This window comes from Streptomyces sp. NPDC107765, from assembly GCF_055657085.1.
The window spans coordinates 1-113,212 of sequence record NZ_JBVKBL010000017.1; the positions used below are offsets into that span (position 1 = coordinate 1).

103 protein-coding genes, 3 pseudogenes and 2 riboswitches (1 of these 108 cut by a window edge) are annotated in these 113,212 nt (G+C 71.9%); of the genes and pseudogenes, 35 read left to right on the forward strand and 71 right to left on the reverse strand.

Annotated features, from left to right (window positions below; translation table 11 throughout):
- Positions 1–140: 140 nt before the first annotated feature.
- From ACZ7MX_RS32270 to ACZ7MX_RS32305, 8 genes are all read right to left on the reverse strand, one after another.
- Complete coding sequence (locus ACZ7MX_RS32270) at positions 141–737, reverse strand: TetR/AcrR family transcriptional regulator (protein ID WP_472137258.1); 597 nt, start codon at positions 735–737, stop codon at positions 141–143.
- A 146-nt stretch (positions 738–883) separates the two neighbouring features.
- Positions 884–1,552 (reverse strand): PRC-barrel domain-containing protein, encoded by a 669-nt coding sequence (locus ACZ7MX_RS32275; RefSeq protein ID WP_472137259.1) that lies wholly within the window; start codon positions 1,550–1,552, stop codon positions 884–886.
- A 294-nt stretch (positions 1,553–1,846) separates the two neighbouring features.
- On the reverse strand, positions 1,847–3,439 hold the full coding sequence (gene serA / locus ACZ7MX_RS32280) for a phosphoglycerate dehydrogenase (protein WP_472137261.1): 1,593 nt from the start codon (positions 3,437–3,439) through the stop codon (positions 1,847–1,849).
- 270 nt (positions 3,440–3,709) lie between these two features.
- Positions 3,710–4,708 (reverse strand): ketol-acid reductoisomerase, encoded by a 999-nt coding sequence (ilvC, locus tag ACZ7MX_RS32285; protein ID WP_030412856.1) that lies wholly within the window; start codon positions 4,706–4,708, stop codon positions 3,710–3,712.
- Positions 4,709–4,818: 110 nt separating this feature from the next.
- On the reverse strand, positions 4,819–5,343 hold the full coding sequence (ilvN, locus tag ACZ7MX_RS32290; RefSeq protein ID WP_030816355.1) for an acetolactate synthase small subunit: 525 nt from the start codon (positions 5,341–5,343) through the stop codon (positions 4,819–4,821).
- 28 nt (positions 5,344–5,371) lie between these two features.
- Positions 5,372–7,240 carry an acetolactate synthase large subunit gene (locus ACZ7MX_RS32295; RefSeq protein ID WP_472137263.1) on the reverse strand — a complete coding sequence of 623 codons (1,869 nt, stop codon included), beginning with the start codon at positions 7,238–7,240 and terminating at the stop codon, positions 5,372–5,374.
- A gap of 208 nt (positions 7,241–7,448) precedes the next feature.
- Entirely contained in the window at positions 7,449–10,364 is a 2,916-nt protein-coding gene (locus ACZ7MX_RS32300; protein WP_472137265.1) for a putative bifunctional diguanylate cyclase/phosphodiesterase, read from the reverse strand.
- A 305-nt stretch (positions 10,365–10,669) separates the two neighbouring features.
- Positions 10,670–11,632 (reverse strand): 2-hydroxyacid dehydrogenase, encoded by a 963-nt coding sequence (locus ACZ7MX_RS32305; protein ID WP_472137266.1) that lies wholly within the window; start codon positions 11,630–11,632, stop codon positions 10,670–10,672.
- Positions 11,633–11,721: 89 nt separating this feature from the next.
- Here ACZ7MX_RS32305 and ACZ7MX_RS32310 point away from each other — a divergent pair, with 89 nt between their 5' ends.
- The 3 genes from ACZ7MX_RS32310 (at position 11,722) to ACZ7MX_RS32320 (ending at position 14,299) form a co-directional block, all read left to right on the forward strand.
- Complete coding sequence (locus tag ACZ7MX_RS32310) at positions 11,722–12,753, forward strand: aldo/keto reductase (RefSeq protein ID WP_472137268.1); 1,032 nt, start codon at positions 11,722–11,724, stop codon at positions 12,751–12,753.
- 95 nt (positions 12,754–12,848) lie between these two features.
- The gene (locus tag ACZ7MX_RS32315; protein WP_472137270.1) at positions 12,849–14,033 is read left to right on the forward strand and encodes a PQQ-dependent sugar dehydrogenase; all 1,185 of its coding nucleotides are present in this window, start codon (positions 12,849–12,851) and stop codon (positions 14,031–14,033) included.
- 86 nt (positions 14,034–14,119) lie between these two features.
- Positions 14,120–14,299: a DUF6191 domain-containing protein gene (locus ACZ7MX_RS32320; RefSeq protein WP_030412850.1), complete on the forward strand. Its 180-nt coding sequence runs from the start codon at positions 14,120–14,122 to the stop codon at positions 14,297–14,299.
- Here ACZ7MX_RS32320 and ACZ7MX_RS32325 read toward each other — a convergent pair.
- From ACZ7MX_RS32325 to ACZ7MX_RS32365, 9 genes are all read right to left on the reverse strand, one after another.
- Positions 14,292–14,771: a hypothetical protein gene (locus tag ACZ7MX_RS32325; protein ID WP_472137272.1), complete on the reverse strand. Its 480-nt coding sequence runs from the start codon at positions 14,769–14,771 to the stop codon at positions 14,292–14,294. The genes ACZ7MX_RS32320 and ACZ7MX_RS32325 overlap by 8 nt on opposite strands.
- 108 nt (positions 14,772–14,879) lie before the next feature.
- Entirely contained in the window at positions 14,880–17,966 is a 3,087-nt protein-coding gene (locus ACZ7MX_RS32330; protein WP_472137505.1) for a helix-turn-helix transcriptional regulator, read from the reverse strand.
- Positions 17,967–18,090: 124 nt separating this feature from the next.
- Positions 18,091–18,291, reverse strand: coding sequence for a hypothetical protein (locus tag ACZ7MX_RS32335; protein WP_472137274.1), 201 nt, complete (start codon positions 18,289–18,291; stop codon positions 18,091–18,093).
- Between the two features lie 309 nt (positions 18,292–18,600).
- Positions 18,601–19,227, reverse strand: a complete 627-nt coding sequence (locus ACZ7MX_RS32340) for a hypothetical protein (protein ID WP_472137276.1) — start codon at positions 19,225–19,227, stop codon at positions 18,601–18,603.
- Between the two features lie 72 nt (positions 19,228–19,299).
- Entirely contained in the window at positions 19,300–21,660 is a 2,361-nt protein-coding gene (locus ACZ7MX_RS32345) for an MMPL family transporter (protein ID WP_472137278.1), read from the reverse strand.
- Positions 21,661–22,053: 393 nt separating this feature from the next.
- A complete protein-coding gene (locus ACZ7MX_RS32350) occupies positions 22,054–22,230 on the reverse strand; it encodes a MafI family immunity protein (RefSeq protein WP_472137507.1) in 177 nt (58 codons plus the stop codon).
- Positions 22,231–22,353: 123 nt separating this feature from the next.
- Positions 22,354–27,072 carry a putative T7SS-secreted protein gene (locus tag ACZ7MX_RS32355; protein ID WP_472137280.1) on the reverse strand — a complete coding sequence of 1,573 codons (4,719 nt, stop codon included), beginning with the start codon at positions 27,070–27,072 and terminating at the stop codon, positions 22,354–22,356.
- The gene (locus ACZ7MX_RS32360) at positions 27,069–27,719 is read right to left on the reverse strand and encodes a hypothetical protein (protein WP_472137282.1); all 651 of its coding nucleotides are present in this window, start codon (positions 27,717–27,719) and stop codon (positions 27,069–27,071) included. The genes ACZ7MX_RS32355 and ACZ7MX_RS32360 overlap by 4 nt, the downstream gene beginning before the upstream one ends.
- Positions 27,720–28,157 carry an SseB family protein gene (locus ACZ7MX_RS32365; protein ID WP_472137284.1) on the reverse strand — a complete coding sequence of 146 codons (438 nt, stop codon included), beginning with the start codon at positions 28,155–28,157 and terminating at the stop codon, positions 27,720–27,722.
- A 404-nt stretch (positions 28,158–28,561) separates the two neighbouring features.
- Between ACZ7MX_RS32365 and ACZ7MX_RS32370 the strand changes: the two genes are divergently transcribed.
- Positions 28,562–30,307: a chitinase gene (locus tag ACZ7MX_RS32370; protein WP_472137285.1), complete on the forward strand. Its 1,746-nt coding sequence runs from the start codon at positions 28,562–28,564 to the stop codon at positions 30,305–30,307.
- On the opposite strand, the gene ACZ7MX_RS32375 is transcribed toward ACZ7MX_RS32370, so the two are convergent.
- The gene (locus ACZ7MX_RS32375; RefSeq protein ID WP_472137287.1) at positions 30,292–30,480 is read right to left on the reverse strand and encodes a hypothetical protein; all 189 of its coding nucleotides are present in this window, start codon (positions 30,478–30,480) and stop codon (positions 30,292–30,294) included. The genes ACZ7MX_RS32370 and ACZ7MX_RS32375 overlap by 16 nt on opposite strands.
- Before the next feature lie 157 nt (positions 30,481–30,637).
- Here ACZ7MX_RS32375 and ACZ7MX_RS32380 point away from each other — a divergent pair, with 157 nt between their 5' ends.
- Entirely contained in the window at positions 30,638–31,486 is an 849-nt protein-coding gene (locus ACZ7MX_RS32380) for a COG4705 family protein (RefSeq protein ID WP_472137289.1), read from the forward strand.
- A 107-nt stretch (positions 31,487–31,593) separates the two neighbouring features.
- Here the strand turns inward: ACZ7MX_RS32380 and ACZ7MX_RS32385 are convergent, their stop codons facing one another.
- The 17 genes and pseudogenes from ACZ7MX_RS32385 to ACZ7MX_RS32465 form a co-directional block, all read right to left on the reverse strand.
- Complete coding sequence (locus ACZ7MX_RS32385) at positions 31,594–32,544, reverse strand: TIGR03620 family F420-dependent LLM class oxidoreductase (RefSeq protein ID WP_472137291.1); 951 nt, start codon at positions 32,542–32,544, stop codon at positions 31,594–31,596.
- A gap of 156 nt (positions 32,545–32,700) precedes the next feature.
- On the reverse strand, positions 32,701–34,209 hold the full coding sequence (gene gatB / locus ACZ7MX_RS32390) for an Asp-tRNA(Asn)/Glu-tRNA(Gln) amidotransferase subunit GatB (protein WP_472137293.1): 1,509 nt from the start codon (positions 34,207–34,209) through the stop codon (positions 32,701–32,703).
- 32 nt (positions 34,210–34,241) lie between these two features.
- Positions 34,242–34,484, reverse strand: coding sequence for a hypothetical protein (locus ACZ7MX_RS32395; protein WP_030412837.1), 243 nt, complete (start codon positions 34,482–34,484; stop codon positions 34,242–34,244).
- Positions 34,481–35,974 carry an Asp-tRNA(Asn)/Glu-tRNA(Gln) amidotransferase subunit GatA gene (gene gatA, locus ACZ7MX_RS32400; protein ID WP_472137296.1) on the reverse strand — a complete coding sequence of 498 codons (1,494 nt, stop codon included), beginning with the start codon at positions 35,972–35,974 and terminating at the stop codon, positions 34,481–34,483. Before gatA ends, ACZ7MX_RS32395 begins: the two co-directional genes overlap by 4 nt.
- Positions 35,975–35,979: 5 nt before the next feature.
- A complete protein-coding gene (gatC, locus tag ACZ7MX_RS32405) occupies positions 35,980–36,276 on the reverse strand; it encodes an Asp-tRNA(Asn)/Glu-tRNA(Gln) amidotransferase subunit GatC (protein WP_030799488.1) in 297 nt (98 codons plus the stop codon).
- Between the two features lie 425 nt (positions 36,277–36,701).
- Positions 36,702–38,810 (reverse strand): putative bifunctional diguanylate cyclase/phosphodiesterase, encoded by a 2,109-nt coding sequence (locus ACZ7MX_RS32410; RefSeq protein WP_472137298.1) that lies wholly within the window; start codon positions 38,808–38,810, stop codon positions 36,702–36,704.
- 156 nt (positions 38,811–38,966) lie between these two features.
- On the reverse strand, positions 38,967–41,183 hold the full coding sequence (gene ligA / locus ACZ7MX_RS32415; protein ID WP_472137300.1) for an NAD-dependent DNA ligase LigA: 2,217 nt from the start codon (positions 41,181–41,183) through the stop codon (positions 38,967–38,969).
- Positions 41,184–41,214: 31 nt separating this feature from the next.
- Positions 41,215–42,228 carry a methionine synthase gene (locus tag ACZ7MX_RS32420; protein WP_472137302.1) on the reverse strand — a complete coding sequence of 338 codons (1,014 nt, stop codon included), beginning with the start codon at positions 42,226–42,228 and terminating at the stop codon, positions 41,215–41,217.
- Between the two features lie 84 nt (positions 42,229–42,312).
- On the reverse strand, positions 42,313–43,722 hold the full coding sequence (locus ACZ7MX_RS32425) for an MFS transporter (RefSeq protein ID WP_472137304.1): 1,410 nt from the start codon (positions 43,720–43,722) through the stop codon (positions 42,313–42,315).
- Positions 43,723–43,821: 99 nt separating this feature from the next.
- On the reverse strand, positions 43,822–44,262 hold the full coding sequence (locus ACZ7MX_RS32430) for a MarR family winged helix-turn-helix transcriptional regulator (protein WP_472137306.1): 441 nt from the start codon (positions 44,260–44,262) through the stop codon (positions 43,822–43,824).
- A 63-nt stretch (positions 44,263–44,325) separates the two neighbouring features.
- Complete coding sequence (locus ACZ7MX_RS32435; RefSeq protein WP_472137308.1) at positions 44,326–45,015, reverse strand: SDR family oxidoreductase; 690 nt, start codon at positions 45,013–45,015, stop codon at positions 44,326–44,328.
- Between the two features lie 46 nt (positions 45,016–45,061).
- Entirely contained in the window at positions 45,062–45,604 is a 543-nt protein-coding gene (locus tag ACZ7MX_RS32440) for an LOG family protein (RefSeq protein WP_472137309.1), read from the reverse strand.
- 68 nt (positions 45,605–45,672) lie between these two features.
- Complete coding sequence (gene gdhA, locus ACZ7MX_RS32445) at positions 45,673–47,049, reverse strand: NADP-specific glutamate dehydrogenase (RefSeq protein WP_472137311.1); 1,377 nt, start codon at positions 47,047–47,049, stop codon at positions 45,673–45,675.
- A 220-nt stretch (positions 47,050–47,269) separates the two neighbouring features.
- A pseudogene (locus ACZ7MX_RS32450) lies at positions 47,270–47,482 on the reverse strand (chorismate synthase); the annotation flags it as partial.
- Positions 47,483–47,609: 127 nt separating this feature from the next.
- Positions 47,610–48,092: a hypothetical protein gene (locus tag ACZ7MX_RS32455; protein ID WP_472137313.1), complete on the reverse strand. Its 483-nt coding sequence runs from the start codon at positions 48,090–48,092 to the stop codon at positions 47,610–47,612.
- Entirely contained in the window at positions 48,089–48,301 is a 213-nt protein-coding gene (locus tag ACZ7MX_RS32460) for a DUF397 domain-containing protein (RefSeq protein WP_472137315.1), read from the reverse strand. Before ACZ7MX_RS32460 ends, ACZ7MX_RS32455 begins: the two co-directional genes overlap by 4 nt.
- Positions 48,298–49,110, reverse strand: a complete 813-nt coding sequence (locus tag ACZ7MX_RS32465; RefSeq protein WP_472137317.1) for a Scr1 family TA system antitoxin-like transcriptional regulator — start codon at positions 49,108–49,110, stop codon at positions 48,298–48,300. The genes ACZ7MX_RS32460 and ACZ7MX_RS32465 overlap by 4 nt, the downstream gene beginning before the upstream one ends.
- A 174-nt stretch (positions 49,111–49,284) precedes the next feature.
- Here ACZ7MX_RS32465 and ACZ7MX_RS32470 point away from each other — a divergent pair, with 174 nt between their 5' ends.
- Both ACZ7MX_RS32470 and ACZ7MX_RS32475 read left to right on the forward strand, forming a co-directional pair.
- Positions 49,285–49,482 carry a hypothetical protein gene (locus tag ACZ7MX_RS32470; RefSeq protein WP_472137318.1) on the forward strand — a complete coding sequence of 66 codons (198 nt, stop codon included), beginning with the start codon at positions 49,285–49,287 and terminating at the stop codon, positions 49,480–49,482.
- Between the two features lie 214 nt (positions 49,483–49,696).
- A pseudogene (locus ACZ7MX_RS32475) lies at positions 49,697–50,020 on the forward strand (methyltransferase domain-containing protein); the annotation flags it as partial.
- A gap of 72 nt (positions 50,021–50,092) precedes the next feature.
- Here the strand turns inward: ACZ7MX_RS32475 and ACZ7MX_RS32480 are convergent.
- Positions 50,093–50,548, reverse strand: coding sequence for a MarR family winged helix-turn-helix transcriptional regulator (locus ACZ7MX_RS32480; RefSeq protein ID WP_472137320.1), 456 nt, complete (start codon positions 50,546–50,548; stop codon positions 50,093–50,095).
- A 130-nt stretch (positions 50,549–50,678) separates the two neighbouring features.
- Positions 50,679–51,560 (reverse strand): NmrA/HSCARG family protein, encoded by an 882-nt coding sequence (locus tag ACZ7MX_RS32485; RefSeq protein WP_472137322.1) that lies wholly within the window; start codon positions 51,558–51,560, stop codon positions 50,679–50,681.
- 102 nt (positions 51,561–51,662) lie between these two features.
- On the opposite strand from ACZ7MX_RS32485, the gene ACZ7MX_RS32490 reads away from it, so the two are divergent.
- Positions 51,663–52,142 (forward strand): MarR family winged helix-turn-helix transcriptional regulator, encoded by a 480-nt coding sequence (locus tag ACZ7MX_RS32490; protein WP_472137324.1) that lies wholly within the window; start codon positions 51,663–51,665, stop codon positions 52,140–52,142.
- Between the two features lie 44 nt (positions 52,143–52,186).
- On the opposite strand, the pseudogene ACZ7MX_RS32495 reads toward ACZ7MX_RS32490, so the two are convergent.
- The 3 genes and pseudogenes from ACZ7MX_RS32495 to ACZ7MX_RS32505 form a co-directional block, all read right to left on the reverse strand.
- Positions 52,187–52,390, reverse strand: a pseudogene (locus ACZ7MX_RS32495) (transposase); the annotation flags it as partial.
- 52 nt (positions 52,391–52,442) lie between these two features.
- On the reverse strand, positions 52,443–53,222 hold the full coding sequence (locus tag ACZ7MX_RS32500; RefSeq protein ID WP_472137326.1) for a VC0807 family protein: 780 nt from the start codon (positions 53,220–53,222) through the stop codon (positions 52,443–52,445).
- 182 nt (positions 53,223–53,404) lie between these two features.
- Positions 53,405–53,905, reverse strand: a complete 501-nt coding sequence (locus tag ACZ7MX_RS32505; RefSeq protein WP_472137328.1) for a MarR family winged helix-turn-helix transcriptional regulator — start codon at positions 53,903–53,905, stop codon at positions 53,405–53,407.
- A gap of 58 nt (positions 53,906–53,963) precedes the next feature.
- On the opposite strand from ACZ7MX_RS32505, the gene ACZ7MX_RS32510 reads away from it, so the two are divergent.
- Positions 53,964–54,806, forward strand: coding sequence for an alpha/beta fold hydrolase (locus ACZ7MX_RS32510; protein ID WP_472137330.1), 843 nt, complete (start codon positions 53,964–53,966; stop codon positions 54,804–54,806).
- A gap of 31 nt (positions 54,807–54,837) precedes the next feature.
- Here ACZ7MX_RS32510 and ACZ7MX_RS32515 read toward each other — a convergent pair whose 3' ends face one another.
- On the reverse strand, positions 54,838–55,146 hold the full coding sequence (locus ACZ7MX_RS32515) for a hypothetical protein (protein WP_472137332.1): 309 nt from the start codon (positions 55,144–55,146) through the stop codon (positions 54,838–54,840).
- 87 nt (positions 55,147–55,233) lie between these two features.
- On the opposite strand from ACZ7MX_RS32515, the gene ACZ7MX_RS32520 reads away from it, so the two are divergent.
- The 10 genes from ACZ7MX_RS32520 (at position 55,234) to ACZ7MX_RS32565 (ending at position 62,880) form a co-directional block, all read left to right on the forward strand.
- Positions 55,234–56,055, forward strand: a complete 822-nt coding sequence (locus tag ACZ7MX_RS32520; RefSeq protein ID WP_472137334.1) for a helix-turn-helix domain-containing protein — start codon at positions 55,234–55,236, stop codon at positions 56,053–56,055.
- Positions 56,052–56,306: a DUF397 domain-containing protein gene (locus ACZ7MX_RS32525; protein WP_472137336.1), complete on the forward strand. Its 255-nt coding sequence runs from the start codon at positions 56,052–56,054 to the stop codon at positions 56,304–56,306. Before ACZ7MX_RS32520 ends, ACZ7MX_RS32525 begins: the two co-directional genes overlap by 4 nt.
- 274 nt (positions 56,307–56,580) lie before the next feature.
- Positions 56,581–57,381, forward strand: coding sequence for a hypothetical protein (locus tag ACZ7MX_RS32530; RefSeq protein WP_472137338.1), 801 nt, complete (start codon positions 56,581–56,583; stop codon positions 57,379–57,381).
- 72 nt (positions 57,382–57,453) lie between these two features.
- Entirely contained in the window at positions 57,454–57,732 is a 279-nt protein-coding gene (locus ACZ7MX_RS32535; RefSeq protein WP_472137339.1) for a hypothetical protein, read from the forward strand.
- Between the two features lie 186 nt (positions 57,733–57,918).
- Positions 57,919–58,596 (forward strand): Uma2 family endonuclease, encoded by a 678-nt coding sequence (locus ACZ7MX_RS32540; protein ID WP_472137341.1) that lies wholly within the window; start codon positions 57,919–57,921, stop codon positions 58,594–58,596.
- 100 nt (positions 58,597–58,696) lie between these two features.
- Positions 58,697–59,257 (forward strand): RNA polymerase sigma factor, encoded by a 561-nt coding sequence (locus ACZ7MX_RS32545; protein WP_472137343.1) that lies wholly within the window; start codon positions 58,697–58,699, stop codon positions 59,255–59,257.
- Entirely contained in the window at positions 59,254–60,081 is an 828-nt protein-coding gene (locus tag ACZ7MX_RS32550) for a zf-HC2 domain-containing protein (RefSeq protein WP_472137345.1), read from the forward strand. The genes ACZ7MX_RS32545 and ACZ7MX_RS32550 overlap by 4 nt, the downstream gene beginning before the upstream one ends.
- A gap of 32 nt (positions 60,082–60,113) precedes the next feature.
- On the forward strand, positions 60,114–60,923 hold the full coding sequence (locus ACZ7MX_RS32555) for an ABC transporter ATP-binding protein (protein WP_472137346.1): 810 nt from the start codon (positions 60,114–60,116) through the stop codon (positions 60,921–60,923).
- Entirely contained in the window at positions 60,920–62,317 is a 1,398-nt protein-coding gene (locus tag ACZ7MX_RS32560; RefSeq protein ID WP_472137348.1) for a hypothetical protein, read from the forward strand. Before ACZ7MX_RS32555 ends, ACZ7MX_RS32560 begins: the two co-directional genes overlap by 4 nt.
- Positions 62,314–62,880 carry a hypothetical protein gene (locus ACZ7MX_RS32565; protein ID WP_472137350.1) on the forward strand — a complete coding sequence of 189 codons (567 nt, stop codon included), beginning with the start codon at positions 62,314–62,316 and terminating at the stop codon, positions 62,878–62,880. Before ACZ7MX_RS32560 ends, ACZ7MX_RS32565 begins: the two co-directional genes overlap by 4 nt.
- 155 nt (positions 62,881–63,035) lie before the next feature.
- Here the strand turns inward: ACZ7MX_RS32565 and mnmA are convergent, their stop codons facing one another.
- The gene (mnmA, locus tag ACZ7MX_RS32570) at positions 63,036–64,166 is read right to left on the reverse strand and encodes a tRNA 2-thiouridine(34) synthase MnmA (protein WP_472137352.1); all 1,131 of its coding nucleotides are present in this window, start codon (positions 64,164–64,166) and stop codon (positions 63,036–63,038) included.
- A 249-nt stretch (positions 64,167–64,415) separates the two neighbouring features.
- On the opposite strand from mnmA, the gene ACZ7MX_RS32575 reads away from it, so the two are divergent.
- Positions 64,416–65,072, forward strand: coding sequence for an N-acetylmuramoyl-L-alanine amidase (locus tag ACZ7MX_RS32575; RefSeq protein WP_472137509.1), 657 nt, complete (start codon positions 64,416–64,418; stop codon positions 65,070–65,072).
- Here the strand turns inward: ACZ7MX_RS32575 and ACZ7MX_RS32580 are convergent.
- Complete coding sequence (locus ACZ7MX_RS32580) at positions 65,069–66,238, reverse strand: cysteine desulfurase family protein (RefSeq protein WP_472137354.1); 1,170 nt, start codon at positions 66,236–66,238, stop codon at positions 65,069–65,071. The genes ACZ7MX_RS32575 and ACZ7MX_RS32580 overlap by 4 nt on opposite strands.
- 119 nt (positions 66,239–66,357) lie before the next feature.
- Here ACZ7MX_RS32580 and ACZ7MX_RS32585 point away from each other — a divergent pair, with 119 nt between their 5' ends.
- Complete coding sequence (locus tag ACZ7MX_RS32585; protein WP_472137355.1) at positions 66,358–67,236, forward strand: alpha/beta fold hydrolase; 879 nt, start codon at positions 66,358–66,360, stop codon at positions 67,234–67,236.
- Here ACZ7MX_RS32585 and ACZ7MX_RS32590 read toward each other — a convergent pair.
- The 5 genes from ACZ7MX_RS32590 to ACZ7MX_RS32610 form a co-directional block, all read right to left on the reverse strand.
- On the reverse strand, positions 67,172–71,344 hold the full coding sequence (locus tag ACZ7MX_RS32590; RefSeq protein ID WP_472137356.1) for an SAV_2336 N-terminal domain-related protein: 4,173 nt from the start codon (positions 71,342–71,344) through the stop codon (positions 67,172–67,174). The genes ACZ7MX_RS32585 and ACZ7MX_RS32590 overlap by 65 nt on opposite strands.
- On the reverse strand, positions 71,341–72,354 hold the full coding sequence (locus ACZ7MX_RS32595; RefSeq protein WP_472137358.1) for an AAA family ATPase: 1,014 nt from the start codon (positions 72,352–72,354) through the stop codon (positions 71,341–71,343). Before ACZ7MX_RS32595 ends, ACZ7MX_RS32590 begins: the two co-directional genes overlap by 4 nt.
- Positions 72,355–72,439: 85 nt before the next feature.
- Positions 72,440–74,614, reverse strand: coding sequence for a VMAP-C domain-containing protein (locus ACZ7MX_RS32600; protein ID WP_472137360.1), 2,175 nt, complete (start codon positions 74,612–74,614; stop codon positions 72,440–72,442).
- The gene (locus ACZ7MX_RS32605; RefSeq protein ID WP_472137362.1) at positions 74,611–75,114 is read right to left on the reverse strand and encodes a CU044_2847 family protein; all 504 of its coding nucleotides are present in this window, start codon (positions 75,112–75,114) and stop codon (positions 74,611–74,613) included. Before ACZ7MX_RS32605 ends, ACZ7MX_RS32600 begins: the two co-directional genes overlap by 4 nt.
- Positions 75,115–75,261: 147 nt before the next feature.
- The gene (locus tag ACZ7MX_RS32610) at positions 75,262–76,110 is read right to left on the reverse strand and encodes a thioesterase family protein (protein WP_472137364.1); all 849 of its coding nucleotides are present in this window, start codon (positions 76,108–76,110) and stop codon (positions 75,262–75,264) included.
- A gap of 94 nt (positions 76,111–76,204) precedes the next feature.
- Here ACZ7MX_RS32610 and ACZ7MX_RS32615 point away from each other — a divergent pair, with 94 nt between their 5' ends.
- Positions 76,205–76,843, forward strand: coding sequence for a trimeric intracellular cation channel family protein (locus tag ACZ7MX_RS32615; RefSeq protein WP_472137366.1), 639 nt, complete (start codon positions 76,205–76,207; stop codon positions 76,841–76,843).
- Between the two features lie 16 nt (positions 76,844–76,859).
- Here the strand turns inward: ACZ7MX_RS32615 and ACZ7MX_RS32620 are convergent, their stop codons facing one another.
- The 9 genes from ACZ7MX_RS32620 to ACZ7MX_RS32660 form a co-directional block, all read right to left on the reverse strand.
- Positions 76,860–78,269, reverse strand: coding sequence for a M1 family metallopeptidase (locus ACZ7MX_RS32620; protein ID WP_472137368.1), 1,410 nt, complete (start codon positions 78,267–78,269; stop codon positions 76,860–76,862).
- Between the two features lie 110 nt (positions 78,270–78,379).
- Positions 78,380–79,465 (reverse strand): ABC transporter ATP-binding protein, encoded by a 1,086-nt coding sequence (locus ACZ7MX_RS32625; protein WP_472137511.1) that lies wholly within the window; start codon positions 79,463–79,465, stop codon positions 78,380–78,382.
- Positions 79,466–79,494: 29 nt separating this feature from the next.
- Positions 79,495–80,634, reverse strand: a complete 1,140-nt coding sequence (locus tag ACZ7MX_RS32630) for an ABC transporter ATP-binding protein (protein ID WP_472137370.1) — start codon at positions 80,632–80,634, stop codon at positions 79,495–79,497.
- Entirely contained in the window at positions 80,631–81,641 is a 1,011-nt protein-coding gene (locus tag ACZ7MX_RS32635; protein WP_472137372.1) for an ABC transporter permease, read from the reverse strand. The genes ACZ7MX_RS32630 and ACZ7MX_RS32635 overlap by 4 nt, the downstream gene beginning before the upstream one ends.
- A gap of 78 nt (positions 81,642–81,719) precedes the next feature.
- Positions 81,720–83,474 (reverse strand): ABC transporter substrate-binding protein, encoded by a 1,755-nt coding sequence (locus ACZ7MX_RS32640; RefSeq protein WP_201811112.1) that lies wholly within the window; start codon positions 83,472–83,474, stop codon positions 81,720–81,722.
- A gap of 116 nt (positions 83,475–83,590) precedes the next feature.
- Positions 83,591–84,589, reverse strand: a complete 999-nt coding sequence (locus tag ACZ7MX_RS32645; RefSeq protein ID WP_265361024.1) for an ABC transporter permease — start codon at positions 84,587–84,589, stop codon at positions 83,591–83,593.
- A 424-nt stretch (positions 84,590–85,013) separates the two neighbouring features.
- Positions 85,014–85,811 carry an enhanced serine sensitivity protein SseB C-terminal domain-containing protein gene (locus ACZ7MX_RS32650; RefSeq protein WP_472137375.1) on the reverse strand — a complete coding sequence of 266 codons (798 nt, stop codon included), beginning with the start codon at positions 85,809–85,811 and terminating at the stop codon, positions 85,014–85,016.
- Between the two features lie 120 nt (positions 85,812–85,931).
- The gene (locus tag ACZ7MX_RS32655) at positions 85,932–86,735 is read right to left on the reverse strand and encodes an enhanced serine sensitivity protein SseB (RefSeq protein WP_472137377.1); all 804 of its coding nucleotides are present in this window, start codon (positions 86,733–86,735) and stop codon (positions 85,932–85,934) included.
- A 133-nt stretch (positions 86,736–86,868) separates the two neighbouring features.
- Entirely contained in the window at positions 86,869–87,594 is a 726-nt protein-coding gene (locus ACZ7MX_RS32660; protein WP_472137513.1) for an AAA family ATPase, read from the reverse strand.
- A 228-nt stretch (positions 87,595–87,822) separates the two neighbouring features.
- A riboswitch (glycine riboswitch) is annotated at positions 87,823–87,918 on the forward strand.
- Positions 87,919–88,035, forward strand: a riboswitch (glycine riboswitch).
- A 33-nt stretch (positions 88,036–88,068) separates the two neighbouring features.
- On the opposite strand from ACZ7MX_RS32660, the gene gcvT reads away from it, so the two are divergent.
- The 7 genes from gcvT to ACZ7MX_RS32695 all read left to right on the forward strand — a co-directional run bounded on the left by gcvT (position 88,069) and on the right by ACZ7MX_RS32695 (position 95,139).
- Entirely contained in the window at positions 88,069–89,196 is a 1,128-nt protein-coding gene (gcvT, locus tag ACZ7MX_RS32665) for a glycine cleavage system aminomethyltransferase GcvT (RefSeq protein WP_472137379.1), read from the forward strand.
- Between the two features lie 129 nt (positions 89,197–89,325).
- Complete coding sequence (gcvH, locus tag ACZ7MX_RS32670) at positions 89,326–89,703, forward strand: glycine cleavage system protein GcvH (RefSeq protein ID WP_472137380.1); 378 nt, start codon at positions 89,326–89,328, stop codon at positions 89,701–89,703.
- A gap of 55 nt (positions 89,704–89,758) precedes the next feature.
- Positions 89,759–91,021, forward strand: coding sequence for a serine hydroxymethyltransferase (gene glyA / locus ACZ7MX_RS32675; RefSeq protein ID WP_472137382.1), 1,263 nt, complete (start codon positions 89,759–89,761; stop codon positions 91,019–91,021).
- 256 nt (positions 91,022–91,277) lie between these two features.
- A complete protein-coding gene (locus ACZ7MX_RS32680) occupies positions 91,278–92,960 on the forward strand; it encodes an APC family permease (protein ID WP_472137384.1) in 1,683 nt (560 codons plus the stop codon).
- Between the two features lie 106 nt (positions 92,961–93,066).
- Positions 93,067–94,452 (forward strand): L-serine ammonia-lyase, encoded by a 1,386-nt coding sequence (locus tag ACZ7MX_RS32685; protein ID WP_472137386.1) that lies wholly within the window; start codon positions 93,067–93,069, stop codon positions 94,450–94,452.
- Between the two features lie 88 nt (positions 94,453–94,540).
- Complete coding sequence (locus ACZ7MX_RS32690; protein ID WP_472137388.1) at positions 94,541–94,813, forward strand: hypothetical protein; 273 nt, start codon at positions 94,541–94,543, stop codon at positions 94,811–94,813.
- The gene (locus ACZ7MX_RS32695; RefSeq protein WP_472137390.1) at positions 94,810–95,139 is read left to right on the forward strand and encodes a type II toxin-antitoxin system VapC family toxin; all 330 of its coding nucleotides are present in this window, start codon (positions 94,810–94,812) and stop codon (positions 95,137–95,139) included. The genes ACZ7MX_RS32690 and ACZ7MX_RS32695 overlap by 4 nt, the downstream gene beginning before the upstream one ends.
- A 121-nt stretch (positions 95,140–95,260) precedes the next feature.
- On the opposite strand, the gene ACZ7MX_RS32700 is transcribed toward ACZ7MX_RS32695, so the two are convergent.
- The 5 genes from ACZ7MX_RS32700 to ACZ7MX_RS32720 form a co-directional block, all read right to left on the reverse strand.
- Complete coding sequence (locus tag ACZ7MX_RS32700; RefSeq protein WP_472137391.1) at positions 95,261–95,569, reverse strand: hypothetical protein; 309 nt, start codon at positions 95,567–95,569, stop codon at positions 95,261–95,263.
- 143 nt (positions 95,570–95,712) lie between these two features.
- Positions 95,713–96,972: an RNA-guided endonuclease InsQ/TnpB family protein gene (locus ACZ7MX_RS32705; protein WP_472137393.1), complete on the reverse strand. Its 1,260-nt coding sequence runs from the start codon at positions 96,970–96,972 to the stop codon at positions 95,713–95,715.
- Positions 96,973–97,070: 98 nt separating this feature from the next.
- Positions 97,071–97,844 (reverse strand): phosphatase PAP2 family protein, encoded by a 774-nt coding sequence (locus ACZ7MX_RS32710; protein WP_472137395.1) that lies wholly within the window; start codon positions 97,842–97,844, stop codon positions 97,071–97,073.
- Positions 97,841–98,446, reverse strand: a complete 606-nt coding sequence (locus tag ACZ7MX_RS32715) for a phosphatase PAP2 family protein (RefSeq protein WP_472137397.1) — start codon at positions 98,444–98,446, stop codon at positions 97,841–97,843. The genes ACZ7MX_RS32710 and ACZ7MX_RS32715 overlap by 4 nt, the downstream gene beginning before the upstream one ends.
- Complete coding sequence (locus ACZ7MX_RS32720) at positions 98,443–99,144, reverse strand: DedA family protein (RefSeq protein ID WP_472137399.1); 702 nt, start codon at positions 99,142–99,144, stop codon at positions 98,443–98,445. The genes ACZ7MX_RS32715 and ACZ7MX_RS32720 overlap by 4 nt, the downstream gene beginning before the upstream one ends.
- Positions 99,145–99,258: 114 nt before the next feature.
- Between ACZ7MX_RS32720 and ACZ7MX_RS32725 the strand changes: the two genes are divergently transcribed.
- On the forward strand, positions 99,259–99,687 hold the full coding sequence (locus tag ACZ7MX_RS32725) for a BlaI/MecI/CopY family transcriptional regulator (protein WP_472137401.1): 429 nt from the start codon (positions 99,259–99,261) through the stop codon (positions 99,685–99,687).
- Positions 99,684–100,640, forward strand: coding sequence for a M56 family metallopeptidase (locus ACZ7MX_RS32730; RefSeq protein ID WP_472137403.1), 957 nt, complete (start codon positions 99,684–99,686; stop codon positions 100,638–100,640). Before ACZ7MX_RS32725 ends, ACZ7MX_RS32730 begins: the two co-directional genes overlap by 4 nt.
- A 78-nt stretch (positions 100,641–100,718) precedes the next feature.
- On the opposite strand, the gene ACZ7MX_RS32735 is transcribed toward ACZ7MX_RS32730, so the two are convergent.
- Positions 100,719–102,179, reverse strand: coding sequence for a sensor histidine kinase (locus tag ACZ7MX_RS32735; RefSeq protein WP_472137405.1), 1,461 nt, complete (start codon positions 102,177–102,179; stop codon positions 100,719–100,721).
- 1 nt (position 102,180) lies between these two features.
- The gene (locus tag ACZ7MX_RS32740; protein ID WP_472137407.1) at positions 102,181–102,948 is read right to left on the reverse strand and encodes a response regulator transcription factor; all 768 of its coding nucleotides are present in this window, start codon (positions 102,946–102,948) and stop codon (positions 102,181–102,183) included.
- Positions 102,949–103,185: 237 nt separating this feature from the next.
- On the opposite strand from ACZ7MX_RS32740, the gene ACZ7MX_RS32745 reads away from it, so the two are divergent.
- The 4 genes from ACZ7MX_RS32745 (at position 103,186) to ACZ7MX_RS32760 (ending at position 106,839) form a co-directional block, all read left to right on the forward strand.
- Positions 103,186–104,415, forward strand: coding sequence for a glycosyltransferase family 4 protein (locus tag ACZ7MX_RS32745; protein ID WP_472137409.1), 1,230 nt, complete (start codon positions 103,186–103,188; stop codon positions 104,413–104,415).
- 281 nt (positions 104,416–104,696) lie between these two features.
- Positions 104,697–105,251: a GH25 family lysozyme gene (locus ACZ7MX_RS32750; RefSeq protein ID WP_472137411.1), complete on the forward strand. Its 555-nt coding sequence runs from the start codon at positions 104,697–104,699 to the stop codon at positions 105,249–105,251.
- Between the two features lie 222 nt (positions 105,252–105,473).
- Positions 105,474–106,304 carry an ammonia-dependent NAD(+) synthetase gene (nadE, locus tag ACZ7MX_RS32755; protein ID WP_472137413.1) on the forward strand — a complete coding sequence of 277 codons (831 nt, stop codon included), beginning with the start codon at positions 105,474–105,476 and terminating at the stop codon, positions 106,302–106,304.
- 181 nt (positions 106,305–106,485) lie between these two features.
- Positions 106,486–106,839 (forward strand): hypothetical protein, encoded by a 354-nt coding sequence (locus tag ACZ7MX_RS32760; RefSeq protein WP_030799666.1) that lies wholly within the window; start codon positions 106,486–106,488, stop codon positions 106,837–106,839.
- 83 nt (positions 106,840–106,922) lie between these two features.
- On the opposite strand, the gene ACZ7MX_RS32765 is transcribed toward ACZ7MX_RS32760, so the two are convergent.
- From ACZ7MX_RS32765 to ACZ7MX_RS32795, 7 genes are all read right to left on the reverse strand, one after another.
- Positions 106,923–107,783, reverse strand: a complete 861-nt coding sequence (locus tag ACZ7MX_RS32765; protein ID WP_472137415.1) for a cytochrome c biogenesis CcdA family protein — start codon at positions 107,781–107,783, stop codon at positions 106,923–106,925.
- Positions 107,780–108,553, reverse strand: coding sequence for a DsbA family protein (locus ACZ7MX_RS32770; protein WP_472137417.1), 774 nt, complete (start codon positions 108,551–108,553; stop codon positions 107,780–107,782). Before ACZ7MX_RS32770 ends, ACZ7MX_RS32765 begins: the two co-directional genes overlap by 4 nt.
- A gap of 56 nt (positions 108,554–108,609) precedes the next feature.
- A complete protein-coding gene (locus tag ACZ7MX_RS32775; protein ID WP_472137419.1) occupies positions 108,610–109,041 on the reverse strand; it encodes a hypothetical protein in 432 nt (143 codons plus the stop codon).
- 89 nt (positions 109,042–109,130) lie between these two features.
- Positions 109,131–109,670, reverse strand: coding sequence for an ATP-binding protein (locus ACZ7MX_RS32780; protein WP_472137421.1), 540 nt, complete (start codon positions 109,668–109,670; stop codon positions 109,131–109,133).
- 264 nt (positions 109,671–109,934) lie between these two features.
- A complete protein-coding gene (locus ACZ7MX_RS32785; RefSeq protein WP_472137423.1) occupies positions 109,935–110,702 on the reverse strand; it encodes an enoyl-CoA hydratase/isomerase family protein in 768 nt (255 codons plus the stop codon).
- 155 nt (positions 110,703–110,857) lie between these two features.
- Positions 110,858–112,099: a L,D-transpeptidase gene (locus ACZ7MX_RS32790; protein WP_472137425.1), complete on the reverse strand. Its 1,242-nt coding sequence runs from the start codon at positions 112,097–112,099 to the stop codon at positions 110,858–110,860.
- A gap of 212 nt (positions 112,100–112,311) precedes the next feature.
- On the reverse strand, positions 112,312–113,212 hold the 3' portion of the coding sequence (locus ACZ7MX_RS32795) for a L,D-transpeptidase (protein WP_472137427.1). It continues 344 nt past the right edge of the window; only the last 901 of its 1,245 coding nucleotides appear in the window; its start codon lies off the right edge, out of view; its stop codon occupies positions 112,312–112,314.

The window sequence follows — 113,212 nt, forward strand, 5'->3', positions numbered from 1 at the left end:
CACAAACCCAGCCCGCCGCAGGCGCAACGGCGAGACGCCCCGCGGCGCGAGAGACGGGTACGTGCGGGGGCGCCGCAAAGCGCAACGGCGACCCAGCCCCGCGGCGCAGCAGACGGGTACGTGGGAGGCGCAGCAAACGGCTACGTGGGATCGAGAACCCTCCCCGTCGTGACTCGCCGCAACGCCGCCGCCAGGTCGTGCCCCGTGGGAAGCGCGTCCGGCGTGACCAGGGACTGGACCATCAGGCCCGTGAGGAGGGCCTGGTAGAAGGAGCCGACGATGCGGGCCGCCTCCGCGTCGACCTCCGTGTCGGGGACGCCCTCGAAGAGGGCGACCAGGCCCTCGCCGCCCTCCGGCAGTACGGCTCCAATCGCCTCCCGCAGGCCCTCGTCGCGCGGGAGCAGCCCCAGCACCTCGACCTGGGCGGCGATGAACTCCGGTTCCGTGGCGATGTGTTGGAGCACCCGGTCCCAGGTCTCGGCGAACCGTTCCAGCGGATCGGTGGAGGTCCGGGCGCCCTCCGCGGCGGCCGGTGCCTCGGCCATGCTCATGCCCCACTCCTCGCTGGACGCGATCACCGCCTGGCGCATCAGGGCGTCCTTGGAGCCGTAGTGGTAGCCGATAGAGGCGAGGTTGGCGCCGGAGGCGGCCACGATGTCGCGGGCGGTGGTGCGCGCGTACCCCTTCTCCAGCAGGCAGCGCTTGGCGCCTTCCAGAAGATCTTCACGGTGTCCCATGGCGGCAGCCTAATCGCCGGCATACGGCTGTACCAGACAGGTGTCTTATACGCACGTCTACGCGCACGCGGACTCGCAGGCCTCGGACGCCCCCCGGACGGAGGCCCCCGGGGGGAGACCCCAGGCGCAGGCACCCCCAACGCGGCTCAGCGGGGCCCCTCGGTGCCGGGCCCCTCCGTGCCGGGCCCCTCCGCACCCCTCCGCTTCCGGTCCTCAGGGGGTGTGGCCTCGGGCGTCTGCTCCGTGTCGCGCCGGGTGTCGGCGTCCGGACGGGCTTCGCGGGTGCGGTCCCCCGCTCCGGCGCTGGCCATCGGCCGTTCGAAGAGCTTGTTGCGCTCGCCCGGCGTCCGTGCCGGGCCGCCGGCCTCCGCTTCGGGGCGCGGCGCGGCGGGCCGCACCGCGTCCGTGCCACCCGGCTCGCCGCGGGCGGTCTCCGGCGCACCCTGGCTGCCCGTGAGGTCCGTGTCCGGACGGGCCGTGGGCGCCGCGCCGACCGGCCGGATCAGGCCGTAGTGGCGGTACAGCTCGGTCTCTTCGGACGGGTCGAGGTGGGCGTCGGCGTCGATCCGCGGGGCCTTCTTGATCGTCTCCTTGGTGTGCGGAACGTGCAGTTCGTCGCCGGTCCGGCGGGCCCCGGCGAGCGGGATGAAGCTCTCCTTCATGCCGAACAGCCCGGTGCGCACGGTGATCCACTCGGGCTCGTTGGTGGCGTCGTCCCGGTAGACCTGCTGCACCGTGCCCACCTTCGCGCCGTTCGCGTCGACCACGTGCAAACCGGTCAGCGTCTGCGGGGTGTCTCCCAGAGGTGCGTTCATGGGTCCTGCTCCTTCCGCACGCGCCGGTGCGGCACGCACAGTTCCCATTGCGCGACGCCCGCTTCCGGGTTGCGACTCGGGAGGCTCGCAAAGCTCGGGAGGTGCCCGGCCGGACGGCCCCAGGAGCCCCTCGCGGCTCCCCCGGGCTCGCCGTCGCTACGCCATTCGGGTGAATGCTGGACCGGTCAGCCGCACGAGCCGCAGCCCCGTGGCGTCCGTACGATGCCGGCACGCGAACGGGCCCGGACCCCGCCGAAGCGGGAGCCGGGCCCGTTGACCTGCGAAGACCGTCGGTCAGTGGCCGAGGTTCACCGCGCGCACGGACGTCGCGCCGATCTCCTCGGAGATCTCGTTGAGCACGTTCGCGGGAATGGTGTCGTCGACGGTCAGCACGACCAGCGCCTCACCGCCGACGTCGGCCCGGGAGACCTGCATGCCGCCGATGTTGATGCCCGCCTCGCCCAGGATGCGGCCGACCGTGCCGACGACGCCGGGGCGGTCGGTGTAGCGCATGAACGCCATGTGGTCGGCGAGCGTGAGGTCGATCGAGTGCTCCCCGACCGCCACGATCTTCTGGACGTTCTTGTGGCCGGCGAGCGTGCCGGAGATCGACACCTCCTCGCCGCCGGCGAGCGTGCCGCGCACGGTGACCACGTTCCGGTGCTCGGGCGACTCGCTGCTGGTCGTCAGCCGCACCTCGACGCCGCGCTCCTGCGCGAACAGCGGGGCGTTGACGTAGCTCACCGTCTCGTCCACCACGTCCTCGAACACGCCCTTGAGCGCGGAGAGTTCGAGCACCTTGACGTCGTGCTGGGTGATCTCGCCGTACACCTCGACGTCGAGCCGCATCGCCACCTCGCCGGCCAGCGCGGTGAAGATCCGGCCGAGCCGCTCGGCCAGCGGCAGCCCGGGCTTGACGTCCTCGGCGATCACGCCGCCCTGGACGTTGACCGCGTCCGGCACCAGCTCGCCGGCCAGCGCCAGCCGCACCGACTTGGCGACCGCGATACCGGCCTTCTCCTGCGCCTCACCCGTCGAGGCGCCCAGGTGCGGGGTGCACACGACCTGGTCGAACTCGAACAGCGGGGAGTCGGTGCAGGGCTCGACGGCGTACACGTCCAGGCCCGCGCCGGCGACCCGGCCCTCCTTGAGCGCGGTGGCCAGCGCCGCCTCGTCGACGATCCCGCCGCGTGCGGCGTTGACGATCCGGACCGACGGCTTGACCTTGTGCAGCGCCTCGTCGCCGATGAGACCGATGGTCTCCGGCGTCTTGGGGAGGTGGACGGTGATGAAGTCGGAGACCTCCAGCAGCTCGTCCAGGGTCAGCAGCTTGACGCCCATCTGCGCGGCGCGGGCCGGCTGGACGTACGGGTCGTAGGCGACGACCTTCATGCCGAACGCCGACATCCGCTGGGCGACCAGGACGCCGATCCGGCCGAGGCCGACCACGCCGAGGGTCTTCTCGCTGAGCTCGACGCCGGTGTACTTGCTGCGCTTCCACTCGCCGTTCTTGAGCGCGGTGTTGGCCTGCGGGATGTTGCGCGCGGTGGCGACCAGCAGACCGCAGGCGAGCTCGGCGGCGGTGACGATGTTGGAGGTCGGGGCGTTGACGACCATCACGCCGGCCTTGGTGGCGGCGGAGACGTCGACGTTGTCCAGGCCCACGCCGGCGCGGGCGACGACCTTCAGCTTCTTGGCGGCGGCGATGGCCTCGGCGTCCACCTTCGTGGCGCTGCGCACCAGGATGGCGTCGACGTCGACGATGGCGGGGAGCAGCTCGGCACGGTCCGCGCCGTTGCAGTGCCGGATGTCGAAGTCCGGGCCGAGGGCGTCGACGGTGGCGGGCGACAGCTCTTCGGCGATCAGTACGACAGGTTTCGAGCTCACGTGGTCTTCAGTCCTCACTAGTCCTTCGCGGACGGCCGTCCCGACGGCCGAAGGCGGTGAAGGGGGAAAGCCGCGTGGAAGACGCACGACGTTGTGAGCCTGAACGCGCTTGTGATGGGCAGTGTAGTGGCGGTGGGGGGCGCGCCCTGTGCCGTTGCGGAAGGATCACCCGTGCGTGGTTCTACGCGGTGGACAAGGCGCCGCGGCGTGCGCGGCCGGTCCTACGGACGAGGGGGCCGCGAGTGTTTCGCGACCCCCTGTCCACCGGGCTCACGCCTGGTCGTCGACCCAGCTCATCAGCTTCCGCAGCTTCTTGCCGGTGGTCTCCAGCAGGTGGTCCTCGTCGGCCTTCTTGTACTCGTTGTACTTCGGCAGACCGGCCTGGTACTCCGCCATCCAGTTGTTGGCGAAGGTGCCGTCCTGGATCTCGGCGAGGACCTTCTTCATCTCGGCCTTGGTGGCGTCGGTGACGACCCGCGGGCCGGTGACGTAGTCGCCCCACTCGGCGGTCTCGGAGACCGACCAGCGCATCTTCTCCAGGCCGCCCTCGTACATGAGGTCCACGATGAGCTTCAGCTCGTGCAGGCACTCGAAGTACGCGATCTCCGGCTGGTAGCCCGCCTCGACCAGGGTCTCGAAGCCGGCCTTGACCAGCGCGGAGGCGCCACCGCAGAGCACCGCCTGCTCACCGAACAGGTCGGTCTCGGTCTCCTCGGTGAAGGTGGTCTTGATGACGCCGGCGCGGGTGCCGCCGATGCCCTTGGCGTAGGAGAGCGCCAGCGCGAAGGCGTTGCCGGACGCGTCCTGCTCGACGGCCGCGATGCACGGCACGCCGCGGCCCTCTTCGTACTGGCGGCGCACCAGGTGGCCCGGGCCCTTGGGGGCGACCATGCAGACGTCCACGCCGGCCGGGGCCTTGATGAAGCCGAACCGGATGTTGAAGCCGTGGCCGAAGAACAGCGCGTCGCCGTCCTTCAGGTTGTCCTTGATGGACTCCTCGTAGACCTTGGCCTGGATCGGGTCCGGCACCAGGATCATGATGACGTCGGCCTCGGCGGCGGCCTCGGCCGGGGTGACCACGCGCAGGCCCTGCTCCTCGGCCTTGGCCTTGGACTTGGAGCCCTCGTGCAGACCGACGCGCACGTCGACGCCCGAGTCGCGCAGGGACAGCGCGTGGGCGTGGCCCTGGCTTCCGTAGCCGATCACCGCGACCTTGCGGTTCTGGATGATGGACAGGTCGGCGTCGTCGTCGTAGAACAGCTCGGCCACTTCGGGTTTCTCCTTGGATCTAGCGGGTGCCCACACAGTACGTCGGGCGGGGTGGGGAAGGTCGGTGGGTCTCGCCATACGGTCCGGTCGGGCCGCGGCGGACGGGCGGGTCAGGCCGAACGGTCCAGCGCGCGCAGCGAGCGGTCCGTGATGGAGCGGGCGCCGCGGCCTATGGCGATCGTGCCGGACTGCACCAGTTCCTTGATGCCGAACGGCTCCAGCATCTTCAGCATCGCCTCCAGCTTTTCACTGGATCCGGTGGCCTCGATGGTGACGGCCTCGGGCGAGACGTCGACGGTCTTGGCTCGGAAGAGCTGGACGATCTCGACGATCTGCGAGCGGGTCTCGTTGTCCGCGCGGACCTTCACCAGGACCAGTTCGCGCTGGATCGCGGCGCCGGGCTCCAGCTCGACGATCTTCAGGACGTTGACGAGCTTGTTGAGCTGCTTGGTGACCTGCTCCAGGGGCAGCGACTCGACGCTGACCACGATGGTGATGCGGGAGATGTCGGGGTGTTCGGTGACCCCGACGGCGAGCGAGTCGATGTTGAAGCCGCGGCGGGAGAACAGCGCGGCGATCCGGGCGAGGATGCCGGGGGTGTTCTCCACCAGGACGGAGAGCGTGTGCTTGGACATGGTCTTCTCTCTTTCGCTCTTCGTCGTCTCAGTCGTCTTCGTTGTCGCCGAAGTCGGGACGCACGCCGCGGGCGGCCATGACCTCGTCGTTGGAGGTGCCGGCGGCGACCATCGGCCACACCTGGGCGTCCTCGTGGACGATGAAGTCGATCACGACCGGGCGGTCGTTGATGGCATTGGCCTCTTCGATGACCTTGTCGAGGTCGGCCGGGTCCTCGCAGCGCAGCGCCACGCAGCCCATGGCCTCGGAGAGCTTGACGAAGTCCGGGATGCGGGTGCCCGCCGAGGGCTTGCCGGCGCCGCTGGTCAGCTCGTCGGGGCCGCTGTGCAGCACGGTGTTGGAGTAGCGCTGGTTGTAGAAGAGGGTCTGCCACTGGCGGACCATGCCCAGCGCGCCGTTGTTGATGATGGCGACCTTGATCGGGATGTTGTTGAGCGCGCAGGTGACCAGTTCCTGGTTGGTCATCTGGAAGCAGCCGTCACCGTCGATCGCCCAGACCGTGCGGTCCGGCCGGCCGGCCTTGGCGCCCATCGCGGCGGGCACGGCGTAGCCCATGGTCCCGGCGCCGCCGGAGTTGAGCCAGGTGGCGGGCTGCTCGTAGTTGATGAAGTGGGCGGCCCACATCTGGTGCTGGCCGACGCCGGCGGCGTAGATGGTGTCGGCGGGGGCGAGCTTGCCGATCCGCTCGATGACCTGCTGCGGGGACAGGCTGCCGTCGTCGGGCTGCTCGTAGCCCAGCGGGTAGGTCTCCCGCCAGCGGTTGAGGTCCTTCCACCAGCTGCTGTAGTCGCCCTTGTGGCCGGCGTCGTGCTCGGCCTGGACGGCCACGATCAGGTCGGCGATGACCTCGCGGGCATCACCGACGATCGGGACGTCCGCGGCGCGGTTCTTGCCGATCTCGGCCGGGTCGATGTCGGCGTGCACGACCTTGGCGTACGGCGCGAAGGAGTCCAGCTTTCCGGTGACCCGGTCGTCGAAGCGGGCGCCGAGGGTGATCAGCAGGTCGGCCTTCTGCAGCGCGGTGACCGCGGTGACCGAGCCGTGCATGCCGGGCATGCCGACGTGCTGCGGGTGGCTGTCGGGGAAGGCGCCCAGTGCCATCAGGGTGGTGGTGACCGGGGCGCCGGTCAGCTCGGCGAGCACCTTCAGCTCGGCGGTGGCACCGGCCTTGAGGACGCCGCCGCCGACGTAGAGCACCGGGCGCTTGGACTCGGCGATCAGCCGGGCGGCCTCGCGGATCTGCTTGGCGTGCGGCTTGGTCACCGGGCGGTAGCCGGGCAGGTCGGTGTGCGGCGGCCAGCTGAAGGTGGTCTGTGCCTGCAGGGCGTCCTTGGCGATGTCGACCAGGACCGGGCCGGGACGGCCGGTGGACGCGATGTGGAACGCCTCGGCGATCGTCTTGGGGATCTCGGCCGGGTCGGTGACCAGGAAGTTGTGCTTGGTGATCGGCATCGTGATGCCGCAGATGTCCGCCTCCTGGAAGGCGTCGGTGCCGATCGCCTTCGACGCGACCTGACCGGTGATCGCGACCAGCGGGACGGAGTCCATGTGGGCGTCCGCGATCGGGGTGACGAGGTTGGTGGCACCCGGGCCCGAGGTGGCCATGCAGACCCCGACCTTGCCGGTGGCCTGCGCGTATCCCGTGGCGGCGTGCCCGGCGCCCTGCTCGTGGCGGACGAGGATGTGCCGGACCTTCGAGGAGTCCATCATCGGGTCGTACGCCGGCAGGATCGCACCGCCGGGGATGCCGAACACGGTGTCGGCCCCGACCTCCTCCAGCGCACGGATGAGGGACTGCGCGCCCGTGACGTGCTCGACGGTGGCGGACGGCTGCGGTCCGCCGGCGTTACGGGCCCGCGGCTGCGGATGGTGGGCCCCGGAGGCCTGCTCGGTCATCTGCGTCTCTTCTCGAAGCTGAGGGTTTTGACGGGATTTGTGAGGTTGCTGTGCAACAAAAAACCCCTCGTGCCGGGTGGCAAGCGAGGGGAGCGCGTCGGTGCGGTCTGCCGGGCGGCGTAGGGGCCCAGCTTCAGCCGACGCGCTTTCCAAGTACGAGAATTCGGGTGCGCATGGCACTGACCCTCCCCCTCTCGTGCACCGAGTGTCAAGTGGGTGGGACGGAGGTCTCACTATTTGAGCGCAATGGGGGATGCGCCATGGTCTCCGGACCGGTCAGACCCCCACGTCGGGCGGGCACTCCGCTGCCGCTGAGCACCACCGCGCGCCCCTGCCCCGCGTGGTCGGGAACGGGGTAACCGGTGCGGGTGAGCGCCCGGCGCAGCCGGTGTTCGTCGAGCGGGCCGGAGAAGGCCAGGCCCATGCCGTGCGTGCAGCCCATCGAGCGCAGGGCCAGGACCTGTTCGGGCAGGTCGACGCCGTCCGCGACGGTCTGCATGCCCAGGTCACCGGCGATCCGCAGCAGCCCGGCGGTGATCTTGTGCAGCCGGGAGGACTCCACCACGCCGTCGACCAGGCCGCGGTCCAGCCGCAGGACGTCGACGGGCAGCCGGCGCAGCGCGGTGATCGCGGCGTACCCGCTGCCGAAGCCGTCGAGGGCGATCCGTACGCCGAGCCGGCGCAGTGCGGCCAGTCGGCGCTCCAGGTCGTCCAGCGGGATCCGGGAGTCGCTTTCGGACAGTTCCAGGACGAGCTCCCGGGCGGGCAGGCCGTGCCGGGTGAGGAGCGCTTCGACGCCCTTGGGGGCCAGCGCGCGGTCCAGCAGCCGACGGGCGGAGAGCCGGACCGCGACCGGGATCTGGTGGCCGGCGCGGTGGCGTGCGGCGGCCTGCCGGACGGCCTCCTCCAGCTGCCAGCGGTCGAGTTCCGCGGCGCGGTCGCCGTCGTCGGTGTACCGGCCGCGGTCGCCGACCCGGAGGAATTCGGCGGGGGTGAACAGGATGCCCTCGGCGGAGCGCCAGCGGGCGTGCGCGGCGACCGCGGTGACCCGCCCGGTGGCCAGGTCGACGACGGGCTGGTGCAGCAGCGCGAATTCGCCTTCGCTGAGGGCCGTGCGGAGCTTGGAGGCGAGCTCGGCGCGGTGCGCGACCTCGTCCTGCATCTGCGGGGCGTAGAGCTCGACCCGGCCCTTGCCGGCCTGCTTGGCGCGGTACATGGCGAGGTCGGCGTTGCGGAGCAGACCGGCGGGGGTGACGCCCGGTTCGGCGAAGGCGACGCCGATGCTGGCCGCCACGCGGACGTCCCGGCCGTCGATGCGGTACGGCTCGGAGAGCTTGATGCGCAGCCGGTCGGCGATCTCGTGGATGCGGAACTCGCGGGCCGCGCGGTCGCGGGTGCCGTCGCCGGTGATCAGCGCGGCGAACTCGTCGCCGCCCAGCCGGGCCGCTATGTCGCCGGCGCGGACCGATTCGGCGAGCCGGCGGGCGGCCTGGATCAGCAGTTCGTCGCCGGCCTGGTGGCCGATGGTGTCGTTGACCTGCTTGAAGCCGTCGAGGTCGATGTAGAGCACGGCGGTGTCGTGGTCGCTGGCCCGCCGGCCGGTGACGGCCTGGGTGACGCGTTCGGTGAACAGCGCGCGGTTGGGCAGGTCGGTGAGCGCGTCGTGCGAGGCGTTGTGCTGGAGCTGGGCCTGGAGCCGGACGCGTTCGGTGACGTCGCGGGAGTTGAAGATCAGGCCGCCGTGGTGGCGGTTGACCGTGGACTCGACGTTCAGCCAGCCGTCGACGCCGGAGCGCCGTCCGCCGGCCCGGAAGCGGCATTCGATGCGGGTGGTCGGCTCGTCCTGCGGATCGGCGGCGAGGAACCGGCGGACCTCGTGCACCACCCGGCCGAGGTCCTCGGGGTGGATCAGCGTCGCGAGTTCGGAGCCGATCAGTTCCTCCGCGTCGCGGCCGTAGACGCCGGCGGCGGCCGGGCTGACGTAGCGCAGCACGCCGGACGGCGCGGCGATCATGATGACGTCGCTGGAGCCCTGCACCAGGGAGCGGAAGTGGTTCTCCTTCTGGGCGAGTTCATGGGTCAGGGTGATGTTGTCGAGCAGCATGATGCCCTGGCGGACGACCAGGGCGAGCACGACCGTGCAGCCGGTGAAGAGCACCACGCGGTCGAGCCGCCGCCCGTCGAGAACGTTGGTGAGGATGCCCAGGGTGCAGACCGCGGCGGCGAGGTACGGGGTGAGCGCGGCGAGCGAGCCGGCGAGCGGACGGCTGCCGTGCGGGAGGCGGACCGCGGCGGGCTCGGCCGCCTCGTCCGGCTCCTCCTCCTCGGCCCGGCGGGCGACCCAGGGCGCGTATGCGAGCAGCATCGAACCGGCGAACCACCCGGCGTCCAGGATCTGCCCGGAGCGGTAGTGCTCGCGCAGCAGCGGGGAGCTGAACAGGGCGTCGCACAGCACCGTCAGCGCGAGCGCGGCGATGGCGGTGTTGACGGCCGAGCGGTGCACCGAGGAGCGCCGGAAGTGCAGGACCAGGACCATGCTGACGAGCACGATGTCCAGGAGTGGGTAGGCCAGCGACAGGGCGCTCTGCGCCACGCTGCGGCCCTGGAAGTGGGCGGTGTGCGCGAGCGCGAGGCTCCAGGAGAGGGTGAGCAGCGAGCCGGCGATCAGCCAGGAGTCCAGGCCCAGGCAGACCCAGCCGGCCCGGCTCACCGGGCGCTTGGCGAGCACCAGCAGGCCGACGATGGCCGGCGGCGCGAACAGCAGGAAGCAGAAGTCGGCCGGCGAGGGGCTGGGGACGGTCGTGCCCAGGATGACCTCGTACCAGCCCCATACGCCGTTGCCGATGCCGGCCATCCCCGAGGAGGCGGCGAACAGCATCCAGGCCGGCCGGAGCCGGCTGCGGTGCCGGCGGGCGTACAGACCGCACGAGACGGCCGCGACCAGGGCCGCGAAGCTGAGTCCGAAGTCCCCCATGAACAGGGCGACTTCGGTGGATCCCCAGCCGAAGGCGGCTCCGAGGGCGTAGCCGCCGCAGACCACGGCCAGGACGACCTGCGGCACCGGGCTCGGCGGACCGCCGGCCGGTGTCGGTGGCCTGGAGAGCATCGCCCCGGGGGCGCTCACCGCACTCTCCCGTGGTCCCGCGCCGGACGGCGCCTCGCGCGGGGCGCCCGGTGGCCCCGCCGCGTCCCCGCGGGCGCCCGTGGATCCCGCCTCTTGCGGATCGTCCATCGTCCGTACATCGCCCGTCGCCCCCCTTGCGTTCCGGATCTCGCATCGCGCCGCGGCTGTCCCGGCGCCGTCCCCGCTCGGACGATACACCAGTTCCGTCACTCAGCGACATAGGGTATCTACGGAGCGTGACGGCGTGCGGGGTGGTGAATACCCACCGCAGTCGTACGGCCCCGTAGCGCCATCCGCGCCCCGTTTCAGTCGGCGGTCGCGACGACGTTCCGCAGGGGTTCGCCGGCCGCGAAAAGCGCCAACTGGTCCCGCAGCAGCCGCTTCGCACGGGGCAGGAAAGCAGAGCTGGGACCACCGACGTGTGGAGTGATGAGCACGCCCGGAGCGTGCCACAGCGGATGCCCGGCGGGCAGGGGTTCGGGATCGGTGACGTCGAGCGCCGCGCGCAGCCGCCCGGATTCGAGCTCGGCGAGCAGTGCCTCGGTGTCGACGATGGCCCCGCGCGCGATGTTCACGAGGAGTGCGCCCTCCTTCATCCGCGCCAGGAAATCGCGTCCGACCAGGCCACGGGTCTCGTCGGTGAGCGGAGTGGCGAGGACGACGACGTCCGCGTCGGGCAGGAGGGCGGACAGGTCGGAGAGTGGGTGCACGGGGCCGCGCACTGTGTCACGCGCGGTGCGTGCGACGCGCACCACCCGCGCACATTCGAAAGGCGTGAGCCGGTCTTCGATGGCACTGCCGATCGAACCATAGCCCACAATGAGGACCGACTTGTCGGCGAGGGCAGGCCGGAAGCCCGGCCGCCACTCCCCCGCGTCCTGGGCCCGGACGAAGCCGGGGACGTCGCGCAGCGCCGCCAGTATCAAGGTGAGCGCGAGTTCGGCGGTGCTGGCGTCGTGCAGTCCGCGGGCGTTGCACAGCTGGGCCCCGGCCGGCATCCGCGGCAGCCCGGGCAGCATGTGCTCGATGCCGGCGGTGAGGGTCTGCACCACCCGCACCCGGTCCATGCGGGCCAGCGGCCGCAGGCTGGCCTCCGCGCCCTTCATGTAGGGGACGGCGTAGAAGACGCACCGGGCCGGATCGGCCGGGTACTCGGGGCCGGCGTCCCAGTGGACGTAGTGGAGGCCGCCGGGCAGGCCCTCGATCTCGTCGGGCGGGATCGGGAGCCAGACGTCGTTCGGTTCGGTGCGCTGGTCTGCGGTTGCCATGGCCCGAGGCTATGCGAAGGGATGTTCTGCTCAGACGTTAGTTTGGTCCGTGCCCTTGATCGGGGGCGAGGGGACGGAGGCACAACCAGGTGGAGCGCAGGACAATCGGTGCGGCGGCTCTGGAAGTGGGCGCCGTGGGTCTCGGCTGTATGCCGATGAGCTGGGGGTACACCGAGTCGCAGCGCAACGGGGAGGGGTCCCTGCGGGCCCTGCACACCGCGCTGGACCGTGGTTGCAGCCTGCTGGACACCGCCGACATGTACGGACCGTTCACCAACGAGCTGTTGGTGGGACGGGCTTTGAGGGAGCGCCGGCGGGACGCGTTCGTCTCGACCAAGGTCGGGCTGCTCGTGGGCGAGCAGCACATCGTCGCCAACGGGCGGCCCGGTTACGTCAAACGCGCCTGTGACGCCTCGCTGCGCCGGCTGCAGACGGACCGGATCGACCTCTATCAGCTGCACCGGGCCGATCCCGAGGTGCCCATCGAGGAGACCTGGGGGGCGATGGCGGAGCTGGTGGCGGCCGGGAAGGTGCGGTCGCTGGGGCTGTGCGCGGTGGGCGCGCGGGCGGTGCGGCAGCCCCGCGCGGCCCGTGCGGAGCGGCGGCCGGCCGGGGCCCGGCCGCGGTCCCGGACGCACGACGGCACGCTGGCCCAACTGGAGCGCATCCAGCAGGTGTTCCCGGTCAGCAGTGTGCAGGCCGAGCTGTCGGTGTGGTCGCGCCAGGCGCTGGAGGCGCTGCTGCCGTGGTGCGAGTCGCGCGGGGTGGGCTTCCTGGCGGCGATGCCGCTGGGCAACGGCTATCTGACCGGCACGCTCACCCCGGGGCAGGGATTCGAACGGGAGGACCTGCGGGCCCGCCATCCGCGCTTCACGGCCGAGATGATGGCCGCGAACCAGCCGCTGGTGGCCGGGCTGCGGCGGGTCGGCGCCCGGTACGGCGCGACGCCGGGACAGGTGGCCCTGGCGTGGGTGCTGGCCCAGGGCCGTCATGTCGTTCCCGTGCCCGGTACGAAGAAGGAGCGCTGGGCCGCGCAGAACGCCAAGGCGGCCGATCTGGTGCTCGGCCGCGAGGATCTGACGGAGATCACCGCGCTGCCGCCGGCCCGGCAGTCCTGGTAGCCCGTCGGCCGGCCGGGCGTGCGCGCCGGTGTGCCGCGTCCGGCGGCCCGATGTGGTGTTCTTGTGCTCGCCCGGACGACGAGAGGACCCCTGCCGTGCAACGCCGTTCCCAGACCGCCGTGTTGGCCGCCGCTTCGCTGCTTCTGGCAGCGGGTTGTTCGAACGGTGGCGCGCAGCCCCCCGGCGGGGGTGCCCCCGCCACGGCGAAGAGCCCCGGCGCCTCGGCCCGTGCCACCTCGCCGGGCGCCACCCCGTCACCCGCGGCGCCGGCCGCCAAGGGCTCGGTGAAGGTGACGAAGACGCTGACCACCGGGCTGAAGTCGCCGTGGGGCGTGGCGGTGCTGCCGGGCGGGGACCTGCTCGTCGGTTCGCGGGACACCGGCAAGATCGTCCGGATCGCCGTGGACAGCGGGAAGACCACCGAGCTGGGCTCGGTGCCGGGCGTGGCCCCGGGCGGCGAGGGCGGGCTGCTCGGCCTCGCGGTGTCCTCGGACTTCGGCACCGACCGCCAGGTCTACGCGTACTTCACCACCGCGTCCGACAACCGCATCGCCCGCATGATCTACGACGACAAGCGCCCGCCGGGCGACCAGCTGGGCGCGCCCGACACGATCCTGCGGGGCATCCCCAAGGGCGAGATCCACAACGGCGGGCGGATCGCGTTCGGCCCGGACAAGATGCTCTACGCCGGCACCGGCGAGACCGGTGACACCGGGCTGGCGCAGGACAAGAGCTCGCTGGGCGGCAAGATCCTGCGGATGACGCCGGACGGCGAGCCGGCGCACGGCAATCCCTCGGCCGATTCGGTGGTGTACGACTACGGCCACCGCAATGTGCAGGGGCTGGCCTGGGACTCCGAGCACCGGCTCTGGGCCTCGGAGTTCGGGCAGCACACCTGGGACGAGCTCAATCTCATCGAGCCGGGGAAGAACTACGGCTGGCCGGAGATCGAGGGCAAGGCCAAGTCCGGCCAGGGCGGCCCGGATTACGCCGACCCGGTCGAGGTGTGGAAGACCGACGACGCCTCGCCCAGCGGCATCGCGTACGCCAAGGGCTCCCTCTGGATGGCGTCGCTGCGCGGTGAGCGGCTGTGGCGCATCCCGCTGAACGGGACGAAGCCGGTGGCGGCCCCGCAGGCGTTCCTCAAGGGCACCTACGGGCGGCTGCGGACGGTGGTGGCGGCCGGTGACGGCACGTTGTGGCTGGTCACCAGCAACACCGACGGGCGCGGCACGCCCCGTAAGGGAGATGACCGGATTCTCCGCCTCAAGGTGAGCTGATCCTTCTGGTCCCCTTTTCGTGTGTCCTGCCTACACTCGGGTGGCAGGGGACGGGTGCGCGTCACGCCGAAGAGGGGACAGGCACCGTGTTCAACATCGTGGAAGAACTGTTCGCGCCGGGCCGTAAGCACACCGACGAGGAACGGCAGAAGATGTCGCTGGTCGTCGACGACATCGGTGACGGCGACCCGGGGAAGGGCCCGATAGACCTCTCCTCGGGGACCGTCGTCATCCGCACGGGACGGGCCGGCGGCCGCGCTACGTAAGGGGCCTGCCCGCGGGGCGGATCGGCGCCGTGGCGCCGATCCGCCCCGCGGCGATGTCCCGGCTGCGGGCTGCGGCGACCGCACCGACCACCGGCATGGCGAGCAGGGCCACGCATATCGGCCCGTAGCCGCCGTCGGTCGCCTCGGTCATCACCACGACCTCTCCGGAGGACAGCGTGCCGCCGAGCAGGAAGCACACCAGCGCCCGCAGCGGCCCGGAGGCGACCAGCCGGAGCGGGGCGTAGGCCAGTACGAGGCCGAGGGCCGCGCCGATCAGGACGCCCACGGCAAGCGAACCCAGCACGGCGACCGCGGTCAGTGCCGGGTCCTCCAGCGTGCTGTCACCCGGGCCGTAGAGGTACCACGTCACCATGGTGACCCTCCACAGCACGGCGCAGACGCCCGCCGGGACCGCCCCGGCCCGCAGCCCGAACACAAGCCCCCGCCGCAGCACGGCGCGTGACTTCCCCATGCCGTCCCCGTGTCCCGAACGCGCCGCCGCCTGCCGGCATCCGCACCCGGAGTATCCCAGCGGGTCACCGGGCCCGCGACGAGGGGCCGGGCACGGCTGCCGGCCGGCTCAGGACACCGCCGGTTCGCCGAACAGGCGCAGCCGGTGGGCCACCGCGCCGGCCTCGCCGCGGCCGGAGACGCCCAGCTTGGCGAGGATGTTGGAGACATGGACGCTGGCCGTCTTCGGGGAGATGAACAGCGCGTCGGCTATCTGGCGGTTGCTGCGGCCCTCGGCGACCAGACGCAGTACGTCGCGCTCGCGCGGGGTCAGGCCGAGGGATTCGGCGGGCGCGGGGTCGGCGGGTGCCCCGTTCCCGGCGCCGGCGGCCGCTGTGTCCGCCGCCGGTATCAGCCCGGGCAGCGGGATGCGGGCGCGCTGGGCGAGCAGGGCGAGTTCTTCGGCGAGCGGGCGGGCGCCAAGGGTCGTGGCGGCGGTGTGCGCCTGGGTGATCAGCAGGACGGCGGCCTCGCGCGGGGTGCGGCCGTCCAGTCCGGCGGTGGCCCGCTCGGTGCCGTGCAGCAGTGACTCCGCCCAGCGGTAGCAGGCCCGGGCGAGCTCGTACGGGCGCTCCAGCGGCTCGAAGGCGGCGACCGCCGCCGCCCAGTGGTCGGGGGTCTCGCGGCCCTCGGCGCGGCGGAGCTCGGCCTCGACGGCGACCGCGTACGCCTCCCATATCGGGCAGGCCCGGGCCAGCTTCTTGGCGGCGTCGCGGATGCGGGCCAGGACGGCGGCCCGGCCGGGCCCGGCGGCGGGCAGTCCGCGGGCGTCCGACTCGGCGGCGGTGGCCCACCACAGCAGGGGCCAGGCGTAGCGCTGGATACCGGGCGGCAGTCCGGCGTCCAGGGTTTCGGTGAGGATGGCCCGGGCGTCCAGGAGGCGGCCCTGGTGGGCGGCGATCCGCAGGGCGTGCTGGGCGAGCGGGATGGCGTGCTGCGGCTGGGGGTCGTGGGTGCCGTAGTGCTCGCGGGCGACGGCCAGTTCGCGCTCGGCGGCGTCGAAGTCGCCCATGCCGAGGGCGAGGTCCGTGCGGCGGTTGGCGGCCAGGGCGATCGAGCGGGCGTTCTGGGCGAGCCGGCGGGAGTCGGCCGCGGCCTGGAGCGCCTCTTCCCAGCGGCCCAGCGACTGGAGTGATTCGGCGCGGTTGGCCATCACCCAGCAGGTCTTGTCCTTGAGGCCGTAGTGGGTGGTGAGTTCGATGCCCTGCTCGGTGACCTCGACGGCCTCTCGGGAGCGGCCGACGCCCTCCAGGAAGGACGGGAGGTTGACGTGGCCGCGGCCGATGGCGGTGAAGTAGCCGCGTTCGACGGCGCGGTCGAGGGCGGCCCGGAGGTCGGCGAGGCCCTCGTCGACCTCGCCGGAGTCGGTCCGCAGCCCGGCCAGGGTCAGCCGGGAATTCAGCTCGGCCTCTTCGTCACCGACCAACTGGGCGAGTTCCACGGCGCGTTCGGCGGTGGCGAAGGTGCCCGGGCCCGGTTCGTGCAGCACCGCCCAGCTGGCGACGGCGGCCGTCACCTCGGCGTGCACGGACGACGGCGGCAGGCCGCGCATCAGCTCCTGGGCCCTGCCGAGGTCCTCCCAGCCGTTCCCGCGGCCGGTGCCCTGGCAGAGCCGGGAACGCTGCACCAGGAACCAGGCCGTGCGAAGGGGGTCGTTCCCGTCGCGGAGGGAGCGCAGGGCGCGCTTGGTGATCGTGAAGGCGCGTTCGCTGTCGCCGGACAGCCGGGCGGCCACCGCGATCTCGGCGAGCAGGTCCAGGAAGCGCAGCGAATCGTCGTCGCAGCCGCAGGCCGGGTACGCCTCGGCGTAGTCGACCGGGCGCACTCCCTGACGGACCTCGGGCGGCGCGTCGTCCCACAGCTCCAGCGCCCGGTCCAGCAGCCGCAGTTGCTCGGCGTAGGCATGGCGGCGGCGGGCCTGCACGGAGGCGGCGAGGACGGCGGGCAGCGCCTTGGCGGCGTCATGGGCCTTGTACCAGTAGCTGGCCAGCCGGGTCGCGCAGGCATCGGCGCGGACCAGGGAGGGGTTGGCCTCCAGGGCCTGGGCGTAGCGGCGGTTGAGGCGGGTGCGCTCGCCGGGCAGCAGGTCGTCGACGACGGCCTCGCGGACCAGGGCGTGCCGGAAGCGGTAGCCCGTGCCGTCGTCGGTGGGGACGAGGGTGTTGCTGCCGACGGCGGCCCGCAGCGCCTCGATGAGGTCGTCCTCGGGCATCTGGCAGACGGCGGAGAGGAGTTCGTGTTCGACCGTGGAGCCGCCCTCGGCGGCCGTACGGACCACCCGCTGGGCGTCCTCGGGCAGCGCCTCGACGCGCACCAGCAGCAGATCGCGCAGCGGGTCGCTGAGGCCGTGCAGACAGCCGTCGGCGAGGCTGCGGGCCAGCTCCTCGACGAAGAAGGCGTTGCCCTCCGAGCGCTTGAAGACCCGGTCGAGGGTGCTCTCCTCCGGTGCGCTGCCGTTGATGCCGGCGAGCTGGGAGCGGACCTCCTCGCGGTTGAAGCGGTCCAGCTCGACCCGCCGGACCGTGCGCATCCGGTCGATCTCGGCGAGGAACGGGCGCAACGGGTGGCGGCGGTGGATGTCGTCGGAGCGGTACGTCGCCACCAACAGGACGCCGGCGTCGTGCAGCGCCCGCAGGAGGTAGGCGAGGAGTTCGCGGGTGGAGCGGTCGGCCCAGTGGAGGTCCTCGATGACGATGACGAGCGTGCGCTCCGCGGCGAGGCGCTCCAGGAGGCGGGCGGTCAGCTCGAAGAGCCGGGCCCGGCCGATCTCCTCCCCGTGCGTCTCACCGGGTGTCTCCCCCAATTCGGGCAGGATGCGGGAGAGTTCGCCCTCCTGGCCGGCGACCGCCGCGGCGAGCTCGTCCCGCAGATGCCAGTTGAGGGTGCGCAGGATCGCGGAGAACGGCGCGAAGGGCAGCCCCTCCGAGCCGATCTCGATACAACCGCCGAGCGCGACCAGCGCGCCCCGGGCCCGCGCGGCCTCGCCGAACTCCTCGATCAGCCGGGTCTTTCCGACCCCGGCCTCGCCCCCGATCAGCAGGGCCTGCGGCTCGCCGGACGCCGCGACGCGGGCGAGCGCGTCATCGAGCGCGGCGAGCTCGGGCGCTCGACCGACGAACACGGGACTGACGGACCTGGTCTCCACGCGCTTGAGCATCGCACAGAGGTCTGACATTGCGGCAGGGGGCTTGATCGGGTGCTGGACGGCGGGTGGGGCGGAGCGGGGCCGGGTGCCGGCCGGCTCCAGCAGTGGCACGGCGTACCCGCCCCGCCCGGCCGGCTCAGGCGGTGGCACGGCGTACCCGCCACCGCCGGGCCCGGCTGCTACTCACCCGCCCCTCGGGTTCGTCGCTCCCGGAGCGGGCGGCGGCCGCACGCGCGGCCCGGCGCCCTTCGATCGCCTCGCGCGCCAGACGCTGCCGGGCGGCCTCGCGGTGCAGCTCGTCCTGCCGGACCCGGAGCTCCAGTTCGAAGCTGTGCATCTCGTTCTCCCTTGTGGCGTGGGCTGGTTGAGCCCCGGTGGTGCGGGCTCGTTGACGTGCTCAAGCCTCGTCTCCAAGGGGGTCCCGCCACATCGGGAGACTGCCCGATCTTCGGGCGCCGGGGTGCTTAGGAAATACGGCCCGCGCCCGGGAAACGGCGTACGGGCGGTGCGCAGGGCACCGCCCGTCCCTACCTCGGACAGCAGTAAGGCCCCTGTGCCTTAGGCACCGGGGTGAGTGCCTAAGGCACAGGGGCCTTAGCGACAGGGGGTCTTAGGGATGCGAGCAGCCTGCTCCTGCTGGGCAGGCTCAGGCGCCGGGCCGGGTGCCCTTCGGAATGGTGGGCATGCTCGCGAACAGGTCGAGGTACATGCCCGCGGAGATCAGCAGCCCGAGCACGCCGAGGGCCAGTCCGCCCCAGGCAACCGCCCGCACCCAGGTAGCGGCGCGCGGCCGGGTCAGCACCACCGCGGCGACCAGCGCCGCCAGCACCGCGAAGACGCCGTTGACCAGGGCGGTCGTGTGCCAGGGCGTCCCGTACATGGCGGAGATCTGGTCGGTGGCCTTACCGGCCTGGAGGTTGATCTGCCCCATCAGCGTCTGCCGCTCGGCCATCAGCGTGCCGAGCCAGGTGCCGGTGACGGAGGCCAGGCCGAGCCCGGCGGCGACGACTGCACCGGCTCCGGCGGCTACGCCGGTGGTGCTGGGCGGTGCGGGGGCGTCCAGGTCCTCGTCCTGGTCATGGCCCTGGTCAGCGTCCTCGATGTCCTCGATGTGGTCGGTGCCCTCATCGGCAGCCCCAGGGGCGGCCGCGGCGCCCGTCTTCTTCTCCGTGGCGACGGCCTGCGCCGGCACGGTCTCGTCGTCGGTCCGCTTCTCGGTGGTGGCGGTGCTGTCGGTCGTGTCGGTCGTGTCGGTCGTCCTGGTCGTACCCATGGGCGCGACCGTAGGGGCCGTGTCTGAGAGTGAGATGAGAACGGCGGCGGACGGGGAGGCCGGGGGCCTTCCCTACGTCCCCACCAGCGGCCGCTCGCCGTCCCGGGGCCCGGGCGGGCCCGGCGTGTCGGAGGACCTCGGGATGCCGGAGGCCCCCGGGACGTCGGCGGACCCCGGAACGTCGGACAACCCAGACATTCCGCCCGCCTGCCCCATAGGTGGTTCGATGCTGATCCGGGGCAGCCACCGCGCCAGCCAGGACGGCAGCCACCAGTTGGCGCCGCCCAGCATGTGCATCAGCGCCGGCACCAGCAGCGTGCGCAGCACGAACGCGTCCAGGGCGACGGCGGACGCCAGCCCGATCCCGAACATCGCGATCGTCCGGTCACCGCTCAGCACGAAGGCCGCGAACACCGCGATCATGATGACCGCCGCCGAGTTGATCACCCGACTGGTCTCCGCCAGGCCCACCCGCACGGCCCGGCGGTTGTCCCCGGTCAGCTGCCACTCCTCATACATCCGCGACACCAGGAACACCTGGTAGTCCATGGACAGCCCGAAGAGCACCGACACCATGATCACCGGCAGGAACGGCTCGATCGGCCCCGCGCTGCCCAGCCCCAGCTGCTCACTCCCCCACCCCCACTGGAAGATCGCGACGACGACCCCGAAGGACGCCGCCACGGCCGCAACGTTCATCAGCGCGGCCTTGAACGGCACCGCGAGCGAACGAAAAGCGAGCAACAACAGCACCGACCCGAGCGCAATCACGACACCGATGAACAGCGGCAGCTTGCCGACGATCACCGACGCGAAGTCGTCATAGCTCGCGGTGACCCCGCCGACCGCCACCCGCATGGTGGTGCCGCGCTCGGCCGCCGGCAGGACGTCGGTGCGCAGCCTGGCGACCAGGTCGGAGGTCTGCCGGGATTGCGGAGAACTGTCCGGAATGACGGTCAGTACCCCGGTGCTGCGACTCCCGTCGAATTCCGGCCCGCTGACCTGGGCCACCCCGGGGGCGCTGTGCAGTTGGCGCGGCAGCTTGTCGAAGGCGATCCGGTCCTTGGCGCCGTCCAGTGTGCCGACCAGCGTCAACGGCCCATTGGCCCCTGGCCCGAAGCCACCCCTGGGCCCGTCACCAGCCCCTCCCCGCGCCATCAGGTCGTACGCCTTGCGGGTCGTCGAGGTGGCCGGATTGTTGCCCTGGTCGGAGGTCCCGAGACGGAGCCCGAACGTGGGCAGCGCGAGGGTGAGCATGACGGCGGCCGCGATCGTGCCCAGCAGCTTGGGGTGCCGCTCGACGAAGCCGGACCACCGCGCGGCAACCCCCGCGGGCCGCTCGGTCCGTGCCCCTTCCCCGGCCAGCCTCCGCCGCTCCCGCCGCCCGAGCGCCCGCATCCCGATCAGCCCCAGCAGGGCCGGCAACAGGGTCACGGACGCGGCCACGGTCAGCACGACGGTGAGCGAAGCAGCCAGCGCCACCCCGTTCAGGAAGCTGAGCCGCAGGATGAGCATGCCCAGCAACGCGATGCACACGGTCGCCCCGGCGAACACCACCGCCCGCCCGGACGACGCCACGGCCCCCTCAGCCGCTTCTTCGACCGACAGTCCCGCCCTGAGCCCCTTCCTGTGCCGCGTCACGATGAACAACGCGTAATCGATCCCCACCCCGAGCCCGATCAGGCTCCCGAGCATCGGCGCGAAGTCGGCAACGGCCATGGCATGACTGAGCAACGCGATCCCGGCCGAGGCGGTACCCACCGCAGCCACCGCAGTGACGATCGGCAGGAAGGTCGCCGCCAGCGAGCCGAACGCCAGGAACAGCACCACAGCCGCCGCCCCCAGCCCGATCAGCTCCGGCAACTGCGCCCGCGGCGCCTCGGTCACGGCGACCCCGGCCCCGCCCAACTCGACCTGGAGCCCGTGCCCACTCGCGGACCGCGCGACCTCGACGACCTTGCGGACCTGCGCCGCATCCAGCTCATCGGTCGACCGCGCGAACTGGAGCGAGGCGTAGGCGGTCCGCCCGTTCCCACTGACCTGCCGCGCCCCAGGGGCTTGCGCTCCCTGGGATTTCGCTCCTTGGGATTGCGCTCCCCGCTCGTGCTTCCCGTACGGACTGTGCACCTCGGCAACCCCGGGCAGCCCGTCAACCCGCTCCAGGGTCTGCCGCATGGTCTTCTCCACCGCACCGGCCCGCACGGTCCCGTGATCGGTGTGCCACACGATGATGTCGCTGTCCCCGGTCTCCCCCGGAAACGCCTTCTCCACCAGCGCGGTCGCCCGCCCGGACTCGGTCCCCGGCACCTCGTAGTCAGTGGAGTACGCGGCCCCACTCACCCCGGCGGCCACACCCACGCCCACAAACACGGCAAGCCAAAGAACGATCACCACGATGCGGCGCCTGAGACACCACCGAGCCAGAGCGGTCACAACGTTGATCGCTTCCCGGGTTGTGCGTCGAAATCTCCCGGGTACGGGTGGTGCCGAGCGCGATGAACGGGGACGAAGAGCCCCCACGCGCCTGTTTGGCACGCCGCCGGGGCCCCATCGGAGCAGGGTGACACCCGGAAAAGATCGTTTGACCGCTTTGTGGGGTTCATCACAAACGCGAGAGCCGATTCGGATACCTCGGACAGTCTCTAATTCCAGACAATAAACAGCGCACCCCTCCCCATAACGCCTCAATTTCAGCTCGACTCAATCCGAAAAGCCTGCGGGGGCCGCCACCTCCGTAACGATTTCCAGTACGGCATGGATTCAGCCATGGCGGGCACCGACGCTGAAGGCGCAACCCACCTTCCAGGGCCTGGCCGGTCGAGCGATCTATACGCTCGAACCAGAGATGCACTCTTCAGCCAGCTCGAGGTGCTCACCAGGCACCCCGACGTAGTCATAGGCGGACTTCAGCTCATCGAAGTAGGCCCTTGTGATTTGAATGTCGTTCTCATAGAGTCGATTGCAAAGAAATTCGATCGCAAGCGAAAATTCTCCCGCTATCACGTAGCTAAGAAGATCGCGCTTATCATCCTCCGGGAGCGGTGAGTCATTGATGACTTGAATAGTGGCGGACCTTAGACCTTGCCAGGCGCTCAAGATGCATCCTTTCGAAAAAGAAACTCATGCTCATTCTACTGGGAAAGCCGTGATGAAGTGTTGCGTCGCAGGCTCAAAGATTACTCTAATCTTCACACCGTCGGCCATGCCCTCAATTTTAACTCGGGACGGATTCATCTTCTTTGTATACATAGATCCCTCCGCGCCAGTCTGCCAGTGCCACTTATTTCCTGGGTCAGTCGCCACCTCTGACACATTTTGCAAAATCCGATCAGTGTCCCAATCCGGCGGAAACACGGTCTTACCTATTTGTCCCGGCCATTTGTGCCCACCACCGGTAAGGTCCCCGTGAATTATGTGGTAGGCACCTGCGTCATCCACGAGGTTGGGCTTACAGCCAGCGAGGCCGAAAGGATCGATCCAGATATGCGGATTGCTCACATAGGACAGAGGATTTGGGCCGGGGGCCAACCCGAGGGGGTCAGTCGATATGTAGCGAGCCGCGTCAGGGTCGTAGTGGCGCAGGAAGTTGTAATAAAGCTGAGTTTCCCTGTCAAAATATTGCCCTGGATACCGAAGCGGCATGTAGGCGGTAGCGTCACTCGCCCACGTTGTAGCGCCCCAGCTGCTCACCCGCGACCGCCAAGCGACGTCGGAAGTTTCAGAAATCAGCTCAGACGGCGTACCGACCAAATCGGTGACAATTGCAAAAAAACGCCGATCAGCCGTACGCTGCGGCATGTTGCGTAGGTCGGCAGCGGTCTCCTTCCGTTCGCATTGGGTTAGAGGAGACAGACCCGCGTAGTCCCAGGTGAGAATAATACTCTGCTCTGCACCTGAGGTTTTACTGACCTGTTCGGTGAGGACGGGTCCGTCCCATACGAAGTCTGTCTGTTCCCCGATTTCGATGCGGCCTGCGACTAGACGTTGTTTGGCTATGCGGCGACCGTGAGGGTCATACAGATAACGCCACGTGCCCCCGTCGGGCGACCTGACCACTGCGAGACGATCTTCGGTATTCCAGGTGTAATACCAGGTGTCCGGCCTCCGGGAAACACGGGTCTTTTGGCGGAGGGTGACTCGGCCCAGTGCATCGTGTTCGTAGCGGATGCGGCCGGCGCGGGTGATCTTGGTGCCTTCGTAGGACCTTTCGCCTCGGGCTGAGGGGTTGGGGTGGCGGTCGGGCCAGGTGGCATGGGTTTGGTTGCCGGCTGCGTCGTAGGCGTAGGTCTCGGTCCAGTCGGTGGCGTGGACGGCGGTGACGCGGCCGGCGCGGTCGAGGTCGAAGGTGCGGCGGCCGGTGTGGGAGTCGTCTATCGCGGTGAGGTGGCCGTCGGGGCGGTAGGTGTAGGAGCGGGAGAGGACCTGATCTATCTCTGCGACGGCGGTGTGGGGGGCTTGGACCGTGCCGGTTCCGAGTGTGGTGAGGGACTGGGAAGTCAGGCGGCCGGTGGGGTCCCAGGTGTGGGAGAGGGTGAGGTTGTCGCCGATGGTGCGGGTGAGTTCTTGGCCGGCGGCGTCGTGGTCGAAGGTGAGGACGTGGCCGGCGATGTCCATGGCGGTGCGGTTGCCGGCGGCGTCGTAGGTGTAGGTCGTGGTGTGGCCGGTGGGGGTGGTGCGGCTGGTGCGGCGCCCCAGGGCGTCGTAGGTGAACGTCATGGTGCGGCCGTTCACGGTCTCGGAGGTGATGCGGCCGAGGATGTCGCGGGTGTAGGTGACCGTGGCGTCGGGGTTGGTGGCCTGGTGGAGGTTGCCGGAGGCGTCGTGGAGATAGGTCGTCAGCAGACCTGCGGCGTCCTTGGCGGTGATGCGGCCGAGGGGGTCGCGGGTGTAGGTGGTGACCTCGCCGAGGGCGTTGGTGCGGGTGGAGAGTTGGCCGGCGGGGTCGTGGGTGTAGGTGAGGGTGCGGTCGTCGAAGTCCGTTTCGGAGGCGAGGCGACCGGCGGGGTCGTACGTGTAATTCCAGGTCAGGCCCTGAGGGTTGGTGACCTGCGTGAGGCGGAGTTCGGTGTCGTGGGTGAACTCGTGGCGAACGCCGTCGGGGTCGGTGCGGGCCGTGAGCAGGTCGAAGTGGCCGTACTCGAACGTGGTGGTCTGGCCGATGGCATCGGTGTGGGAGGTGCGGTTGCCCTCGCCGTCGTAGGTCCATTCCTCGGTGGCGCCGGTGGGGTCTATTCGGGCCGCCAGCTTTCCTTCGACTGTCCAGACCATGTGGATGGTCTCGCCGAGGGGGTTGGTGATGGAGGTGGTGCGGCCGAAGGCGTCGCGGCGGTAGTGGGTGACCGCGCCGAGGGGGTCGGTGACGGTGAGGGGTAGGCCGGCTGCGTTGCAGTAGAGGTGGGTGGTGTTGCCGAGGGCGTCGGTGACGGAGGCGAGGTTGCCGCGGGCATCGTGGGTGTAGGTGGTGGTGGCGCCGGTGGGGTCCGTCGACGCTGTGCGGTTGCCGGTGGCGTCGTAGGTGTGGGTCCAGGTGGTGCCGTCCGGGCCGGTGATCGTCAGCGGCAGGCCGAAGTCGTTGTACGTGGTGGTGGAGGTGGACCCGTCAGGGAGCGTGACCGTCACCGGGCGGCCCGCGGCGTCGTAGTCGATGGTGGTGGTGCGGCCGAGCGGGTCAGTCGTGGAGAGGATGCGGTGGGCCGCGTCGCGGACAGTTCGGGTGGTGGCGCCAGTCGGGTCGGTGGTGGCGACGATGTGGTGGTGGTCGTTGACCTGGTAGGTGGTGACCTGGCCGAGGGAGTTGCGGTGGTGGTTGGTGCGCAGGCCGGTTTCCGGGTCGGGGTCGCCCCAGGTGAAGTCGCCGCGGAGGTGGCCTTCGATGCCGCCCTGGGTGATGCAGCGGTCCTGGTCGTCGTAGACGTAGTGGTAGCTGCTGTTGTTGGTGTCGGTCCAGGAGGTGATGCGGCCGGCGTCGTCGTAGGTGAAGCGGAGGGGGAGGCCGGAGGAGTTGGTGACGGTGGTGAGGTTGCCCAGCTCGTCGTAGCCGTAGGTGACGAGGAGTTGGTCGCTGCCGTCGGGGGCGGCGCCGGCGAGGTGGAGGGCGGTGATGCGGCGCTCCTCCGTGGTGAGGAGGAGGCGGTAGCCGGCGCTGTGGGTGAGGGCGAGCGGGGTGCCGTCTTCGGTGTAGTCGAAGGTGTGGTGGTTGCCGTGGCGGTCGGCGATCTCGTCGAGGACGGCGAGGTTTTCGGTGCAGGTGGTGAAGTAGCGGCGGATGCCCGTCACCGGGTCGGTCAGGACGTAGTCGCCGTCGGGGGTGAGTTCGAGCGGGGCGCCGTCGCCTTCCACGGGGCGGGTGGGGACGCCGACCGCCGGGTGGGGGTAGAGGAGGAAGTTGCCCTCTTCGCCGATGAGGATGACGCCCTCAGAGTCGATCTCCAGGCGCTGGTCGACCGTGGACATCCAGGTCGGGCCGAACCAGCGGCCGGTGCGGTAGGACGACTCGAAGGTACGGGTGAAGGAGAGCGGGAGGCTGCCGGGGAGGGTGATGTCGGTCTGCGGCAGGTGCATGCGGCCGGTGGCCATGTCGATGGGGTCGCTGCCGAAGGTCTTGCACCATGCCGTACGTAGACGGTCCCGGACGGTGCGCTTGCCGCCCTCCTTGGCCGCGGCGCGGGCCGCGTTCTCGGCGGCCTCCTTCATGCCTGCTTTGGCCGCGGCCTTGCCGAGTCCCCCTGCGCCCTTCCCTCCAAGGAGGTTCACCCACATGGAACCCCAAGCGTCACCCGGATCGCTGCCCCAGCCCGAACCCAGCATCCCCTTGGCCGTCTCCACCGGGTGGAGGGGAGCCTGTGCCAGGCCCATGAGGGTCATGGCGGTGTTGTCCATGAACTGGAAGGGGTGGGTGACGTTGTAGGGGTCGAGGGGATTGATCTTGCGGCCCAGTTTGAGGGTGTCGGCGCCGGCCTTCAAAGCACCGCCGGCCATGTGGAAGTGCTCAAGGACGACCGCCTGGCTGCCGTCCTTGAGGGCCACGCCCGCGAGTTGGGTCAGTGCCGGTTTCTCGGGCGCATGCGCCAAGGCGGCCTTGATGGCGTTGCGGGCGCGCTCGGCTGCTTCGTTGCGCTGGCTGCGGGCGCTTTTGAGCATGTCCTCGGCGGCCTCGCGGCCCTCGGCGCCCGGGTCGGCCTCGACGGTCGGTTCCTGGGGCATGGGGCCGGGGTCCTGGCCCTGCTCGACGGCCGCGTTGTAGGCATCCGCCTGGGAGTTGTACCGGTCGACCTTCGCCTTGTACGCCTCGAAGGAACGGCGGGTGGCTTCCTGGGCGTTGTGGTACTTCTCGATCGCGTCGGCGGCCTTGTGCTGGGCCCAGATCACCGTTTCCACGTACGAGGTCAGTGCCTTGGCTGCGTCACCGCAGGCATCGGCGGCGTGCATCCACTGCTTGGGATGCATGTCGAACGCCTCGCGGAAGGCATCGGCCGCCTTGCCGCTCCAATGCTGGCCCGAGCCCAGCTTGCGCATACCGTTCGCCACCCGGTCGAACGCCGCGGAGAAGTCCTTGAGGTGGGCGGCGGTCTCGGCGATCTTTCCCGGATCGCCGTGGATCAGCTCCCGGGGGTCCTCGGTCTCGCCCAGCTCACGTTCGTCGACATGAGCCCCCAGAGCGCCGGCCACCTTAGCGCCCCCACTACGGACCGCGTGCGCCGCGCCGTCCAGTCCGACCGTCTCCAGTGCGTCACCGGTCAGTTCGGAGCCCTTCTCGACCACCTCCCCCGCCCCGCGCTCGATGGCACCCGTGATCTTGCTCGCGCCCTCGCCGACCGCGTCGACGGCATCGCCGAAGATGCTCACTTGCCGTTCCCCCCGTGCCCCTGCTGCCCGCCCTGCTCGCCCTGCTCGCCCTGCGACTTCCCCGCCTCGTAGAAGCCCGTGGTGACCTCCACGTCCTCCCCGCCGTTCTTGATCCGGTCCGGGACCGAGTGCGCGTCCTGGAGGAGCTGGTCGCCCGCCTGCAGCATCTGCTCGCGCGACTCCCGCGACGCCTTGGAGTTCGGGTCGAAGTCGGCATGGGCGACCTGGCTGATGGGGTTGTCCCCGATGACGTCGCCCCAGGACTTCTTGTGCAGCTTCTCCGCCGTCAGGTTCGGATCGCCCATCGCCGCGTTCACCGTCTGCTTCATGGCGTCCGAGAGGTACTGCTCCTGCTCGTAGTAAAGACCAGCCGTGATACCCAGCTTCTTGGAGAATTCGTTGGCGTCCTGCATCAGGGTGCGCACGCCCCAGCCCCAGCGGTCGCAGAAGGAGTCCAGGACGGCGGCCAGGCCGTCATCGCCGCATTCCATGTTGTCCAGGGACAATCGGTCGAAACCGCGGCCGAGTTGGGCCTCCACATCGAAGCCGAGTTCCTTCAGCTCCGACGTGGCCGCCCTGATGCCCTTGGTGAGCTGCTCGAAAGCTTCCGGCTCCAGTTGGTAGCCGTCGCCGCCTATCAGGCCCATTTAGCGCTCCCCCTCGCGCGATGCGTCCGATATGACGCGAGATATACCGTCATCCGCGTTCGTGGTGACGTCGATGGCCACTCGGTCGGGCACGATTCCGCTCATCGGCGGGAACAGCGCGCCCTGTTCACTGCCTGCGTCCAGGGCCACCCCCGTAGGGCCGTCGATGGCGGGAATCAGCACGTCAAGGACGCGAGCGCCGGACACGGACACGTACTGCCACTCCGCGCCGGGCTCGGTGCCGCGCCCCAGCGCGAAGCGGGACATCGCCTCCTCGTCGGTGAAGGCGTACAACCAGCGGATGCCGCCCAACTCGGCGGAGAGAAGCGTGTCGTTGACCGTCGGAATCAAGACATGCGTGCGCCGGAATTCGCCCACGAGTGCGGCCGGATCCAGCTGACCGGCATGAATCGCCGCCACCTCATCGATCAACGACATAACGGACCGAGCCCTCCCCCGATTTCCTGCTCAACTGCCGAACATACTTTGGCATACGGCACTGACAACGGGCCTCGGGACACAGCCGGGAAGGCCGACCGAAAGGCCGGACGACGGGAAACCGGCCCGCGGTTCTTTTCGACTTCAATTACCTTGCCGTTTAGGCGGGGAGGGGATTCGCCCGCAAAACTGGCAGCCATCCCCGGGCGCACCCCCGGCGCCCGGCCCAGCCCCCCTCCGCGCCGGCCAGGGCTCCACCACGAGGCCCGTCCGCCCGCGTCACACCCCTTGACCGGGGCATTGGTCTGAACCATTCTGGGCGCAGGGTCGGGAACGGCCCTCGTCAGCGGTGGCCACCGTCTCGTGCAGTCCTCGGGTTTCCCCCTTCGGCACAGGAGACAGGTATGCCCCGCATCTCAGCACGCACCCGCGTCAGACCCGCGCGCCACAGACGCCTCTTCGGCGCGCTCCTGGCGGTTCTCGCCACGGCAACGGCCACCGTGACCGCCACTGCTCCCGCTTCCGCCGCCACCGCACCTGCTGCCACCACCGCCGACGTCAACGTCGCCAAGAACGCCGGCTATGAGGCAGGGCTGAGCAACTGGACCTGTTCGGCGGGGAGTGGGGCCTCCGTCGGCTCTCCCGTCCACGGCGGCGCCGCCGCCCTCAAGGCGACCCCCACCGCCTCGGACAACGCCACCTGCTCCCAGACCGTCGCCGTCAAGCCGAATGCGACCTACCGGCTCAGCGCGTACGTCCAGGGTTCGTACGTCTACCTGGGCGCGTCGGGCACCGGTACTACGGACGTCTCCACCTGGACACCGTCGGCCACCGGGTGGCAGCAGCTCGCGACCACCTTCACCACGGGCCCGAGCACCACCTCCGTCACCGTCTACACCCACGGCTGGTACGGGCAACCGGCCTACTACGCCGATGACTTCAGCGTGCTGGGGCCGGACGGCGGGGGCGGTACCGATCCCGGGCCCCAGGTTCCGGCGGCGCCCGGGGGCCTGACGGCGGGATCCGTGACGTCATCCTCCGTCACGCTCTCCTGGAGCCCGGTCTCCGGCGCCACGGGTTACACGGTCTACCGGGACGGGGTGAAGGCAACGACCAGCACCGGAAGTTCGGCGACGGTGACCGGACTGTCCCCCTCGACCACCTACCGCTTCCAGGTCACCGCCACCAACGCGGCCGGGGAGTCGGCCCGTTCGGCCGAGGTCACCGCCACGACCTCCCCCTCAGGCGGCGGCACCGACCCCTCCGTCCCCCCGCACGCGGTCACCGGCTACTGGCAGAACTTCAACAACGGCGCGACGGTCCAGAAGATCAGTGACGTGCCGAACCAGTACGACATCATCGCGGTCGCCTTCGCCGACGCCACGACCACGCCCGGCGCGGTGACCTTCAACCTCGACTCGGCCGGTCTCGGCGGCTACACCGTCGACCAGTTCAAGGCCGATATCAAGGCCAAGCAGGCGGCCGGCAAGTCGGTCATCATCTCCGTCGGCGGCGAGAAGGGCACGGTCTCCGTCAGCGACTCCGCCTCGGCCGCCAACTTCGCCAACAGCGTGTACGCGCTGATGCAGCAGTACGGGTTCAACGGCGTCGACATCGACCTGGAGAACGGCCTCAATCCGACCTACATGTCCCAGGCGCTGCGGTCGCTCTCCCAGAAGGCGGGCGGGAAGCTCGTCCTCACCATGGCGCCGCAGACCATCGACATGCAGTCGACGTCCGGTAGTTACTTCCAGACGGCGCTGAACGTCAAGGACATCCTCACCGTCGTCAACATGCAGTACTACAACAGCGGGTCGATGCTCGGATGCGACGGAAAGGTGTATTCCCAGGGGAGCGTGGACTTCCTGACCGCGCTGGCCTGCATCCAGCTCGAAGGCGGCCTCGATCCGTCCAAGGTGGGCCTGGGCCTGCCCGCCTCCACGCGGGGCGCGGGCAGCGGGTACGTCGCTCCGAGCGTCGTCAACGCCGCTCTGGACTGCCTCGCCAAGGGCACGGGCTGCGGCTCGTTCAAGCCGTCCCGGACGTATCCGGGCGTACGCGGCGCCATGACCTGGTCCACGAACTGGGACGCGGCGAGCGGTAATGCCTGGTCGAACGCGATCGGGCCGCACGTTCACGCCCTGCCGTAGCCCGCGCTGCCACCCCCCTCGCCCCGGCGGAACTCGCACCACTCGACCTTCCCGGGTACGCGCTCGCCGATGCCCCACGCGTCGGCGAGCGCGGCCACGAGCAGCAGCCCGCGACCGGCCTCGGACTTCCCGCGCAGCCCACCCGCCACCGCCGTCCATGGCAGTCCACCCACCCCCGCCGTGCGTGACGCGCCCCCGCCATCGTCTACAGTCCTGTAGACGATAGCTCGCTGGGCAGCGACCACCGACCGCGCGTGGTCCGCTGAACAGCGCCCGAGTGCAGTTGGTTGCCCAGGCGCGACGTACCGCGCCGGGAAGGCGGACGGAACGATGGCGCAGTCGACCGGTGGGGCAACGACCCTGCCCACCACGGGGGAAGGGCGGGGTGGCGAGCCCCTGGCCCACGCGGGAAAGGGCCCCGGCTGGAGCAAGGTGCCGCAGGTCACGGCCCTGTTCTGGGGAGTGAAGGTCCTCACTACCGGCATGGGCGAGACGGCCTCGGACTACCTCGGCCGGACGCTCGGGCCGATACCGGCGGGCTGCCTCGGACTGGCGGGTTTCCTGCTGTTCCTGGTCCTCCAGTTCCGGGCCACCCGCTACCGGCCGTGGACGTACTGGTCCGCGATCGTCATGGTCAGCGTGTTCGGCACGATGGCCGCCGACGTCGTACACGTCGTGGCCGGCATCCCCTACACGGTCTCGGCGGTCGCCTTCACCGTCGCGCTGGCAGCCCTCCTGACGGCCTGGTACCGGGCCGAGGGGACGCTCTCGATCCACAGCGTCCGCACCCGCCGCCGGGAAGCGTTCTACTGGGCGACGGTGCTCGCCACCTTCGCGCTCGGCACCGCGGTGGGCGACCTCACCGCGGGCACCTTCCACCTGGGGTACCTCCCCTCCGGCGTGCTGTTCGCCGCGCTCATCGCGGTGCCCGCGCTGTCCGGGCGGTTCCTCGGGCTGAACGCCGTCGCCGCCTTCTGGGGGGCGTATGTGCTGACCCGCCCGCTCGGGGCCTCCTTCGCCGACTGGATGGGCGTCTCCACCGCTCGCGGTGGCCTCGGCTGGGGGACGGGGCCGGCCACGCTCGCGCTCACGGTGCCGATCGTGCTGCTCGTGGGCTACCTGGCGATCAGCCACAAGGACACCCCGCCCGAGCAGGCCGGCACACCCCACGCCGTCTGACGGGCGGTACGAGCCGCGCCCGGCCCCGGCCACTGTCCCTTCCCCTGTTCCTGCCCCTGCCCCTGCCCCTTCCCCTGCCCGAAGGGTGCCGGTCGCCCTCCCCGGACTCAGCCCTCGATCAACGCCGGTGCCAGCTCCCGCAGTTGGTCCAGTCCCAGGCCCCGGTCGGCGGCCACGGGCTGGATCGCGACGTGGTCGGCGCCCGCGTCGAGGTGGTCCTGTACGCGGCGCCGGACGGCGTCCACGTCGCCCCAGGCGACGAGCGCGTCGACCAGGCGGTCGCTGCCGCCGTCGGTGAAGTCGTCGTCGTCGAAGCCGAAGCGGCGCAGATTGCCGACGTAATTGGGGAGTTGAAGGTAGAAGCGGGTGTGGTGCTCGCGGGCCAGGGCGCGGGCCTCGGCGGGGTCGGTCTCCAGGAGGACGGCCTGTTCGGGGGCGAGCAGCGGGTCGTGCCCGAGCGTCTCGCGGGCGCGGGCGGTGTGTTCCGTGGGGACGAAGTACGGGTGGGCGCCGGCCGCGCGGTCCCGGGCCAGTTCGAGCATCTTCGGGCCGAGGGCGGCCAGCACGCGGGGCGGTGCGGGGTCGGTGACCGGGCCCTCGTAGGGGGCGCGGTCCATCGCGTCGAGGTACGCGCGCATCGCGGCCAGCGGCTTGGCGTAGGTGTGGCCGCGGAGGCCGACGATCGGGGCGTGGCTGGCGCCGAGGCCGAGGACGAAGCGGCCGTCGTACGCCTCGGCGAGGGTGTGTGCGGCGCCGTTCGCCGCCGCGGCGTCGCGGCCCCAGATGTTGGCGATGCCGGTGGCGACGGTGAGGCGTGCGGTGGCGGCGAGGAGGAGCCCGGCGTGGGTGAACGCCTCCTTGGTGGCGGGGCCTTCGCCGAACCACAGTGCGCCGTAGCCGAGTTGCTCGATCTCGGCGGCTGCCTGGCATGCGGTGGCCGCCGGTTCCCGGCCGAGGCCACCGTGCCAGACCCCGACCCGGCCGATCCGCGAGGCGAGACCGCCGTGCTGCACGCGTTCTTCCTGCGCCCGTTCGCCCTGCGCCTGTTCTTCCTGCACGCGTTCCTCCACTGGCCGAGGGATGAAGATCCGTACCCTTGCACAGCGTCCGGCGCGGGCCCGGCATTCCGCGCCCGCATCATCCGGTCGTACGCGAAGCGGCCGCCCTCCCGGAGGAGGACGGCCGCTCGGCCGAGTAGCCGACAGGAACCGGGGTCAGCCCTCGACGCCCAGCTTCTCCAGGATCAGTTCCCGCACCCGCGCCGCGTCGGCCTGGCCGCGGGTGGCCTTCATGACCGCGCCGACCAGGGCGCCGACCGCGGCCACCTTGCCGCCGCGGATCTTGTCGGCGATGGCGGCGTTGGCGGCGATCGCCTCGTCGACGGCGGTGCCCAGGGCGCCCTCGTCGGAGACGACCTTCAGGCCGCGCTTCTCGACGACCTCGTCCGGGGTGCCCTCGCCCGCGAGAACGCCCTCGATGACCTGACGGGCCAGCTTGTCGTTCAGATCGCCCTTGGTGACCAGCTCGGCGACCCGGGCGACCTGCTCGGGGGTGATCGGCAGGGCGGCCAGCTCGATGCCGTCCTCGTTGGCGCGGCGGGCGAGTTCGCCCATCCACCACTTACGGGCCGCGGCGGCGTCCGCACCGGCCTCCACGGTGGCGACGATCAGGTCGACCGCACCGGCGTTGAGGATCGACTGCATGTCGTGCTCGCTGACGCCCCACTCCTCGCGGAGGCGGTTGCGGCGCAGGCGCGGCAGTTCGGGCAGGGTCGCACGCAGTTCCTCGACCCACTCGCGGGAGGGGGCCACCGGGACCAGGTCCGGCTCGGGGAAGTAGCGGTAGTCCTCCGCCTCCTCCTTGATCCGGCCGGGCGTCGTGGAGCCGTCCTCCTCGTGGAAGTGGCGGGTCTCCTGGACGATCGTGCCGCCGGAGGAGAGCACCGCCGCGTGGCGCTGGATCTCGAACCGGCAGGCGCGCTCGACGGAGCGCAGCGAGTTGACGTTCTTGGTCTCCGAGCGGGTGCCGAACTTCTCGGTGCCGTTGGGGCGCAGCGAGAGGTTCACGTCGCAGCGCATCTGGCCCATCTCCATGCGGGCCTCGGAGACGCCGAGCGCCTTGATGAGCTCGCGCAGTTCGGCGACGTACGCCTTGGCGACCTCGGGGGCCCGCTCGCCCGCGCCCTCGATGGGCTTGGTGACGATCTCGATGAGCGGGATGCCGGCGCGGTTGTAGTCCAGGAGGGAGTGCCGGGCGCCGTGGATGCGGCCGGTGGCGCCGCCGACGTGCGTCGACTTGCCGGTGTCCTCCTCCATGTGGGCGCGCTCGATGTGCACCCGGAAGACCTCGCCGTCCTCCAGCTGTACGTCGAGGTAGCCGTCGAAGGCGATCGGCTCGTCGTACTGGGAGGTCTGGAAGTTCTTCGGCATGTCCGGATAGAAGTAGTTCTTCCGGGCGAAGCGGCACCAGTCCGCGATCTTGCAGTTGAGCGCCAGGCCGATCTTGATCGCCGACTCGACGCCGGTCGCGTTGACGACCGGGAGCGAGCCGGGCAGGCCGAGGCAGGTGGGGCAGGTCTGCGCGTTGGCGTCGGCGCCGAGGGTGGTGGAGCACCCGCAGAACATCTTGGTCTTGGTGCCGAGTTCGACGTGGACCTCGAGCCCCATGACGGGGTCGTAGGCGGCCAGCGCGTCCTCGTACGACACCAGGTCGGTGACAGTCACGGTGAAACTAACCTCTCAGGGTCCGGCGCCGGTCAGTCCGCGAGGACGTCGTCGTCGCCCAGACGGCGCAGTTCGCGGATGAGCAGGGCGACGCCGGTGACGATGGCGGCGGCGGAGACGACGGCGTCGACCAGCTGGAGCGTGTCCTGCTCCACCCGCGCCTTCTTCGCCTGCTTGACGACGCTCACCGCGCCGAACAGCGTGGTGCCGATGGACAGGTACGTACCGGGCTTGGACTTCTTGAAGCCCTTGGCCTTGGCAAGCTTTCCACTCACAGTGCAGGTGCCTCCTCGATCAGCGGGTGGCCCCACTTGGCGGTGAACGCGGCCTCGACCGCGGCGCCGACCTTGTAGAGCCGTTCGTCCTTCATGGCGGGGGCGACGATCTGCAGGCCCACCGGAAGCCCGTCCTCGGGCGCCAGTCCGCAGGGCAGCGACATGGCTGCGTTGCCTGCCAGGTTGACGGGGAGCGTGCACACGTCGGCGAGGTACATCGCCATCGGGTCGTCGGCACGCTCGCCGATCGGGAAGGCGGTGGTCGGCGTCGTCGGCGAGACGATCACGTCGACCTGCTCGAAGGCCTTCTCGAAGTCGCGGGTGATCAGCGTCCGCACCTTCTGGGCGGAGCCGTAGTACGCGTCGTAGTAGCCGGAGCTCAGCGCGTAGGTGCCGAGCATGATCCGGCGCTTGACCTCGGGGCCGAAGCCGGCCTCGCGGGTCAGGGCGGTGACGTCCTCGGCGGACTTCGTGCCGTCGTCGCCGACCCGCAGGCCGTAGCGCATGGCGTCGAAGCGGGCCAGGTTGGAGGAGCACTCGGACGGCGCGATCAGGTAGTACGCGGCGAGCGCGAGGTCGAAGGACGGGCAGTCCAGCTCGACGATCTCGGCGCCCAGCTCCTTCATCAGCGCGACCGACTCGTCGAAGCGCTGCAGCACACCGGCCTGGTAGCCCTCGCCGCGGAACTGCTTGACGACGCCGACCCGCATGCCCTCGACGCTGCCGTTGCGGGCCGCCTCGACGACCGGCGGGACGGGGGCGTCGATGGAGGTGGAGTCCATCGGGTCGTGCCCGGCGATCACCTCGTGGAGCAGCGCGGCGTCCAGGACCGTACGGGCGCAGGGCCCGCCCTGGTCGAGGGAGGACGAGAAGGCGACCATGCCGTAACGGGAGACGCCGCCGTAGGTGGGCTTGACGCCGACCGTGCCGGTGACGGCGGCGGGCTGGCGGATGGAGCCGCCGGTGTCCGTGCCGATGGCGAGCGGGGCCTCGAAGGAGGCGAGGGCGGCGGAGGAACCGCCGCCGGAGCCGCCGGGGATCTTGGTCAGGTCCCAGGGGTTGCCGGTCGGGCCGTAGGCGCTGTTCTCGGTGGAGGACCCCATGGCGAACTCGTCCATGTTGGTCTTGCCGAGGATGACGACGTCGGCGGCCTTGAGCTTCTTGGTGACCGTGGCGTCGTAGGGCGGGATCCAGCCTTCGAGGATCTTGGAACCGACCGTGGTCGGAACCCCCTCGGTGGTGAAGATGTCCTTGAGCGCGAGCGGGACGCCGGCCAGCGGGCCGAGCTCCTCGCCGCGGGCCCGCTTCTCGTCGACGGCGCGGGCCTGCGCGAGCGCGCCCTCGCGGTCGATGTGGAGGAAGGCGTGCACCTTCTCGTCGACGGCCTCGATGCGGGCCAGGTGGGCCTCGGTCACCTCGACGGCGGTGAGCTCGCCGGAGGCGATCTTGGCCGCGATCTCGGCGGCGGTGAGCTTGATCAGGTCGGCCATGTCGGTCACTCCTCACCCAGGATCTGCGGCACCTTGAAACGCTGCTGCTCCTGGGCCGGGGCGCCGGAGAGCGCCTGCTCGGGGGTCAGCGACGGACGGACCTCGTCCGGCCGCATGACGTTGGTCAGGGGCAGCGGGTGGGAGGTCGGCGGAACGTCTTGGTCGGCGACCTCGGAGACGCGGGCGACCGCGCCGATGATGTCGTCGAGCTGGGTGGCGAAGTGGTCGAGCTCTTCGTCCTTCAGCTCCAGACGTGCCAGCCGGGCGAGGTGGGCGACCTCCTCGCGCGTGATGCCAGGCATGCAGAGATCCTCTGGTGTTCTTGGCGGAGTGTTCCGGGCGGAGTGTTCCCCGTGGAGTGATCTCGGCGAGCACTCCGGTGAACTTTTTCCGGCCCAATCCTATGGCGTACGGGTCAGCGGCCGCGAAACCGTTTCGCCGGGGCGCGGCCCGGGCGGGCGGGCGCGCCCCGGTCAGCGGGGCTCGGGGGCCTGATCGGGCCCGCCGGTCCGGTCGCCGTCGGCCTCCGGTTCGCCGCTTTCCTGGGGTTCCGCGGCGGCGTCGGCCCGGCTGTCGTCGGCTCCTTCGTCGGCTTCGGCTTCGGGTTCGGTTTCGCGGTCGGATTCGGGTTCGCTGGCGTGCTCGGGTTCGCTGTCCGTTTCGGCTTCGCTGGTGTTCTCGGCTTCGCTGGGTTCGGAGCGGGGACACGGGACGGCCGGTGGCCGGGTCAGTTCAGGACCTGTCCCGAAGGGCGCTTGGCTGCCTTCTCCGCCGCCAGGGCGGCCGTCTCCGATTCGCGGTGCCAGCCGTGCTCACCGCGGGCCCTCAGCCAGGCCGTGGTCTCGTCGGGCGGCATCGCGGCCGCCACCAGCCAGCCCTGGACGGCGTCGCAACCGAGGTCGCGCAGCCGTTCCCAGGTCTCGTCGTCCTCCACGCCCTCGGCGACCACCAGGAGGCCGAGCGAATGGGCCAGGTCGAGGGTGCAGCGGACGATCTCGGCGTCCTCCGTGTCGACGGCCAACCGGGCCACGAAGGAGCGGTCGATCTTCAGCTCGCTGACCGGGAGGCGGCGGAGGTGGACGAGGGAGGAGTAGCCGGTGCCGAAGTCGTCCAGCGACATCTTCACGCCGTGGGCGGTGAGCCCGGCGAGCGTGTCGGCGGCCCGCTGTGGATCCTCCAGCAGGACGTGCTCGGTTATCTCCAGTTGGAGGGCGCCCGGTGGGACGCGATGTCGGGCGAGCCGGGCCGCGACGGCGCCGGCGAAGCCCGGGGAGTGCACGTCGCGGGGGGAGACGTTGACCGCGACCGGGACCTCCAGGCCCATCGCGCGCCAGCGCGCCACCTGGGCGAGCGCGGTCTCGAGGACGTACTCGGTGAGCCGGGGCATCAGGCCGGAGGACTCGGCGATCGCGATGAACTCGTCGGGGGGCACCCGGCCGCGGTCGGGGTGCACCCAGCGGACCAGTGCCTCCAGCCCGGCGACATGTCCGTCGAATCCGACCTTGGGCTGGTAGTGCAGCTCGACGTCGCCGGCGTCCAGGGCGCGCCGCAGATCGCCCAGCAGGCCGAGCCGGTCGGGGGTGTTGCCGTCGCGCTTGGCCTCGTAGAGCTCGACGCCGCTGCGGTCCCGCTTGGCCTGGTACATCGCCACATCGGCGCGGCGCAGCAGCCCTTCGGCGTCCAGGGCGTGGTCGGGGAAGACGGCGACCCCCGCGCTGGCTTCGAGCACGAGGGTCAGTCCGTCGAGGTCCAGCGGGGAACTGAGGGCGGCGACGAGGTTGCGGGCCACCCGCTGGGAGCTGGTGAGGGAGTCGGTGGTGGGCAGCAGGACGGCGAACTCGTCGCCGCCGAGCCGGGCCGCCTCGGCGCCGCGCGGGAGGGCGTGCCGCAGCCGGTCGGCGATCTGCAGCAGCAGGCGGTCGCCGGCGAGGTGGCCGAGGGTGTCGTTGACGGAGCGGAAACGGTCGAGGTCGATGAGGACCAGGGCGGAGCGGGCGCCGATCCGCTCGGCCTCGTCCAGCGCGGTCCAGGTGCGCTCCAGCAGCCACTGGCGGTTGGGCAGGCCGGTGAGCGGGTCGCGCAGCTGCTCCTCGGCGCGGGCCCGGGCTATCCAGAGGGTGGAGTCCAGCGCGATCAGCGGGACCGCGAACAGCGGCAGCAGCAGCGGGGCGTTGACCGCGCAGACGGCGATCAGCGGGGCGATGCCGAGCAGGGCGATGCCGACCAGGGCCTGGCGGACGACCGCGGTGCGGGGTATGGCGGGGAGCTGGCCGCTGCGCGGGGTGAGGCTGAGCCACAGCAGGCCGCGGCTGACGAAGAGGTAGCCGCCCGCGGTGACGACCACCTCGGGGAGGACGGAGAGGTCCCAGGCGAGCGGGGTCCACGGCTGGCGGACGGTGGAGACCACGCCGAACGCGGCGAGGCCGAGCGCCGCGGCGCCGATGCCGAGGACGTCGACGGCGCCGTGCACCACGGCCTGCCGCCAGCGGTGCCGGCGGGCGGCGCCGACCAGCACGACGACGGAGAGGCTGACCAGGGTGGCCGGGACCCAGCCGTACAGCAGCAGGACGGCGAGGGCGAGCGCCGCGCCGGAGCCCGTGCCGCCCCACCAGCGGTCGCGGCCGAGGGCGACGAGGTGGCCGACGATGACGCCGGTCAGGATCGCCAGCGACCATCCCACCGAGCCTCCGGGGAACAGCGCGTCACCTACGCCCAGAGTCCGGAACACGCCCGTGGCGAGCGCGAGGCTCGCCACGGTGACGATGGCCGCGGGCAACGCGGGCACCACGAGCTGCCGGAGCCGCGACGCCGGAGCGGCGCTGTCGGTCGGTTTCATTCCGATCCCTCTCACAGCCGGCTGTGCCCGCGCCACGGCAGGCGCACTCCTCAACAGTAGGCCGCGGAAGGCCGCCGCGGGCAGCGATCGACGACGGTTGCCCGAATGCGACCCGGCATCCTGGATCAATCTGGTATGCGCCGATGGGGTGACACCTCACTCCTCCTCAGGCGGAGTGACAGCTACCGCTCGTGCTGCCTCGGGACCCTGTTCCAGCAGCACCGCGAAGCCGTCATCGTCCAGTACCGGGACCTTCAACTGCATCGCCTTGTCGTACTTCGAACCGGGGTTGTCGCCCACCACCACGAAACCGGTCTTCTTCGAAACGGAACCGGTCACCTTCGCTCCGAGGTTCTGGAGGGCCTCTTTCGCGCCATCTCTTGTGTGTGACTGAAGTGTGCCCGTTACGACGACGGTGACGCCTTCGAGGGGACGCGGGCCCTCATCACCCGTTTGCTCCTCCTCCATCCGGACACCGGCGGCCCGCCACTTCTCGATGATCCCGCGGTGCCAGTCCTCGGCGAACCACTGCTTCAACGACGCGGCGATGGTGGGCCCGACGCCGTCCACGGCGGCCAGCTCTGCCTCGTCCGCGTCCCGGATGCGGTCGATCGAGCGGAACTCCCGGGCCAGCGCCTCGGCCGCCACCGGGCCCACGTGCCGGATCGACAGACCGGTCAGGATGCGGGCCAGTGGGCGCTCCTTGGCGGCCTGGATGTTCTCCAGCATCGCGAGGGTGTTCTTCTTCGGCTCGCCCTTCTGGTTGGCGAAGAACGTGACGACCTTCTCCTCGCCGGTCTTCGGATCGCGCTTGGGCAGCCCGGAATCGGGGTCGAGGACATACGACTTGATGGGCAGCAGCTGCTCGACGGAGAGGCCGAACAGATCGCCCTCGTCCTTCAGCGGCGCCTCGGCGGGCTCCAGCGGCTGGCTCAGGGCGGTGGCCGCGACATATCCGAAATTCTCGATGTCCAGGCATTTGCGGCCGGCGAGGTAGAACAGCCGCTCCCGGATCTGCGCGGGGCAGGAGCGCTGGTTGGGGCACCGCAGGTCGATGTCGCCTTCCTTGGCGGGCTGCAGGGCCGTGCCGCACTCGGGGCACTCGGCCGGCATCACGAACTCCCGCTCGCCGCCGTCCCGGAGGTCGACCACCGGGCCGAGGATCTCGGGGATGACGTCGCCGGCCTTGCGGATCACGACGGTGTCCCCGATCAGCACCCCCTTGGCCTTGACCACGTCCTGGTTGTGCAGGGTCGCGAACTCCACCTCGGACCCGGCGACCGTGACCGGCTCGACCACGGCGTACGGCGTGACCCGGCCGGTGCGGCCGACGCCGACCCGGATGTCCACCAGCTTGGTGTTGACCTCCTCCGGGGGGTACTTCCAGGCGATCGCCCAGCGCGGGGCGCGCGACGTCGATCCCAGCCGGCCCTGGAGCCGGATCTCGTCCAGCTTGACGACCACGCCGTCGATCTCGTGCTCCACGGCCGTGCGGCGGGTCTCGGGGTCGCCGTAGTGGGCGATGAACTCCCGCACCGCTTCGAGGGAGTCGACGACCCTGTTGTGCGTGGCCGTCGGCAGGCCCCACTCCTTGAGCAGGTCGTACGCCTCCGAGAGCCGGTCGATCTCCAGGCCGTCGCGGGCACCGAGGCCGTGGACGACCATGTGCAGCGGGCGACTGGCCGTGATCTTGGGGTCCTTCTGGCGCAGCGAACCGGCCGCGGCGTTGCGGGGGTTGGCGAACGGCGGCTTGCCGTCGGCCACCAGCCGCTCGTTGAGCTGGAGGAACTTCTCCATGGGGAAGTAGACCTCGCCGCGCACCTCGACGAGGGCCGGAATCCGGTCGCCCTTCAGGCGGTTGGGAATGTCGGCGATCGTCCGGACATTGGGGGTGATGTCCTCGCCCGTGCGGCCGTCGCCGCGGGTGGCGGCGCGGGTCAGCCGGCCGTGCTCGTAGGTGAGGTTGACGGCGAGGCCGTCGACCTTGAGCTCGCACAGGAAGTGGTAGCCCGCGCCCTTGGGGGCGCCGCCCAGCTCACCGGCGAGCCGCTCCGCCCAGGCCGCCAACTCCTCCTGGTCGAAGGCGTTGTCGAGCGAGAGCATCCGCTCGCGGTGCTCGACCTCGGTGAATTCCGTCGCGTACGCACCGGCGACCTTCTGGGTCGGGGAATCCGGGGTGCGCAGCTCGGGGTGCTCGTTCTCCAGTGCTTCCAGGGAGCGCAGCAGCCGGTCGAACTCGGCGTCGCTGATGACCGGAGCGTCCTTCACGTAATAGCGGAAGCGGTGCTCCTCGATCTGCTCAGCGAGCTGCGCGTGCTTCTCCCGCGCCGCTGTGGGCACCTTGGATTGCGCTGCGTGCTGTTCGCCAGCCACCGTCTTGTCCTCCCGTGGTCCTTGAGTGCGGTCACTCAGGGTTGTCTGCGAGCGACCTCGCCGCCCGGACGCAATGGGCGAGCACCGCACGGGCATATCCGGGCGAAGCGCCCGCGAGCCCGCACGACGGGGTGACCACCACGGACTCGCTGAGAGTCCCCGGTGCCAGCCCCAGCCTGCGCCAGAGCGTCCTGACACCCATGACGCTACCGGCAGGGTCTGACAATCGGCCGTCCACGCCCGGCACCACGCCCGCGAACAGCGCCGTACCGCTCTCGACGGCTTCCCCGATCGCCTCCTCCTCACGCTCGGTGAGCAGCGTGAAATCGAACGAGATGCCCGTGACTCCGGCCCGCCGCAGCAGCGCGAACGGCACCTCGGGCGCGCAGGAGTGGACGACCACGGGCCCGCCCTGCGCCACCGCCACGAGATCGCGCAGCGCGCCCTCGACCACGGCCCGGTCCACGGCCCGGTGCGTCCGGTACCCGCTCGCCGTCCTGACCCGCCCCTGGAGCACCGCGGTCAGCGACGGCTCGTCGAGCTGGAGGACCACCTCGGCCCCCGGCACCCGGCGCCGGACGTCCGCGAGATGGCCGCGCAGCCCCTCCGCCAGCGACGCCGCGAGGTCCCGGCAGGCGCCGGGGTCGCTGAGGGCGGCCTCGCCGTTGCGCAGTTCCAGGGCGGTGGCCAGCGTCCAGGGCCCGACCGCGGAGACCTTCAGCGGGCCCTCGTAGCCCTGGGTGAATTCCTCCAGGGCGTCGAGGTCCTCGCCGAGCCAGGAGTGTGCCCGCCGGGTGTCCCGGCCGGGCCGGTCGCTGATCCGCCAGCCGCTGGGCTCCACATGGCCGTAGACCTCGACGAGCATCCCCAGGGTGCGGCCGATCATGTCGGCGCCGGGGCCCCGCGCCGGGAGCTCCGGCAGATACGGGAAGGTCTCCAGCGATCCGGTGACGGTCTTGGCCGCCTCCCGCGCGTCCCCGCCGGGCATCGACCCGATACCGGTCGCCGCGCCCGCTGCCCACTCGTACGTGCTGTTCTCGCTCACCCCGGAAGGGTATGCGGCAGCGGGCCCGGGTGGCGTACCCCGGGGCCGCCGCCGCACGCGCCCGCCCGCGGGACGTGCGTCCCGTCACCGCCGGCCGCGCACGCCCAGCCAGCCGGTCACCGCGGCCACCGCCAGCGCTCCGGCCGTGAGGGCGAAGGCGGCCTGCGCGCCGGGGTGGCCGCCGCCGGCCGCGGTGAGCACCGCGCCCATCCCGGCGATGCCGACCAGCGAGCCGATCTGGCGGTTGGCGTTGAGGGTGGCGCTGCCGATGTCGGCGTGCTCGCGGCCGGCGGCCTCCATCAGGACGCCGGTCAGTGCCGGGGAGCTGATCCCGCTGCCGATGTTGGTGAGGGCGAGGACCACCGCGAGGACCCAGTACGGCAGTCCGGGCCGGACAATCAGGAAGAGCACGACATATCCGGCGGCGGAGACGGCCAGGGAGGCGGTGAGCGCGGTCCGGTTGCCGAGGCGGTGCCCGATCCGGGCGTAGAGCATGTTGCCGAACGGCAGGATCAGCACGGCCGGGAGCATCTGGAGGCCGGCGGTCACCGCGCTCGCGCCGCGGGCCGTCTGGAGGAACAGCCCGAGGACGAACAGGGCGCCGTAGAAGGCGAAGTTGAAGAGGAAGCCGACCACGTTGGCCGCGGAGAACCGGCTGTCCGAGAAGAGCGCGACCGGCAGGATCGGTGTACGGGCGGTCCGTTCCCGGACGAGGAAGCCTGCCACCGCGACCACGGTGACCGCGAAGGCGCCCAGCACGAGCGGCGCGGCCCAGCCCTGGTCAGGCCCTTCGATGAGGGCGTAGCTGAGCGATCCGAGGGCGAGCAGGCCGAGGACGTGACCGGTGCCGCCGAGCGCCGAACCGCGGGCCGGGACCGCCGCGATCACCCGGCGGGTGAGCAGCAGGCCGGCGACGCCGATGGGGAGGTTGACCAGGAAGATCGAGCGCCAGCCCAGGGTGCCCACCAGGAGGCCGCCGATGGTCGGGGCGAGCCCCACGGAGGTGGAGACGATCGCCGACCAGATGCCGAGGATCCTGGCCCGGCGGGCCGGTTCGGGGAAGGCGTTCATCAGCAGCGACAGCGAGCTGGGCATGAACAGCGCGGCGCCGACGCCCTGGGCGAAGCGGGCCGCCACCAGGACGGTGCCGTCCGGTGCCGCGGCGCCGAGCAGGGAGGCGGCGGTGAACGCGGCGAGTCCGACGAGGTAGATCCGGCGGGCGCCGCACCGCTTCGCCAGCGAGCCGGCGAGCAGCAGCAGCGCGGCGAAGGCGAGGACATAGCCGTCGACGACCCAGGTCAGGCCGGCCATGCTCAGGCCGAGGCGGGCGCGCAGGTCGTGTGCCGCGACGTTCATGATGCCGGTGTCCAGGCTGGCCATCACGAACCCGAGTGCCAGCACGAGGAGTTGGAGCCCACCACGGGCCGCGGGTGCGGCCGGCGCCTGGGAGGTCTCGCGCGCCGGGCCGCGCGCCGTCGCCTTCTCAGTGATCATGCAATGCAGTTAAAGCTGTAACCATCACCCCGCGCAATGGTTACAGCTATAACTTTACGAAAGGCATACGGAACCGCCGGCGCCCTCCCGGCACAGGGGTCAGTCGCCCCGCCCCAGGGCCTTCAGCAGGTCGTCGCGCAACGCGGCCCGCTCCTCGTGCGTGAGGTGGTCCAGCGGCGACGCCGTGCCCATCCGGCGCAGCAGGTCGAGCCGCAACTCCCGCCCCGCCTCGGTCAGTACGAGCTGCTTGGCCCGGCCGTCCAGCGGATGCGGCTGCCGCACCACCATGCCCTGTTTCTCCAGCTTGGAGATGACATAGGTGACATTGGGCGGTTCACAGCAGAGCACCCCGGCCAGCTCCCGCGCGGTCTTCGGCTCGCCGAGCTCCTCCAGCACCTTGGCCTGCGTCGGGGTCAGGTCCAGCTCGGCGACCCGGCTCCGCTGATGGGCGTCCAGCCGGCGGCTCAATTCGGTCACCAGCCCCCGGATCTCCCGGAACCCGCACCCCGCCGCCGCGGTCGACTTCGCTTCAGTGGTCACTCTTGCAGCGTACGTCGCCGCGGCGGCCCTCCGGCGGCCCGGCCGTGCCGTGGACGGCGGGGCTCAGCGTCCCGGGCGCACCGAGACGTCGTTGATCTCCGCGTCCCGCGGCAGGTCGACGGCGGCGAGGATCGCGGTGGCCACCGACTCCGGGTCGATCCAGCGGGACGGGTCGTACGCCTTGCCCTCCTGCTGGTGGGTGCTCTCCTGCATCGGCGTGGCCGTGCGCCCCGGGTAGACCGAGGTCACCCGCACGCCGTTGCCGTGCTCCTCCGCCCGCAGGGAGTCGGCCAGCGCCTTCAGGCCGTGCTTGCTCGCCGCGTACGCGCTCCAGTTGGCGTGCGCGTTCAGCCCGGCGCCGGAGTTGACGAAGACCACGTGCCCCTTGGCGAGCCGCACCAGCGGCAGCAGCAGCCGGGTCAGCTCGGCCGGCGCCACCAGGTTGGCGGCGAGCTGCCGCTGCCACGCCTTGGCCGGCAGATCGCCGACCGCGCCCAGCTCGATGACGCCCGCGATGTGCTGGAGGGAGTCGATCCGGGCCGGCAGCGGCTGCTGGCCGAGCGCGAAGGACAGCTTCTCGGGGTGGGCCAGGTCGCCCACGATCACATGCGCCGTGGGGAACTGCGCGTGCAGTTCCTTCGCGCGGACCGCGCTGCGCGCCAGCAGCCACAGCTCCTCGCCGCGCTCCGCCAGCCGCCGTGCGACCGCCGCTCCGATGCCCGACCCTGCGCCCGTGATCAAGTGCGTACCCATGGGCCCGATCCTAACGAGCCGGCCCATCGGGCGGCGGGGCGGCGGCTCAGGCCGTATAGCCCGCCTTCTCCTCCAGATAGGCCAGTGCACCGACCCCGTCCGCCGCGAAGAACACCAGGTCGGTGAGGGGGAGCGGCAGGAAGCCCTCGTCCTCCATGCGCCGGAACTGCTCGTGCAGCCCGTCGTAGAAGCCGGCCGTGTTCAGCAGCACGACGGGCTTGCTGTGCAGCCCGTGCTTGCGCAGCTCCAGGATCTCGGTGGCCTCGTCGAGGGTGCCCGTGCCGCCGACCATGATGACGATGGCGTCGGCGCGGGCCAGCATCTCCGCCTTGCGCTCGGCGAGGTCCTTGGTGACGACCATCTCGTCGGCGCCCGCGCGCGCCTTGTGCGCCAGGAATTCCACCGAGATCCCGATCAGCTTCCCGCCGGCCTCCTGCACCCCGTCGGCCATGACCTTCATCAGCCCGGTGTCCGAACCGCCCCACACCAGCGCGTGCCCGCCCTTGCCGATCAGCTCGGCGAACCGGCGGGCCGGGACGACATAGCGGTCGTCGAGGTCGGCGGCGGAGCAGAAGACGCAGATGTTCATGCCGGCCACCTTACGAGCCGGGGGCGGCGGGGCGGCCGCCGCACCGGCGCGCGCCCCGCCGCCCGCGGTCAGATCAGGCCCTGGTCGAGCATCGCGTCCGCGACCCGCTCGAAGCCCGCGATGTTGGCGCCCGCGACGTAGTCGCCGGGCCGCCCGAACCGGTCGGCGGTCTCGTGGCAGGTGCGGTGGATGGCGCGCATGATCGCCGCCAGCTCGCCCTCGGTCCGCTCGAAGGACCAGGTGTCCCGCGCGGAGTTCTGCCGCATCTCCAGCGCGCTGGTCGCCACCCCGCCCGCGTTGGCGGCCTTGCCGGGGCCGAAGGCCACCCCGGCCTCCTTGAAGAGCGCCACGGCGTCCGGTGTGGTCGGCATGTTCGCGCCCTCGGACACCGCCTTGACGCCGTTGCGGACCAGGATCCGGGCCGCCTCCGCGTCCAGCTCGTTCTGGGTCGCCGAGGGCAGCGCGACGTCGCAGGCGACGTCCCACACCCGGCCGCCGGGCACGTACCGGGCCGACACCCCGCGCCGCTCGGCGTACGCGCTGATCCGGCCGCGCTCGACCTCCTTGATCTGCCGCAGCAGGGCCAGGTCGATGCCCTTCTCGTCGACGACGTAGCCGCCGGAGTCCGAGGCGGTCACCACGTTGGCGCCGAGGGCCTGCGCCTTCTCGATGGTGTAGAGGGCGACGTTGCCGGAACCGGACACCACGACCTGCTGGCCGTCCAGCTCCTCCCCGCGCACCTTGAGCATCTCCTGCGTGAACAGCACATTGCCGTAACCGGTGGCCTCCGTGCGGGCCTTGGAGCCGCCCCAGGCCAGCCCCTTGCCGGTGAGCACCCCGGCCTCCCAGCGGTTGGTGATCCGCCGGTACTGGCCGAAGAGGTAGCCGATCTCCCGGCCGCCGACGCCGATGTCACCGGCCGGTACGTCGGTGTGCTCGCCGAGGTGGCGGTGGAGTTCGGTCATGAACGACTGACAGAACCGCATCACCTCGGCGTCCGACCTCCCGTGCGGGTCGAAGTCGCTGCCGCCCTTGCCGCCGCCGATGTTCAGGCCGGTCAGGGCGTTCTTGAAGATCTGCTCGAAGCCGAGGAACTTCACGATCCCGAGGTTCACCGACGCGTGGAAGCGCAGCCCGCCCTTGTACGGGCCGAGGGCGCTGTTGAACTCCACCCGGAAGCCGCGGTTGACGTGGAACGTGCCGGCGTCGTCCTGCCAGGGCACCCGGAACATGATCTGCCGCTCGGGCTCGCAGATCCGCTCCAGGATCTTCGCCTCGGCGAACTCCGGCCGGGCGGCGAGTACCGGCTCCAGCGTCTCCAGCACCTCCAGGGCCGCCTGGTGAAACTCGGCCTCACCCGGGTTCCGGCGCACCAGCTCGGCGTACAGGGATGCCGGGCCGGCCTGCTGCGCGCCGGACCTGACCCCAGACTGAACAGTCGACATATGGACTTCCGTTCCGTTCGTGGCCGCGAAGGCCCCACCTCTGACGCCCCGTGCTGGCCGACCTTACTCGGCACCCAGGACGCCCCGGGGTGCTCACCGCCCGGTCCGCCCCGGGGTGTCACGAACGCCACACTGCGCGCGCTCCCGGGCCGGTCCCGCAACCACCCCCGGGGAGCGGCCGCCGGTTGACACCGCTGCCCCGGCCACCTCGGCGGACGGGTCAGGTGATCGCCAGGGCGTCGAGGAAGCCCCGGACGTTGCGGCGGGTCTCGGCCACGCTGTCGCCCCCGAATTTCTCCACTATTGCGTCGGCGAGGACGAGCGCGACCATGGCCTCGGCCACGATCCCGGCGGCCGGCACCGCGCAGACGTCGGAGCGCTGGTGGTGCGCCGTGGCCGCCTCACCGGTGCTGACGTCCACCGTCCCGCACGCCGAAGCCTGTGGCGGCCCCGACCCCTGCTCCGAACGAGGCGGTGGAGGCGGGCGCGGCGTAACGCACACCCCTCGCACGGAACAGGCCCCGCGGACCGTCGTCCGCGGGGCCTGTTCCCTCCTCCTGCTAGGCGCGTTCCGCCCCTGCCGGCCAGACGACGTCCACCGGCAGCCCGAGCGCCCGCGCCTGTTCCACGGCGTGCGCGGTGCCGCCCCTCTTGCCGTCGGGAGACGTACCGTCCCACACCGCCACCAGCCGCTCGGCCCGCCTCAGCAGCTCCGCATTGGCCGCCTCGTACGCCTGCTCGTCGGCCACGTCGTACGGCATGGCCACCACCTGGGCGGCCGCCACCAGCCGATCGAACACGGCCGCGTGGTCGCCCTTGACCTGCGTCACCCGGTAGTCCCGGGCCGGCACGACGACCACCAGCCGCCCCCCGGCCTCGACAACCGCCTCGGCGAACAACGTGTCGGCCCCACGAGCGAGGCAGGAGACCCCGACCAGCTCTTCGCGGGCGTGCTCCCGCAGGAGTCCCTGCACGGCCTCCCGCACCAGCGGCATGGTGGCCGCACTGAGGTCCATGTGCCCGGTGACCGCGATGGTGGTCATTCGCTGAACTCCCCGCCCTGCACACGGGCGATGAACGCGGACCAGGCGGCCGGGCCGAACGTCAGCGACGGTCCGTCCGGAGTCTTGCTGTCCCGGACCGGCACCTCACCGTGGGCACGGGCGTGGGTCGGCGACCACTCCAGGCAGTTGCCGCCGTCTGAAGTGCTGTAGCTGGACTTGACCCACCGGTGGCGCCTGGGCACGGTCACGATGCCTCCATTAGCTCGCGAATCAGGTCGGCGGATGCGTCGCGTGAGAGCGCCGACGCCCTGACCACATCGTAGGACCGCGACAAGTGCCTTACCGTGGCGGGCTCTTCGATGATGGATCCGAACCGCACGCCTTCCGTATAGAGGACGGTTCCTCCATCAGGCATCGTGAGTATCGACAGCGAGCCGTCCAACAGCTCCGGCGCATTGGCGCTGAAGGGGAGAACCTGCAGAACCGTGGTGGGTTGGCTGCCGTACCACAGCAGAGCGGCGAGCTGATCCCGCATGACCTTCCGCCCGCCGACGTTGCGGCGGAGCACGGACTCGCAGACGACAACGGAAAGGTCCGGTGGGGTACTGCCGCGCAGGATGTCCTGTCGCGCAAGCCGGGAGCCCACCTTGTGCACCAACTCCCGCTCGGTGGCTCTCGGGTCACCCGTTCTGAACAGTGCCCGTGCATAGGCACCCGTCTGAAGTAGCCCGGGAACCAGCGTCGCGGACCACTCCGCAATGGCTCTCGCCCGCGGCTCCAGCATCATCCGTCGCCGCGAATGCGCGGGATACGCCCCCGCGGCGATCTCCTCGTAGAGCCGCTTGAACAGGCCGTCCGTCGAGAAGACCTGGTCCAGCAGCGGCGGCAGGTCCGGCGGGATCGGTCCCTCGCAGATCTCCACCCGGCTGATCGTGGACTTGGACACCCGGACCATACGGGCCAACTGCGTCTGGTTCAGCCGCCGTTCCGGGAACAGCTCCCGGGCGCTGCGACACTCCTCCGCAAACCGCTGCCGGGGGTCCTGGTCGTCATCCATGAATCCCCCTGACCGCGGGCCTGGTCATGCCCCGCTCGTCGGCCTTCATGCAGGTCACTAACGCGCGCATACCCCTCCCTGACCAGCGCCCAGGTTGGGCGCTGAAGTCCTTTCCACGGTACCGACTTTCACACCATCCTGGTGACCGAACGGCAACACAGAGTGAGGATTCGGATGGCGGAGTACACAGTCCCGACCCCGGTGACCCCGGCGGGGCCCGAGCTCGAACCCGTACCCGTATCGGCATGCGACGTCTGCCAGGCGCTCGCGCAGGAACGGGAGAAGGCCCGTGCGCAGGGCCGCCGCCTGGTCGTCCGCAGCTGCAACGCGGTGATCGCGGGGCACCCGCACGGAAGGGCGAGCGGGACGTGACCGGCTGTGCCACCTGCGCCGAGTTACTCCGCGCGGCCGCCGCCGCGGAACGGGCGGGCGACTTCTCCAAGGCCGTGGACTGCCGCGTACTGCTCCGGCGTCATCAGCCCCACCACGACCGAACCGACACCCCCCTGGGGAGGGGCACCATGAACAGCGTTCCCAACCCACCCAGGGCAGGCGACCGTTGAGCATCGTTCGACCCGACGAGCGCCCCGGTCACGTCGCGCTGGGGCTGCGGGTGCCGGAGTGCTGTCACGTCGTCGCCGAGAAGCGGGACGGGGGCCGGCCGGTGTGGTTCTACGGGCTGGGCGGCGACCGTTCGTGGGCCTGTGTGTGGTTCCGGGACGGGGAGGCGGCCCGGGTGTGGCAGTCGGGGCCGCGGCGGCTGTGGGACGAGGTGGCGGCGGCCCATCGGTGGTGGGTCACGCAGGGCAGGCCGGATCACACCCGGTTCGGGCTGACCGTGACCGCCGACGGGCAGCGGGTGTGGCTGGACGATCCGGAGGCCGGGCCGGTGGGTTCCTGGGCGGTGTGAGCCCGCGGTGGGCAGGGGCCCCGGGGGATGCGACGCCGGAAGCCGGCGCACCCGCCCTCCTCCGCGTCGTGGTCAACTGCCGCCGCCCGTCGACCCTTCGAGGTTGCGGCACATGCGTTCCAGGACGTGGACGGCCGTGTGGTACTCGTCCAACGCGATGCCGGTCATGGACAGTTCACGGAAGGCGTCGACGCGCACCGCCACCTCGGTCAGGCGCCGGCGACCGTCGGGGGTCAGGGTGAGCCGGTCCGGCGCGGGGCGGGCCGCCCAGCCGTCGGCGAGGACGGCGTCGACGGCCTCGGTCAGCGTGGCGAGGTCGGCGTTGGCGGCGAGGACGGACCGGACCTCGGCGTCGTCGACGCCGGGGGTGTCCTGGATGACGTTGAGGACCTGCCAGGCAATCCGGGTCAGGCCGAACCCGCCCAGCATGTCGTTCATGGAGCGGGTGAGGGCCTTGTCGGTGCGGTTGAGCCAGTAGCCGATCGGCTTCATGGGCGCGTTCATGGGTGCGTTCATGGGTGCGTTCATGGGTGCGTTCCTTCGGTGGGCCACATGGGGGTGGGGTGGGTGGTGTCCGGCATCATCCGGACCGCGGCAGTGGCCGTGGCGGTGGCCGTGGCGGTGGCTGTGGCGGTGGCCGTGGCAGCAGCGCAGGACGTCACCGGTGCGCAGGCGCGGTGGACAGCAGCGCGGGCCAGTCCTGGGCGGCGGCCCAGTCGGTGAAGCTGTGCCAGCCGACCTCGGGGTAGTCGCGGCGCAGCCCGGCGACATCGACGTCGAGGCCCGCGGTGGTGAAGTACTCGAACATGGCCGCCAGGTCCGTCGACCGGGTCCGGACGTAGGCCAGGGGGACCTCCTGGTGGGCGACCGGGCGCCCCATGGCGGCCGCGAGGATCTCCGCCATCCCGCCGGGTGTGCGCTCGTCGGAGGCGAGGTCGATGCGGTGGCCGGCGAACTCGTCACGACGCTGGAGGGTCAGCGCGGCGAAGGCGCCGATGTCCGTGGCCGGAATGAGCGTGAGCGGCCGGTCGGCAGGCATCGGCCAGCCGAAGGTGCCCTGGCGCAGTCCGTCGAGGGTCCAGCCGCTGGCGTAGTTGTCCATGAACGCCGCCGGGGCGATCACCGTCCAGGGCACTCCGGCGGTACGCAGGTGCCGCTCGATCACGTGCTTGCTCTCGTAGTGCGGAATGCCGGTGCCCCGGTCGGCGTGGGCGGCGGAGGTGAACACGACGTGCCCGAGACGGGCCTCCGCCGCGGTGTCGACGAGGGCCTTGCCGTGCCGGACCTCGGTGGCGGTGTCGGTGCCGAACGGGCTGGTGACCGCGAAGAGGGCGTCCGCTCCGGCGCAGGCGGCCCGGAGCGAGGGGCGGTCGTCGAAGTCGGCGTGGCGCACGTCGGCGCCGAGGTGGCGCAGCGTGTCGGCGGCGGGTGAGTCGGGGCGGCGGGTGAGCGCGCGCACCCGGTGGCCGGCTGCCAGCAGGGCGCGGGCGGTGGCTCCGCCCTGGGCTCCGGTGGCTCCGGTGACGGCGACGGTCAGCATGGATCCTCCAACAGGTAGTATCGCTGCGTGGCGCATTAACTGCGTCACGCAGAAGAGTACGAGGAATTGCTGCGCCGCGCAGCGATTTGGAGTGTGATCCAGATGACAGACCCGCACCGGGCCCGGTTGTACGAGGAGTTGTCGAGCGAGTCCCGCCGCTACCTGGCGTCCTACGTGCTGTTCAACCAAGCCCTCGCCGACCACCTCGGCCTGCACCCGACCGACGTGCAGTGCCTGAGCCTGCTGACGGCGGAGCCCGGACCGCTCACCGTGAAACAGATCGCCGAGATGACCGGCCTGACCACCGGCTCGGCCACCCGCCTGGTCGACCGGCTCGAACGTGGCGGCTACGTGGCCCGCACACCCGACCAGCAGGACCGCCGCCGCGTTCTGGTCACCCCGGTGCCGGACCGCATCGCCCGCGTCGCCGCGGTGTGGGACGACCTCGGCCGGAGCTGGCAGACGCTCCTCGACGACCACACCGAGGACGAGCTGGAGGTGCTCATCCGGCACATGCGGCGGGCCCACGAGCTCAGCCACGCACAGATGGGACGCCTGCGGTCCCGGCCGAAGCCGGACTGAGTTCCGACCTGGGGCCGGCGCACCGTTCCGGCCAGCGGGTCGTACCAGTCGACCGGGACGGCGGCATGGGAGGTGGCGGCCCACGCCCCCAGCGCCTGCTGGCCGTTGACGACCTGGCCGAGCCAGGGGATGTAGCGCTGCTCGACGCCGACGGAGTGGTGTCCGGCCTTGGGGATGATGATCGGCCGCACCACCCATGCCTCCGGGCGCAGCACCTGGTCGACGTAACGGGCCAGCGCGTTTTCCACAGAAGAAGGGTGGTGACCCGGTCACCACCCTTCCCCCGCGCCGCCCGGAGCTTCAGCCTCCGGCCCCCACCGGCTCCGCCGCCGCGTCGACCGCGCCCGGCCCGGACCCGTCCGCGGAACCCTCCGTTCCGGCCCTCCGCCCGACCTCGGCCGCGACCATCTTCTCCATCGGGTCGGCGCAGCTGCCGCCGCCGAGGACCATCGCCACCAGGATGGACACGACCGTCATCACCGTCCCCAGCCACACCATGGTGTCCACCGGCAGGGTGTACGCGCCGACCACCTTGAGCACGCACTCGGTCAGCAGTGAGGTCCCCCAGATCACCGAGAACCGCCGCTCGACCCGCCGGAACGCCGCGGATTCCGCCCGCAGCCGGTCCCAGGCGGCGTCCCCGGCCGCGCTGCCCTTCGTCACGAAGGGCTTGAGGCCCGCCGTCATCAGCGGCCGCTTCGACCGCACGGAGAGCAGGATGACGATGCCGATGGTGCTGCTCACCGCGCTGTCCTTGGCCATCATCAGCCGTGCGTCACCGGCCACCGCGCTCATCGCCAGCCCGACGACGTTCACCACGAGGATCAGCAGTGCCAGACCGTTGACCCGGCGACTGGCGATCAGGTCCCACACGGTCCGCAGTGCCGGCACCACACTGCTCCAGCCCAGCGCCGCCACCGTGCTGAGCCCGAAGCCGTCCTTGAGGAGGTAGTACGAAGCGATCGGGATCCCCGCGTCCACGATCAGCGGAACGAAGCTCCGCAGCACGGCCTTCCCTGCGTTCTCCGGCGCGCCCGGCTCCCCCGCCTTGCCCTCGGTGACGGACTGCTTCCGACTCACGGTGTATTCCCCCCGGTTGAGACTGTGACCAGTTGGCGGCGTCCCCGGTGCCGCCCTCCGCGCCACCGTCCTCCGCAACGCCCTCAGCTTCCCGCACGGCCGCACCCGGCCAACAGCCCCGTCTGTCCTGCCTTCACCGTGACATTTGTCAGTGGGGGAAGACCCACCCCTCGGGACCGGCGTCAGTTGACCTCCACGTCGTCGAAGAGGTCCAGCATGCGCCGGAGGACCCGCAGGCACGCCGTCACCTCGGCATCGGTCAGGTCGCCGCCGACCTGGCGCAGCAGCGCATGCTCCCGGGCCGTCACGGCCGCGATGGCCGCCCGGCCGGTACCGGTCAGCCGGATCAGCGGGGACCGCTGGTGCGCGGGGTTCGGGACGCTCTCGACCAGTCCCCCGGCCGCCGCGTCGTTGACCATGCGCTGCACGAACTGCCGGCTGAGCGCCTGCGCCCGGCCCATCTGCGGGACGGTCATCGGCCCGTGCTCCCGGAGCAGGTCCAGGACGGCGCGCACGCCGACGGAGAGCCCCTCGATCGGTGCGTTCAGCTCCACCTTGCGCTGCACCCGCCGGTACAACGGGCCCACCAGCGCGAACACTTCGGTGAGCCGGCGGGCCAGATCGTCAGGCTCCAGCGGCTCACGGGACGTACGGGACTTACGGGGCTGATCGGTGTCGGTCACCGCACCAGAATGACACCTTGGTTGCCAAGGTACCAAAGAACATGACACCTTGGTTGTCATGACAGCCGCACGAGAGATGCGCTCCTTCCCGTTCGAGAACGGCCACCTCGCCTATCGGGACACCGGCCACGGCCACCCGCTGGTCCTCCTGCACGCCGGCTTCTTCGACCACCGCATGTGGGACGACCAGGTGGCGACCCTCGCCGGGCACTACCGGGTCATCGCCCCCGACGCCCGGGGACACGGCGACTCCTCCAACGCGGACCGGCCGTTCCGGCACACCGACGACGTGGCCGCTCTGCTGCGCCACCTCGACATCGGACTGGCCGTGCTCATCGGCGTCTCGATGGGGGCAAGTACCGCCGTGGACACCGCACTTGAGCACCCGGAGCTGGTGCGCGCCCTGGTGGTCGGCGGCGCCGGCACCAGCGAGCCGGAATGGCGCGACCCCTGGGTCGCGGAGGTGCGGGCCGCGGAGGCCGCGGCACTGGCCGCCGGTGACATCGAGGGCTGGATCGACGCCTTCCTGCGCTTCGCGGCCGGCCCCCACCGCACGCTCGACGACGTCCGCCCGGAGGTCGTCGCCCGGCTGCGGGAGATGGCCCGGCGCACCATCGGCAAGCACACCGCCGACGAGCAGAACTGGCTCGTGCCGGTGTCCGACACCTGGGCACGTGCGGCCTCGATCACCGTGCCCGTCCTGGCCGTCAACGGCGCCCTGGACTCCCCCGACCACCTCGACATGGCCGAACGACTCGTCCGCACCGTGGCCAACGGCCGCAGCACGACGATCGAGGACACCGGACACTTCCCGGCCATGGAACGGCCGGACGCCTTCGCCGCCGAACTCCTCCCGTTCCTGCGGGCACTGACCCCGGACGCCTCTTCACCTGCACGATGAGCCCCGGCGCAGTACCGGGAGAGCGCCGCGGTCAGTTACGTGCGACACGCAGCGCATCGCCCAGCGCCTCGGCGAGCCGCCGCGAGAGATAGCGGAACTCACGGTCCGGCACCTTCGGATCGGCATGCATCGCCCGCGCGTGGCGCAGCAGTTCCTCGCCGATGCCCAGTTGCATCTCCTCGATGCTGTCGGCGAGGTCGGACACCGGCCCGCCCGCGTCGTCGGTGAGGAGGAAGCAGGGCCGGTCGTCCGGAGTCCTCCAGGGCAGCAGCCTCATCATCTGCGGAGCGGCAGGTTCGACAGGGTCGGAAAGTTCGGATCCTGGCGGTTCGTTCATCATGCGGACAAGCATCCGCGCACGCATCTAGCCTGGCCACAGGAACGGCGCAACTGTGCGTCACCACGCTGCAACTGTGCGAGGTGTGCGATGCCCCACAACGACGAACCACCCGTCACCCTCAGGATCTTCGGAAAGCAATCCCGCTTCCTGCGGGAACAACGCGAGATGACGCGCCGTGAGCTGGCCGACCTCATCCCGTACTCCGAGTCCCTCATCGCGATGGTCGAACGCGGCGAGCGACCACCGAAGCCGGGTTACGTCGACGCGGTGGACGGGGCGCTCGGCGCGAACGGCGTGCTGCGCGTACTGATCCCCGACGTCGCGGAGAAGCACCATCCGGCTTGGGCCGAGGAGTATGTGAAGTTGCAGGCGGAGGCATTGGCGCTGCACTCCTACTCCACTCACTTCCTGCACGGCCTGTTACAGACGGAGGAGTATGCGCGGGCGGTGTTCCGGTCCGTACGGCCGAGCATGACGGACGAGGAGATCACAAAGTCCGTCCAAGCCCGGCTGGCCACGCAGAAGCTGTTCACTCGCAAACCCGCCTGCCGGATGACCTTCGTCCTGGAGGAGTCCACGCTGCTGCGGAAGATCGGCGGACGGGAGGTCTGGAGGGGCGAGTTGATGAACCTGCTTGAGATCTCCGAGCTCCACAACGTTCAGCTCCAGGTCATCATGCTGTCGCGGCAGACGCATGCAGGCGTGGACGGCCCGATGACGCTGCTGGAGACGCCGGACCACCAGACCATCGGCTACGTCTCAGGCCAGCAGGGAAGTTACTTCCTGACCGAACCCGACGATGTCAGCGTGCTGAGCCATCGTTACGGCACACTTCGAGCACAGGCCCTCGACGCCGAGTCGTCGCGAGTCCTCATTCAGCGAATGCTGGGAGGAGAGGAAGAGACATGAACGCCGAACTGGCATGGTTCAAGAGCAGCTACAGCGGCGGGCAGGACGAAGCGTGCGTCGAAGTCGCTGTCGCCTGGAAGAAGTCCAGCTACAGCGGCGGTACTGGCGAAGCCTGCATCGAGGTCGCCACCTGCCCCGGCACCGTCCACATCCGCGACTCCAAGGACGTCTCGCTCCCGTCCATAGCGGTCACGCCCGCCTCCTGGGCGTCCTTCATCGCGTACGCGCAGGTCGCACCGGAAGCCGTCTGAGCGGACACCGGTGGGGCGGCACCAGGTTCCGCCCCACCGACCGCCGGTGACCCGGCCGACTACCAAAGAACCCGGGGAGAGAACCCCACCCACCTACCGCCGCCCTCGTCACCCAACTCCTCACCCCATTGGGTGACTTGGGCGCGGACGCGTCCGGAATGCGGTTACGCTCGCCGCAGTCGGACCACCACAACAACCACACATGGAACGGCCCTCGGCGGGACGGCAATCCCAACCCGAGGGCCTGATCACAAGGAAGAACCGAGGCTTCCCGATGACTTCAGCGCAGTCTAACGCGCCCGCACGCCCTTCCAGCGGCGTCATCCACATCCGTACGCGCCAGACGACCCACTTCACCGTCCTCGCCAACCGCCTTACGCAGCGCGCCGGTAGCGCGGTCACGGTCGGCGTCGCCGCGTACATCCTGTCCCTCCCCGATGGCGCACCCATCACCATCGCCGCCCTCTGTACGCACTTCGCCGAGGGCAAGAAGGTCATCGCCGAGGCGTTACGCGAGCTGGAGGACGAGGGCTGGCTGGAGCGCCGTATCGAGCGGGGGCCGGGCGGCCGCATCATCACCCGGACCTTCGCGTACGACCTGCCGGGAGCGGAACCGGAACCCGCCGCAGCCTCCGCCCCGGCACCCGCCCCCGCCGCCGAGCCGGAGCCCGTACCGGCCACGGCTCCGAAACCGGCCCCAGAAGCCGCCGGCCTCCTCGCCGCTCTCCCCCACCGCGACCGCCGGCTGCTCCTCTCCGAGCGGGAGATCACGGCGCTCGCCCCGGCCGTCACGGACTGGCTCGATCGCGGGGCGGCCCCACAAGAGATCACCGAGGCCCTGACCAGCGGCCTCCCCGCACGCCTCAACCGCCGCCCGGCCCGCCTTCTCGCCCACCGCCTCGCCGCCCTGCGCCCACCGGCCCGTACGAGCCCGCCCCGGGAGCCCGACCGCCCACCCGTCATCCCCCTCCAGAACTGCGACGGCTGCGACCGCGCCTTCCGCGCCGACGGCCCGGGCCGCTGCCGCGACTGCCGCGACTACCGGACCCCGGCCGAGGTGCGGCAAGCCGCCTGAACGGGCCACACACCGACCATCACCAACCCACATCAGCGGCCAAGGCCGTAGCTGAAAGGACCGGAGGCGCCCATGAGGCGTGCACCTCACGACGATTCCCGCCCGCCTGCTACCGACGAGGCCCCGCCCCCTCTCCGCACCGTTCGTGACATCCGCGAGGCGCTGCCAGAGCATCAGCGGCGCCACTTCGACGCCGAGCTGGCAGAGACGGACATCGACGCCCTTCCCGAAATGATCCATCGATGGATCACGTTGGGGTTTGACGGGTTCACAGAATTCCTGCTGTCGACGCCGTTCGAGGGCCTGGAGTTCGGTGTCCGGTCGTACGACGACCAGGAGGAGGGCGAGTGAACTTCCTGTTCGTCACGAACATGAATCGCGGAACTCACCACCCGGCCCAAGCCGGACCAACGCGTACTCGCCTGGTTCCATACGACGCCACACCCCGGGCGAGAGCGCTACGCCCAGACCCTGGCTGACGTACGGCACGAGTACCGAAACCGGATCGTCGCCATCGGCGAGCCTGAGATCGCCGCAATGGCAATCGCCAACGACTGGATCGTGGCCACCCGGAACGTCGTACCCCGACTGTGTGCGGGTGCGTTCACACAGAGCCACGCCGGCACGAGCCAGGGCACCAGGGGAGGGCACACCATGACGGCGCGGATGGAGAGCCCAGTACAGACCGAAGAGATGCGGCGCTTCGAGGAATTGGATGCGGCGTTTCCGGACTACCACGCCGAAATGATCGATGGAGAGGTCTGCCTGAGCACCGTAGTTACCGGCGCTCACGGGAACATGGTGCTCACCATTGCATCCCAGCTCTTGGCGAAATGGCTCGTCATGACCAAAGTCGACACGATCTACGACGGGTGGCACGGCAAGACGCTCTTGAGGCCCGACATCTCGGTTGCGGACGTTTCCTACCGCGGCACCCGGCTCAAGCGGTTCCCCGCCGACGAAGTCATTTTGGTCGCCGAGGTCGTATCGGAGTCCAACCCCGAGAACGACACCGACAAGAAGGTGAAGAAGTACGCCCGGGCCGGGATCCCGTATTACCTCATCGTGAACCCCATAGAGGGCAAGTGCCTGCTCTACTCCCTGCCGAGTGCTGAGCACTACCGGGCCTCGCTGGAGGCCGAGTTCGGTGAGCCGGTACCGGTCGGCGCCCCGTTCAACGCCGAAATCGATACCACGGCGCTCTATACCTACTGAACAGGTCGAGGCGCTGGAGACCGGGTGAGGGTCACGCGGCACCGTGACCCAGCTCACAACAGACCAAGAACCTGTGCGCCGCATCGGGCGTCTGGCTGGTGTGAGATCACGCAGGAGAGCACTGGACGAGCTGGACGAGGAACGCCTCGTCCGGCTGGTGGCCAGAGGTGACCGCGGGGCGTTCGACGAGTTGTACCGGCGCACGTCGCCTTGGCTGGCGGTGCGGTTGCGCCGTCGCTGCGCGGACGAGCAGATCGTCGCCGAGGTCATGCAGGAAACCTATCTGGCCGTGTGGCGCGCGGCGGGCGCGTTCGCCGGGAGCGCGGTCGGCGGGACGGCCGTCGGATGGCTGTGGACGATCGCGGCGCGCCGCCTCGTCGACGCGTTCCGGCGCCGTGCCCACCACGCCGAACCGCCGGTCGCCGCCGCCGAACGGGCGGTGGTGCCCGCGGCGGAGGAAGAGGCGCTCGCCGGGACCGTCGGCGGCGACGTCGGTGACGCCCTGCGGCGACTGGCGCCGGAACTCCGAGAGGTACTTCAGGCCACGGTGCTCGACGGGCTCACCATCCGGGAGACCGCCGTCCTGTTCAGGCTGCCCGAAGGCACGGTCAAGACCCGCGCCCGACGGGCCCGGATCGCGATGCGGAAGGCGTTGACATGAGCGGGGACCACGCGTCGAGGCAGTTGATCGACGACTACGCACGTGGTGACGCGACGATGGCCGCGGACACGGCATGGGCGTTGGAAGCCCATCTGGAGTCGTGCGCGCCGTGCCGGAGCCGCCTGGCGGCCTCGGTGTCCACCGAGGCGCCCGGCATCGCCACGCTCCTCGACACCGTACGGGCCGGTCTGGAACCGCAGTTGGACGCGGCCGTCAGGGCGCCCTCGCGGCGATACCGCCCGAGGTGGGTCTCGGCCTGGCTGACGCCGGCCATGGCCCCGTGGTTGGCCGTGATCGTCGTCGTCACCTTGATGGCGCTGCTGCTGAACGCGATCGCGTCGCCGACGTTCTTCGGTGACAGCTCTCCCCTGTTGCTGATCGCGCCGGTGCTGCCGCTGTGCGGTGTCGCCGCATCGTGGTCGCGCGGTCTGGACCCGGCGCACGAGCTGACCGCCTCGGCCGCCCGGGCCGGCCTGCCCCTGCTCCTCCGCCGCACCACGGCGGTCCTCGTGGTGGTCCTGCCCGTGCTCCTGGTGGGGGGATGGCTGACCGGAACCATCACGGCCGCGCAGTGGTTGCTGCCTTCCCTGGCCTTCACCTCCACCGCCCTGGCGCTGGGCAGCGTGGTCGGCGTGACCCGCGCCGCCACCGGGCTCCTGGTCGTGTGGGCCGTCGTCGTCGTGGTGCCCGCGTCGGCCACCGGCCGCGTCCCCCATGCCCTGCAACGTGTCCTGCAGCCGGACCAACTGCCCGTGTGGGGGCTGCTCCTCGCGCTCGGGATCGGCGCCGTGATCGCCCGCAGAAACGCGTACTCAACGCTGTGAAGCCATCGTCGACCCTCGAAAGGGACCCCCGCATGACGCCCACCACGAGCGCGGCCGACACCGCGCCGAAGACCTACGCCTGGGAGATCCGGGCCCGCGGCCTGAGAGTACGCGTCGGACGGAAGAAGATGGCCGTCGACGGGCTCGACCTTTCCCTGGGTATCGGCACCCACGGCCTCCTGGGGCCCAACGGAGCGGGAAAGACCACCCTGATCCGGACGCTGGCCACCGTACTGCGCCCCACCGAGGGTGAACTGGAGCTGCTCGGCACCTCCGTGGGCGGGAGGGGCGACCACCGGGCCCTGCGGCGCCGGATCGGCTACCTGCCGCAGGACTTCGGCTACTACAAGCGCTTCACCGTGCGTGAGTTCGTCGAGTACATGGCCTGGTTGAAAGAGGTTCCGAAGGCGGACGTCCCCGCGGCCGTCCAGCGGGCCGTGGAACGGGTGGGCCTGGCGGACCGCGCCGACCATCGGATGAAGACCCTGTCCGGCGGCATGGTGCGGCGGGCCGGCATCGCCCAGGCCATCGTCAACGACCCCGCGGTACTGCTGCTGGACGAGCCGACGGCCGGCCTGGACCCGGCGCAGCGACTGCGCTTCCGCGAGCTGCTCCAGGAACTGGGCCGCGACACCTGTGTGGTCGTCTCCACCCACCTGGTCGAGGACGTCGCGGCCGCCTGCTCCGACGTGGTGCTCTTCGCCGACGGCCGCCTCGTCATCCAGGGCACACCGGACGACCTGGCCGCGGCGGGCGGCATCGAGTACCCGGGCGACAGCCCCCTGGAGCGCGGCTACTCGGCACTGCTCCGCAACTCCGGGCAGCAGGGAGGCAACTGGTGAACGGACGTGTCCTACGCATCGAACTCAAGCGCTCCGTCGCCCCGTGGCCCGGCGTCGTCGTCCTGGCAGGCAGCCTGGCGATCTTCTGTCTGATCGACGGGTTCTGGTGGCGGGGCACCGCCGGGTGGACGGCCCAGTGGACCTCCATGGCCCTGTGGACCCGGTCCTGGCTGGCCCTGTGGTGGCCGCTCGTGGTGGGCATGGGAGCGGTGTACGGGCTGCGCGACTCCCGCTCGCGGATGGCCGAACTGCTGACGACCACGCCGCTGCCGGCCTGGCGCCGCGCCGCACTGCCGGCCGGTGCGACAGCGCTCGCGCTGGCGTCGGGCTTCGGCCTCCTGGTCGTCGTGGGCGGGGTCCAGGTGGCCCTCGGCCCCACCACCTACACGCCCCTCGGCTGGCTGCCGATCTCCCTCGTGGCGGCGCTGGCCCTCGTCGCGGGGGCCGTGTTCGGCATGGGCGTCGCGCGGGCCCTGCCCTCCGTCCTCACCCCGCCGGCCCTGGTCGTGTTCTTCCTCCTGCTGACGGGCCTTCTGCTACGGCAGAACAGTGACGGTGCGGTGCCGTCGGGCATGGCGCCGAACCGGCTCGCCCAGCTGTCCCCGGCGACCGCGGAACCGCGGGAGATGCTGCTGACCCTGTCCGGCTCCGTGCACCTCGGCCAGACGCTCTGGCTGCTCGGCCTGCTCGCCACCGGCTTCGCACTGCTGTCGGCCGTGACCCGCCGGGCCCGACTGCTCGCGGTGCTCCCCGTCCTGGCCGGTGCGGCCCTGGCCCTGCCGGTCCTGCCGGCCGCTGCGCGCGACACCTATGTCGTCGACCGGGCCGCCGCTGCCCAGGTCTGCGACGGACCGGTGTGCGTGACGCAGGCGAACCGCTCACGCCTGCCCGAACTCGCGCCGCGCGGCAAGGAGGCGCTGCGCACGCTGCACCAGGTCCTGGGCGACAAGGCGCCGCACTCGGTGCGGGAGTACACCAGGCTGCGCGCGCTCGGCGACACCCGCGAACTCTCCGGCGACGTGGTGGCGGTCGACTTCAGCGACCGGCTGCTCGCCGATGCGACAGGTGAGAAACTGACCCGCGCGCTGATCGCCCAGGGCCTGGCACCGAGCTGCTACGCGTACAACGACCAGGAGGGCGGAGGAGTGGACGGCGTCGCCGTCCAGAGCATCGCCGTGAGCTGGGCCCTGCATGACGGCCGGCTCCGACCGCTGGGGGAGAAGGGCAGCGACGGGTACGCGCGCACGATCTGGACGGACGCCGACGTCGCCTGGCACCGGCTGACGGCGCTGTCACCGGCCGAGCAGCGCTCGCGGATCACCAAGGTGCGCGCCGGGAGCCTCTCCTGCTCGGGGGACCAGCTCGCGGCGCTGGCGGGGAGGGCGACGCGATGAGATGGCTGACCCTGTACGCCCGTTCACGACAGGTGCCCGCCTCGGCCGCCGCGGTCGCGCTCGTCGCGCTGGCGGTGGGGGCCCTCCACGGCCCGGGACCGGTGGATCTGGTGATGGCGGTCCTGGTCCTCACCGCGAACGTGGCGGCCGTTTCCATCGGGCTCGGTGGCTGGGACGTCCCGCTGGAGCGGACGGCCGCGATCCGGTGGGCGCCCCGCCGGGCGGCGCACGTACTGCTGGCCGGCGCGTTCGCCGGTGCGGCGCTGCTGACGGTCCGGGCGGCGGGCGTGCAGCTGGCCCCCACCGAGGTCGTCGTCCGGGACAGCGCGGGCCTGGTCGGCGCTGCCGCGCTCGGGGCGGCGCTGTTCGGGGCACACCTCGCCTGGACCCTGCCGACCGGCTGGTTCGCGGTCACCCTCTTCGCCCCGCCGCTGGACGGCACTGCGGGACAGGTGGTCAGCTGGATGACCTTTCCCCCCGGCACGGCGGCGTCCGCCGCGACCGCGTGGGCTCTGTTGGCGACCGGCACCGTGCTGTACGCCATAGCCGGACCAAGACGGTAACGGGCAGGCCCCGGCCTGCGCAGCCGCGCGCCTGAACAAGCAGTTCCCCGCCGACGAGGTCATCCTCGTCGGCGGGGTCGTCTCGTCAGCGGGGTCATGCTCGTCGGTGAGAGCGTCCGTCTCGGAATTCCCCCCGAGAACGGCTGAGCAGCGGCCTACGCCCCCGCCGCCACCCGCCGTTCCGTCGTGGCGATCGTGGCCGAGCCGACGACCCGGGTGCCGTCGTAGAGGACGATGGCCTGGCCGGGGGCGACGCCGCGGACCGGCTCGGTGAAGGTCACCTTGAGCTCGGTGCCGTCGACCAGCTCCGCGGTGACCTCGGTCTCGCCGCCGTGGGCGCGCAGCTGGGCGGTGTACGTGGCGGGGCCGGCCGTCGGCGGGCGGCCGCACCAGCGGGGGCGGATCGCGGTGAGGCCGGTGACGTCGAGGGACTCGGCGGGGCCGACCGTGACGGTGTTGTCGACCGGGGAGATGTCGAGGACGTAGCGCGGCTTGCCGTCCGGGGCCGGGTGGCCGATCCGCAGGCCCTTGCGCTGGCCGATCGTGAAGCCGTACGCGCCCTCGTGGCTGCCGAGGCGGTTGCCGGCCTCGTCGACGATGTCGCCGGGGGCCGTGCCGAGCCGCTTGGCGAGGAAACCCTGGGTGTCGCCGTCGGCGATGAAGCAGATGTCGTGGCTGTCCGGCTTCTTGGCGACGAACAGCCCGCGCCGGGCCGCCTCCTCGCGGATCTCCGCCTTGGTCGTCTCGGTGTCGCCGAGCGGGAACAGGGCGTGCGCCAGCTGGCGGTCGTCGAGGACGCCGAGGACGTAGGACTGGTCCTTGGCCATGTCGGAGGCGCGGTGCAGCTCGCGGCTGCCGTCCGGCCGCACCACGACGGTGGCGTAGTGGCCGGTGCACACCGCGTCGAAGCCGAGGGCCAGCGCCTTGTCCAGCAGCGCGGCGAACTTGATCTTCTCGTTGCAGCGCAGGCAGGGATTCGGGGTCCGTCCGGCCTCGTACTCCGCGATGAAGTCGTCGACGACGTCCTCGCGGAAGCGCTCGGCGAGGTCCCAGACGTAGAACGGGATGCCGATGACGTCGGCGGCGCGGCGGGCGTCGTGCGAGTCCTCGATCGTGCAGCACCCGCGGGCGCCGGTGCGGAAGGATTTCGGGTTCTCGGACAGGGCGAGATGCACGCCGGTCACGTCGTGGCCGGCCTCGGCGGCGCGGGCGGCGGCGACGGCGGAGTCGACACCGCCGGACATGGCGGCGAGTACGCGGAGGCGGCGGGGGGCGTCATCAGTCATAGCCCGTCCAGGGTAGACGGAACCGCCGACAGTGCGGAAAGCGTTAAGCAGCGCATGGGGAAGAGCAGGGTCGGGGAGCCGGCCGCGGAACAGCGGGACACGGCCGGGGAGCAGCGGGACGAGGCCGGGGAAGTGCCGGGCGAGCGGCCGGACGGCCGGGGCGAGGGCCGGAACGACGAGGGCCGGGCCGTCCCGCAGGGCGAGCGGCAGGCGGACCCGCGGGGCGGGCGGCGGGGCGCCGCGGCGGGGATCACCCGGCGGCGGGCGCTGTGGCTGGCGGGCGGCGGGGCGGTGGCCGCCGGGGCCGTGGTGGCGACCGGGTGGGACGAGCTGCGGCACTGGTGGTGGCAGCTGCCGGGGAACGACCTGCCGCGGCGGGCCGGCGAGGTCGACCACCGGGGCGCCCAGTGGGTGGCGGCGTCCGGGGCGAACTACCGCCGGGCGGACCGGCCCGCCGACTACCCCGTCGACCGGGTGGTCATCCACGTCGTCCAGGGCAGCTACGCCACCGCACTGCGGGTGTTCCGGAACGCCGACCACGAGGCGGCGGCCCACTACGTCGTCCGCAAGGACGGGCACATCGCCCAGATGGTGCGGGAGCTGGACGTGGCGTTCCACGCCGGCAACCGCGGCTTCAACGAGCGGAGCATCGGCATCGAGCACGAGGGCTTCGTCGACCGCCCGGAGGACTTCACCGACGCGATGTACGCGTCATCGGCCCGGCTGACCGCCGACATCTGCCACCGCTACGGCTTTCCGGCCGACCGGGAGCACATCATCGGCCATGTGCAGGTGCCGGGGACGGACCACACCGACCCCGGCCCGCACTGGGACTGGGACCGCTATCTGCGCCTCGTCCGGGCGGCCGAGCGCGGGCCGGGATCCGCCCAGAAGCGGGGCGCTTAGCTCAGCCCCGCGCTCCGGGCGCGTGCGACCACCGGGCCGATGGCCTGGGCCAGCGCCGCCACGTCCTCGCTCGTGGAGGTGTGCCCCAGGGAGAAGCGCAGCGTGCCGCGCGCCAGCTCGGAGGACATGCCCGTGGCCAGCAGGACGTGGCTGGGCTGGGCGACGCCGGCGGTGCAGGCGGAGCCCGTGGAGCAGGCGATGCCCTGGGCGTCCAGGAGGAGCAGCAGGGAGTCGCCCTCGCAGCCGGGGAAGGAGAAGTGCGCGTTGGCCGGGAGCCGGCCGGCCGGGTCCGGGTCGCCGCCGAGGACGGCGTCCGGGGCGGCCGCCCGCACCGCCTTGATCAGGTCGTCGCGCAGCGCGCCGATGTCCCGCGCGAAGTCCGCGCGGTGCGCCACGGCGTGCCGGCCGGCGGCGGCGAAGGCCGCGATGGCGGGGGTGTCGAGGGTGCCGGAGCGGACGTGCCGCTCCTGGCCGCCGCCGTGCAGCACCGGCACCGGGGCGTACTCGCGGCCCAGCAGCAGGGCGCCGATGCCGTACGGGCCGCCGATCTTGTGCCCGGAGACCGTCATCGCGGCCAGCCCGGAGGTGGCGAAGTCGACCTCCAGCTGGCCCACCGCCTGCACCGCGTCGGCGTGCAGCGGGATCTCGAACTCGGCTGCCACCTCGGCGAGTTCACGGACCGGCTGGATGGTGCCGATCTCGTTGTTGGCCCACATGACGGTGGCCAGCGCGACATCGGCGGGGTTGCGGACGATCGCCTCGCGCAGCGCCTCGGCGTGCACCCGGCCGTAGGAGTCGACCGGCAGCCACTCGACGCGGGCGCCTTCCTGCTCGGCGAGCCATTCCACGGCGTCGAGGACGGCGTGGTGCTCCACCGGGCTGGCGAGCACCCGGTTGCGGGCCGGGTCGGCCGCCCGGCGTGCCCAGTACAGGCCCTTGACCGCGAGGTTGTCGGCCTCGGTGCCGCCCGCCGTGAAGACGATCTCACTCGGACGTGCGCCGAGCGAGGAGGCGAGGGATTCCCGCGCCTCCTCAACGGTGCGGCGGGCCCGCCGGCCGTCGGCGTGCAGCGAGGACGCGTTCCCCGTGACGGTCAGCTGGGCGGTCATCGCCTGCACCGCCTCCGGGAGCATCGGGGTGGTGGCGGCGTGGTCGAGGTAAACCATGGTGCCCCGATTCTACGAGGCACCCACGGGGCGCACGCCCGGCGCGGGGGCGCATTGCCCGCCCGCGGACCTCGCACGTGCCCTCGACACGTCCGTAAGGAGTAAATACCCTTACGGTCATGACAGAGTGGCTGCTGGATCGTACGTTCCGCACGGCGTCGGGGGACGAGGTGCGGTGGGCCGCCCTCGGGGAGCGGTCGGCCGGCGCGCCGCCGGTGGTGCTGCTGCACGGCACGCCGTTCTCGTCCTACGTCTGGCGGGGGATCGCGCGGGCACTCGCCGCGCACCACCGGGTGTTCGTCTGGGACATGCCCGGCTACGGCGCCTCCGCCAAGCGGGACGGCCAGGACGTCTCGCTCGCCGCGCAGGCCCGGGTGTTCGGCGAGCTGCTGGCGCACTGGGAGCTGGACCGGGAGGCGTCCCGCCCGGCCGTGGTCGCCCATGACTTCGGCGGCTGCGTCGCCCTGCGGGCCCGTCTGCTGCACGGCGCGCGGTACGAACGGCTGGCGCTGGTCGACCCCGTGGCACTGGCGCCCTGGGGCTCGCCCACCTACCGGCTGCTGGGCGCCCACCCCGGCGTCTTCGGGCAGCTGCCGCCGGAGCTGCACCGGGCGCTGGTACGGGCCTACATCGCCTCCGCGAGCCGTCCGGGCCTGCCTCCGGACGTCCTCGACCGGCTGGTGGAGCCGTGGTGCACGGACGCGGGGCAACCGGCGTTCTACCGGCAGATCCGGCAGAACGACCAGCGGTTCACCGACGAGATCCAGGGCCGCTACGACGAACTCGACCTGCCGACACTGATCTGCTGGGGCGCACAGGACACCTGGATCCCGGCCGAGCGGGGCCGCGAGCTGGCGGCCCGTATCCCCGGTGCCCGGCTGCACCTCATCGAGGGCGCGGGCCACCTCGTCCAGGAGGACGCACCCGCGGAACTCACCGCGGCGCTGGCGGACTTCCTGCGTCCGGGCGGCCCGGCCACGGCGCGAGACGGCGGCTGAGGTCCCGGACCGCGCCGGCCGCGCCGGCACCCCGCTCCCCCGTTACCGCGGCGGACACCGCCGACTCCAGATCGGCCCGCAGCCGGCCGAGCTCGGCCCGCCGCACCCGGCTCGTCCGCTCGAAGTCCGCGAGATGTCCCGCGAGTTCGCCTTCGATGGATTCGATTGCTTCGAGTGCTTCTCGTGCTTCCCGCGCTTCCCGTGCTTCGAGGCCGCGGTCCCTGGCGGAACCGGCCGCGGCGGCGGGGCGCGGCTCCGCCCGGCCGCCGTCGGCACCCTGGAGCCGGAGCTGGTCGCGGAGGGTGCGGACGGCCGCGGTCAGCTCGCGCAGCGCCGTGCCGGCGCTCGCGGCGTCCGCGGTGCGCGATACGGCGACGGGGCGGGCACCGCCGGTCCGCGGCCGCGCCGCCGCGGCCGCTCTCTCCCGTAGCAGGGCGCGCACCTCGGCGGCCTCCGGGGCGTCGAACTCCTCGTAGACGGCGAGGGCTTCGCGCCAGTGCCCCTGGGCGCTCTGCTTGCGGCCCAGCGCGGTCTCGGCCTGTCCCAGCGCGGTCAGCGCATCGGCGCGCCAGCGCTCACCGCCGGGCACCAGCAGCCGTCCGGCGGCGTCCTCGGCGGCGGACACCGCCTCGCCCGGCCGGATCAGCGCGACCATCTCCGCAGCCATCCGGCTGCGGGTGCGGCCCGCCCACAGGCGCTGGCGGTCCTCCTCGAAGAGCGGCAGCGCCTGGAAGAGTTCGCGCAGCGCATCGGCGTGCCGGCCGGCCGCCGACAGCGCCTCGGCCAGGGCGTACCGGGCGTGCGCGAGACCCGGGGAAGCGTCGCCGAAGGTGCGGTGGAAGTTCACGCCGCGCTCGGCGAACAGGACGGCGTCGCTGCTGCCGGTCGCCGCCCAGACCCGGGCGAGCGCGCCGAGCACGGCGGCCTCGCCCAGCCGGTCGTCCCGGCCGCGGCAGCGCTCCCAGGCCGCGGTGAGGTGCCGCTCGGCGTCGTCGTGCCGCCGTTGGTGCAGGGCGATCACCCCGGCCGCCAGCGGGGCGCGGAAGAGCGCGAGGGGGTCGTTCGCCGTCCGGGCGAGGCGGACGGCCTCCCGGGCCTCCCGCTCGGCGCGGGCGAACCGTCCGACGGCGGCCGCGCACTCGGCGAGCGCGACCCGGGCCCGGGCCTCGGCGCGGGCGTCGCCGTCCATGGCCGCCCGGGTCGCCACCGCGGCCGCGGCCGGTTCGAACGCGGCGGCGTGTGCCCCGCAGTCCGCCGTCACCTGGGCGAGCAGCAGCAGGTCGGCGGCGCGCCGGACCAGCTTCGGGGCCTCCGCCACGGCCTGCCGGACGAGCGCGAGCGCCGGCGGCGTCTCCTCGGTCCACACGGCCAGGGCCCGGGCGGCGTCCGGCAGGGGCGGCAGATCACCGGCCGACAGGCTGACGAGGTCCCGCGGCATCCGCTCGCCGGGGTAGCGGAGCGCGTGCACCTGCCGCCCCAGGGCCACGTACCAGGTCAGCAGCCGGGAGAGCGCCTGCGTACGCTCCTCCGCGGGCAGCTCGGACCTCAACTCGCTGGCGGACGTAAGGAGTTCGCCTCCGCGGCCGTAGCGGCCGGAGGCTGTTTTCGTCAGCGCGCCGGCGGTCAGCAGCTCCTCCAGCAGCGCCCGGTCGCGGTCCGCCGGCACGCCGAGCAGGGCCGCCGCGGCCCCGTCCGAGAGGTCCGGGTCGTCCGGTACGGACAGCAGCCGCAGGGCCCGTCGGGCGTCCGGGGTGAGCCGGTCGTCGAGCCCCGGGAGCGCGGACCGGACCGGCGACGCCGCCGAAGGCACCCCGGCTGTCTCCTGGGGGTACGCCTCTGCGAGGAGCTCGCTCCACCACCGCGCGAGCCGGACCCGCTGCGCCGCCGCGTACGGCCCGGGCAGCCCGGCGAGCGGTTCCCCGTGCCACAACTCCAGGGCGGCGTCGCGCAGTCGGCGGGCCTCCTCCGGGTCCCGGGTCGCCCGCGCACGCGCGATCAGCTGCTCGGCCTCGTCGAGATCAAGAGCGGGCGGGCTGCCGTCCGGGCCGCGCAGCGCATAGCCGCCGCGCTCGCTGACCAGGAGCTCGCCGTCCTCGCCGAGCGCCCGGCGCAGCCGCGCGGCGTACGTGCGCAGGGCGGCGTGCGCCCGGGGCGGGGGCTCGTCCCCCCAGAGGCCGGCGACGAGTTCGGACGCGGTGGCCCGGCGTCCCCGGCGGAGCAGCAGCGCGGCGAGCAGGGCGCGCTGCTGGGGCGAGCCGAGCGCGAGGGGAGCCTGCCCGCGTCGGGCCCGCACCGGCCCGAGGACCGTGAAGCGCAGCTCCGCGGTCCGCGGGGCGGGCAGCACCGCGCGGAGCGGCTCCGGGCCGCCACCGGTGCGTTCTGCCGACTCCGGGCCGCCGCCCGTGCGCTGACCCGGCACCGCGCCGCCCATCCGCTCCAGCACCGGGCTCGCGAGGACGGCGAACGCCCGCGCCGAGGCGTGCAGCCGCAGCTCGCCCTCGTCGTCGCCCATGAGGACGGGGAAGTCCGGCAACCGTCCCATGTACGGCTCCAGGGAACGGCCGACGGCCTCGACGACCTCCACGGCCTGTTCGGTGCCGAGCCCGCTGAACAGCAACTCCCGGACGCCCGGCCGGAAGTCGTAGACCGGCTGGACCGGCCCGCCCAACGGGGGCGCACCCAGGGCCCGGTCCAGGGTCCGGACGGCGGTCGCGTCCGTGGTCCGGTCCGTGCGCTCCAGCAGGCCGCCGAGCAGGATCTCGGCGACATGGGTGGGGCCGGCGTCGCGCATCGTGGCCGCCCGCACCAGCTGCATCAGCGGCGTGGTCAGCGGGCGGATCGCGGAGAGCCGGACGGCGAGGCGGTATGCCTCGGGCGAGAACGCGCCGCGGAAGTGGCTGAGCAGCTCCTCGGCGCTGCCGTGGGGCGGGGACGGCGGGGCGGGCTGCGGCGTACCGGCCAGCAGGGCGGTGTCGATCAGGTGCGGCACTCCGGGGCGGGTGAGCAGCCCGACCCACTGCTGCAGCGCGGACGCGGTGGGGTGCAGCACGGGCAGCGCGAACAGCCCCGCCGCCTCCGGGTCGCGCTCGCCGCTGAGCGGGTCGCACACCACCAGCCGTCCGGGCGGATCGAACTCGCCGGGGGCGGAGAGGAGTTGGGGGCGGGCGTCGAGGGCCGTACCGCGCCAGAGCCGGCGCGGGAGGGGGTTGATCACGGCCACCGGTCCGCCCCGCCCGCACGCGGTCAGGGACCGTACGGCCTGCGGCTCGCGCCAGCCCGGGTCCGTCCCGTCGGTGAGGACGAAGGTGACCGTCGCGCCCCCGGACCGGCGGACGTGCAGCGGACCGCCGGGGCCGCGGGGGTCGATCGCCTGGACCCGAACGGAACGGAAGACCCCGCTCCGGGCCAGCAGCGTCCGCAGCTCGGCGGCGAGCGAGCCCCACACCTGCATGGCCGGGGAGGTGTCCACCCACAGCTCGGCCGACCAGTGCCGTTCCCGGTCGGGCCGGGAGACGACGTCGAGGAAGCCGGTCTCGGCAGTGAGCCGGACGGTGGCCTCGACGTCGGGGACCGTACGGTGCGGGTGCTCATGGGTCCGCCGCAACGGGCGCAGCGCACCGCCCAGTTGGCGGGCGTCGGGCAGCGCCCGCCCGCCGGGCACCCGCGCGGGGCGGGCCCGCCCGCCCTCCGGCCCGCCGCCCTGGCTGCCCATGGCGTAGAGGGCGCGGCGGGGCGGATCGGCGGAGTTGAGGGGGTCGGCAGGATCGGCAGGATCGAAAGGCTCGGTGGGCCCGGTCGACTCGGTCGACTCGGTGGACTCGGTGGACTCGGTGGGCCCCTCCGGGGCGGTGGTTCCCGCCGCGGCCCGGGCACCACCGGGGGCCTCGTCGGTCCCGTCGGTCCTGTCGGTCCCGTCGGCCTCGTCAGCCCCAGTGGCCTCCGCCGACTCCTCCAACTCCCCCGGCCCGCCCGGCCGCCGCGGCCCGGTCGCCGGCCCCTGCCGTCCCTCCCCCTCCATGGCCCGCACCAGCCACAGCACGTCGAGGAGTTCGGTGGCCGCGAGGTCGTACCCGGCGGCCGCCAGGGTCTGCCGTAGTCGGTCCATCATGGCGACAGCGGTTCGTCGAGGCGGTGCAGGACGGCGGCGAGCAGCTCTTCCTTGCCGAGGTCGGCGCCGCTGATCCGCAGGTGGACGGCGGCCAGCAGCTGGTCGGTGGCCAGGGTCTGGGTCTTCGCGCGCTGGTGGAAGACCTCGATGAGGTCCTCGGCGGCGGCGACCGCCTCCTCGCCCAGGTTGTGCTCGATGATCTTCCGCAGCCGGTCGCCGGTCGGTTCGGGCAGGTCGAGCCGTACGCAGCGGCGCATGAAGGCCGGCGGGAAGTCCCGTTCGCCGTTGCTGGTCATGATGACGATCGGGAAGTGGGCGCAGCGCACCACCCCGCGCCGGACCGTCACCCGCTCCCGGCTTCCGCTGAGGCGGACCTGCACCTCCTGCTGGTGCTCGGGCAGCCGGGCCAGCTCCGGGATCTCGAACTCGCCCTCCTCCAGGACCACCAGCAGGTCGTTGGGCAGGTCGAGGTCGGCCTTGTCGAGCTCGTCGACGAGCAGGACCCGGGGGCGGTCGGCGGCCAGTGCGCTGCCCAGCGGGCCGAGGCGCAGGTACTGGCCGATGTCGCCGGCGCCGGTGGCGCGGCGGGCCCGGGGGCGGCGCGCGGAGCCGCGGGCCGCCTCGCGTTCGCGGCGCAGCGACGCCTCCCGGAGCCGGCCCACCGCGTCGTAGCGGTAGAGGGCGTCCTGGAGCGTGGAGCGGCTGTTGACCGACCAGCGGAGCACCTCGCCGAGGCCCAGTTCCTCGGCGACCGCGCGGGCCAGCGAGCTCTTGCCGGCGCCGGGGCGGCCGGTGACCAGCAGCGGGCGGTGCAGGTGCAGGGCGGCGTTGACGACGGAGATCTCGTTGCGCTCCAGGAGGTAGGGCGCGCGGGGTGCGGTGCCGCGGGCGGCGGTCAGGCGCCGCCAGGGCGGTGGGGCGGGCAGCTCCGCGGGGCCGCGGAAGACCCACCAGTCCTCCGGCCGGTCCGCGGGGTCGTCGTACCCGTCTGTGGTGCTCTGTCCGGTCACCGCGCGTTCTCCTCGTTCCTTGCTGCGTCCGCGCCCCGGCTCCCCCGGCCGGTGGGACACGGGTGTGGCTGTCGTTCCGGGGTGCTCATGGCTGGGTCAGTACCCAGGCATCGGGGGCGAGTTGCGGGGGCCGGTGGTCCGGGGCGTCGTAGAGCAGGGACAGTTTGCGGCCGGGGTGGGTGGAGCTCTCGGGTTCGGCCATCGCCTTGGCCCGTTCGAGCCGGACGACCTCGGGGACCTCGGTGTGGTCCGCGCCGTCCACCAGGGCCAGCAGGTCCTGGGCGAGGTGCTCGCCGTGGTCGGCGCGGTGCCACAGGACGGTGTGCACGCCGGCCTGGACGCACTGGCGCAGCAGTGTGCCGTGGTGGTGCGGCGGGCAGCAGACGATCACCGTGCCGGCGTCGCGGTGGATCTCCAGCTGGGCGCGGGCGACCTTGCGGTCGGTGTGCCGGTGGTCGAGGACCAGCCGCTTGGCGTGCGGCAGGGCGGCGGTGCGCTGCTTCCAGCCGGCGTAGCTCTCCCGTGAGCGCTCGGTGGTGCGGACCACGACGCGGCGGGTGATGCCCGGGGCGAACGGCCCGTCCTCGTCGCTGTCCGGTGATTCCCAGGCGTCGACGTCGAGGCCCAGCCAGGCGCACGGGAGGAAGTACTCCACCAGGGCGGTCTCCGGGTCCTCGCGCACCTCGGTGCGCAGCACCCGGCGGATGTCGTCGACCACCTGCTCGCTGCCCGCCTCGGTGTCCTGGACCAGCGCGAGCCGGTGCGGCCGGCCGTCGGCGAAGGTCCAGATCTGGTACGTGAAGCGGCGGCCGGTGGGGGCCGGCAGCAGCTCCACCTGGACGCGCGGGGCGAGGGCCGGGCCGCGGCCGGCGGGCGCCGCAGGCCCGGGCGCGGCCACCGGCGCGGGGGCCACGGCGGCCGTCACATCGGCGCGGAACTGGCTGATCGCCGCCTCGTCGACGCCGGACCGGGCGGCCACCCGCTCCACCCAGGCGTCCAGGTCGTCGGCCGGATACGGGCCGGCCGCCCGCTCCTCGACGCTGATCCGCACCACCCCCTGGAGCAGCGGGGGCACCGGTGCGCCGGTGGTGGAGCCGAACCCCTCCAGGGCTTCGACGGCGTCGGCGAGGCCGGTGACGGCGGGGAGTTCGGGGGCGTGCGGCAGCACCTGGGCGAGCAGGGCGCGGGGGTCGGTGCGGGTGCAGTGCGCCAGCAGGCCGGCGAGGTCCCGGCGCTGACGGGTGGTCAGGTATTCGCCGGGGCGGACCGTACGGGCCGCGCGGCGCAGCCGCTCCCAGTCCTCCCGGGCGCCGTAGGGGCCGGGCCGGTGATGCAGGTCGTACGGGTCCGGGGGCGGGAGGGGCTCCTGGTCGCGGACCACGTCGAGGAGTTCGGGCAGGCCGCGGCGGACGCTCACCGCGAGGCCGACCAGCCGCTCCAGATCGGCGGCCGGGCCCGCCGAGGCCCGGCCCAGCCGGGCGGCGAGCCGCCGCTCGCAGTCCGGCACCTCGCGGCCCTTGAGGACCCGTTCCAGGGCGGTGAGCAGTTGCTGGACGCCGCGGCGGGCGGTGGGCACCGCGGAGGGCGGGAGGGTGGGGAGTTCGGCCTCGATGGCGGGCACGCTGATGGCGTACATCGTCGCGGGCCGGTCCCCGGCGCCTTCGGGGGCGCGGTGGACGGCGACGACCAGGCCGACCACGGCCTGCCGTTCGCGGTCCCACAGCGGGCCGCCGCTGAAGCCCTCGGTGACCTGGGTCCCGCCGAGCACGTCCAGCGCGATCCAGGGCGGCGCCGAGACCCGGGGCACGGCCCGGACCGTGGGCAGCGGATTGCCGCTGGCCCATAACGCGATGGTTTCCCCGGCGTAGTTGTGCTGGAGGAACGGTGCGGGCTCGGCGCCCGGGGGCGGGGCGTCGGTGAGCTCCAGCACCGCGAGGTCGCCGTGGTACGGCACCCGGCCGGGGTCGGCCGGGCCGGGTCCGGTGGCCGTGGCGCGCGGCGGGGTCCACATCTCGCGGACGACCCGGGCGGTGAGGTCCACCCCGGCCGCGACATGGGGCAGCCGGACCGTGAGGGTCTCGCCGGGGCCGGGGGTGTCCTGGGCGAAACGCGCCCTGCCCAGCGCGCTGTTGACGACGTGGGCGCAGGTCAGGATGAGCCGCTCGGCGACCAGGACGCCCGCGCCGACGGCCCGTTCGCCGTCCCGTACGGAGGCGAAGGACAGCTGGAGCGGGGTGTCCGGACCTGCGCCGGTGATCATGGCGCCGCACCGCCCGGGGAGCCCTGGGTTCCCGGGCCGTCCGGTGCGCCCCCGCCCTCGTCACCGCCGCGCTCGCCGTTGCGGTGGGCGGTGCGGTCACCGGTGAGGTTCCAGGTGGCGGAGACCTTGAAGCTGGCCTCGCCGTTGCCGGTGAAGACCCCGAGATGCAGGTCCGAGCCGAGGGTCACCCCGAATTCGACGGTGACCTCGTCCGGGCGGTGGCTGCCGGCCGAGATCGAGCGGTGGATCTGGCCGAGCACACCGCCGAGCGGCCGCAGCGCCTCCTCCAGGACCTCGCCGCCGCGGGTCAGCGCCCGGCCCATCCGGCCGTCGACACTGACCGGCTGCGCGGAACCGAACGCGTCCGGCAGCTCCAACTCGCCGTCAGCGGCGGTGGGTTGACCGGGCACCGCGCCCGGCGGGCCGTCGGCGGCCGCCGGCGCCTGCGCGCGCAGCCAGACGACGGTCCCGTCCTCCATCGTGAGCGGCACGTCCCCCATGCCGATCAGTCTGACACGAGCCGCACCGCCCCCGCGCGCACTTTTGCGTCACTCTCCGACCTCTCGCACCGGTGGCCACCTGCGGAAAGTCCGTTCCAGGGAGGCCCGCACGGCACCTCGCGGGCGCGGCCGCGCCGACCCGCCGGATCAGTCCACTCCGAGGGCCCGCGCCAGTTGGCGGGATTGCGCCACCAGCCGGTCCTCCGCATCCCACACTTCCGCGTCCTCCTCAAGGAACCCGCCGGCCAGATTGCGGGTGGTGATGGCGACCCGCAGCGGCCCGGGTGCCGGGCGGTGCCGGACGTGGACGGTCAGTTCGACGGTGGGGACCCAGCCGTTCAGCCCCATCTCGAACGCGGTCGGCGGCAGCGCGTCGACGGTCAGCAGGAGGGACAGCGGGTCGGGGTCCCGGCCGTCGGCGAGGCCGAACCAGGCGCGCATCTCGCCCCGGCCGGACGGTGCGCCGACCGCCCAGCCCGCGGTCGCCGGGTCCAGCCGGAGGTCGAGCCGCTCGGCGATGGCGGTGCTGCCGGGGATGGCCGGGGCCCCGCCGGGGGCGCTGTCGGTGCCCAGGCAGTGCTCGTACGGCGGGATGGCGGGCGGTTTGGCCGTCGTGCGGACGTCGTCGGGCAGCGCGCCGAGATCGCCGTACGCGGCGAGCACCCGCAGCCGCTCGACCTCGCTGCCGTCCTCCGCGAACTGGACGAGGGTCGCGGTCCCGGTCGACATGGTGCGGCCGGTGCGCACCACTTCGGTGCGGATGACGGCCGGGCCGGGAACGGAGGCGGTGAGGTAGTGCGCGGTGACCGACAGCGGGTCGGGGTGCGGCAGGGCGTCGCCGAGGGCGCGGCCCATGAGGGCGAGGAGGTAGCCGCCGTTGACCGCCTGGATGATCGTCCAGCCCGCGGAGAGCTGGGCTTCGTAGATGCCGGTTGCGCGGCGGGTGACCGCGGTGTCGCGGTCGAACTCGCTGTTACCTGTGGTGACCAGAGCCATGGCGGCACGCTACACGGATAAATTACCGACCGGTAGGGTCAGCTTTCCCGGACGCAAGCGGAGAGCGTCGTTCCGGCCCTGCCATGATGACGCCATGCTTCACGTCCTCTACCTGGCCGGCGTCGCGGCCTTCGCGGCGAGCGGGGTGCTGGCCGCCTACCGCGCCAACATGGACCCCTTCGGCGGCCTGGTGCTGGCCTTCGCCGCGTCCATCTCCGGCGGCACGATGCGCGACCTCATCCTCGACCGGCGGCCGCTGTACTGGACGCACGACTGGGTGCTGCTCACCGTCATCATCGGCGTCGGCGTCGGCACCATCGTCTATCTGCGGTTCTGGTCGCTGCCCCGGAAATCGCTGCTGGTGGTCGACGCGGTCGGACTGTCCGTGGTCACCGTGATCGGGGCCCGGGCCGCCATCGCGGCGGGCGCCACCCCGCTCGCCGTGATCATCCTGGCGGTGCTCACCGGCGTCGCCGGCGAGGTCATCCGGGACGTGCTGTGCGGTGAGTTCCCCCCGCTGCTGCTGCGCGAGGACGTCTACGCCATCGCCGCCCTGGCCGGTGCCGGCTGCCTCCTGTTGCTGCACCACCTCGGCGCCCGGCCCACCCCCGCCGCGGCGATCTCGGCGGGGGTGGTGTTCGCCCTGCGCATGGGCGCGGTCTACCTGGGGCTGCACCTGCCGCGCCCCCAGCAGCTCCGCCCCCGGCCGGGCCGCCGGCCGGACGCCGACTGACCCGCCCGGCGGCCGGCTACTTCACGGACAGCGCCGGCTTGCTCTCCGTGTACAGCCAGGTGTGGAAGAAGTCCCCCAGCTTCTGCCCGGAGACCTTCTCGGCCAGCGCGACGAACTGGGCGGTGTCCGCGTTGCCGTAGCGGTGGGCCGCCGTCCAGGCCGGCAGCAGCTTGAAGAACGCGGTGTCACCGATGCGCTCGCGGAGCGCCTGGAGCGTCATCGCGCCCCGCCGGTACACCGCGGCGGAGAACATCGTGTCGCGCTGCGGATCGGCGATCTTCTGCTTCCAGAAGGCGTCGTCGGCGGGGATCGCGTCGTACGCCTTGCGGAAGGAGTCGTGCGCGCTGACCGTGCCGCGGTGCTCGCTCCACAGCCACTGCGCGTAGCTGGCGAAGCCCTCGTTGAGCCAGATGTCCTTCCACTGCCGGACCGACACCGAGTCGCCGAACCACTGGTGGGCCAGCTCGTGGACGATCGTGGACTCGCTGCGCACCGCCGAGTAGACCGGCTTGGACTGCACCTCCAGCGAGAACCCGGCCTGCGGCATGTCGTCGACGATCGCGCCGGTCTCCTCGAACGGGTACCGCCCGAAGACCTTCGACCAGTAGTCGGTGGCCTCCGCGGTGATGCCGTACACGTCCACCTGGCCGGTGGGCAGGGTCGGGTCGGTGGCCACGTAGACCGGGATGCCACCGGGGGTGGTACCGGTACGGACGTCGAACTTCCCGATGGTGGCGGTGGCGAGGTAGGTCGCCATCGGGCGGGACTCGCGCCAGTGGGCGTACGAGCGGCCGTGCGCCTCCCCGGAGGCGATCAGCCGGCCGTTGGAGACCCCGGTCAGGCCCTTGGGGGCGTCGATGCGGATGTCGTACGTCGCCTTGTCGCCCGGGTGGTCGCTGGAGGGGAACCACGTCGAGGCGGCGTTCGGCTCGCAGGCGACGAACACCCCGTCCTTGGTCTTCATCCAGCCGTAGTCCGAGCCGAAGACGATCGGTCCGCTCAGCGGCTTGGGGACGCCGTGGTAGGCGACGGTGACGGTGAACTTCCCGCCGCGGCGCAGCGGGAAGGACGGGTGGACGGTTATCTCGTCGCCGGATCTCGCGAAGTGCGCCCGCCGGCCGTTCACCCGCACCGAGTCGACGGTCAGCTTCTGCAGGTCGAGGTCGAAGGCGGAGAGGTTCTGGGTGGCCCGGGCGGTGAGCGTGGTGCGGCCGTCGAGCCGGCCGCTGTCGGGCTGGTAGCTGACGCCGAGGTCGTAGTGCAGGGCGTCGAAGCCGCCGTTGCCCAGTTCGGGGAAGTACGGGTCGCCGGCGCCGGGCGCGCCGGGGGTCGCCCCGGGGGCGGCGGCGATGGTGGCGGCCGAGGCCACCGCGGTGGCCAGGGCCAGCCAGCGGGAGGTGCGGCGCGCGGAGCGGGAGAGTGCCATGAGCCATCCCTTCGGACACACGGATGAAGGTCGATCGAAGATCGAACAACCGTGCTGACTCTGCACCCTCCCGCCGCGTTCCACCCGCGACTTTGCCAAGTCGTCAGGTGTTACTGATCACTTGATGCCTTACCGGCCGGCCCGCCGGCCGCCGCGGGCGCGGCATCCTCCGCGTTCTCCGGGTGGTGGCAGGCCACTTGGTGCCCGGTCCGCAGCGCGACCAGCGGCGGCTCGGTGGTGGCACACACCTCGGTCGCCTTCCAGCAGCGGGTCCGGAACCGGCAGCCGGAGGGCGGGTTGATCGGCGAGGGCACGTCGCCCTTGAGCAGGATCCGGACCCGCTGGGTGCGCCGCTTGGGGTCGGGCACCGGCACCGCGGACAGCAGCGCCTTGGTGTACGGATGCATCGGCGTCTCGTACAGCGAGGTGCGGTCGGCCAGCTCCACGATCTTGCCGAGGTACATCACCGCGATCCGGTCCGAGACGTGCCGGATGACCGAGAGGTCGTGGGCGATGATGACGTAGGTCAGGCCCAGCTCCTCCTGGAGGTCGTCCATCAGGTTGACGACCTGCGCCTGGATCGACACGTCCAGCGCGGAGACCGGCTCGTCGGCGACCACCAGCTTGGGCTTGAGCGCCAGCGCCCGGGCGATGCCGATGCGCTGCCGCTGCCCGCCGGAGAACTCGTGCGGATAGCGGTTGTAGTGCTCGGGGCTCAGGCCCACCAGCTCCAGCAGCCGCTGCACCTCCTTCTTCACCCCGCCCTCGGGCTCGACGCCCTGGAGGCGGAAGGGGGTGGAGACGATGCCGCCGATGGTGTGCCGGGGGTTCAGCGAACCGTACGGGTCCTGGAAGATCATCTGTACGTCGCGGCGCATCGGCCGCAGCCGGCCCGTCGACAGATGGGTGATGTCGGTGCCCTGGAACTCGATCGAGCCGCCGGTCGGCTCGTCGAGCCGGGTGATCAGCCGGCCCATCGTCGACTTGCCGCAGCCGGACTCGCCGACGACGCCGAGCGTCTCCCCCGGCCGTACGTCGAAGTCGATGCCGTCGACCGCCTGCACCGCACCGACCTGCCGCTTGAGCAGGCCCTTGGTGATCGGGAAGTGCCGTACCAGCCCGCGCACCCGCAGCAGGGGCTCGGCGTCGTCCGCGGGCCCGGCCGGTGCCGTGTCCAAAGACTTCTGGAGCGGGATCGTGGTGTTCTCGTCGTCAGTCGTCTCGGTCACAGCTTCGGCGCAATCTCTTCGGTCCAGATACGCTTCCGCTCCTCCGGCGCCATGTGGCAGGCGGAGAAGTGTCCTCCCCCGCCGGCTACGCCCCCATTGGCGGGGGTGCCCCCACTGCCCGCCTCGCGCAGCTCGGGGCGGACCGTACGGGTGAGGTTGTCCTTCGGGACGTCCGCGTACGGGCAGCGGGGGTTGAAGGCACAGCCGGACGGGACGTTGATCAGGCTGGGCGGGGAGCCCTTGACCGGGATCAGCCGCTCGGTCTGCTCCCGGTCGATACGGGGCATGGAGCCGAGCAGCCCCCAGGTGTAGGGGTGCTGGGGCTCGTAGAAGACCTTCTCGGCCGGGCCGCGCTCGATGCACCGGCCGCCGTACATCACCAGCAGGTCGTCGGCGAGCTCGGCGACGACGCCCAGGTCGTGGGTGATGATGATGACCGCCGAGCCGAACTCCTTCTGCAGATCGCGGATCAGGTCCAGGATCTGCGCCTGCACGGTGACGTCCAGGGCGGTGGTCGGCTCGTCCGCGATGAGCAGTTCGGGGTTGTTGACCAGCGCCATCGCGATCATCGCGCGCTGGCGCATACCGCCGGAGAACTGGTGCGGATGGTCGTCGACCCGCTTGTCGGGCTGCGGGATGCCGACCCGGTCGAGCATCTCGATCGCCCGCTTGCGCGCGGTCTTCTTGTCCACGTCGTGGTGGACCCGGTACGCCTCCATGATCTGCTTGCCGACCGAGTAGAACGGGTGCAGCGCGGACAGCGGGTCCTGGAAGATCATGGCCATCTCGCGGCCGCGCAGCCGGCGCACCTCGTCCGGGTCGGCGGAGACCAGTTCCTTGCCGTCCAGCCAGATCTCGCCGGACATCCGGACCTTGTTGCGCTGCTGGCGCGAGGCGCGGTGCAGGCCCATGACGGCGAGCGAGGTCACCGACTTGCCGGAGCCGGATTCGCCGACGATGCCGAGCGTCTTGCCCTTCTCCAGGCTGAAGGTCAGCCCGTCGACGGACTTCACCAGCCCGTCGTCGGTGGGGAAGTGCACCTTCAGATCGCGTACGTCGAGGAAGGCGGACGTCTGCGGTGCCGTTGTCCCGGTGGCCGCCGTGGTGGCGGTCCGGTCCTCGGAGGAGTCGGTCACGAGAGCCTCACCCGCGGGTCGACGGCGGCGTACAGAACGTCCACCACCAGGTTGCAAATGACGATGAAGAACGCGGCGAGCAGGGTGACGCCGAGGATGTTCGGCAGGTCGTTGGCGTTGATCGCCTCGACGGCGAAGGCGCCGACTCCCTTGAGCGAGAAGACCTGTTCGGTGATGAGCGCGCCGCCGAGCAGCAGGCCGAGGTCCATGCCGAAGACGGTGATGATCGGGGTGAGCGCGGCGCGCAGACCGTGCCGGACGACCACCTTGCGCTCCTGAAGGCCCTTGGCGCGGGCCGTGCGGATGAAGTCCTCGGCCAGCGTCTCCAGCATGCCGGCCCGGGTGAGCCGGGCGTAGAGCGCGGAGTAGAGGAAGGCCAGGGTGACCCAGGGCAGCACCAGGGTGCGGGCCCAGAGGAACGGGTTGTCCAGCAGCGGTACGTAGTCGCTGCGTTCGAAGATCGGCCACTGGTAGGTGAACAGGGCCAGGGCCAGGGCGCCGGTGAAGAACATCGGGAGGGAGACGCCGGCCAGCGCCACGCCCATCGCCGCACGGTCGAAGAACGAACCGGGGCGCAGCGCGGAGAGCACGCCGGTGGCGACGCCGGAGACGACCCAGAGCACGGCCGCGCCGGCGGCGAGCGAGAGGGTCACCGGGAGCCGGGACTGGATCTCCGGCCAGACCTCGATGTGCGTCTTGAACGAGTAGCCGAAGCACGGCACGTGGCACTTGGCCGCTTCCGGGCCGAACTTGTAGTCGACGCCGGCGAAGATGCCCTTGAGGAAGTCCCAGTACTGCTCGTACACGGGCTTGTCCAGGCCGAGGTTCTTCTTCACCGCGGCGATGTCCGCGGGGGTGGGGGCCTTTCCGATGTACTGCTGGGCAAGCTGGTCGGTGCTCTGCCCGGCCAGTTTCGGCAGCAGGAAGAAGATGCCGAAAGTGACCGCGCTGACGATCAGCAGCAGGATCACTGCGCTGATCAACCTGCGGATGATGTACGAGAACACGGGGATGCGGCGCCGGCGCCGCGGGCCGGCCGGAACCGGCCCGCGGACACCAATGCCTTCACCTGCCTTCCAGGGCTGCTACTTCTTGACGCCGATGTTGAGGTAGTCGTACTCACCGCTGAAGGCCGAGGTGGACACCAGGTTGGTGGCCTTGGGCGAGCGGTACATCAGGACCTTGAAGTAGGTGAGCGGGACCAGCGCCGCCTGCTCCATCGTCTTCTTGTCGATCTCGGCGTACGCCTTCTCGCGGGCCGCCTTGTCGGTATTGGCGATGGCCGTTTCGAGCAGCTTGTTGATCTCCGGGTCGTCCAGCTGGGAGAGGTTGGTGTTGCCGGACTTGCTGATCGCCTTGCCGTTCAGGATCTGCTGCAGGTAGCCGTAGCCGGTCGGGAAGTCCGCGCCCCACTGCATCATGATCAGGCCGACGTTGTTCTTCTTGTTGAACTCCGGCACACCCGCGTAGTCGGAGAAGTACTTGCTCGTCGGGTACGACTGGATCTTGGCGGTGACGCCGATCTTCTTGAGCGACTCGATGACCGAGGTGGCCGCGTCGACCTCGTCCTGGCGGTCGTTGCGGGCCAGGATCGTGGTCGTGGCCTTGCCGGCGCCGCACTTGTCCCAGTGCTTCTTGGCCTCGGCCAGGTCCAGCTTGTCGCCGTCGTACTTCTGCGGGTACAGGTCGAACTTCTGGTAGCCGGCGAGGTCGGTGGGCAGCGTCGTCGAGGCGATCTCACCGCGGATCGGACCGCCGAGCGCGGTCTGCACGGCCTTCTTGTCGATCGCGTACTCGACCGCCTTGCGGCACTCGATGTTGTCGAACGGCTTCACCTTGGTGTTGATCGCCGTGTAGACGAGGCGCTGACCGGGCGCGTTGTCGGTGTTGGCCTTCTCCTTGGAATCGGTCAGGAGCTGGGCCTGCGTCTGGCCGTCGACGCCGCGGCCGGCCAGGTCGACCAGGGTGTTGCCGGACTGCAGGTCCTTGTCGATCGTCGACTGGGCGACCTTCAGGTTCAGCACGATCTTGTCCGGGAGCTGCTTGCGCAGCGGGTCGGTCTTCGCCGACCACTGCGGGTTGCGGACCAGGGTGAGCTGCTTGCCCTCCTGGTAGCTCTGGAACTTGTACGAGCCGGTGGACAGCACGGCCTTGGTGTAGTCCGCGCCCTTGTCCTTGGCCTGCGGGACCGGCGCGGTCTGCGGGGCGCTGACCAGGTAGTCGAACTCGGCGAACGGCTTCTTGAGGTGGAAGACGACCGTCTGGTCGTCGGGCGTCTCGATGGACTTCAGACCGGCCTTGCTCTTGTCCTTGTAGGGACCCTTGTAGCCGCCGCCGTCGTTGTCCTTGAGGAACTGCTGGAAGTAGTTCGGGCCCAGCGAGAGCACGTCACGCGCGAAGTTGGACCGCTCCACGGCGTACTTGACGTCCTGCGAGGTGACGGTGGAGCCGTCCTCGTACTTGACGCCCTTGCGGAGCTTGTACGTCCAGGTCTTGCCGCCGTCGCTGGGCTTGCCCATGGACTCGGCGAGGTCCGGGACCAGCTGGTTGCCCTTGGGGCCGGGGCCCGGCTTGAAGGTGGTGAGCGGGCGCGCGTAGAGCCGGCTGAAGTTGTAGATGAAGGCGTAGTAGGTGTTGCCCGGGTCGAACGACTCGGGGGCGTCGCTCATGGCGTAGGTGACCGTGCCGCCCTTGGCGTCCGAGGCGTTGACGACACCCTTGGTGGCCGCGTTGGCCTCGCCGGAGCCTTCCGAGGAGCCCTTGCCCCCGCTGCAGCCGGCCAGCAAAAGGCCCGCACTGGTGATGGCCGCTATGGTCGCGACCGGAACTGACCTTCGCATGGTGGTCGGTGTCCCCTTCGTTCGGTCTTCGTACGGTCTTCGTTCGGTCTTTCGTTCGTGGAGAAACGTCACAACACAGAGCGCGGTGGCGGCTGGGGCGGACGCCCGCGGTGCCGTCAGCGGCTGCGCGGGTCCAGCGCGTCCCGCAGACCGTCACCGAGCAGGTTGAACGCGAGCACGGTGACGAAGATCGCGAGGCCGGGGACGATCATGTACTGGGGGTCGACCTCGTAGTACTTGACCGCCTGGTTGAGCATGCCGCCCCAGGAGGCCTGGGGCGGCTGGATGCCGACGCCCAGGAAGCTCAGTGCGGCCTCGAAGAGGATGTTGGAGGGGATCAGCAGCGTCGAGTAGACGATGATCGGGCCCACCAGGTTGGGCAGCAGCTCCCGGAAGAGGATGAACGGGCCGCGCGCGCCCATGCCCCGGGCCGCGTCCACGAATTCCCGCTCGCGCAGCGACAGCGTCTGCGCGCGCACGATCCGTCCCATGTACGGCCAGTTGAAGAAGCCGATCACGAAGATCAGCACCGAGATGTGCAGCGGCAGGCCCTCCAGGCCGAAGGCGCCGCCCTGCAGCGATGCGGAGATCGCGATGGCGAACAGCAGCAGCGGGAACGCCAGGAAGACGTCCATCATGCGGCTGATGAAGGCGTCCACCCGCCCGCGGTAGAAACCGGCGATCACGCCGAGCACGGTGCCGATGGCGACCGACAGCAGCGTGGCGCCGAACGCCACGATCAGCGACACCCAGGAGCCCTCCAGGACCCGGGCGAGCAGATCGCGGCCGAACTTCGGGTCCACGCCGAGCAGGTGGTCCCCGCTCATCCCGCCGAAGTCCCCCTTGGGCAGCGTGGTGTTGGGGTCGATCAGCGACTCGTTGGGCGCGTTGGGGTCCAGCCCCAGCAGGGCCTGCAGCGGACGGGAGAGCGCCGCGACGGCGATCAGCAGGATGACAACGATGGCACCGGCCACCGCGACCTTGTCCCGCCGGAAGCGCAGCCATGCGATCTGGCCGAGCGAGCGCCCTTCGATGCGCTTGCTCGCCACGCCCTCCAGCACCGCTTCCGGCTGCGCCTCGGCAGCCGCCCCGGTGGTCTCGATCGGTGCGGTCACGGTGCCTTTGACCCCTCTCGGCCGGCGGTGGCCGGCCCCTGCCCGCCGCGGTAGCGGCCTGGTTCACGTCAATTGGTGCGGTGCACTGCGGAGCAAGTCCGGTGATCCTCACGGGAGTTCACCTTGCGGAAGGAAGCGGTTCACCCGATGCCGACCGGAATGACGCTCGCACAGAGGACCGAGGCCCTTGTTGGTTCCGGAGTCTTCATCCCCTTCGCGATCAGTCACCAGCCCTGACGGGGAAAGGATGCGCAACTGTGATGTGCTCCACGGCTTTCCGTTATACGGACAGAAGTGCGGGCTGAGCGGAGCCGAGAGCCGCGGGAGAGCGCCTCAACCGCGGGGCGTACGGGGCGAATTCGCCACAAGAAACCCGCCGGAGCGACACGCTCCGGCGGGCGAGACGGACGGTGGGTAAGGCCGCTCAGTACGGCCGCGGGTAGCCGTAGCCGTACGAGGGCGCCGGTGGCTGGGCCGGCTGCTGGGTGTAGCCGTCACGGTCGAAGAACGGCCGCGCGACGGCCCGCATCCACATGGCGACCGGGTCGTACTCGTCGCTCATCGCGACCGTGGAGACCGGCAATCCGTCCGGGACGGCACCGATCGACTGCTGGATCATCAACCGGGCGGAATCCACCGCCTGCGGGCCGGTGTCGTACAGATCCAGACCGATCGCCAGATACGGGGCGCCGAGCGCGGGCTGCACCCAGGCGCGGCGCAACGACCGTACGGCGGGCGTGCGATGGGCGTTCTGCGCCAGCAGCGCGTAGAACTGCGGGATGTCGATGACCGGGTCGGAGAGCCGCAGCGGACCGGCGGGCAGCCGGTCGAGACCGCCGGCGATCCGGCGCAGATCCAGCCAGGGAATGCCGACCCCGCCGCCGGGAGCATGCGGATTCAGCCACAGTCCCCAGCGGTCGGGGAAGAGCGCGGTGGCGATCTCCAGGCCGCTGACGACCTCGTGGTCGCGGTTCCAGCCGGAGGCGGCGAGTTCGGGCGCGGAGGTCACGCACGGCGCGTAGCCGAGGCCGTCGACCTCCATGTTCCCGTACTGCGCATCGGCCGAACCGGCCCGGCCGTGCCAGAGCAGCATCCAGACCTGGCCCGCGGCGAGTGCGTGCAGCAGGGCTTCGTAGGCGTCGTAACGGCCGGGCGAGACCTGCTGCAGCAGCTGCTCCAGCTGTCCGGCCGCCGCCGGCCCCTGATGCGCACCCGCACTCACGTGGTCCGTCCCCTCTCTCGGCAGGGCACGTGTGGGTGCGCCCGCGCGTCATCCAACCAGCTTAGGGCTTGCCGGTGGTCCAGGGCCGGAAGGCCGCGGCGTCCGCAACGGCGGGGAACCCTAGGAGTGCTCGCGCGAGTAGAAAGGCCGTACCCGCTCCAGCATCCAGTCGGCGACCGGGTCGCCCTGGGCGAGGTCCAGCATGACGAGCTGTACGGGCCAGGGCACCGGCACCGCGCCGAGGGCCCGCCCCAGGCCCGCGAGCACCGTGTCGCGGGCCGATCCGTCGTGCAGCGCCTCGGGGACCGTGGCGACCTGGACACCGACGAACAGTGCGGGCGTGTCGCCTTCCACGCTGGCCAGGACACGCCGGGCAGTCAGGACAATTCCGACGCCGGAGAACTCCAGTCCGGCGGCGGCCAGGAAGTCCACCGGCTCGTCCTGCCAGTCCGGTTCGAAGAGCCGCACCCGGCCGCCGCTCGGCAGTCCGCCGGTATCCGGTTCCTGACGTCCCGAGCGGCACAATTCGGCCACCGCGGGCGGCGGCACCGGGACGCCGACCGTCCCGTCCGGATTCACCACGATCCCGATCTTCGGCGGCAGCCCGCGGGCGAACTCCACGGCCGGCGCGACGGTGAAGGACATGTGCGAGCCGACGACCCGCAGGAACTCCTGCTCGGAGCTGTAGACCGGGACGTAGGCAAGCCCGCCGATGTCGACGGTGGGCAGGTCCAGTCCGGCGGTACCCGGGCCCGCGCCCTGCGGACCGCCGCCGTTGGGCAGCGGCACCCACACCCGGCTGCGGCCCAGGACCTCGACGATCCGGCCGCCGGCGCCGGGATGCCCGACCGAGGCGGCCAGCACCTCTTCGAGTTCGTTCGCCGGCCAGGCCAGCTGCGGTATCCCCTGCTCCGGAAAGTTCATCTGCATCCACCCGTGTTCCACACCGCACTCCGCGCTTTCTGGCCCATGACCCTAGACGAGAGAAAGCGGTGGCCGCGCCCGCGGGGCGGGTGACGCTGCGGCGGGCGGCGGCGCGGGCGGAAGCGGGCGCCGGTCAGCGGAAGGTGAGGGTTTCCAGGGCGCTCGCCGCGCGGCGGTCCAGCAGCACGACCGAGGCGAATCCGCGCGGCAGCCGGGCCGCCTCCGCGCCGCCGACCAGCCCGGACACCGCCCGGCGGTGCCGGGCGAAGGCGTACCCCGACACCCCGCGGCCGCGCGCCTGCTGGCCGGCCCGGGCCACCTCCGGTGCCACGTCGAGCAGGACGAGATGCAGCCCCCGGCCGCCGCGGCCGGCCGCCCGGGCCATCCAGCGGCGCACCCACGCCAGCGTCCCGCAGTCGTGCACCACCACGCTGCGGCCGGAGCGCAGTGCCCTGCCGAGCGCCAGATAGTGCGCGGCCCGGACCAGCGGGCGGTAGAGGCCGTAGGGCAGCCGGCGCAGTCTGCCGCGTTCGAAGCGCTCGCGGACGTCCTGGGAGTCGATCCGGTGCACCTCGGCCCCGCCGCCGTCCAGCGGCGGCACGACCCGGTGCATCAGGGTGCTCTTGCCGCTGCCGGGCAGGCCGGAGACGACCACCAGGTCACCGGGCGGGAACCGCAGCTCGGCGGCGGCCCGGGCCCGGTCGTCGCCGCGCAGGTCCACCACCCGCGCCCCGCGCCCCGGCCGGACGACCGGGCGGGCCGGGCGCCGGGCCCGGGGTGCGGCGGCGCGGACCGCCACCGGCTCTTCGGGTCCGGCCCCCGATGTGGCCGCGAGTGCCGCGTCCCTGTGCACCGTGATCACCCTCCCCGTCCGGGTTGTGTCCGGGTTACGGTCCGGCCCGAGGCCGGTTCCCTACCCGCAGAGTGTCAAGAAAAGGTAATGACCATCAAGGTGATTGTCCGATCCGCCCACGTCGGGGACGGTGCGCCGACCGGGCCTCCTGTATTCGGCGATCCCGTGCAATGATGTGCGCGCCACGTGCACATCTCGGTTCACCCGTGCACCGCCAACTCCATACCGGCCGCTTGAATCCGCGCGGGAGAGTCCCCGGCCGCCACGGCGGGGCGCCGAAGGAGCAAGTCCTCCCTTGAATCTCTCAGGCCCCTATACCGCGCGGGCGAGGCAGATCTGAAAAGCGAGTCCGGCCCGGCCCACGGGGCGGCTCCACCCAAGGTGCAAACCGGGCCCGTTCGCGGGCTCCCGGTGAACCTCTCAGGTTCCGATGACAGATGGGGAGAACGTCTTGTCACCCCTGCCTGGGAGCCCAGAACCATGACTGATGCCCCCCGCCGCACGGCGCTCGATGCCACGCATCGGGCACTCGGCGCGACCATGACCGACTTCGCCGGCTGGGACATGCCACTGCGCTACGGCAGCGAGCGCGACGAACACGTCGCGGTCCGCACCCGCGCCGGCCTCTTCGACCTCTCCCACATGGGCGAGATCACCGTCACCGGCCCGCAGGCCGCCGACCTCCTCGACTTCGCCCTGGTCGGCAACATCGGCGGGGTGAAGACCGGCCGCGCCCGGTACACCATGATCTGCAACGCCGAGGGCGGCATCCTGGACGACCTGATCGTCTACCGGCTGGCCGACCAGGAGTACATGGTGGTCGCCAACGCCTCCAACGCCCAGGTCGTGCTGGACGCGCTGACCGCCCGGGGCGGCGGCTTCGACGCCGTGGTCCGCGACGACCGGGACGCCTACGCGCTGCTCGCGGTGCAGGGCCCGGAGTCCCCCGGCATCCTCAAGAAGCTGACGGACGCCGATCTGGACGGGCTGAAGTACTACGCCGGCCTGCCCGGCACGGTCGCCGGCGTCGAGGCGCTGATCGCCCGTACCGGCTACACCGGCGAGGACGGCTTCGAGCTGTTCGTCCGGCCGGCCGACGCGGTCGCCCTCTGGGAGGCGCTGACCGAGGCCGGCAAGGACGTGGGCCTGGTGCCGTGCGGGCTGTCCTGCCGGGACACCCTGCGCCTGGAGGCGGGCATGCCGCTGTACGGGCACGAGCTCACCACCGCCACCACCCCCTTCGACGCGGGCCTGGGCCGGGTCGTGAAGTTCGAGAAGACGACCAACAACGGCGACTTCGTCGGCCGCGCCGCGCTGGAGGTGGCCGCCGAACGCGCCGAGGCCGCCCCGCCGCGCAAGCTGGTCGGGCTGATCGCCCAGGGCCGCCGGGTCCCGCGCGCGGGCTACCCGGTCGTCTCCGCCGACGGGACGGTGATCGGCGAGGTCACCTCGGGCGCCCCCTCCCCCACGCTCGGCAAGCCGATCGCGATCGCCTACGTCGACGCGGACTGGGCCACACCGGGCACCGAGGGTGTCCACGTGGACATCCGTGGAAGCCATGAGCCGTACGAGGTCCTCGCGCTGCCCTTCTACAAGCGGCAGAAGTAACGGTTCGCCCCGGCGGACCGGGCGGCGGCGCGCCACCGCGCGTCTCACTGTGCAAGACGCTCCCCCGGACTTCGTCCGGTGAGGTGCCCCCATTCACGATCACACCCTCGCGTACAGGAGAATCGAGCCATGAGCAACCCCCAGCAGCTGCGCTACAGCAAGGAGCACGAGTGGCTGTCGGCCGCCGAGGAAGGCGTCTCGACGGTCGGCATCACGGAGCACGCGGCGAACGCCCTCGGCGACGTCGTCTACGTGCAGCTCCCTGAGGTCGGCTCCACGGTCACGGCGGGCGAGAGCTGCGGTGAGCTGGAGTCGACCAAGTCGGTCAGCGATCTCTACGCGCCCGTGCACGGCGAGATCGTGGAGATCAACGAGGACGTCGTCAACGACCCCTCGCTGGTGAACTCCGCCCCGTTCGAGGGCGGTTGGCTGTTCAAGGTGAAGATCAGCGACGAGCCCGCCGAGCTGCTCTCGGCCGACGAGTACGCCGCGTTCATCACCGAGTGAGCCACCCCGCCCGTTGGAAGTGCTCTGCGCCCTCTGACCCCTCCAGGAAAGACCCATGTCGCTTCTGAACAGCTCCCTGCACGAGCTCGACCCCGACGTCGCCGCGGCCGTCGACGCCGAGCTGCACCGCCAGCAGTCCACCCTCGAAATGATCGCGTCGGAGAACTTCGCCCCCGTCGCCGTCATGGAGGCCCAGGGCTCCGTCCTCACCAACAAGTACGCCGAGGGTTACCCCGGCCGCCGCTACTACGGCGGCTGCGAGCACGTCGATGTCGTCGAGCAGATCGCCATCGACCGCATCAAGGCCCTCTTCGGCGCGCCCTACGCCAACGTCCAGCCCCACTCCGGCGCCCAGGCCAACGCCGCCGCCATGTTCGCCCTCCTCAAGCCGGGCGACACCATCCTGGGTCTCAACCTCGCCCACGGCGGGCACCTGACCCATGGCATGAAGATCAACTTCAGCGGCAAGCTCTACAACGTCGTCCCGTACCACGTCGACGAGAAGACCAACCTGGTCGACATGGACGAGGTCGAGCGCCTGGCCAAGGAGCACCGCCCCAAGCTGATCGTCGCCGGCTGGTCGGCCTACCCCCGCCAGCTCGACTTCGCCGCCTTCCGCCGCATCGCCGACGCCGTCGACGCCTACCTCATGGTCGACATGGCCCACTTCGCGGGTCTCGTGGCGGCCGGGCTGCACCCCTCGCCGGTGCCGCACGCCCACGTGGTGACCACCACCACCCACAAGACCCTCGGCGGCCCCCGCGGCGGCGTCATCCTCTCCGCCACCCCGGAGATCTCCAAGAAGGTCAACTCCGCGGTCTTCCCCGGCCAGCAGGGCGGCCCCCTGGAACACGTCATCGCGGCCAAGGCGGTCTCCTTCAAGGTCGCCGCGTCCGACGAGTTCAAGGAGCGCCAGCAGCGGACCCTGGAAGGCGCCAAGATCCTCGCCGAGCGCCTGGTCCAGGACGACGTCACCGAGCACGGTGTGTCGGTCCTGTCCGGCGGCACCGACGTCCACCTCGTCCTGGTCGACCTGCGCAACAGCCAGCTCGACGGCCAGCAGGCCGAGGACCGCCTCCACGAGGTCGGCATCACCGTCAACCGCAACGCCATCCCCAACGACCCCCGGCCCCCGATGGTGACCTCGGGTCTGCGGATCGGCACCCCGGCCCTGGCCACCCGCGGTTTCCAGGCCGACGACTTCCGCGAGGTCGCCGACATCATCGCCGAGGCCCTCAAGCCGGACTACGACGCCGAGGCCCTCAAGGCCCGGGTCACCGCACTCGCGGAGAAGTACCCGCTGTACCCGTCGCTGTGACGCGTCTCATGCGGTGATCCTCCGGTCCGCCGGCCCTCGGCGGACGGGGGCTCAACGGGCCGTGGGCCCGGGGCCGTTGGTCCCGGGCCCCCGGTCTGCATGCCCGGCTTCCCCTCCCCCTTCGTCGATGTCGCGCGCCCGCACGGCGGAATCCGGGATTCCGGGTGAGGGGCGCGAAATAGGGTGTCAGCGGCATACACAGCGGCCCTTCAACGGCGAGGGGGCATTTCGACAGCAGGACGGACGACACCACCCCATGGACATGAGCGCGGGCGACCGGAAGGGCCTCAGCCTCTTCGCCCTCATCATGATCGGCATCGGCTCGATCTTCGGCTCCGGCTGGCTCTTCGGCGCCGGTGCCGCCGCGCAAGTGGCGGGCCCCGCGGCACTGGTCGCGTGGGTGATCGGTGCCGTCTTCATCGGCATGATCGCGATGTCCTACGCGGAGGTCGGCGCGGCCTACCCGATCCCCGGCGGAATGGCCCGCTACGGCCACCTCTCGCACGGACCGGTGCTCGGCTTCCTCACCGGCTGGGCGGTGTGGATCGCGACCGCCTCGCTCATCCCGATCGAGTCGATCGCCGCCACCCAGTACATGACGTCCTGGGGCTTCGGCTGGGCGAAGGGGCTGGTCGAACCGGCCGGCCACCAGCTCTCGGCGTCCGGCATGGCCGTGGCGCTGGCCCTGACCGTCGCGCTCTGGCTGACCTGCTACTGGTCGGTGCAGCTGCTGGCCCGCGCCAACACCGTGCTCACCGTGGTGAAGTTCGCCATCCCGGTGCTCGCCGTGGCGGCGCTGGCCGCCTCCGGCTTCCACACCTCGAACCTCACCGCGCAGGGCGGCTTCGCCCCGTACGGCTGGTCGGCCGTGCTCACCGCCGTCACCACCTGCGGCGTGGTCTTCGCCTTCAACGGGTTCCAGGCCGTGGTCAACCTCGGCGGCGCCGCCCGGAACCCGGGCCGGGCCATCCCGGTCGCCCTGGTCGGTGCGCTCACCCTGGGCCTGGTGATCTACCTGGCGCTGCAGACCGCGTACCTGGGGGCGGTGCCGCCCGAGCAGCTGGCCCGGGCCGGCGGCTGGCAGGGGGTGAACCTGGGCTCGCCGTTCGCCGACCTCGCCAAGCTGCTGATGCTGCACTGGGTGGTCACGATGCTGCAGTTCGGCGCGTTCATCTCGCCGGCCGGCTCCAACATCGCCAACGTGGCCTCGGCCGCGTACATGGTCACCAACCTGGCGGAGACCGGCTTCTTCCCGCGGAAGCTGGCGGCCGTGCACCCGCGGTACGGCACCGCCCGCCCGGCGATGTGGCTCAACCTCGGCTTCTCCGTCCTGTTGCTGCTGACCGTCGGGCGCAGCTGGCAGGCGCTGGCCGGGGTGGTCTCGGCGGCCATGGTCATCTCGTACCTGATCGGCCCGATCGCGGTGGGGGTGCTGCGCCGGACCGCGCCGGAGCTGCCCCGTCCGTTCCGGCTCCCGGCCGCCGGGGTCCTCAGCCCGGTCACCTTCGCCTTCGCGGCCTGCGCCCTGTACTGGTCGAAGTGGCCGGACACCGGCAAGGTGACCGCGCTGACGCTGGTGTCCGTGCCGATCGCGGTGCTGGTGCTGCGCCACCGGGCCGGGTCCCTCGGCGCGGCCCGGCTGCGGCGGCAGTTCGCCCCGGCCTGGTGGATGATCGTCTTCCTGCTCTGGCTGGCCGCGCTGTCCGCGCTGGGCAGCCCGGACTTCGGCGGGCACGGCATCATCCCCGGCGGCCTGGACATCGCCCTGGTCGCGCTCTCCGCGCCGGCCTTCTACTTCTGGGCCGTACGGGCCGGCGTCCGGGCCCGGGCGACCGGCCTGACCGGCCCGCCGGCCGCCGCGGTGGCCGGCCGGGCACCCGCTGTGACACCGACACCTCCCGTTACACCCGCCGACGGCCGCCCGACGGTTTCCGTCTGACGGCACCGCGCCGGGTCCGCGTTACGCTCGACATTCGGCGCAGAAACGTACCTCTTCGTCCGATAGCTCCACCGTCCACCACGAGCAGACAAGGGAGTCCGCCCCCGTGGCCATCTCCGTCTTCGACCTTTTCTCCATCGGCATAGGTCCCTCCAGCTCCCACACCGTCGGCCCGATGCGCGCCGCCCGGATGTTCGCCGGCCGGCTCAAGAAGGACGGCCTGCTCGCCCGGACGGCCCGCATCCACGCCGAACTCTTCGGCTCCCTGGGCGCCACCGGCCACGGCCACGGCACCCCCAAGGCCGTCCTGCTCGGCCTGGAGGGCGACTCCCCGCGCACCGTCGACGTCGAAACCGCCGACGACCGGGTCGCGGCGATCAAGGAGTCGGGGCGGATCAGCCTGCTCGGCGCCCACGAGATCGCCTTCGACTTCGACGAGGACCTGGTCCTGCACCGCCGCAAGACCCTGCCGTACCACGCCAACGGCATGACGGTCCGGGCCTACGACGCGGACGGCGCCGAGCTGCTGAGCAAGACCTACTACTCGGTGGGCGGCGGCTTCGTCGTCGACGAGACCGTGCTGGCGGCGGAGGGGGCGGACGGCGAGAACCCGATCGTGCCGGACGACACGGTCCTGAAGTACCCCTTCCGCACCGGCGACGAGCTGCTGCGGCTGTCCCAGCAGACCGGCCTGTCCATCTCCGCCCTGATGCTGGAGAACGAAAAGGCCTGGCGCACCGAGGACGAGATCCGCGAGGGCCTGCTGGAGATCTGGCGGGTGATGCAGGCCTGCGTGGCCCGCGGCATGTCCCGCGAGGGGATCCTGCCGGGCGGCCTGAAGGTCCGCCGGCGGGCGGCCGGCTCGGCCCGCAAGCTGCGCGCCGAGGGCGACGCCACCGCCCGCGCCATGGAGTGGATCACCCTCTACGCGATGGCCGTCAACGAGGAGAACGCCGCCGGCGGCCGGGTCGTGACCGCGCCGACCAACGGCGCCGCCGGCATCATCCCGGCCGTGCTGCACTACTACATCAACTTCGTGCCCGGCGCCGACGAGGACGGTGTGGTGCGCTTCCTGCTCGCCGCCGGCGCCATCGGCATGCTCTTCAAGGAGAACGCCTCCATCTCCGGCGCCGAGGTCGGCTGCCAGGGCGAGGTCGGCTCGGCCTGCTCCATGGCCGCCGGCGGTCTGGCCGAGGTCCTGGGCGGCTCCCCCGAGCAGGTCGAGAACGCCGCCGAGATCGGCATGGAACACAACCTCGGCCTGACCTGCGATCCGGTCGGCGGCCTGGTCCAGATCCCGTGCATCGAGCGCAACGGCATGGCCGCCGTCAAGGCCGTCACCGCCGCCCGCATGGCCCTGCGCGGCGACGGCCGGCACCACGTCTCCCTCGACAAGGTCATCAAGACCATGAAGGACACCGGCGCCGACATGAGCGTCAAGTACAAGGAGACGGCGCGGGGCGGACTCGCCGTGAACATCATCGAGTGCTGAGGAAGTAGGCCCTGACCAGCGCGTTCGTTTCTTTCAGCGCTGTCAGGGCCGTCCTTGCCAATAACAAGCGTGTTGTGAAAATGGGCCCATGGCCACCTCCTCCGCTCCCGGCGAAGGCCCCGCCCGTCCGGTCTCCGTCTCCCTCCACGAGGGCACCATCGCCGCTCTCCGGGCACGTACCGGAAAGCGAGGCATGTCCGCCTATGTCGAAGCCCTCATCCAGCGCCAGCTGGAGCGGGATCGCCTGCGGGATCTCATCGAAGACGCCGAAGCCGAACACGGCCCGGTGGACCAGGCAGCGGTCGAGACCAAGCGAGCCGTCCTGCGCGGTGACACGGCCGGCTCGGCGGACGCCGCGTGAGCGGAACACTCATCCTGGACTGCGAGGGGCTCTCCCAACTCGTACGGCGTTCCCCTGAGCTCATCGAGTGGCTGGCTGCCGCCGAGGCCGAGGACGTCCGCGTGGTCACCAGCTCCGTCACGCTGGTCGAAGCCCGCGACCCCGAGGTCGACCAGGCCCGGTTCGACTACGCCGTCTCCCGCGTGAACATCGTCCCGCCCACCGAAGCGATCGCGCGCCACGCCGGCAAGCTCCTCGCCACAGCCGCCCCCACAACCGTCCTGACATCCGACCCTGAGGACCTCAGCATTCTGTGCGGCTCCGGCGCCCGCGTCGCCAAGGTCTGACTCTGCGAGGCCGCGTCTCACCTCTCGCGCGGGTCAGAGCCTCGGACAGCAGCCCTCCTCGGTCGGCCAGGCGCAAGCCCCGCCACCGATGGCGACCTGCCGAGTCGGTCCCGGCGGGCGACTACCTGCCGATCTCCCAGGCGAAGGGCGGGAGTTCACGGGCCCGGGAGTAGATCTCCAGGGCGTGCCGGGCCGGGACGAAGGGGTGTACGCGGGCGCCTTCGAGGCCGGCCAGCAGGCGGGCGCAGTGGTGGACGCAGCCGGCCACCTCGCGGCCGTGGCGGTCGACGATGGTGGCGGCGTCGTGGGGGCCCTCGCACGGGGTGGGGTCCTTGACGGCGGCGGCCGGGCAGCGGCCGTGCGGGGTTCCGGCGACGGCCTCCCGGCCGGCTGCCGGGTGCGGTGACCGGGCGTCGAACGGCTGGTTCATGGCGATCTCCCCCTGGCGGTGCGGTGCGGTGGTGCGTGCCGTGGACGGTGGCGGGCTCCTGGCGGTCCGGCGCGCCCAGGACAGTGGTGCTCGGCGCGGGCGGCGTCCATGCCGCCTTGGGGAAGACCTGGTCGGATCGTCAGCTATTCGTGACTCCACCCACGACTGGCGTCGTGGGCTTCCTGCGTCGCTGGCTGAGCAGCGTCACAGAGGGCCGGCCCGGCCCTGTGCAGGACGTTCAAGGCGCCCACGTGGTCCGCGTTCGCGACGAACCCGCAGGAGACGCATGCGAACATCGCTTGGGTGGTGCGGTTCTCCTTCGCGACGTGCCCGCATTCGGGGCAGGTCCGGGAGGTATTGCGGGCGTTCACCGGGATCATGCGGCGAGCGGCACTCTCAGCCTTCTGCGCCAGGATTCCCAGGAAAATGCCCCAACCCGCATCCACGATGCTGCGGTGCAAGCCTGCTTTCGCTGCGGCCCCGTTCGGCAGGAAGCTGCCGGGCCGGGCGGGGTCGGGCTTGGGCGCGGGCGCTTTGGTCATGCCCGCTATGTTCAGCTTCTCGTGCACGATCACGTCGTGCTCGGCAACGAGCAGGTTGGCGGCTTTGTGGTGATGGTCCAGGCGCTGACGTCGGATTTTGGCGTGCAACTTGGCCACCTTCCGCGCCGCAGCCCGGTGCTTCTTCGTGCGCCGCTTCGTGCGCCTGGGGAACGACGAAAGATGACGCTGGGCGGCGGCCAGATCCTCGGCGGACGATGCGAGGAAGCGCGGGTTGCGCACGTGCTCACCGTTCGATGTGGTGAGGAAGTGCGCCACGCCCATGTCGATGCCGACAATCGACCTGGTGGCCGGAAGGGGCTCGGGGGGCACGTTGTCGCAGGCAAGCACCACATACCAGTGCTTGCCCTCACGCTTGATGCTGATCGTTTTCACCTGCCCACGCACGGGCCGGTGCTGGTGCACGCGGACGTGCCCGATGCCTTGAAGGCGAACACGGGTCTGGGCATCGTTCGGGGTGGAGTCCCACCGGCAGCCGTCCCCGTCCTTGGGAAACTCCACCGTGTCGAAGTGGCCAGCGCCCTTGAAACGCGGATAGCCGGGCTTCTTACCGGTCTTCACTCGGCGGAAGAACGCGGCGAAGGCCTTGTTCAGTCGCCGCAAGGTCGCCTGCTGGGAGGAGAAGGACCAGCGCCCCTGCCGCTCCGGATCGAAGGTCCGGATCTCCTTGAGCTGGGCGGATTGCTGCCCGTACCGGATCGAGGTCTTTGAGCTGTGCCGGTAGGCATCGCGGCGTTCTTGGAGCGCGCCGTTGTAGAGGGAACAGTGGTCGGCCAGCATCGCCCGCAAGGCGACTTCCTGCCGGACGGTCGGCCGAAGGCGGAACTTGTACGCACGAATCACGCACAACCTCCGCCGCCTGTCGTCCAGTTGATCACCATTTAGCACGTGGGTACAGGTCAAGATACCTGTGCGCGGACGACCGGTCGGCACTCCCCAGCTCAGGAGCGCTCCGGGTACTCCGGGCGCTCCGGGCGGCCCAGGGTGCGGAAGGCGGCCGGTTCCAGGAGCAGGGCGAGGGTGAGCCAGGTGGCGGCCAGCAGCCAGCCGCCGACGACGTCGCCGAGCCAGTGGACGCCCAGATAGACCCGGGTGAGGCCGACCCCGGCGGCCCAGAGGGCGAGCACCGCGCACCAGGTGCGGGCGACGGCGGGGCCGCAGCGGTGCGCGAGGCCCCAGGCGAGCAGGCCGGCCGCGAGCGCGGAGGTGGTGGCGTGGCCGGAGGGGAAGGCGTATCCGGTGGCGTGGCCGGCCCAGTCGACGGCCGGTGGGCGGGCCCGGGCGAGCAGTTCCATCAGGCCGTAGCGGATCGTCTGGCCGACGGCGAGGACGACCACCGTGCAGGTCACCGCCCGGAGGCGGCCGGTCGCGCCGCGGCCGGCCAGCAGTCCGGCGAGGACGGCCATCAGGTAGGGGACGAGGCCGGTGCCGGTGGCGGTCAGGGCCCGCGCCAGGGACCGCACCGGCTCGCCGTGGTGGGCGGCGGCCCAGTGGACCGTGTCCCGTTCGGGGGCGAGCGGGGTGCCGTGCCGTACGGAGACGGTGGTCGCGGCGGCGGCGAAGAGCACCGCACAGACCACGGCCAGGGCGAGCAGCGCGCCGTTCCCCGGCCGCGGGACGGAGCCGGGGCCCAGTTCCGGCCGCGGTTGCCGGCTGACCACCGGCTCCCGGTCCGGCCCGGGCCCGGCTCCCGCCCCGTCTCCCGGCGCGGTCACCGCGCGGCCACCAGGGGGCGCAACCGGGTCGTGCGGATCCGGGCGACGGCGGGGGCCGCGCGGTGGGCGAGCGGGTGGAGTGCCCAGGCCACCAGGCCCCCGGTGAGCAGGCCGGCGACGGCGTCGTGCGGGTAGTGGGCCCCGATCCAGACCCGGGAGGCCGCCATCAGGACGGCGGCCGGGGCGGCGATCCGGCCGAGCCGCCGGTCGCACAGGAGGAGCGCGACCGCGGCGGCCGCGGCGATGGCGGCGTGGTTGCTGGGGAAGGACCAGTCGCCGGGCCCCGGGCAGCTCTCGACGGTGCGGGTGTGCAGCGTCCGGCACGGTCGCTGCTCGTCGAAGAGGCTCTTGACCAGGTCGTTCGCGGCGTAGGCGAGGACGACGGTCAGGGGGGCCGCCAGGGCCGTGGCCATGGCGCCCGGCCCGCGGCTGCGCGCCCGCCACCAGGCGAGCAGCATCAGCACGGCGAAGAGCGCCAGGCCGTAGTCGCTCCAGGCGGCGACGGCGGTGTTCAGGCCGTGCGGGGCGCGGTGCGCGAGATGGATGATCCAGGTGTAGGCGGTGCCGTCGATCGCGGCTCCGCCGAGGGCGAGGGAGGTCATGGGTGCTGCTCCTCCGGGTCGGCCGCCGCCGGGCGCCGGCGGGCGCGGAGCACCTCCAGGGCGAGCGGGGTCAGCGACACCGCCACCACGAGGGCCACCAGCGGCAGCAGATAGCGGTCGACGTGGGGCACGGACGAGCCCAGGGCATATCCGGCGAGGGTGAGGCCGAGCGTCCAGAGAAGTCCGCCGGTGATCTGCCAGAGGGTGAAGGTGCGGGCGGGCACCCGCAGGGCTCCGGCCAGCGGGTTCAGCACGGTGCGCACGATCGGGACGAAGCGGGCGAGGACGATGGCCTTGGCGTGGCCGTAGCGGGCGAGGTACTCCTCGGCGCGGGCGGCGCCCTCGTGCAGCTTGCGGGCGCGGCTGCGGGCCAGCAGGGCGCGGCCGCCGCGCCGGCCGAGCCAGTAGCCGGTCTGGGATCCGGCGAGCGTGCCCACCGCGGCGGCGAGCAGCACCTGGGGCAGGTCGAGGTGTACGGCGCCGCCGGCGCCCGGGGCGCAGAGCAGTCCGGCGGTGAAGAGCAGGGAGTCGCCGGGCAGGAAGAACCCGACGAGCAGTCCGGTCTCGGCGAACAGGACGACGGCGACGCCGAGCGCCCCGAACGCGGCGAGCAGCGAGCCGGCGTCGAGCACGTCGACGGCCTGGCCCATGCCCGTCGCATCGGCTGCCACCTGCGCAAACGCAGCGGCTACGGCCATGTCGGTGGCCCCTTACATAATGGGTTGCGGGCCTGCCGTGCGACCGGCCCGACCGACTACAGTCACGTAGACGGTCTTCGGAACTGTAGACGACGAGCAGGCGAGGGGCGTTCCATGTCGGAGACACCACCCGTGCAGCGGCGCCCCTCCGGCGAGCTGGAGGCGAGCGTCCTCGCGGCGCTCTGGGCGGCCGAGCGGCCGCTCAGCCCGGCCGAGGTGCAAAGCGCCCTCGGCGGCCGGCTGGCCCGTACGACCGTCACGACGATCCTGTCCCGGCTGCACGACAAGGGCGCGGTGTCCCGCTCCCGGGCGGGCCGCGGCTTCACGTACTCCCCGATACAGGACTCCGCGGGGCTGACCGCCCGGCGGATGCGCAGCGAGCTCGACAAGCAGCACGACCGCGGCACCGCGCTCGCCCGCTTCGTCTCCCAACTCACCCGCGAGGACGAGCAGTTGCTGCGCTCCCTGCTGGAGGGCGCCGCGGACGGGCCGCAGGGGGCGCCGGGGGCCGGCCGGCCGCCCGCCCCGGGGGCCGCCCCGTGATCATCGCCGTCTGGATCCCGCTGCTGATGCCGCTGCTCGCGGTGCCCGCCGCCCGCCGGCTGGCCGAGTCGCTGCCGCCGCGCGCCGCGGCCTGGCTGCTGACCGGCTGCGCCGCCCTGCTCGCCGGGTGCACGACCGCCGCGCTCGGTCTGCTGCTGGCCGCCGGGGCGCTGCTGCTGCCACCGGTCGCCGCCCTCGGTCATCTCTCCCTCCCGCTGGCCGACGGCGATCCGGCCGTCATGCTCCCCGCCGCCGGGGCCGCCGGCCTGTCGCTCGCCGCCTGCGCCCTGGCCGCCGCGCACCGCGCCGGCCGGCACCGCACCGAACTCCGCGCGGCCCGGCGCGCCACCGCACCGCACCCGGTCTCCGGCGACCTGTGCGTGCTGCCCGACGCCGCGCCCGATGCGTACGCCCTCCCCGGGCGGCCGGGCCGGGTGGTGGTCACCGCCGGGATGCTGCGGGCGCTGTCCGCCGCCGAGCGCGAGGCGCTGTTCGCCCATGAGCGCGCCCATCTCGCCGCCCGGCACCACCTCTTCCTGCTCACCGCCGCACTCGCCGAGTCCTGCCATCCGCTGCTCCGCGGTCTGCGCGCGCCGCTGGCGTACGCCCTGGAGCGCTGGGCGGACGAAGCGGCCGCCGCCCGGGTCGGCGACCGCCGGGTCACCGCCCGCGCCATCGGCCGCGCCGCCCTGGCCGCCGGGCCGCACGCCGCGGCGGCGGACCGCCCCCGTACGGTCCTCGCCGCGACCACCGGCCCGGTGCCGCGCCGGGTCGCCGCGCTGCTCGGCCCCCAGGCGGCAGCCGGCCGCCCCCGGATACCCACCGGCCTTCGCGGCCGCCGGCTGGTCGCCGCGGCCCTGCTGACCTGCGTCACGTTCTCCGCGGCCGCCGCCCTGGACGCCGCGGTGGACCTCCACGCGTCGGTGGAGGTGGCCCAGGGCGAGACCCGCTGAGGGACGGGGCCCGGGCCACCGGGTGACCAATCGGGTGAGCCACCGGGCCGGCGCACCCGCCGCCGGCCGCGGGCCGGGTCAGTGGGCGTAGCCCCGGCCGACCGTGAAGCCCAGGACCGCTCCGCCGCCCGGCCGGGCGGCCGCGAAGGCGTGGCCGCCGTGGGCGGTGGCGATCTCCCGGACGATGGCGAGGCCGAGCCCGGAGCCGGGCAGCCCGCGGGCGGCCGCCGAGCGGTAGAAGCGGTCGAAGACCCGGGTCAGATCGGCCTCCGCGATCCCCGGCCCCCGGTCGAGCACCTCGATCCGGGCGCCGGTGACCCGCACCTCGATCGGTTCGGTGCCGCCCGCGTCGAACTTGGCGGCGTTCTCCAGCAGATTGCCGATCGCCCGGTTCAGCGCGGCCGGCCGCCCCCAGGCCACCGCCGGGCGGAGGGTGCGTACGGTGATCTCGCGGCCGGTGCGGCGGCGGGCGGAGGCGGCCGCCTTCTCCGCGACCTCCGCCAGGCTCACCTCCGACAGCGGGTCGTCGTCGCGCTGCCCGGCCGCCAGCCCCACCAGCTCGTTGACCAGATCGCTGAGCTCCCGGGCCTCGCCCGCCAGGTCGGCGAGCAGTTCCTCGCGGGCGTCCGGCGGCAGGTCGTCGAACCGCTTCAGCAACGAGATGTTGGTCCGCAGCGAGGTCAGCGGTGTGCGCAGCTCGTGCCCGGCGTCCTGGACAAGGCGCTGCTGGTCCTGGACGGCGCTGGCCAGCCGCCCCAGCATGTCGTCGAAGGCCCGCCCCAGCCGGGCCACCTCGTCCCGGCCGGCCACCGGCACCGGCACGTCCAGCCGCCCGTGCTCGGCGACGCTCTCCGCGACCGACGTCAGCCGCACCAGCCGGCCGGTGATCCGGCGCGCCAGCCACCAGCCGACCGTCCCGGCCAGCGCGATGACCACCGCCGCCAGCAGGACGGTGCGCTGCTGCAGCGCCGACAGCAGGTCCTCGGTCCCGCTGAACTTCTGGGCGACCTGCACCGCCCCGCGGCCGCCGCCGAGCGCGACGGTCGCGACGTGGTACTCGTCGTCGCCGAGCTCCGCCTCCCGCTCCGCGTACCGGCCGGCCCGCGGATCGGTGGCGATCCGCCGCTCGGCGGCACCGGCCGGCAGGGCCGGGCGCCCCAGCTCCACGATCCGGCCGCCGGCGCCCAGGATCTGCACATCGGTACGGGTCGGCCGGGTCAGGTCGTCGCGCGGCCCGTCGTGGTCCGGGTCGGAGGCCGCATAGTCGGCCGGCCCGAACTCCTTCTCCTGCACCTGGGTGCGCAGGTCCCGTACGACCTCGGAGAACACCGACCTCTCGTCCACCCGCACCAGCCGCGCGGCCGCGTCGTAGCTGAGGAACCCCACGAGCACGGTGACCACCGCGGCCCCGGTGGCGAACGCCACCGCGAAGGCGGTCCGCAGACTGGCCGGCCGGCGGGTGCGCAGCCAGACGGCGCGCCCGCGGTCCCGCCAGACGCCGGCCCGGGAGCGGAACCAGGCGCGCAGCCGGCCGGGCACCTCAGTCCTCCCGCAGGACGTAGCCGACGCCCCGCACGGTGTGGATCAGCGGGCGGCTGCCCGGGACGTCGACCTTGCGCCGCAGGTAGCCGACGTACACCGCGAGGTTCTTGGAGCCCGGCCCGAAGTCGTAGCCCCAGATCCGGTCGTAGATCGTCGAGTGGTCCAGGACGATCCCGGCGTTCCGGGCGAGCAGCTCCAGCAGCTCGAACTCCGTCCGGGTCAGCTCCAGCTCCCGCTCCCCGCGCCAGGCGCGGCGCGAGGGCCCGTCGATCCGCAGGTCCGCCGCCTCGACGACCCCGCTGTCCACCGCCCGGACGTCGTACCCGCCGGCCGCCTCCTCGCCGCCCGGCCCGGACGCCGCCGCGGGCGCGCCACCCGCCGCCGCCCCGGCCCCGTCCGCCGTGGTCCGCCGCAGCAGCGCCCGCAGCCGGGCGAAGACCTCCTCGACCTCGAACGGCTTGACCACGTAGTCGTCCGCCCCGGCGTCCAGGCCGGCGATCCGGTCCGCGGTCTCGACCCGCGCGGTCAGCATCAGGATCGGGGTGCGGTCCTGCTCGGCCCGCAGCACCTGGCACACCTGCAGCCCGTCGATGCCCGGCATCATCACGTCCAGCAGGATCACGTCCGGCCGCTCGCGGTGCGCGGCGGCCAGCGCCTGGATGCCGTCGGCGACCGCGGTGACCCGGTACCCCTCCAGGGTCAGGGCACGCTCCAGGGCGGTGCGGATGGGGCGGTCGTCCTCGGCGAGCAGTACGGAATGGGTCACCCGGCAAGTCTGCCAAGGCCACGGCGGGACGACGGCGGGCGGCCGGCCCGGCGGCGGCTTTCTTACCCGGCTCTCACCCAGGGTTCTTACCGGCCTCTCACCCCCGCCACGCAGTCGGCTTACCCCTTGCCGACACGGTGGCCCCCGTGCCGGACGGGCCGGCCGCCGCGGGTCGGCCGCGGTGTGCGACCCGCCGGTCCCCACGACTGGGCAGACCTCGGGAAGACACCACTCCGGATGAAGATCACCCTCCTGCTGCACAACGCGTACGCCATCGGCGGCACCATCCGCACCACCTTCAACCTCGCCGCCGCGCTCGCCGGCCGGCCCGGCATCGACGAGGTCGAGATCGTTTCGATGCTGCGCCACCGCGAGGTCCCCCGGTTCACCCTCGACCCCCGGGTGCGGCTGGTGCCCCTGGTGGACACCCGGGTCGGCAGCGACGACATGGCGGACCCGCGGTTCGACGAGCCCGCCCAGGACTTCCCGCTCGCCGAGAAGCGGCACCACCAGTACAGCCGGCTCGTCGACGTCCGCGCCGCGGAGTTCCTGCGCAGCACCGACGCCGACGTCGTGATCGGCACCCGCCCCGGCATCAACGTCTACCTGGCCCGCTTCGGCCCCCGCCGCGCGCTGCGGATCGCCCAGGAGCACCTGCGCCATGACGCGCACGGCAAGCGCCTGCGCGCCGAACTCGCCCGGCACTACCGGCACTTGGACGCACTGGTCACCACCACCGAGGCGGACGCCGCGGTCTACCGCACCCGGATGCCGCTGCCCGGCGTACGGGTCCTGGCGGTGCCCAACATCGTGCCGGCGCCGCCCGTCGCGCCCTCCGACGGCACCGCGAAGGTGATCGCGGCGGCCGGCCGGCTGGTCCGCGGCAAGCGCTTCGACCTGCTGATCGAGGCGTTCTCCGCGGTCAGCGCCAAGCACCCCGACTGGCGGCTGCGGATACACGGCGGCGGTGCCGAACGCGACCGGCTGCAGGGCCTGATCGACGGGCTCGGGCTGACCGAACGCGCCGAACTGACCGGACCGCGCTCGCCGATCGAGGCGGAGTTCGCCAAGGCGTCGATCGTGGCCTCCGCCTCGGACGCCGAGTCGTTCGGCATGACCCTCGTCGAGGCGATGCGCTGCGGTGTGCCGGTCGTCAGCACCAACTGCCCGCTGGGGCCGGCCGAGATCATCGACGACGGCACGGACGGCCTGCTGGTGCCGCCCGGCGACGGCCGGGCGCTCGCCACCGGACTGCTCGGCCTCATCGAGGACCCCGTGCGCCGCCGGAAGATGGCCGAGGCCGCGCGGGAGAGCGCCCGCCGTTACGACCCCGAGCCGATAGCCGAGCGCTACCAACTCCTCTTCCAGGAGCTGCGTTCCACCCGGACCCGCCGTGCGGCGCACCGCGCTTTCGGCCGCGTACGGGGCCGGGTCCGCGCCGTACTGCGCCGCGCACTGCGCCGCTGACGGGCCGTCTCCTCCCGCACCCGCTCACCGGGACAACATCCTCCGCCCGCGCTGAACTGGCGGCCCGTGGGGAACGTACGTCCGGTCAGAAAAGGGAAGACTCAAGGAAAGGGAAGACCGGGAACGCGGGGCGCGCACGGACGCAGAACGGGCACGGCACGGGCGCGGGCACGGCAGGCACGGGAACGCGCACGGCACAGCACGGCACTCGTGGCAACGCCGTCGAGGTGTCGAGCAGTTGGCGCTTCGCATCGCAGGTCCCGATCGGCAGGAGGCCACTCATGCTGCACGGTGTCGATGTCAGCGCCTACAACTCCTCATATTCCGTGGAGGGGCTGGACTTCGTTTTCGTCAAGGCGACCGAAGGCCGCTCCTACATCAATCCGCACCAGAACTCCCAGGCCGCAAAGGCCCGTAAAGCGGGCTGTGTGGTGGGTTTCTACCACTTCCTGTGGCCGGGCAACATCTCCGCCCAGGCGCGGTATTTCGTGGAGAAGTGCGCGTCGGTCCCGGGCGACATCCTGGCCTGCGACTGGGAGCGCACCGGCGAGGGGACATCCGCCAGCAACGCGCAGAAGGACCAGTTCCTGGTCGAGGTGAAGAAGCTCCGTCCCAAGCACCGTGTGATGCTCTACTGCAACCGCGACTTCTGGCTCCACCACGACACCACGTCCTATGTCGCCGACGGCCTGTGGATCGCCGATTACGTCGCCGCCGGCCATCCGCGGATCAAGGCGAAGTGGCGCATCCACCAGTACACCGACCAGCCGCTGGACAAGGACGTCGCGAACTTCACCAGCCGGACCGCTCTGAAGAAGTGGGCGCACCCGGCATAAAGTTTCCTACGGCACGCGAAAGCGCGCTTACGGCCACCGTCCGTATGCCGGCGACGAGCACAGCGCGACCCCGCGCGACGCTTCGTAGCCAGAAAGGCGACAACCGGTGACCGGAGCGCGCCCCGCGTGACCAGGCCCACATTCCCGTACGGGATCCCGCACGGAAACGAAAAACGCATGCGGGCCCGTACGGAAACGAACCCGAGCGGAAAAGGAGCAGCCGTGACCGACCCGGCGTCCATGGCCCTGCAGCAGGAGATCGCCCGGGATCTCCAGGTAACCGCGTCCTTCGACGCCGAGCAGGAGATCGAGCGCCGGGTGGCCTTCCTCACGGAGCAGCTGACCTCCTCGGGCCTGCGCTCGCTGGTCCTGGGGATCAGCGGCGGCGTCGACTCGACCACCACCGGGCGGCTGTGCCAGCTCGCCGTGGAGCGGGCCCGGGCCAACGGCTACGAGGCGACGTTCTACGCGATGCGGCTGCCCTACGGCGTGCAGGCGGACGAGAAGGACGCCCAGCGCGCGCTGGAGTTCATCCGCGCCGACCGGGAACTGACCGTCGACGTCCGCCCGGCGAGCGACGCGGCGCTGCAGGCCGCGGTGGACGGCGGGCTGGTCTTCCGTGACGCGCACCACCAGGACTTCGTGCACGGCAACATCAAGGCCCGGCAGCGCATGATCGCGCAGTACGCGGTCGCGGGGGCCCACGACGGACTGGTCGTGGGCACCGACCACGCGGCCGAGGCGGTCTCCGGCTTCTTCACCAAGTTCGGCGACGGCGCGGCCGACGTCGTGCCGCTGACCGGTCTCACCAAGCGCCGGGTGCGCGCGGTGGCGGCGGCCCTGGGCGCCCCGCAGGAGCTCGTCACCAAGGTGCCGACCGCCGACCTGGAGACCCTCGACCCGGGCAAGCCGGACGAGGACGCCCTCGGCGTGAGCTACGACCAGATCGACGACTTCCTCGAAGGCAACCCGGTCCCGACCCCCACCTTCGAGGCCATCACCCGCCGCTACCGCCTCACGTCCCACAAGCGGGCACTGCCGGTGGCGCCGTAGTCGGGAGGCCGGCGGCCGGCCCGGCCGCCGGCCGCATACCCCGCCCGTCATGCGCCCGCAAGGGGACGGTCACCCTTCCGGTGCTAAATCGTGGGCGTGGGCGGGCATGCATGCGGGCATGGGAAGCCGCGAAGTGCGATCGGAAGATCAACTGTCAGTGGGTCCGCCTACGCTCCAAGGCATGGGTTACGCACACCTGCGCGAACTCCAGACCGCGCTGACCACCGCCTCCGACCTGACCACCGCCCTCCAGTCCGCGCCCAACCGGCACGACGCGGACCAACTCGTCGACGTCCTCCGGCAGGCGCTGACCGCCGCCAGTTCGCTGGGCGCCGAGACCGGCCCGACCGGCTGCGCCCTGCATCCGCACGGCGCGGTCGACCCGCTGTACGGCGACCCGGAGGATCCCCTCCCGCCGGGCTACGGCAAGTGCCTGCTCTGCAACGACCGCCGGCGCCGGGCGGATGCGCACCACCCGCACATACGCCGGTTCGCCCGCCCCCACCCCCGCTGGCGCCGCCCGCTGAGCGCCTGACGCCCGGCCGCGGCGGCAGCCCGCAGCACGAGGGGCGGCCGCCGCGGCGGTCCGGGGGGCGGACGCGGCACGTACCGGGCGGGCTACCGGCCCGGGGGCGGTGTCTCGCCGCCCCCGTCCTCCGGCCGCTTCTCCGGCCGTAGGGCGATGCGTCCCAGCACCCCGGCGACGACCAGGGCGGCCACGGCGATCAGGACGTAGTCCGGCACGCCGTTCCCGAGCCGGGTCGCCCATTCCTCGACCCGGAATTCGGCGTCGGCGTCGAGGATGCCGGGCAGCCCGCTGGTCCCGTTGAAGCACAGGAAGAGCACGCCGATGCCGAGGAAGAACGCCCCGGACACCACCGAGGTGGTGTGCAGCCGCAGCCGCCCCAGGGTGAACTCCCGGCCGCGCAGCCAGCCGCGGGACCCCAGCCGGAAGCGGTCCCAGAACAGCGCCAGCACGAACAGCGGCAGCGCCATGCCCAGTGCGTAGACGGCCAGCATCGAGGCGCCGTACACCGGTGAGCCGCTGACCGCCGTCACGGTCAGCACCGCGCCGAGGATCGGGCCGGCGCAGAAACCGGCCAGGCCGTAGACGCAGCCGAGCAGGAAGGTGCTGACCGCCGACCGCGGGGTGATCCGGGCCGCCGCGGCCTGCGCGCGCCGGGAGGCGAAGCCCAGGCCGAGGATCTGCGCGAGCCCCATCGCGATGACGGTCCAGCCGCCGAGGGTGACGAGCAGGTCGCGGTGGCCGTTGAACAGCCGGCTGGCCGCCGTGCTCGCCGCGCCGAGCGGTACGAGCGTGGTGGCCAGCCCCAGGTAGAAGACCCCGGTGCGGGCCAGCAGCCGGCCGGTGCCGGTGAGCGAGTAGGCGAAGAACGCCGGCAGCAGCAGTGCGCTGCAGGGGCTGATCAGCGCCAGCACACCGCCGAGGAACGCCGCGAGGTAGCCGATGTCGGTCACTTCCCGGCCCCCGCACCGCCCTTGCCGGCCCGCGCCGCGGCGTCCTCGATCGCCTGCGCGAAGACCCCGGTGGGCTGGGCCCCGGCCACCGGCCGGCCGTTGATCAGGAAGGACGGGGTGGACTGCACCCCGAGCCGGTAGCCCTCGTCCTGGTCCTTCTTCAGCGCCCGCCCGGCATCCGCGCTCTTCAGGTCGCTGCGGAACCTGTCGAGGTCCGGCACCCCGCTCTCCTCGGCCAGCTCGACGAGCTTGTCCTCGGCCAGCGCGGCGCCCTTGCGGGTCTTGGCGTACAGCGTGTCGTGCAGCTGCCAGAACTTGCCCTGCCGGCCGGCCGCCCAGGAGGCGCGGGCGGCCCGCTCGGAGTCGGCGCCGAAGACCGTGAAGTTGCGGAATTCGATGCGCAGGGTGCCGGCGTCGACGTACTTCTTGATCAGTGCGGGCTGGGTCTCGCGGGTGAAGCGGCCGCAGAACGAGCACTGGTAGTCGGCGTATTCGACCAGGACGACCGGGGCGTCCTTCTTGCCGACGGCCAGCGGGTCGCCGGCCGTGCGCCGGCTGGTCCGCCGGGCGAGGTCGTCGAACATCTTCTGCTGGGCGGGGTCCTCCTCGGGCCGGGTCGAGGCGGCGGCCCCGGGTTCGCCGGCGGCGGTGTCGCGGTCGCCCTCGATGGCCTTGCCGACGGCGACACCGATGGCGACCAACGCCACGACGAGGGCCAGGACCGCGCCGATGGCGGCCAGTTTGCGGGTGCGGGAAGCGTTTGCGGGCATGCGGAAGCTCCTGACGTACGGAGAGGGAAATCGGCCGGGTGGGTGTGGCCGGCGGCCTATATCCGCAGTACGGGCAGGAGCGCGGTGGGGTCGTTGGCGGGGGCGTGGTCCGTCGGCGGACGGGCCAGCGCGAACTGTGCGGGCGCGTCGGCGGCGAGCGGCCCGGGCCCGGCGGTCGGCGCGGGGGCCAGCGGCTCACCGCGGTGCGGGGCGGGCAGCGGCGCGGACTCCTCGGGGCCGGGCGCATGCCGGTCCGAGCACCGCTTCGCCGGGTCGGCGGCGGCCGGCGGGACGGGCAGCGGCGCGGCCGCCGGCTCCGCGGCGGGCGGCCCGCCGGTCGCGGGCCCGGCGATCGCCGCGGCCGCCGACGCGGTCGTACGGCCGGCCGGGGCCGGCGCTTCGAGGCCGGTCCGGCACAGCAGCGGACCGAAGGTCACCGCGAGGAGGAGCAGCAGCATCATGCCGGCGGATCGCCGCAGCTGGTGCATGTCCCTCCTCTCCGTACCCGTCGTGCGCAGGAACGGCCCATCCTACGGACCGCCGGCGCGCGACCGGAGCACCGGCCGGAGGGGGGAGTTCAGCGGTCGCCGACCCGCATCTCGAACCAGGTGGTCTTGCCGCGCGGCAGCAGGTCCACGCCCCACCGGTCGGAGAGGGTGTCGACGAGGAAGAGGCCCCGCCCGCTGATGTCCAGGTCATGGACGGGCATGAGGCAGGGCAGCCCGCGGGACGGATCGCGCACCTCGATGCGGATCCAGCCACGGCGGCGCAGCATCCGCAGCGCCAGGGTCCGGGCGCCGGTGTGGCGTACGGCGTTGCCGACGAGCTCGGAGACCAGCAGGACGGCGTGCTCGGCGAGCTGGGGCGTCAGGGACCACTGCTTCAGGAGGACGGCGGCGGTCAGCCGGCGGGCGATACCGGCGGACTGCGGACGGGAGGGCAGCCGGACCTCGCCGAGGGTCGGCTCGGCCACCAGGTCGACGGGTGACCGGCCCGGACTGCCGGGAGCCGGCGCCGGGGTCCGGTCCGCTCCCGGGATGCCCCATCGCGCGGCGGCCGCATCGCTCCGCGGCCGCGGCTGCTCCATTCCTTCGAGGCCCGCCATGCCCCCCATCATGGCTGTTACTTGGCGGTCACGGGGGCGGAACCGACGGAATCCGTTGCCCGGAATAGACGGTTCCGGCCCCCGACGCAGACATATGCCAGTGACATTCAACGTCCCGGAACCGGGCCGCTGACCTGCGGCGACGCCGGGCATACGAAGGAGCGATCCGGTGCGTCAACAGGGCTGTTTTGAGCCGCAGTTAAGTTTTCAGCAATTCGCCCACACGAGGCATCGGGTCCCGGCCAAACCTCAGGCGTCCCGCCAACACCTGGCGTATCAGCGGAACTTGGCCTTGCCGGGGCCCTCCTCGACGAAGCTGCGCATCCCGATCTCCCGGTCCTCGGTCGCGAACAGCCCGGCGAACCAGTTCCGTTCGACCGTCAGCCCGGTGTCGATGTCGGTCTCCAGTCCGGCGTCGACGGATTCCTTCGCGGCCCGCAGTGCCAGCGCCGGTCCGGCCGCCAGCCGCGCCGCCCAGGCGTGCGCCTGCTCGTAGACCTCGGCGGCCGGCACCACCCGGTCGACCAGTCCGATGGCGAGCGCCTCCTCGGCCTTCACCTGACGGCCGGTGAAGATCAGGTCCTTGGCCTTGGACGGGCCCACCAGCCGCGCCAGCCGCTGGGTGCCGCCGGCGCCCGGGATCAGGCCGAGCAGGATCTCCGGCTGGCCGAGCTTGGCGTTGTCGGCGGCGATCCGGAAGTCGGCGCAGAGCGCCAACTCGCAGCCGCCGCCGAGGGCGTAGCCGGTGACCGCGGCGACCACCGGCTTGGGGATCCGGGCCACGGCGGTGAACGCGTCCTGCAGCGCCTTGGACCGCACGACCATCGCCGCGTGGTCCATGACCTGCATCTCCTTGATGTCCGCGCCGGCCGCGAAGACCTTCTCGCCGCCCCAGACGACGACCGCGCGCACGTCGTCGCGGCGGGTGATCTCCTCGGCCAGCTCGCGCAGCCGGTCCTGGGTGGCGATGTCGAGTGCGTTCATCGGCGGGCGGTCCAGGCGGATGGTGCCGACACCCTCGGTGACCTCAAAATTCACAGTCATGCCGGAAGGTTAGTACGCGTTAACGGCGGGCGGACCGGTGCGGTCCGTCACAGTGCCCGCACCCGGCCGCCTTCCGGCCGTTGTCCCGCCGCTCCCCGCCTGCTCCCGGCTCTGCTGCTCTCCGGCCCTCCGGCTCTGCGGCTCTCCGGCAGGACCTACCGACCGGCCTTCCACTTCTCCCAGGAGAGGTTCCAGTCGCTGAAGCCGTTGTCCGGCTGGATCGTTTCGTCGTGCGAGTTCTTGACGATGACGACATCGCCGACGAGGGAGTTCCGGAAGAACCACGCCGCCGGGGTGGAGCCGTCGCCGCCACCGCGCTGGTCGAACAGGCCGACACAGCCGTGGCTGGCGTTGCGGGTGCCGAACGTCGGCCCGCCCGACCAGTAGTTGCCGTGGATGAACGTCCCGGAATTGCTCAGCCGCATGGCGTGCGGGACGTCCTTGATGTCGTACTCGCCGCCGAAGCCGACCGTGTCGCCGTTCATCCGCGTCACCACGTGCTTCTCGCTGATCACCATCGTGCCGTTGTACGTCTCGGTGCCCGGCGCGCCGGCGGTGATCGGGACGGTCTTGATCTTCTTGCCGTCGCGGACCACGGTCATCGTCTTCTTCTCCGCGTCGACCGTGCTGACCTGGCTGCGGCCGACGGTGAAGGAGACCTGCTTGGCCTGGGTGCCGTAGACACCGGGGCGGCCCTCGACGCCGTCGAGGTCGAGCTTCAGGGTGACCTTGGTGCCGGGCGCCCAGTACTTCTCGGGGCGGAAGTCCAGCCGGTCGTTGCCGAACCAGTGGCCCTCGATCGGGACCGACGGGCTGGCGGTGACCTTGATGGCGTCCGCCACCGCCTTGGGGCGGGTGATGCCGCGGGTGAAGCGGAGCGAGACCGGCATGCCGACGCCGACCTGCTGGCCGTTCTCCGGGCTGTACTGGCCGATGAAGGTGTTCTTCGGGACGAGGGTGGTGAACGTGGCGTGCTCGGCGGCCGCCCGGCCCCGGCCGTCCACCGCGACCGCGTCGACGGTGTACTTCGTCGAGGCGCCCAGATGGCCGCTCGGCTGCCACAGCGCGCCGTCGCCGGATATCTTCCCGTCGACCGCATTGCCCTTGCCGTCGGTGACCTTGACGGTCTTGAGCCGTCCCTTCCGGGCGGTCACCTTCAGCGCGCCACTGGTGGCCACGCCGTCCGCGCCGTCCTTGGGGGCTATCGTCACGGCGGCCTGCGAGGCGGCCTTGGCGCCGCCGGCCCTGCCGGCCGGCTTCCCGCCGTCGCCGTCGTCGCCACCGCACCCGCTCACCAGCATCAGCGTCGCGCCGAGCAGCAACGCGAGCGGTGCGCGGCCCCCGCGCGGCCCCCGGCGCCGGCGCGCCGGCACCCCCGGATTCGGCTGGACGTTCACCACTGGCCCCATTTCCCCTCGCACGGCCCGCACTCCCCCGCGCGCGGACGCGGAAGGGCCGCGCGCCTGGCGTTAGATAACCACACCGCACTGACATGTGAACTCCCCGCGGATGTCACCGTTTAGTCCCAAGTGCGGGGGTGAGCGGGAGCGGACGGCCGGGCACGCCCGCCGGAGGCTCCGGCGCGGTCGCGGTGCGCCGTCGGTGCCGGTCAGTGCAGCGCGGAGCCGGACCGCCACTGCTCCCAGGGCAGGTTCCAGCCGCCCAGGCCGTTGTCCGGTGCGACCAGCCGTTCCGGGGAGTTGTGGACGATCACGGTGTCCCCGACGATCGACCGGTCGAAGAACCAGCCGGCCGGGGTGTGCGGGCCGCCGCCCTTGATGTCCTTGAGGCCGACGCAGCCATGGCTGGTGTTGAGGCCGCCGAAGACCTCGGGCCGCGCCCAGTAGTTGCCGTGCAGGAAGGTCCCGGACCTGGTGAGGCGCATGGCGTGCGGGACGTCCTTGATGTCGTACTCGCCGCCGAAGCCGACCGTGCCGCCGTCCATCCGCGTCAGCGAATGCCGCTCCAGGATGACCATCCGCCCGTTGTACGTGGGGTTCTCGGCGTCGCCCGCGGTGACCGGCAGCACCGCGACGGTCCGCCCGTCGCGCCGCACCGTCATGGTGTGCCGCGCGGCATCGATGAAGCTGACCTGGTCCCGGCCCACCCGGTAGTGGACGGTCCGGCGCTGCGTCCCGTAGGCGCCGGGTGCGGCCTTCACGCCGCGCAGCCGGAGCTCCACCGTGATCCTGGTGCCCGGCCGCCAGCGGTCGCGCGGGCGGAAGTCGAGGCGGCGGTGGCCGAACCAGTGGGCGGCGACCTCGACGCGGGGCCGGGCACTCACCCGGACGGCGCGCTCGACGGCCGCGCGGTCGGCGATCGGGCGGTTGAAGACCATCGAGAAGATCAGGCCGGTGCCGACCGTGGCGTCGCTCTGCGGCGAGAACGAACCGGTGACGTGGTGGACCGGCGGCGCGGTGCTGAAGGTGGTGCGGCGGGCGGCGCGGTGGCCGGCGCCGTCCAGCGCCACCGCGTCGACGGTGTACGTCGTGCCGGGCCGCAGCGGGCCG

Coding starts and splice junctions, on each gene's coding strand:
- gatC (WP_030799488.1), bottom strand. CDS start 36,276: ATGCCTGGCATCACGCGCGAGGAGGTCGCCCACCTCGCCCGGCTGGCA.
- ACZ7MX_RS32550 (WP_472137345.1), top strand. CDS start 59,254: ATGAGCGGGGACCACGCGTCGAGGCAGTTGATCGACGACTACGCACGT.
- ACZ7MX_RS32380 (WP_472137289.1), top strand. CDS start 30,638: ATGGCGCAGTCGACCGGTGGGGCAACGACCCTGCCCACCACGGGGGAA.
- ACZ7MX_RS32410 (WP_472137298.1), bottom strand. CDS start 38,810: ATGAAACCGACCGACAGCGCCGCTCCGGCGTCGCGGCTCCGGCAGCTC.
- ACZ7MX_RS32270 (WP_472137258.1), bottom strand. CDS start 737: ATGGGACACCGTGAAGATCTTCTGGAAGGCGCCAAGCGCTGCCTGCTG.
- ACZ7MX_RS32610 (WP_472137364.1), bottom strand. CDS start 76,110: ATGGCTCTGGTCACCACAGGTAACAGCGAGTTCGACCGCGACACCGCG.
- ACZ7MX_RS32515 (WP_472137332.1), bottom strand. CDS start 55,146: ATGATGAACGAACCGCCAGGATCCGAACTTTCCGACCCTGTCGAACCT.
- gatA (WP_472137296.1), bottom strand. CDS start 35,974: ATGGCCGACCTGATCAAGCTCACCGCCGCCGAGATCGCGGCCAAGATC.
- ACZ7MX_RS32435 (WP_472137308.1), bottom strand. CDS start 45,015: ATGGGTACGCACTTGATCACGGGCGCAGGGTCGGGCATCGGAGCGGCG.
- ACZ7MX_RS32585 (WP_472137355.1), top strand. CDS start 66,358: ATGACAGAGTGGCTGCTGGATCGTACGTTCCGCACGGCGTCGGGGGAC.
- ACZ7MX_RS32530 (WP_472137338.1), top strand. CDS start 56,581: ATGACTTCAGCGCAGTCTAACGCGCCCGCACGCCCTTCCAGCGGCGTC.
- ACZ7MX_RS32520 (WP_472137334.1), top strand. CDS start 55,234: ATGCCCCACAACGACGAACCACCCGTCACCCTCAGGATCTTCGGAAAG.
- ACZ7MX_RS32745 (WP_472137409.1), top strand. CDS start 103,186: ATGAAGATCACCCTCCTGCTGCACAACGCGTACGCCATCGGCGGCACC.
- ACZ7MX_RS32275 (WP_472137259.1), bottom strand. CDS start 1,552: ATGAACGCACCTCTGGGAGACACCCCGCAGACGCTGACCGGTTTGCAC.
- gdhA (WP_472137311.1), bottom strand. CDS start 47,049: ATGTCGACTGTTCAGTCTGGGGTCAGGTCCGGCGCGCAGCAGGCCGGC.
- ACZ7MX_RS32365 (WP_472137284.1), bottom strand. CDS start 28,157: ATGTCGTTGATCGATGAGGTGGCGGCGATTCATGCCGGTCAGCTGGAT.
- ACZ7MX_RS32690 (WP_472137388.1), top strand. CDS start 94,541: ATGGCCACCTCCTCCGCTCCCGGCGAAGGCCCCGCCCGTCCGGTCTCC.
- ilvN (WP_030816355.1), bottom strand. CDS start 5,343: ATGTCCAAGCACACGCTCTCCGTCCTGGTGGAGAACACCCCCGGCATC.
- ACZ7MX_RS32640 (WP_201811112.1), bottom strand. CDS start 83,474: ATGCGAAGGTCAGTTCCGGTCGCGACCATAGCGGCCATCACCAGTGCG.
- ACZ7MX_RS32540 (WP_472137341.1), top strand. CDS start 57,919: ATGGCAATCGCCAACGACTGGATCGTGGCCACCCGGAACGTCGTACCC.
- ACZ7MX_RS32440 (WP_472137309.1), bottom strand. CDS start 45,604: ATGAACATCTGCGTCTTCTGCTCCGCCGCCGACCTCGACGACCGCTAT.
- ACZ7MX_RS32775 (WP_472137419.1), bottom strand. CDS start 109,041: ATGCACCAGCTGCGGCGATCCGCCGGCATGATGCTGCTGCTCCTCCTC.
- ACZ7MX_RS32680 (WP_472137384.1), top strand. CDS start 91,278: ATGGACATGAGCGCGGGCGACCGGAAGGGCCTCAGCCTCTTCGCCCTC.
- ACZ7MX_RS32340 (WP_472137276.1), bottom strand. CDS start 19,227: ATGGGTACGACCAGGACGACCGACACGACCGACACGACCGACAGCACC.
- ACZ7MX_RS32770 (WP_472137417.1), bottom strand. CDS start 108,553: ATGCCCGCAAACGCTTCCCGCACCCGCAAACTGGCCGCCATCGGCGCG.
- ACZ7MX_RS32600 (WP_472137360.1), bottom strand. CDS start 74,614: ATGATCACCGGCGCAGGTCCGGACACCCCGCTCCAGCTGTCCTTCGCC.
- ACZ7MX_RS32470 (WP_472137318.1), top strand. CDS start 49,285: ATGGCGGAGTACACAGTCCCGACCCCGGTGACCCCGGCGGGGCCCGAG.
- ACZ7MX_RS32725 (WP_472137401.1), top strand. CDS start 99,259: ATGTCGGAGACACCACCCGTGCAGCGGCGCCCCTCCGGCGAGCTGGAG.
- ACZ7MX_RS32425 (WP_472137304.1), bottom strand. CDS start 43,722: ATGATCACTGAGAAGGCGACGGCGCGCGGCCCGGCGCGCGAGACCTCC.
- ACZ7MX_RS32720 (WP_472137399.1), bottom strand. CDS start 99,144: ATGGCCGTAGCCGCTGCGTTTGCGCAGGTGGCAGCCGATGCGACGGGC.
- ACZ7MX_RS32565 (WP_472137350.1), top strand. CDS start 62,314: ATGAGATGGCTGACCCTGTACGCCCGTTCACGACAGGTGCCCGCCTCG.
- ACZ7MX_RS32750 (WP_472137411.1), top strand. CDS start 104,697: ATGCTGCACGGTGTCGATGTCAGCGCCTACAACTCCTCATATTCCGTG.
- ACZ7MX_RS32525 (WP_472137336.1), top strand. CDS start 56,052: ATGAACGCCGAACTGGCATGGTTCAAGAGCAGCTACAGCGGCGGGCAG.
- ACZ7MX_RS32330 (WP_472137505.1), bottom strand. CDS start 17,966: ATGCTCAAGCGCGTGGAGACCAGGTCCGTCAGTCCCGTGTTCGTCGGT.
- ACZ7MX_RS32305 (WP_472137266.1), bottom strand. CDS start 11,632: ATGGCAACCGCAGACCAGCGCACCGAACCGAACGACGTCTGGCTCCCG.
- ACZ7MX_RS32780 (WP_472137421.1), bottom strand. CDS start 109,670: ATGATGGGGGGCATGGCGGGCCTCGAAGGAATGGAGCAGCCGCGGCCG.
- ACZ7MX_RS32465 (WP_472137317.1), bottom strand. CDS start 49,110: ATGGATGACGACCAGGACCCCCGGCAGCGGTTTGCGGAGGAGTGTCGC.
- ACZ7MX_RS32295 (WP_472137263.1), bottom strand. CDS start 7,240: ATGACCGAGCAGGCCTCCGGGGCCCACCATCCGCAGCCGCGGGCCCGT.
- ACZ7MX_RS32455 (WP_472137313.1), bottom strand. CDS start 48,092: ATGACCACCATCGCGGTCACCGGGCACATGGACCTCAGTGCGGCCACC.
- gcvT (WP_472137379.1), top strand. CDS start 88,069: ATGACTGATGCCCCCCGCCGCACGGCGCTCGATGCCACGCATCGGGCA.
- gcvH (WP_472137380.1), top strand. CDS start 89,326: ATGAGCAACCCCCAGCAGCTGCGCTACAGCAAGGAGCACGAGTGGCTG.
- ACZ7MX_RS32760 (WP_030799666.1), top strand. CDS start 106,486: ATGGGTTACGCACACCTGCGCGAACTCCAGACCGCGCTGACCACCGCC.
- ACZ7MX_RS32335 (WP_472137274.1), bottom strand. CDS start 18,291: ATGCACAGCTTCGAACTGGAGCTCCGGGTCCGGCAGGACGAGCTGCAC.
- ACZ7MX_RS32535 (WP_472137339.1), top strand. CDS start 57,454: ATGAGGCGTGCACCTCACGACGATTCCCGCCCGCCTGCTACCGACGAG.
- ACZ7MX_RS32605 (WP_472137362.1), bottom strand. CDS start 75,114: ATGGGGGACGTGCCGCTCACGATGGAGGACGGGACCGTCGTCTGGCTG.
- ACZ7MX_RS32715 (WP_472137397.1), bottom strand. CDS start 98,446: ATGACCTCCCTCGCCCTCGGCGGAGCCGCGATCGACGGCACCGCCTAC.
- ACZ7MX_RS32620 (WP_472137368.1), bottom strand. CDS start 78,269: ATGGCACTCTCCCGCTCCGCGCGCCGCACCTCCCGCTGGCTGGCCCTG.
- mnmA (WP_472137352.1), bottom strand. CDS start 64,166: ATGACTGATGACGCCCCCCGCCGCCTCCGCGTACTCGCCGCCATGTCC.
- ACZ7MX_RS32615 (WP_472137366.1), top strand. CDS start 76,205: ATGCTTCACGTCCTCTACCTGGCCGGCGTCGCGGCCTTCGCGGCGAGC.
- ACZ7MX_RS32785 (WP_472137423.1), bottom strand. CDS start 110,702: ATGACTGTGAATTTTGAGGTCACCGAGGGTGTCGGCACCATCCGCCTG.
- ACZ7MX_RS32325 (WP_472137272.1), bottom strand. CDS start 14,771: ATGGGGAAGTCACGCGCCGTGCTGCGGCGGGGGCTTGTGTTCGGGCTG.
- ACZ7MX_RS32590 (WP_472137356.1), bottom strand. CDS start 71,344: ATGATGGACCGACTACGGCAGACCCTGGCGGCCGCCGGGTACGACCTC.
- ACZ7MX_RS32510 (WP_472137330.1), top strand. CDS start 53,964: ATGACAGCCGCACGAGAGATGCGCTCCTTCCCGTTCGAGAACGGCCAC.
- ACZ7MX_RS32580 (WP_472137354.1), bottom strand. CDS start 66,238: ATGGTTTACCTCGACCACGCCGCCACCACCCCGATGCTCCCGGAGGCG.
- ACZ7MX_RS32700 (WP_472137391.1), bottom strand. CDS start 95,569: ATGAACCAGCCGTTCGACGCCCGGTCACCGCACCCGGCAGCCGGCCGG.
- ACZ7MX_RS32360 (WP_472137282.1), bottom strand. CDS start 27,719: ATGGGCCTGATAGGCGGCGACGGCTACCAACTGGAGCCGGAAGCTTTC.
- ACZ7MX_RS32485 (WP_472137322.1), bottom strand. CDS start 51,560: ATGCTGACCGTCGCCGTCACCGGAGCCACCGGAGCCCAGGGCGGAGCC.
- ACZ7MX_RS32490 (WP_472137324.1), top strand. CDS start 51,663: ATGACAGACCCGCACCGGGCCCGGTTGTACGAGGAGTTGTCGAGCGAG.
- ACZ7MX_RS32370 (WP_472137285.1), top strand. CDS start 28,562: ATGCCCCGCATCTCAGCACGCACCCGCGTCAGACCCGCGCGCCACAGA.
- glyA (WP_472137382.1), top strand. CDS start 89,759: ATGTCGCTTCTGAACAGCTCCCTGCACGAGCTCGACCCCGACGTCGCC.
- ACZ7MX_RS32555 (WP_472137346.1), top strand. CDS start 60,114: ATGACGCCCACCACGAGCGCGGCCGACACCGCGCCGAAGACCTACGCC.
- ACZ7MX_RS32480 (WP_472137320.1), bottom strand. CDS start 50,548: ATGAACGCACCCATGAACGCACCCATGAACGCGCCCATGAAGCCGATC.
- ACZ7MX_RS32655 (WP_472137377.1), bottom strand. CDS start 86,735: ATGAACTTTCCGGAGCAGGGGATACCGCAGCTGGCCTGGCCGGCGAAC.